At 70.6% G+C, this 113,436-nt stretch carries 97 protein-coding genes and 1 tRNA gene; 50 read left to right on the forward strand and 48 right to left on the reverse strand.

Translation table 11 applies throughout. From position 1 onward, the window contains the following. Positions 1-76 precede the first annotated feature (76 nt). Positions 77-865, forward strand: coding sequence for an inositol monophosphatase family protein (locus V5F61_RS10835; RefSeq protein WP_393988176.1), 789 nt, complete (start codon positions 77-79; stop codon positions 863-865). A 502-nt stretch (positions 866-1,367) separates the two neighbouring features. Here V5F61_RS10835 and mutL read toward each other — a convergent pair. Then, positions 1,368-3,272: a DNA mismatch repair endonuclease MutL gene (gene mutL / locus V5F61_RS10840; RefSeq protein WP_393988175.1), complete on the reverse strand. Its 1,905-nt coding sequence runs from the start codon at positions 3,270-3,272 to the stop codon at positions 1,368-1,370. A 149-nt stretch (positions 3,273-3,421) separates the two neighbouring features. Between mutL and V5F61_RS10845 the strand changes: the two genes are divergently transcribed. The 4 genes from V5F61_RS10845 (at position 3,422) to V5F61_RS10860 (ending at position 6,052) form a co-directional block, all read left to right on the forward strand. Further along, complete coding sequence (locus tag V5F61_RS10845) at positions 3,422-4,210, forward strand: ComF family protein (protein ID WP_393988174.1); 789 nt, start codon at positions 3,422-3,424, stop codon at positions 4,208-4,210. A 67-nt stretch (positions 4,211-4,277) separates the two neighbouring features. Further along, positions 4,278-4,532, forward strand: coding sequence for a glutaredoxin 3 (gene grxC / locus V5F61_RS10850; protein WP_393988173.1), 255 nt, complete (start codon positions 4,278-4,280; stop codon positions 4,530-4,532). Positions 4,533-4,706: 174 nt separating this feature from the next. Further along, positions 4,707-5,591 carry a carbon-nitrogen hydrolase family protein gene (locus V5F61_RS10855; RefSeq protein WP_393988172.1) on the forward strand — a complete coding sequence of 295 codons (885 nt, stop codon included), beginning with the start codon at positions 4,707-4,709 and terminating at the stop codon, positions 5,589-5,591. Next, entirely contained in the window at positions 5,588-6,052 is a 465-nt protein-coding gene (locus V5F61_RS10860; protein WP_393988171.1) for a DUF1178 family protein, read from the forward strand. Before V5F61_RS10855 ends, V5F61_RS10860 begins: the two co-directional genes overlap by 4 nt. Positions 6,053-6,166: 114 nt before the next feature. On the opposite strand, the gene rpoH is transcribed toward V5F61_RS10860, so the two are convergent. Together rpoH and V5F61_RS10870 are read right to left on the reverse strand one after the other, a co-directional pair. Further along, positions 6,167-7,150, reverse strand: coding sequence for an RNA polymerase sigma factor RpoH (rpoH, locus tag V5F61_RS10865; protein WP_393988170.1), 984 nt, complete (start codon positions 7,148-7,150; stop codon positions 6,167-6,169). 109 nt (positions 7,151-7,259) lie between these two features. Then, positions 7,260-8,360, reverse strand: a complete 1,101-nt coding sequence (locus V5F61_RS10870) for an RluA family pseudouridine synthase (protein WP_393988169.1) — start codon at positions 8,358-8,360, stop codon at positions 7,260-7,262. A 27-nt stretch (positions 8,361-8,387) separates the two neighbouring features. On the opposite strand from V5F61_RS10870, the gene V5F61_RS10875 reads away from it, so the two are divergent. Then, complete coding sequence (locus V5F61_RS10875; protein ID WP_393988168.1) at positions 8,388-8,735, forward strand: hypothetical protein; 348 nt, start codon at positions 8,388-8,390, stop codon at positions 8,733-8,735. Positions 8,736-8,794: 59 nt separating this feature from the next. Here V5F61_RS10875 and V5F61_RS10880 read toward each other — a convergent pair whose 3' ends face one another. After that, the gene (locus V5F61_RS10880; protein WP_393988167.1) at positions 8,795-9,463 is read right to left on the reverse strand and encodes an LON peptidase substrate-binding domain-containing protein; all 669 of its coding nucleotides are present in this window, start codon (positions 9,461-9,463) and stop codon (positions 8,795-8,797) included. Between the two features lie 26 nt (positions 9,464-9,489). Next, on the reverse strand, positions 9,490-10,425 hold the full coding sequence (gene trxA, locus V5F61_RS10885; RefSeq protein ID WP_393988166.1) for a thioredoxin: 936 nt from the start codon (positions 10,423-10,425) through the stop codon (positions 9,490-9,492). Positions 10,426-10,663: 238 nt separating this feature from the next. Between trxA and V5F61_RS10890 the strand changes: the two genes are divergently transcribed. After that, positions 10,664-11,359, forward strand: a complete 696-nt coding sequence (locus tag V5F61_RS10890; protein ID WP_393988165.1) for a sulfite oxidase-like oxidoreductase — start codon at positions 10,664-10,666, stop codon at positions 11,357-11,359. 64 nt (positions 11,360-11,423) lie between these two features. Here the strand turns inward: V5F61_RS10890 and V5F61_RS10895 are convergent, their stop codons facing one another. The 3 genes from V5F61_RS10895 to V5F61_RS10905 form a co-directional block, all read right to left on the reverse strand. Beyond that, positions 11,424-13,517 carry a methyl-accepting chemotaxis protein gene (locus tag V5F61_RS10895; protein ID WP_393988164.1) on the reverse strand — a complete coding sequence of 698 codons (2,094 nt, stop codon included), beginning with the start codon at positions 13,515-13,517 and terminating at the stop codon, positions 11,424-11,426. 417 nt (positions 13,518-13,934) lie between these two features. Continuing rightward, positions 13,935-15,317 (reverse strand): flavin monoamine oxidase family protein, encoded by a 1,383-nt coding sequence (locus V5F61_RS10900; RefSeq protein ID WP_393988163.1) that lies wholly within the window; start codon positions 15,315-15,317, stop codon positions 13,935-13,937. 37 nt (positions 15,318-15,354) lie between these two features. Then, positions 15,355-16,329: a polyprenyl synthetase family protein gene (locus V5F61_RS10905; RefSeq protein ID WP_393988162.1), complete on the reverse strand. Its 975-nt coding sequence runs from the start codon at positions 16,327-16,329 to the stop codon at positions 15,355-15,357. 116 nt (positions 16,330-16,445) lie between these two features. Here V5F61_RS10905 and V5F61_RS10910 point away from each other — a divergent pair, with 116 nt between their 5' ends. From V5F61_RS10910 to V5F61_RS10920, 3 genes are all read left to right on the forward strand, one after another. Next, positions 16,446-17,117, forward strand: coding sequence for a biosynthetic peptidoglycan transglycosylase (locus V5F61_RS10910; RefSeq protein WP_393988161.1), 672 nt, complete (start codon positions 16,446-16,448; stop codon positions 17,115-17,117). A gap of 86 nt (positions 17,118-17,203) precedes the next feature. Then, complete coding sequence (locus tag V5F61_RS10915) at positions 17,204-17,827, forward strand: septation protein A (RefSeq protein WP_393988160.1); 624 nt, start codon at positions 17,204-17,206, stop codon at positions 17,825-17,827. A 69-nt stretch (positions 17,828-17,896) separates the two neighbouring features. Then, positions 17,897-18,343, forward strand: a complete 447-nt coding sequence (locus tag V5F61_RS10920) for an RrF2 family transcriptional regulator (RefSeq protein WP_393988159.1) — start codon at positions 17,897-17,899, stop codon at positions 18,341-18,343. A gap of 119 nt (positions 18,344-18,462) precedes the next feature. On the opposite strand, the gene V5F61_RS10925 is transcribed toward V5F61_RS10920, so the two are convergent. From V5F61_RS10925 to V5F61_RS10945, 5 genes are all read right to left on the reverse strand, one after another. Then, a complete protein-coding gene (locus tag V5F61_RS10925; RefSeq protein ID WP_393988189.1) occupies positions 18,463-19,632 on the reverse strand; it encodes an ABC transporter permease in 1,170 nt (389 codons plus the stop codon). A gap of 7 nt (positions 19,633-19,639) precedes the next feature. After that, entirely contained in the window at positions 19,640-22,387 is a 2,748-nt protein-coding gene (rbbA, locus tag V5F61_RS10930) for a ribosome-associated ATPase/putative transporter RbbA (protein ID WP_393988158.1), read from the reverse strand. A 10-nt stretch (positions 22,388-22,397) separates the two neighbouring features. Next, on the reverse strand, positions 22,398-23,495 hold the full coding sequence (locus tag V5F61_RS10935) for an HlyD family secretion protein (protein WP_394104037.1): 1,098 nt from the start codon (positions 23,493-23,495) through the stop codon (positions 22,398-22,400). A gap of 140 nt (positions 23,496-23,635) precedes the next feature. After that, a complete protein-coding gene (locus V5F61_RS10940) occupies positions 23,636-24,964 on the reverse strand; it encodes an ABC transporter ATP-binding protein (protein ID WP_393988188.1) in 1,329 nt (442 codons plus the stop codon). A 41-nt stretch (positions 24,965-25,005) separates the two neighbouring features. Then, complete coding sequence (locus tag V5F61_RS10945) at positions 25,006-26,736, reverse strand: ABC transporter permease (protein WP_393988156.1); 1,731 nt, start codon at positions 26,734-26,736, stop codon at positions 25,006-25,008. Positions 26,737-27,044: 308 nt separating this feature from the next. Here V5F61_RS10945 and V5F61_RS10950 point away from each other — a divergent pair, with 308 nt between their 5' ends. Next, positions 27,045-27,383, forward strand: a complete 339-nt coding sequence (locus tag V5F61_RS10950) for a Rieske 2Fe-2S domain-containing protein (RefSeq protein WP_393988155.1) — start codon at positions 27,045-27,047, stop codon at positions 27,381-27,383. 8 nt (positions 27,384-27,391) lie between these two features. On the opposite strand, the gene V5F61_RS10955 is transcribed toward V5F61_RS10950, so the two are convergent. Next, the gene (locus tag V5F61_RS10955) at positions 27,392-28,375 is read right to left on the reverse strand and encodes an LLM class flavin-dependent oxidoreductase (RefSeq protein ID WP_393988154.1); all 984 of its coding nucleotides are present in this window, start codon (positions 28,373-28,375) and stop codon (positions 27,392-27,394) included. Positions 28,376-28,601: 226 nt separating this feature from the next. On the opposite strand from V5F61_RS10955, the gene V5F61_RS10960 reads away from it, so the two are divergent. After that, positions 28,602-29,291, forward strand: coding sequence for a fumarylacetoacetate hydrolase family protein (locus tag V5F61_RS10960; RefSeq protein WP_393988153.1), 690 nt, complete (start codon positions 28,602-28,604; stop codon positions 29,289-29,291). 7 nt (positions 29,292-29,298) lie between these two features. Here V5F61_RS10960 and V5F61_RS10965 read toward each other — a convergent pair whose 3' ends face one another. Then, positions 29,299-29,994, reverse strand: a complete 696-nt coding sequence (locus tag V5F61_RS10965) for an adenosylcobinamide amidohydrolase (protein ID WP_393988152.1) — start codon at positions 29,992-29,994, stop codon at positions 29,299-29,301. Between the two features lie 267 nt (positions 29,995-30,261). On the opposite strand from V5F61_RS10965, the gene modA reads away from it, so the two are divergent. From modA to V5F61_RS10985, 4 genes are all read left to right on the forward strand, one after another. After that, positions 30,262-31,068 (forward strand): molybdate ABC transporter substrate-binding protein, encoded by an 807-nt coding sequence (gene modA, locus V5F61_RS10970; RefSeq protein ID WP_393988151.1) that lies wholly within the window; start codon positions 30,262-30,264, stop codon positions 31,066-31,068. Positions 31,069-31,102: 34 nt separating this feature from the next. After that, positions 31,103-31,786 carry a molybdate ABC transporter permease subunit gene (modB, locus tag V5F61_RS10975; RefSeq protein WP_393988150.1) on the forward strand — a complete coding sequence of 228 codons (684 nt, stop codon included), beginning with the start codon at positions 31,103-31,105 and terminating at the stop codon, positions 31,784-31,786. Continuing rightward, positions 31,783-32,838 carry a molybdenum ABC transporter ATP-binding protein gene (gene modC / locus V5F61_RS10980; protein WP_393988149.1) on the forward strand — a complete coding sequence of 352 codons (1,056 nt, stop codon included), beginning with the start codon at positions 31,783-31,785 and terminating at the stop codon, positions 32,836-32,838. Before modB ends, modC begins: the two co-directional genes overlap by 4 nt. A 386-nt stretch (positions 32,839-33,224) precedes the next feature. Continuing rightward, positions 33,225-33,746, forward strand: coding sequence for a MarR family winged helix-turn-helix transcriptional regulator (locus V5F61_RS10985; protein WP_393988148.1), 522 nt, complete (start codon positions 33,225-33,227; stop codon positions 33,744-33,746). Positions 33,747-33,800: 54 nt separating this feature from the next. On the opposite strand, the gene V5F61_RS10990 is transcribed toward V5F61_RS10985, so the two are convergent. Continuing rightward, complete coding sequence (locus V5F61_RS10990) at positions 33,801-35,423, reverse strand: gamma-glutamyltransferase family protein (RefSeq protein WP_393988147.1); 1,623 nt, start codon at positions 35,421-35,423, stop codon at positions 33,801-33,803. A 31-nt stretch (positions 35,424-35,454) separates the two neighbouring features. Further along, entirely contained in the window at positions 35,455-36,243 is a 789-nt protein-coding gene (locus V5F61_RS10995; RefSeq protein ID WP_393988146.1) for a TetR/AcrR family transcriptional regulator, read from the reverse strand. A gap of 111 nt (positions 36,244-36,354) precedes the next feature. Here V5F61_RS10995 and V5F61_RS11000 point away from each other — a divergent pair, with 111 nt between their 5' ends. Then, positions 36,355-37,584 carry an amidase gene (locus tag V5F61_RS11000; RefSeq protein ID WP_393988145.1) on the forward strand — a complete coding sequence of 410 codons (1,230 nt, stop codon included), beginning with the start codon at positions 36,355-36,357 and terminating at the stop codon, positions 37,582-37,584. A 793-nt stretch (positions 37,585-38,377) separates the two neighbouring features. On the opposite strand, the gene V5F61_RS11005 is transcribed toward V5F61_RS11000, so the two are convergent. Beyond that, positions 38,378-39,454 carry a 3-hydroxyacyl-CoA dehydrogenase NAD-binding domain-containing protein gene (locus V5F61_RS11005; protein ID WP_393988144.1) on the reverse strand — a complete coding sequence of 359 codons (1,077 nt, stop codon included), beginning with the start codon at positions 39,452-39,454 and terminating at the stop codon, positions 38,378-38,380. A gap of 311 nt (positions 39,455-39,765) precedes the next feature. Beyond that, positions 39,766-40,557, reverse strand: a complete 792-nt coding sequence (locus tag V5F61_RS11010; RefSeq protein WP_393988143.1) for an SDR family NAD(P)-dependent oxidoreductase — start codon at positions 40,555-40,557, stop codon at positions 39,766-39,768. Positions 40,558-40,667: 110 nt separating this feature from the next. On the opposite strand from V5F61_RS11010, the gene V5F61_RS11015 reads away from it, so the two are divergent. After that, the gene (locus tag V5F61_RS11015; protein WP_393988142.1) at positions 40,668-41,270 is read left to right on the forward strand and encodes a TetR/AcrR family transcriptional regulator; all 603 of its coding nucleotides are present in this window, start codon (positions 40,668-40,670) and stop codon (positions 41,268-41,270) included. 79 nt (positions 41,271-41,349) lie between these two features. Here the strand turns inward: V5F61_RS11015 and V5F61_RS11020 are convergent, their stop codons facing one another. The 3 genes from V5F61_RS11020 to V5F61_RS11030 form a co-directional block, all read right to left on the reverse strand. Further along, positions 41,350-43,551: a xanthine dehydrogenase family protein molybdopterin-binding subunit gene (locus tag V5F61_RS11020; protein WP_393988141.1), complete on the reverse strand. Its 2,202-nt coding sequence runs from the start codon at positions 43,549-43,551 to the stop codon at positions 41,350-41,352. Positions 43,552-43,562: 11 nt separating this feature from the next. Then, positions 43,563-44,030, reverse strand: coding sequence for a (2Fe-2S)-binding protein (locus tag V5F61_RS11025; protein ID WP_393988140.1), 468 nt, complete (start codon positions 44,028-44,030; stop codon positions 43,563-43,565). Between the two features lie 251 nt (positions 44,031-44,281). Further along, positions 44,282-45,205 carry a LysR family transcriptional regulator gene (locus tag V5F61_RS11030; RefSeq protein WP_393988139.1) on the reverse strand — a complete coding sequence of 308 codons (924 nt, stop codon included), beginning with the start codon at positions 45,203-45,205 and terminating at the stop codon, positions 44,282-44,284. Between the two features lie 128 nt (positions 45,206-45,333). Between V5F61_RS11030 and V5F61_RS11035 the strand changes: the two genes are divergently transcribed. Continuing rightward, entirely contained in the window at positions 45,334-46,404 is a 1,071-nt protein-coding gene (locus V5F61_RS11035) for an NAD(P)-dependent alcohol dehydrogenase (protein WP_393988138.1), read from the forward strand. 70 nt (positions 46,405-46,474) lie between these two features. Beyond that, positions 46,475-47,173: a RibD family protein gene (locus V5F61_RS11040; RefSeq protein ID WP_393988137.1), complete on the forward strand. Its 699-nt coding sequence runs from the start codon at positions 46,475-46,477 to the stop codon at positions 47,171-47,173. Positions 47,174-47,200: 27 nt separating this feature from the next. Here the strand turns inward: V5F61_RS11040 and V5F61_RS11045 are convergent, their stop codons facing one another. From V5F61_RS11045 to V5F61_RS11065, 5 genes are all read right to left on the reverse strand, one after another. Continuing rightward, a complete protein-coding gene (locus V5F61_RS11045; protein ID WP_393988187.1) occupies positions 47,201-48,418 on the reverse strand; it encodes a (R)-mandelonitrile lyase in 1,218 nt (405 codons plus the stop codon). A gap of 2 nt (positions 48,419-48,420) precedes the next feature. Beyond that, positions 48,421-49,749 carry a multidrug effflux MFS transporter gene (locus tag V5F61_RS11050; RefSeq protein ID WP_393988136.1) on the reverse strand — a complete coding sequence of 443 codons (1,329 nt, stop codon included), beginning with the start codon at positions 49,747-49,749 and terminating at the stop codon, positions 48,421-48,423. A gap of 5 nt (positions 49,750-49,754) precedes the next feature. Further along, positions 49,755-50,495, reverse strand: coding sequence for an SDR family oxidoreductase (locus V5F61_RS11055; RefSeq protein ID WP_393988135.1), 741 nt, complete (start codon positions 50,493-50,495; stop codon positions 49,755-49,757). Between the two features lie 43 nt (positions 50,496-50,538). Then, the gene (locus V5F61_RS11060; protein ID WP_393988134.1) at positions 50,539-51,528 is read right to left on the reverse strand and encodes an aldo/keto reductase; all 990 of its coding nucleotides are present in this window, start codon (positions 51,526-51,528) and stop codon (positions 50,539-50,541) included. Between the two features lie 322 nt (positions 51,529-51,850). After that, positions 51,851-51,925: transfer RNA gene (locus V5F61_RS11065), tRNA-Gly, on the reverse strand. A 285-nt stretch (positions 51,926-52,210) separates the two neighbouring features. On the opposite strand from V5F61_RS11065, the gene V5F61_RS11070 reads away from it, so the two are divergent. From V5F61_RS11070 to V5F61_RS11095, 6 genes are all read left to right on the forward strand, one after another. Next, positions 52,211-53,107 carry a TIGR01459 family HAD-type hydrolase gene (locus V5F61_RS11070; protein ID WP_393988133.1) on the forward strand — a complete coding sequence of 299 codons (897 nt, stop codon included), beginning with the start codon at positions 52,211-52,213 and terminating at the stop codon, positions 53,105-53,107. 128 nt (positions 53,108-53,235) lie between these two features. After that, the gene (locus tag V5F61_RS11075) at positions 53,236-54,189 is read left to right on the forward strand and encodes a bifunctional riboflavin kinase/FAD synthetase (protein WP_393988132.1); all 954 of its coding nucleotides are present in this window, start codon (positions 53,236-53,238) and stop codon (positions 54,187-54,189) included. Between the two features lie 93 nt (positions 54,190-54,282). Further along, positions 54,283-55,524, forward strand: a complete 1,242-nt coding sequence (locus V5F61_RS11080) for an aminotransferase class I/II-fold pyridoxal phosphate-dependent enzyme (RefSeq protein ID WP_393988131.1) — start codon at positions 54,283-54,285, stop codon at positions 55,522-55,524. A 61-nt stretch (positions 55,525-55,585) separates the two neighbouring features. Further along, a complete protein-coding gene (locus tag V5F61_RS11085) occupies positions 55,586-58,042 on the forward strand; it encodes a DNA translocase FtsK (protein ID WP_445329450.1) in 2,457 nt (818 codons plus the stop codon). Between the two features lie 201 nt (positions 58,043-58,243). Beyond that, the gene (locus V5F61_RS11090; RefSeq protein ID WP_393988130.1) at positions 58,244-59,083 is read left to right on the forward strand and encodes an outer-membrane lipoprotein carrier protein LolA; all 840 of its coding nucleotides are present in this window, start codon (positions 58,244-58,246) and stop codon (positions 59,081-59,083) included. Positions 59,084-59,272: 189 nt separating this feature from the next. Next, entirely contained in the window at positions 59,273-60,094 is an 822-nt protein-coding gene (locus V5F61_RS11095) for an exodeoxyribonuclease III (RefSeq protein ID WP_393988129.1), read from the forward strand. A 257-nt stretch (positions 60,095-60,351) separates the two neighbouring features. Here V5F61_RS11095 and V5F61_RS11100 read toward each other — a convergent pair whose 3' ends face one another. Both V5F61_RS11100 and V5F61_RS11105 read right to left on the reverse strand, forming a co-directional pair. Then, the gene (locus tag V5F61_RS11100; protein ID WP_394104038.1) at positions 60,352-60,870 is read right to left on the reverse strand and encodes a Crp/Fnr family transcriptional regulator; all 519 of its coding nucleotides are present in this window, start codon (positions 60,868-60,870) and stop codon (positions 60,352-60,354) included. A gap of 210 nt (positions 60,871-61,080) precedes the next feature. Further along, positions 61,081-61,767 carry a response regulator transcription factor gene (locus V5F61_RS11105; protein WP_393988127.1) on the reverse strand — a complete coding sequence of 229 codons (687 nt, stop codon included), beginning with the start codon at positions 61,765-61,767 and terminating at the stop codon, positions 61,081-61,083. 117 nt (positions 61,768-61,884) lie between these two features. On the opposite strand from V5F61_RS11105, the gene V5F61_RS11110 reads away from it, so the two are divergent. Beyond that, positions 61,885-62,421, forward strand: a complete 537-nt coding sequence (locus V5F61_RS11110; RefSeq protein WP_393988126.1) for a L,D-transpeptidase family protein — start codon at positions 61,885-61,887, stop codon at positions 62,419-62,421. Between the two features lie 71 nt (positions 62,422-62,492). Here the strand turns inward: V5F61_RS11110 and V5F61_RS11115 are convergent, their stop codons facing one another. Beyond that, positions 62,493-63,464 carry a TIM44-like domain-containing protein gene (locus V5F61_RS11115; RefSeq protein WP_393988125.1) on the reverse strand — a complete coding sequence of 324 codons (972 nt, stop codon included), beginning with the start codon at positions 63,462-63,464 and terminating at the stop codon, positions 62,493-62,495. 185 nt (positions 63,465-63,649) lie between these two features. Between V5F61_RS11115 and V5F61_RS11120 the strand changes: the two genes are divergently transcribed. After that, positions 63,650-64,687: a hypothetical protein gene (locus tag V5F61_RS11120; RefSeq protein ID WP_394104039.1), complete on the forward strand. Its 1,038-nt coding sequence runs from the start codon at positions 63,650-63,652 to the stop codon at positions 64,685-64,687. A gap of 72 nt (positions 64,688-64,759) precedes the next feature. On the opposite strand, the gene V5F61_RS11125 is transcribed toward V5F61_RS11120, so the two are convergent. Beyond that, positions 64,760-65,476, reverse strand: coding sequence for a DUF1013 domain-containing protein (locus V5F61_RS11125; protein WP_393988123.1), 717 nt, complete (start codon positions 65,474-65,476; stop codon positions 64,760-64,762). Positions 65,477-65,783: 307 nt separating this feature from the next. Here V5F61_RS11125 and ispH point away from each other — a divergent pair, with 307 nt between their 5' ends. The 3 genes from ispH to rnhA are packed head-to-tail and all read left to right on the forward strand — an operon-like array spanning position 65,784 to position 68,215. Next, a complete protein-coding gene (ispH, locus tag V5F61_RS11130) occupies positions 65,784-66,779 on the forward strand; it encodes a 4-hydroxy-3-methylbut-2-enyl diphosphate reductase (protein WP_393988122.1) in 996 nt (331 codons plus the stop codon). A 3-nt stretch (positions 66,780-66,782) separates the two neighbouring features. After that, positions 66,783-67,748, forward strand: a complete 966-nt coding sequence (locus tag V5F61_RS11135; RefSeq protein ID WP_393988121.1) for a homoserine kinase — start codon at positions 66,783-66,785, stop codon at positions 67,746-67,748. Beyond that, entirely contained in the window at positions 67,745-68,215 is a 471-nt protein-coding gene (gene rnhA, locus V5F61_RS11140) for a ribonuclease HI (protein ID WP_393988120.1), read from the forward strand. Before V5F61_RS11135 ends, rnhA begins: the two co-directional genes overlap by 4 nt. Before the next feature lie 144 nt (positions 68,216-68,359). Here rnhA and V5F61_RS11145 read toward each other — a convergent pair whose 3' ends face one another. The 3 genes from V5F61_RS11145 to V5F61_RS11155 all read right to left on the reverse strand — a co-directional run bounded on the left by V5F61_RS11145 (position 68,360) and on the right by V5F61_RS11155 (position 71,600). Beyond that, complete coding sequence (locus V5F61_RS11145; protein ID WP_393988185.1) at positions 68,360-69,463, reverse strand: polyamine ABC transporter substrate-binding protein; 1,104 nt, start codon at positions 69,461-69,463, stop codon at positions 68,360-68,362. 224 nt (positions 69,464-69,687) lie between these two features. After that, positions 69,688-71,082, reverse strand: coding sequence for a glutamine synthetase family protein (locus tag V5F61_RS11150; RefSeq protein ID WP_393988184.1), 1,395 nt, complete (start codon positions 71,080-71,082; stop codon positions 69,688-69,690). 176 nt (positions 71,083-71,258) lie between these two features. Further along, a complete protein-coding gene (locus tag V5F61_RS11155) occupies positions 71,259-71,600 on the reverse strand; it encodes a rhodanese-like domain-containing protein (protein WP_393988119.1) in 342 nt (113 codons plus the stop codon). A gap of 345 nt (positions 71,601-71,945) precedes the next feature. Here V5F61_RS11155 and V5F61_RS11160 point away from each other — a divergent pair, with 345 nt between their 5' ends. From V5F61_RS11160 to V5F61_RS11170, 3 genes are all read left to right on the forward strand, one after another. Then, the gene (locus V5F61_RS11160; RefSeq protein ID WP_393988118.1) at positions 71,946-72,272 is read left to right on the forward strand and encodes a glycine zipper domain-containing protein; all 327 of its coding nucleotides are present in this window, start codon (positions 71,946-71,948) and stop codon (positions 72,270-72,272) included. 176 nt (positions 72,273-72,448) lie between these two features. Beyond that, a complete protein-coding gene (locus tag V5F61_RS11165) occupies positions 72,449-73,390 on the forward strand; it encodes an ArgK/MeaB family GTPase (protein WP_393988117.1) in 942 nt (313 codons plus the stop codon). Between the two features lie 160 nt (positions 73,391-73,550). Then, entirely contained in the window at positions 73,551-74,777 is a 1,227-nt protein-coding gene (locus tag V5F61_RS11170) for a cell wall hydrolase (RefSeq protein WP_393988116.1), read from the forward strand. A gap of 732 nt (positions 74,778-75,509) precedes the next feature. On the opposite strand, the gene V5F61_RS11175 is transcribed toward V5F61_RS11170, so the two are convergent. After that, complete coding sequence (locus V5F61_RS11175; RefSeq protein WP_393988115.1) at positions 75,510-77,792, reverse strand: NADP-dependent malic enzyme; 2,283 nt, start codon at positions 77,790-77,792, stop codon at positions 75,510-75,512. Positions 77,793-78,024: 232 nt separating this feature from the next. Here V5F61_RS11175 and V5F61_RS11180 point away from each other — a divergent pair, with 232 nt between their 5' ends. Further along, positions 78,025-80,082, forward strand: coding sequence for a hypothetical protein (locus tag V5F61_RS11180; RefSeq protein ID WP_393988114.1), 2,058 nt, complete (start codon positions 78,025-78,027; stop codon positions 80,080-80,082). A 42-nt stretch (positions 80,083-80,124) separates the two neighbouring features. Here the strand turns inward: V5F61_RS11180 and V5F61_RS11185 are convergent, their stop codons facing one another. Both V5F61_RS11185 and aspS read right to left on the reverse strand, forming a co-directional pair. Continuing rightward, on the reverse strand, positions 80,125-80,709 hold the full coding sequence (locus tag V5F61_RS11185) for a hypothetical protein (RefSeq protein ID WP_393988113.1): 585 nt from the start codon (positions 80,707-80,709) through the stop codon (positions 80,125-80,127). 298 nt (positions 80,710-81,007) lie between these two features. After that, on the reverse strand, positions 81,008-82,780 hold the full coding sequence (gene aspS / locus V5F61_RS11190) for an aspartate--tRNA ligase (protein ID WP_393988112.1): 1,773 nt from the start codon (positions 82,778-82,780) through the stop codon (positions 81,008-81,010). A 405-nt stretch (positions 82,781-83,185) separates the two neighbouring features. Between aspS and V5F61_RS11195 the strand changes: the two genes are divergently transcribed. After that, positions 83,186-85,543 carry a putative bifunctional diguanylate cyclase/phosphodiesterase gene (locus tag V5F61_RS11195; protein ID WP_393988111.1) on the forward strand — a complete coding sequence of 786 codons (2,358 nt, stop codon included), beginning with the start codon at positions 83,186-83,188 and terminating at the stop codon, positions 85,541-85,543. Positions 85,544-85,635: 92 nt separating this feature from the next. Next, positions 85,636-86,784, forward strand: a complete 1,149-nt coding sequence (gene rnd / locus V5F61_RS11200) for a ribonuclease D (protein WP_393988110.1) — start codon at positions 85,636-85,638, stop codon at positions 86,782-86,784. A 105-nt stretch (positions 86,785-86,889) separates the two neighbouring features. Here rnd and V5F61_RS11205 read toward each other — a convergent pair whose 3' ends face one another. Further along, positions 86,890-87,300, reverse strand: coding sequence for a gamma-butyrobetaine hydroxylase family protein (locus V5F61_RS11205; protein ID WP_393988109.1), 411 nt, complete (start codon positions 87,298-87,300; stop codon positions 86,890-86,892). A gap of 185 nt (positions 87,301-87,485) precedes the next feature. Between V5F61_RS11205 and moaA the strand changes: the two genes are divergently transcribed. Continuing rightward, positions 87,486-88,538: a GTP 3',8-cyclase MoaA gene (gene moaA, locus V5F61_RS11210; RefSeq protein ID WP_394104040.1), complete on the forward strand. Its 1,053-nt coding sequence runs from the start codon at positions 87,486-87,488 to the stop codon at positions 88,536-88,538. 425 nt (positions 88,539-88,963) lie between these two features. Then, entirely contained in the window at positions 88,964-89,941 is a 978-nt protein-coding gene (locus V5F61_RS11215) for a DMT family transporter (RefSeq protein ID WP_393988108.1), read from the forward strand. A gap of 222 nt (positions 89,942-90,163) precedes the next feature. Here the strand turns inward: V5F61_RS11215 and V5F61_RS11220 are convergent, their stop codons facing one another. The 6 genes from V5F61_RS11220 to V5F61_RS11245 all read right to left on the reverse strand — a co-directional run bounded on the left by V5F61_RS11220 (position 90,164) and on the right by V5F61_RS11245 (position 95,098). Continuing rightward, a complete protein-coding gene (locus tag V5F61_RS11220) occupies positions 90,164-90,352 on the reverse strand; it encodes a hypothetical protein (protein WP_393988107.1) in 189 nt (62 codons plus the stop codon). 131 nt (positions 90,353-90,483) lie between these two features. After that, complete coding sequence (cysW, locus tag V5F61_RS11225) at positions 90,484-91,431, reverse strand: sulfate ABC transporter permease subunit CysW (protein ID WP_393988106.1); 948 nt, start codon at positions 91,429-91,431, stop codon at positions 90,484-90,486. Between the two features lie 441 nt (positions 91,432-91,872). Then, a complete protein-coding gene (locus V5F61_RS11230) occupies positions 91,873-92,613 on the reverse strand; it encodes a phosphoadenylyl-sulfate reductase (RefSeq protein WP_393988105.1) in 741 nt (246 codons plus the stop codon). Beyond that, positions 92,610-93,113 (reverse strand): DUF934 domain-containing protein, encoded by a 504-nt coding sequence (locus tag V5F61_RS11235; protein WP_393988104.1) that lies wholly within the window; start codon positions 93,111-93,113, stop codon positions 92,610-92,612. Before V5F61_RS11235 ends, V5F61_RS11230 begins: the two co-directional genes overlap by 4 nt. Then, positions 93,100-94,752: a nitrite/sulfite reductase gene (locus V5F61_RS11240; RefSeq protein WP_393988103.1), complete on the reverse strand. Its 1,653-nt coding sequence runs from the start codon at positions 94,750-94,752 to the stop codon at positions 93,100-93,102. Before V5F61_RS11240 ends, V5F61_RS11235 begins: the two co-directional genes overlap by 14 nt. A gap of 16 nt (positions 94,753-94,768) precedes the next feature. After that, on the reverse strand, positions 94,769-95,098 hold the full coding sequence (locus V5F61_RS11245; protein ID WP_393988102.1) for a DUF2849 domain-containing protein: 330 nt from the start codon (positions 95,096-95,098) through the stop codon (positions 94,769-94,771). Positions 95,099-95,333: 235 nt separating this feature from the next. On the opposite strand from V5F61_RS11245, the gene V5F61_RS11250 reads away from it, so the two are divergent. Then, complete coding sequence (locus tag V5F61_RS11250) at positions 95,334-96,134, forward strand: enoyl-CoA hydratase/isomerase family protein (protein ID WP_393988101.1); 801 nt, start codon at positions 95,334-95,336, stop codon at positions 96,132-96,134. Positions 96,135-96,660: 526 nt separating this feature from the next. On the opposite strand, the gene V5F61_RS11255 is transcribed toward V5F61_RS11250, so the two are convergent. Beyond that, positions 96,661-97,275, reverse strand: a complete 615-nt coding sequence (locus tag V5F61_RS11255) for a protease inhibitor Inh/omp19 family protein (RefSeq protein ID WP_393988100.1) — start codon at positions 97,273-97,275, stop codon at positions 96,661-96,663. A 334-nt stretch (positions 97,276-97,609) separates the two neighbouring features. On the opposite strand from V5F61_RS11255, the gene V5F61_RS11260 reads away from it, so the two are divergent. From V5F61_RS11260 to ppx, 6 genes are all read left to right on the forward strand, one after another. Then, the gene (locus V5F61_RS11260) at positions 97,610-98,386 is read left to right on the forward strand and encodes an SDR family NAD(P)-dependent oxidoreductase (protein WP_393988099.1); all 777 of its coding nucleotides are present in this window, start codon (positions 97,610-97,612) and stop codon (positions 98,384-98,386) included. A gap of 105 nt (positions 98,387-98,491) precedes the next feature. Next, positions 98,492-99,022, forward strand: coding sequence for a CDP-alcohol phosphatidyltransferase family protein (locus V5F61_RS11265; RefSeq protein WP_393988098.1), 531 nt, complete (start codon positions 98,492-98,494; stop codon positions 99,020-99,022). An 86-nt stretch (positions 99,023-99,108) separates the two neighbouring features. Continuing rightward, positions 99,109-100,185: an AI-2E family transporter gene (locus V5F61_RS11270; RefSeq protein WP_393988097.1), complete on the forward strand. Its 1,077-nt coding sequence runs from the start codon at positions 99,109-99,111 to the stop codon at positions 100,183-100,185. A 4-nt stretch (positions 100,186-100,189) separates the two neighbouring features. Next, entirely contained in the window at positions 100,190-100,927 is a 738-nt protein-coding gene (locus V5F61_RS11275) for a P-loop NTPase family protein (protein WP_393988096.1), read from the forward strand. A gap of 77 nt (positions 100,928-101,004) precedes the next feature. Continuing rightward, positions 101,005-103,212 (forward strand): RNA degradosome polyphosphate kinase, encoded by a 2,208-nt coding sequence (locus V5F61_RS11280; RefSeq protein ID WP_393988095.1) that lies wholly within the window; start codon positions 101,005-101,007, stop codon positions 103,210-103,212. A gap of 40 nt (positions 103,213-103,252) precedes the next feature. Then, complete coding sequence (gene ppx / locus V5F61_RS11285; RefSeq protein WP_393988094.1) at positions 103,253-104,737, forward strand: exopolyphosphatase; 1,485 nt, start codon at positions 103,253-103,255, stop codon at positions 104,735-104,737. A 1,217-nt stretch (positions 104,738-105,954) separates the two neighbouring features. On the opposite strand, the gene V5F61_RS11290 is transcribed toward ppx, so the two are convergent. From V5F61_RS11290 to V5F61_RS11300, 3 genes are all read right to left on the reverse strand, one after another. Beyond that, positions 105,955-107,700, reverse strand: coding sequence for a formate--tetrahydrofolate ligase (locus V5F61_RS11290; protein ID WP_393988093.1), 1,746 nt, complete (start codon positions 107,698-107,700; stop codon positions 105,955-105,957). Between the two features lie 178 nt (positions 107,701-107,878). Then, positions 107,879-109,081: a GGDEF domain-containing protein gene (locus tag V5F61_RS11295; RefSeq protein WP_393988092.1), complete on the reverse strand. Its 1,203-nt coding sequence runs from the start codon at positions 109,079-109,081 to the stop codon at positions 107,879-107,881. Positions 109,082-109,214: 133 nt separating this feature from the next. Next, positions 109,215-109,616, reverse strand: coding sequence for a hypothetical protein (locus V5F61_RS11300; protein WP_393988091.1), 402 nt, complete (start codon positions 109,614-109,616; stop codon positions 109,215-109,217). 75 nt (positions 109,617-109,691) lie between these two features. Here V5F61_RS11300 and V5F61_RS11305 point away from each other — a divergent pair, with 75 nt between their 5' ends. The 4 genes from V5F61_RS11305 (at position 109,692) to radC (ending at position 113,175) form a co-directional block, all read left to right on the forward strand. After that, positions 109,692-110,600: a diacylglycerol/lipid kinase family protein gene (locus V5F61_RS11305; RefSeq protein ID WP_393988090.1), complete on the forward strand. Its 909-nt coding sequence runs from the start codon at positions 109,692-109,694 to the stop codon at positions 110,598-110,600. A 118-nt stretch (positions 110,601-110,718) separates the two neighbouring features. After that, positions 110,719-111,432: a DNA/RNA nuclease SfsA gene (gene sfsA / locus V5F61_RS11310; RefSeq protein ID WP_393988089.1), complete on the forward strand. Its 714-nt coding sequence runs from the start codon at positions 110,719-110,721 to the stop codon at positions 111,430-111,432. Positions 111,433-111,545: 113 nt separating this feature from the next. Beyond that, positions 111,546-112,373 carry a type I methionyl aminopeptidase gene (gene map / locus V5F61_RS11315; RefSeq protein ID WP_393988088.1) on the forward strand — a complete coding sequence of 276 codons (828 nt, stop codon included), beginning with the start codon at positions 111,546-111,548 and terminating at the stop codon, positions 112,371-112,373. Between the two features lie 97 nt (positions 112,374-112,470). Beyond that, a complete protein-coding gene (radC, locus tag V5F61_RS11320; RefSeq protein WP_393988087.1) occupies positions 112,471-113,175 on the forward strand; it encodes a RadC family protein in 705 nt (234 codons plus the stop codon). Positions 113,176-113,436: the final 261 nt, after the last annotated feature.

Raw genomic sequence — 113,436 nt, forward strand, 5'->3', positions numbered from 1 at the left:
TCGGCACGACAGTCCGGCTGCTTCGGCCCGGCTCCGCCTTGCCGCATCGCCGGCCCCCTACTCCAGAGTCCCCCGCATGATCCGCTCGCCGCTCATCACCGTCATGGTCCAGGCCGTCCGCAAGGCCGGCCGCGCCCTCATCCGCGATTTCGGCGAGGTGGAGCAGCTCCAGGTCTCCACCAAGGGCCCGGCGGACTTCGTCTCCGCCGCCGATCGCAAATCGGAAGAGGTGCTGTTCGCCGAGCTGTCGAAGGCGCGCCCCGCCTACGGCTTCCTGATGGAGGAGCGCGGCCGGGTTGAAGGCACGGACGAAGCCAACGAATGGGTGGTGGACCCGCTCGACGGCACCACCAACTTCCTGCACGGCATTCCCATGTTCGCCATCTCGGTGGCGCTGCTGCGCAACGGCGTGCCCATGGCGGGCGTCATATTCAATCCCGCCACCGACGAGCTGTTCGTGGCCGAGTCCGGCCAGGGCGCCTACCTGAACGACCGGCGCCTGCGCGTCGCCGGCCGCCGCAAGCTGGCCGAGTGCGTGGTGTGCTGCGGCCTGCCGCATATGGGCCGCGGCGACCACGAGCAGTTCAACCGTGAGCTCGCCGTAGTGCAGAAGCAGGTCGCGGGCCTGCGCCGCACCGGCTCGGCGGCGCTCGACCTCGCCTGGGTGGCGGCCGGGCGCTTCGACGCCTTCTGGGAACGCAAGCTTGCCTCCTGGGACATGGCGGCCGGGCTGGTGATGGTGCGCGAGGCCGGCGGCTTCGCCTCCGACATGGACGGCGGCGACAAGGCCCTGGAGAAGGGCGACGTGCTCGCCGGCAACGAGCTGATCCACCGCGACCTCCTGCGCCTGCTCAAGAGCGCCTGAGCGGGACGGCCGGCCCCGTCTTGATGCCCGAAGCCCTGGGGCCCGGCTCGACGGGCCCTTGGGAAGGCGGCGCGGCGATGGAACCAGCCTCGCTCCGCTGCGGCCAAGAACCGGAACCGGCGACCCTAAGGCCCTTCCCCCGAAGTCATTTCCTCGCCTCCCTACGAGCGGCAGGGTAGCATCGCGCCCCTCACAGGCGGCAGGCAAGACCGACAATCATCGAGGCGCGATGCGGCCGACGGGCGCGAAGCGGGTAGACAGACGAACGCCCTGCCCCCACCAGCACACCTGCCACGCAGCTCCTTCCCATCCATGGAAGAGCCAGCAGAACCTGGAACTGTTTCCGCTCACCCCAGATCGCGGGAACAGCTATAGACCATTGATACAACGCGTTTCTTCACGCGCACCGGTATCTACTCCGCTTGCAAATGCTCCCCGGCACCGCATCGCACCGGAGCGGAGCGGCGAAACCGATGGGTCGTGGCTTTCACCGCCGCATCCCTCACCGCCGGGCGAACAGCTTCTCCACGTCCTTGAGGGAGAGGGTGACGAAGGTGGGGCGGCCGTGGTTGCACTCGCCGGAATTGGGGGTCGCCTCCATCTCGCGCAGCAGCGCGTTCATCTCCTCGACCCGTAGCCGACGCCCGGCGCGCACGGAGCCGTGGCAGGCCATGGTCGCCGCCACATGCAGCAGGCGCCGCTCCAGCGGCAGCGCGTCGTCCCATTCGGCCGCGTGCTCGGCGAGGTCACGCACGAGCTTCGTCACGTCGGCACCTCGCAGCAAGGCGGGCACCTCGCGCACCAGCACCGCGCCGGGGCCGAAGGGCTCCACCGCCAGGCCCAAAGCGGCGAGATCGGACGCCTTCTCGGCGAGCCGCTCCGCCTCCGCCGGGTCGAGATCCACCACAGCGGGAATGAGCAGGCCCTGGCGGGCGACACCCTCGCGGTCGAGCCCCGCCTTCAGCTTCTCATAGACCAGCCGCTCATGAGCGGCATGCTGGTCCACGAGCACCAGCCCGTCGCGGGTCTGGGCGACGATGTAGGTCTCGTGCAGCTGTGCTCGCGCGGCGCCCAGCGGGCGATCGAGGTCGCCGGGCTCCACCGGTGCCGCGTCGGCCCGCGCATCCGCCGAGGGAGGCGCGATGTCGAAGGCGCCCTGCGCCGGCACGCCGGGCGCATAGGCCCCGCGCGCCGCCTCGGCAACGGCATCCACCCCGGAGGGCGCCTCCGGCGGGCGGGCGGGCGAGGTGCGCCAGTCATAGCCGCCGCGCGGCACGGCCTCCGCCCGCGTCCAGGCGCCGGGCGCGAAGGCGGGGCGCGCCGGGGCGCCGGGCAGCGCGGGGGCCGCCTCCAATTCCGGCGCGCGGGCGAGGGACACCAGGCGGTCGGCGATGGTGCCGGCGGTGCGCGGCACCCGCGCGGCCAGGGCATCGGTGAGGGTGCGCACGATAAGCGCGCGCACGTTGCCGCCGTCGCGGAAGCGCACCTCGGTCTTCGCCGGGTGCACGTTCACGTCCACCTCGCGCGGGTCGAGGGAGAAGAACAGCGCGAGCACCGGGTAGCGGTCCGAGGGCAGCAGATCCGCATAGGCGCCGCGGATGGCGCCCATCAGCAGCTTGTCGCGCACCGGGCGGCCATTCACGAACAGGAACTGGCTGAGGGAATTGGCCTTGGAATAGCTGGGCAGGCCGGCGAGCCCCTCCAGCACCACGCCGCCGCGCTCCCCCTCCACGGGGATGACATTGCGCCCGGTCTCGGCGCCCAGCACGTCGGCGAGGCGCGCGGCGCGCCCCTGCGCATCACGCGCGCGGGCGGGCCACACCTGCGCCGGCTTGTCCTCGGCCACCAGCGTCACCGCCACGTCCGGGCGCGCCAGGGCGAGGCGGCGCACCACATCCACCGCCGCCGCCGTCTCCGCCCGGTCGGATTTCAGGAATTTCAGCCGCGCGGGAGTGGCGAAGAACAGGTCGCTCACCTCCACCCGCGTGCCCTCCCCCAGCGCGGCCGGGCGCGGCGGCGTCACCACCCCGCCGTCCACCCGCACCTCGAAGGCGTGGGGCGCGCCCTTCGGGCGGCTGGCGATGGACAGATGCGCCACCGCGCCGATGGAGGGCAGCGCCTCGCCCCGGAAGCCGAGGGTGGAGATGGCGAGCAGGTCCTCCCCCGCGAGCTTGGAGGTGGCGTGGCGCTCCACGCACAAAGCGAGGTCGTCCGGCCCCATGCCGCTGCCGTCGTCGGTGATGCGCACGAGATCGCGCCCGCCGCCGCGGATGACCACCTCCACCGCGCGGGCTCCAGCATCCATGGCGTTTTCCATGAGCTCCTTCACCACGGCGGCCGGGCGCTCCACCACCTCGCCGGCGGCGATGCGGTCGATCAGCACGGGAGGCAGGCGGCGGATGGTCATGGGCACCGGGCGACTCAGATAAAGGGGAGCGCAGATTGTAGCGCGGATCACGGCGGCGAGCGGGCGGACGCCGGGCGCCGTCCCCGGCTTTACAGTGCCCGCGCGGCGCGAGCATCATCCCGCACGGACCCGCGCCGACACCGGACCTGATGGACGAACCTTCCGAGCAACCGACACCCGACGCCCCGCGCCTCCTGCAGGCCGCGCGGCGCCTGGGCTTGGGGCTCATCGGCCTCGCGCTGCCGCCCACCTGCGTCGTCTGCGGGAAGGTGACGGCGGATGCCGGCGGCCTGTGCGGGGCCTGCTGGGGTGCGCTCGAATTCATCACGCCACCCTTCTGCGCGCGCACCGGCCTGCCCTTCCCCCGCAGCCCCGACGACGAGGCGGGGAGCGCTCCTCCCCATCTTTCCGCCGAGGCCATCGCCCACCCGCCGGCCTTCGACCGCGCCCGCGCGGCGGTGCTCTTCACCCATGGCGGGCGCGACCTGGTGCACTGCCTGAAGTATGCGGACCGGATGGAGGCGGCCGTGCCCATGGCGCGGCTGATGGCGCTCGCCGGGCGCGAACTGATCGCCGAGGCAGACCTCATCGTGCCCGTGCCGCTGCATCCGCTGCGGCTGTGGCGGCGGCGCTTCAACCAGGCTGCCGTTCTGGCGCGCCGCCTCGCGCCTCCCGGTGGCCCGTCAGTGCGCACCGACGTGCTGCGCCGCCGGCGCGCTACCGTCTCGCAGACCCGGCTCGGCCGCCGCGAGCGGCGGGAGAACGTGGCCGATGCCTTCGCCCCGTGCGGCGATGCAGCATCGGAACTGCCGGGGCGGCGCGTGCTGCTGGTGGACGATGTCTACACCACCGGGGCCACCCTCGACGCCTGTGCCCGCGCGCTGCGGCGCGCCGGTGCGGCCGCGCTCACGTTCGCGCGTGTTGTCGACTTCCCCTGAAGCCTTATGATACGTCACTTTCATGACGGCGCTCCCGCCGTCCCACAGGCCCCGAATGTGACGCCCCATGAAGCCGATTGAGATCTACACCAAGAGTTGGTGCCCCTATTGCCATTCCGCCAAGGAATTGCTGCGCCGCAAAGGCTGGACCTTCACCGAGATCGACGTGACCACCGACGCCGAAGGCCAGCAGGAAATGTCGCGGCGTGCCGGCGGGCGCACCACGGTGCCCCAGATATTCATCGGCGACACCCATGTGGGCGGCTGCGACGACCTCTATGCCCTCGACCGCGCCGGCGAGCTCGACCCCCTGGCTGCCTGAGCGCCCCGGCGGCGGCGCCGCGCGCCGCCCCCTTCGGGATGTGATCGGGCCCAGGCGCCGCCCCCCGTGCAAAAAGCGAAGGCTCTCACTATCTTGCATGAGGATGGGGCGTTGCCCCGGCCATGTCCGCACACCAGGCGCGCTGCGGCCCGCCGGATCGCGAAGGCAAGCTGAATGACTTCCCTCGACACCGCCCAAACCCTGCGCGTCGGCCTGGTGCAGTTGCGGACCGGCCGCGATCCCGCCGGCAATCTCGATGCGGCGGCGGCCCTCATCCGCGCGGCGGCGGGGGATGGCGCGCGCTATGTGCAGACGCCCGAGACCACCAACATCATGGAGCTCGACCGCGAGCGCCTGTTCTCGCTGCTCGCGCAGGAGGCGGACGATGCCACCCTCGCCGGCCTCCGGGAGCTGGCGCGCGAGCTCAAGATTCACCTGCACGTGGGCTCTCTCGCCCTCAAGGTTTCCGACACCAAGGCCGTGAACCGCGCCTTCCTCATCGATCCCGAGGGCGAGATTTCCGCCCGCTACGACAAGATCCACATGTTCGACGTGGACCTCGGCAACGGCGAGAGCTATCGCGAATCGAACGCCTACCGCCCCGGCGAGCGGGCGGTGACCGCCGATGTGGACGGCATCCCCGTCGGCCTGTCCATCTGCTACGATCTGCGCTTCCCCGCGCTCTACCGCGCGCTGGCGGAGGCCGGGGCCAAGGTGCTCACCGTGCCGTCCGCCTTCACGCGTCCCACCGGCGAGGCCCACTGGCACGTGCTGCTGCGCGCCCGCGCCATCGAGAACGGCGCCTATGTGCTGGCCGCCGCCCAGGGCGGGCGCCACGAGAACGGGCGCGACACCTACGGTCATTCCCTGGTGGTGGACCCCTGGGGCCGCGTCATCGCCGAGGGCGGCACCGACCCCGGCGTGCTGCTGGCGGAAATCGACCTCAAGGAAGTGGCCTCGGCCCGCGCGCGCATTCCCTCCCTCGCCAACGGCCGCCGCTTCGAGGTGGCCGACAGCCAGCCTTCCGGGCGGCTGCACGTGGTCGGGAGCGCCTCGTGATCCTCTACACGCTGCAGTGCGCCGAGGGACACCGGTTCGAGAGCTGGTTCCCCTCGTCGTCCAGCTATGAGGGCCAGCGCGCGCGCCAGCTTGTGGCCTGCCCCGTGTGCGGCTCCGCCGGCGTGGAGAAGGCCATAATGGCGCCGGCGGTGGCGCGCACCGACAAGATGCCCGCCCCCGCGGCGACCCAGCCGGCGCCCGAGGCGGAGGCGGCCTCCCTCGCCCTGATGTCGGAGCCGGAGACAGCGCTGCGCAACCTCATGCGCAAGGTGCGCGAGCACGTGGTGAACAATTCAGATTACGTGGGCGACGCGTTCGCCGATCTCGCCCGCAAGATGCACGAGGGCGAGGTGGAGCATCGCCCCATCTACGGGGAAGCGACGCGAGAGGAGGTCAAGTCCCTGCGGGAGGACGAGATCGAGGTACTTCCCCTGCCGCTCCTGCCCGATGAACGGAACTGAGGCGCGGCGGCAGAACTCCTACGCCCCAAAAGGCGCGTTCACCCATTTCCCCGGCAAACCGCTTGTCTCGCAAGGCGCTCACGCGCCGCGCAGCCCGTCGCGCCCGACCCCGGATCAGACCGGCGCCGGAGCGGCCTTGCCCGTCGCCACCTTGCCGGAGGCGGATTTCCCCGCCGGGCTCGGCGCCTTCCCTTCGGAAAGGGGCACCTCGTCGTCCACGTCGCCTTCGGTGACGCGCATGCGGTCCATCACCGCCTTCTGCACTTTCTCGAAGGCGCGCACCTCGATCTGGCGCACCCGCTCGCGCGAGACGCCGAACTCGGCTGCGAGGTCCTCCAGGGTCATCGGGTCATCGGAGAGGCGGCGCGCCTCGAAGATGCGGCGCTCACGCTCGTTGAGCACGGACAGGGCGCCGGCGAGGGCCGCACGGCGGTTGTCCAGCTCCTCGCTCTCGGCGAGCTGCTCTTCCTGGTCGAGGCGCTCGTCCACCAGCCAGTCCTGCCACTCCCCGCCCTCGGAATCCTCACGGATGGGGGCGTTGAGGGAAGCATCGCCGCCGAGGCGGCGGTTCATGTCCACCACGTCCTGCTCGCTCACGCCGAGCTTGGTGGCGATCTGCGCCACCTGGTCGGGCCGCAGGTCGCCCTCCTCGAGGGCGGAAATCTGGCTCTTGGCCTTGCGCAGATTGAAGAACAGCTTCTTCTGCGCCGCCGTGGTGCCCATCTTCACGAGGCTCCACGAGCGCAGGATGTATTCCTGGATGGAGGCGCGGATCCACCACATGGCATAGGTGGCGAGGCGGAACCCCTTCTCGGGCTCGAAACGCTTCACCGCCTGCATGAGGCCCACATTGCCTTCCGAGATCACCTCCGAGATGGGCAGGCCATAGCCGCGATAGCCCATGGCGATCTTCGCCACGAGCCGCAGATGGCTCGTCACCAGCTTGTGAGCGGCTTCGCGGTCCCCGTGCTCGCGCCAGCTTTTGGCGAGCATATATTCCTCCTGCGGCTCCAGCATGGGAAACCGGCGGATTTCTTCGAGGTACCGTGTCAGCCCCCCCTCGGCCGAGGGGATGGTCATGGTCTTGGCCTGAGCCATGGAGGTTTCCTCCCGTTCCAGCGACCCCCAAGGCGGGCAGCCGCGCGCGGCCGCGTGTCGCCCGCCGCAACTCTCAACCATACAGAACACATTCGCCGGGGAATAGGTTTCAATCCCTCACGTCGACGCGAGTGCAGTGCGAAATCGACAATGCGTCGCGAAGGGCGGAGAGATCCGCCGGCAGCGGGCTCTCGAACGAGAGGTGCCCGCCGGTCACCGGATGGGCGAAGCCCAGCCGGGCGGCATGTAGCGCCTGGCGGTTAAGGCGCTGCAGCAGCGCCCGCGCCTCCGCGTCGAGCCGCGCCGCCTTGGTGCGGAAACCCAGGCCATAGACCTCATCGCCCAGGAGCGGATGGCCCGCATGCGCCATATGGACGCGGATCTGGTGGGTACGGCCCGTCTCCAGCCGGCATTCCAGCAGGCTCGCCACCGGCGTACCGTCCGCGCCCGCGAAGGTCTCCAGCACCTCCCAGTGGGTGATGGCGTGCCGCCCGCCGGCGCGCACCGCCATCTTCTGGCGGTGGGTGGGATGGCGGTCGAGCGGCGCCTCCACCGTGCCGCGCGGGTCCGGCACGCCCCACACGAAGGCGAGATAGGCCCGCTCCAGCGGGCCGGTGCGGCCATGGTCCGCGAACTGGGCGGCGAGGCCCTGGTGGGCCTTGTCGGATTTCGCGACCACCAGCAGGCCGGAGGTGTCCTTGTCGATGCGGTGGACGATGCCCGGCCGCCGCACCCCGCCGATGCCCGAGAGGCTTTCCCCGCAATGGTGGAGCAGCGCGTTCACAAGCGTGCCCGAGGCATGGCCCGGCGCCGGGTGCACCACGAGGCCCGCCGGCTTGTCGATGACGATGAGGTGCGCGTCCTCGTAGGCCACCGCGAGCGGAATGTCCTCGGCCACCGGCTCGGCCGGCTCGGGCGGCGGCAGCAGCACCGTGAAGATGTCGCCGGCATTGACCCGCCCGGCCGCGTCGCCTACCACACGCCCGCCGCAGCGCACCCGGCCTTCGGCCACGAGGCGCTGGATGCGGGTGCGGCTGAGGTCCGGCGCGAGGCGGGCGAGCACGCGGTCGAGCCGTGCGCCCTGGTCCTCGGCCTCCGCCGCCAGGGTAAGCTCAGGGGCCGGTCCGGCATCGGCGGCTGTGTCGAGCTCAACGTCGAGGATGTCGTCCGCGACGTTCTCGTCCATGATGCGTGCGTCGGTCTTCTTCATTCAACACAGGTCCGCCAAAGGTCGCTCATGTTCCACCGCCCGCCCCCGTCCGACACCCCCGAAGAGGCGCTGACGCCGGAGCAGGAGCGGGTCATCTCCAAGTTCCGGCGCTTCTCCAGCGTGTCCATGCTCATCATGGTGCTGGGCGTGGCCGCGGTGCTGGGTGTCATCAGCTATCGCATGATGCGCGGCAAGCCGCTCGCCACCGGCGAGGTCACCGCCTTGCTGCCGAAGGGCGCGAAGATCACCTCCACCGCCGTTTCCGGCGACGTGGTGCTGGTGGTGCTCGACGTCAACGGCGCCACGGAGCTGCGCACCTTCGACCTGCGCACCCTCTCCCCCGCCGGCCGCCTGCGCTTCGCCGCGGAGCCCTGAGGCATCCGGCACCGGCCTCCCCTCCAGGCAATGCCGCGGAAGGAGAAGGCCGCGCTGCGCTATTGCAGGGAGCCCTCGCCGTCCCCCGGCATGCGGGCCAGCAGCATCTGGGTGATGGCCACCAGCATGTCGGCGCGTGCTTTCAGAGTCTCGGCCTCCAGCAGCGCCTGCTTTTCGAGCGCGCCGTAGGGCGACATGACGCACAGGGTGTTCACCAGCATCTCGGTGCCCGCCTCGCGGATGCCGTCCCAGTCCGCTTCCAGCTTGTTGGCGTCGAGGAAGGCGGCGAGCGCCTCCAGCAGCGCGCTGCGGTCCACCTCCGCCTCGCCGGCCGGCGCGAAGTCCGAGGCGAACGGCGCGGCGTCGATGCGCACCTGCCGGTAGGGGGTCGTGACGTCCAGCTCCTCCACGATCCGATAGCGGCAGATGCCCGTGAGGGTGATGAGATAGCGCCCGTCTCCGGTCTCGCTGAACTCGGTCAGGCGGCCGAGGCAGCCCACCTTGTGCAGCGCGGGGCCGTGCGTGGTGGCGGACGCCGCCTCGTCCGGCTGCACCATGCCGATGAGGCGTGCGCCACCGAGCGCCGCGTCCACCATGGCGAGATAGCGCGGCTCGAAAATGTTGAGCGGCAGTTCCGCCCGCGGCAGCAGCAGGGCGCCGGTGAGCGGAAACACCGGAATCACCGGCGGCAGGTCCGCCGGCGACAGATATGACGTGTTGGAGGCCACGGGGCAGTTTTCCTCGGTGGGCGCCTTCAGGCGAACATGATCGCCGACAGCTTCTTGCGGCCGGAAAGGGTGAGCGGATCGGTCGGGCCCCACGCCTCGAACAGCTGCAGGAGCTGCTTGCGGGCGGCATCCTCGTTCCAGGCGCGATCGCGCTTGACGATGTCGAGCAGGTGGATGAGCGCATCCTCGCGCCGGCCGCGGGCATTCAGCGCCAGGGCAAGCTCGAACCGCGACTGGTGGTCTGTGGGATCGACATCCACCTTGGCCTCAAGCGTCGCGAGGTCGCCCAGGGACGCCGCCTGCTCGGCCAGCTCCACCGCGGCGCGGGCGGCCGAGATGGCGGGGTCTCCGGCCTTGTCGGCGGGCACGGTGGCGAGGGTGGCTTTGGCCTGCTCCAGCGCGCCGGCCTGCACCTGGGTGCGCACGAGGCCGGAAAGGGCCGCAAGATTCGCCGGATCCTCGCCCAGCACCGCGGCGAAGATCTCGGCCGCGCCGGCCAAGTCGTTCTCCGCCAGCGCCGCCTCGGCGGAGGCGAGCACCTCGGCCAGATTGTCGCCTTCGTCGCCACCGGTCAGGCGGTCCACGAAGTCCTTCACCTGCCCTTCCGGCAGGGCGCCCATGAAGCCGTCCACCGGCTGGCCGTTCACGAAGGCATAAACGGTGGGGATGGACTGGATGCCGAGCTTGCCGGGAATGATCGGATGATCATCGATATTCATCTTGGCAAGGCGCACCTTGCCCTTGGCCGCCTTCACCACCTTCTCCAGCAGCGGGCCGAGGCTCTTGCAGGGGCCGCACCAGGGCGCCCAGAAATCCACCAGCACCGGGCGGTGCTTGGACTCCTCCATGACGTCCTTCATGAAGCTCTCGGTGGTGACATCGATGATGTCACCGGCGGGGGCCGCCCCGCCATTGCCCGTGCCCGCTGCCGCGCCGCTGGCGCCCGGCTGATTGAACAGCATGTTCCGGCTCCTCGATCCCTGCCCGCGACCCCGCGGCCACGCCTCGCCCATAGATGGGGCGCGAGCGGCGCGGCGCAATCGCCTCGCCCGCCTTCTAGCCTGTTCCCCGCCCGAGCGTAATCCCAAAGCCTGCCAGCGCCGCCGCGCGGACGGGCGATGCCGCATCGGCCACCCGCATGATAGACTATAGTCGATCAGGATCACCTCTCCAGACGTCGCCTCCTCAGGAGCCGCCCTCATGAGCGAAAAGACCGGCGAAGACCTCCCCTCCCCCGCCGGGGCGGGACCGGCCGTGCCCACCAAGCTGACCACCACCAAGACCCGTTGGGCCGAGGAGCGGCGCTTCATCACCGGCGCCCCCGCGACGCCCGGAAAGGCGCGCCTGCCGCCCGGCCAGCACCTGGTGCAGGACTGGCCGGTGCTCGACCTCGGGGAACAGCCCGAGGTGCCGCTCAAAGCCTTCCGGCTCGATGTCACCGGCGCGGTGGAGGCCCCCGCCTCCTGGGACTGGGAGGCCTTCCTCGCCCTGCCGCAGAGCCGCCTCGTCAGTGACATCCACTGCGTCACCACCTGGTCGCGCTACGACAACGCGTGGGCGGGGGTCTCGACCCGCACCCTCCTCGACCTCGTGCGCCCGAGGCCCGAGGCCCGCGCCGTGATGCTGCGCAGCCACGACGGCTACACCACCAACCTGCTGCTGGAAGACTTCGCCGATGCGCAGGCCCTGGTCGCCCATTCCTGGGAAGGCGCGCCGCTGACACGCCTCCATGGCGGGCCGGCGCGGCTGGTGGTGCCGCACCTTTATTTCTGGAAAAGCGCCAAGTGGCTGCGCAAGATCGAGTTCCTAACCGCCGACCGACCCGGCTTCTGGGAGCGGCGCGGCTACCATATGCGCGGCGAGCCCTGGGCCGAGGAGCGCTATTCGGACGACTAGCCCCCTGGCGCGCCGGCTTCCCGCTGCGCCGGCCCCGGCGCCCAGGGCCGGCGCACGGGTTCGCTCACGCCGTCCGGATCGTCTTCAGGAAGCGCCGCATCTCCGTTTCGAGCTTGGTGGCCTGGTCGGAGAGGGCGGCGGCGGCGGAAAGCACGTGACCGGCTGAATCACCGGTCTCGTCGGCGGTCTGGGCCACCTTGGAGATGTGCGCGCTCACGGTATTGGTGCCGGTGGCGGCCTGATCGACGTTGCGCGCGATCTCGCGTGTCGCGACGCCCTGCTCCTCCACCGCAGCGGAGATGCTGGAGGCGACATCGTTCATCTTGCGGATCTGGCCGCCGACGCTCTCGATGACCTGCACGGCCTGCCTGGTGCTGGTCTGGATGGCGCCGATCTGGCTCTCGATGTCCTCCGTCGCCTTCGCGGTCTGGGTGGCGAGGGCCTTCACCTCGGAGGCGACCACGGCAAAGCCCTTGCCGGCATCTCCGGCGCGGGCCGCCTCGATGGTGGCGTTGAGGGCGAGCAGATTGGTCTGCCCGGCAATGCTGGAGATGAGGCCCACCACATCGCCGATGCGCGACGCCGCCTGGGCGAGGTCCTGCATCACCTTTCCGGTCTTCTCCGCCTCGGTGACCGCCACATCGGACATCTGGGCGGACTGCTGCACCTGACGGCCGATCTCATCCACCGACGAGCCCAGCTCCTCGGCGGAAGACGCCACCATCACCACATTTGTCGAGGCCTGCTCGGCGGCGGCGGCGACGGCGGTGGATTGCTCGGACGTGCGGCGCGCGGCCTCGGCCATGGCGCGGGCGGTGCCGTGCAGCTGGCTGGATGCGGAGGCGACGCCACCGATGATGGCGCCCACCACGCTCTCGAACTCGCCGGCAAGCTTCAGCATGCTCTCGCGGCGCTCCACCTCGGCCCTCTCACGGGCTGCGCCGGCCTCGGCCTCGAGCGCGGCATTGCGGGCCATTTCCTGCTTGAAGACGAGCATCGCCTTCGCCATGCCGCCGATCTCGTCGCGGCGCTGGGTGTTGGGGATGTCGATGGAGAGCTGCCCCCCGGCGAGCGCCTCCATGGCGGACGTGAGACGGGAGATCGGGCGCGTGACCCGGTCGATGACCACGACGAGGCCCACGCCCCCAACGCCCAGCGCCAGCACCAGCAGACCGGCATAGGACAGCAATGTGTACCAGGAATGGGTGGCGATGCCGCCCGCCTCGTCGGCGAGGCTATCCATGGCGGCCAGACCCACGGCAGCCAGGCTTTCCAGGGAAGCGATGGACTTCGAGCGCCACAATTCAGTGTCGATGCTGGGCACCGTGCCCGCGGAGAGCTCCTCGGTCAGCTTCTGACGCAGGCTCGCCATATCACCTGAGAAATAGGCCTGCTCGGCGGCGGCGACAGCGACCTTCAGCGTTTCCGGAATGTCGGAGCCGCTGGACATGGACTGCACTTCGTTCCACGCCGTCTGCACCTTTGCGTTCTGCTCGGCTACAGCGATGCTCTTGGCCGCCGTGAATGCGGTCTTGGTGCGCAGCGCCGCGCTGATGAGGACGGAGGCGTCACCGGCCGCGACGCGCGCGGTGCCTGCGGCGGAGCGCAGCACGATGAAGCGCAGCAGGCTGGGCTCAAGCCCGCGGATCTCGCGCTCGACGGCATCTGTGGTCTGCTCGAGCTGGCTCAGAATGGAGAGGGATTGTGTGATCACGCGGCCGGCAAGCTGAGTGTCACGGGCCTCGACGGGGAGCTGAAGCGCCGCGTCGACCTCGGAGCGCTGCCGATTGATGGCCGAGACCACCGTGCCCAGCCGCTCGGCAGCCGCTTTCGCCACCGGCTGGCCAATCTCATTGAGCTGCGCAAGAGCCTCGCTCAGGCCCTTATCGGCGACGGCGCGACGCTCCATCATCTTGCTGATGACCGGCTGCGCCTTCTCCGCCGGCAGGGGCAGCACCGAGCCTACGTCCGCGCGCTCCACGCGATAGGCGGAATAGGCGCTGAACAGGCTCTGGTCCACACGCACGTAGCTCGCGGCGGCTTCAGCACTCTGGTTCCGGCTGTATGCGGAGATGAGCGAACTGAGGCTGATGGCCGCCAGAATCGCAGCGATAACCGAAAATAGGACGATCAGCGTCGTCTTGATCGAGAAGTTCATGTCTTGCGCCCCCACCCTACTATCGAGGTAGGGCGCGGGGCTGGCCTGGGGCTTGCGACCGACTCACGCGTCGCAAACAGATGAAGCTTTCGCTTCCCGGCTCAGGATCTATTCTTTGAAACGACGGCAACCGCCGCCGAAATTTACAATCCGAAGTTGCCAGAAAGCCGCAGCACCGCCGGGGCTGAACACTTCGGCTCCGGACCCATGGCGACATTGACGTCGCCTCTTCTTCCCCAACGGCATGTGCGACTTCGACGCGAATGAAGCCGCAGACGCGCGCGAAGACGGAGCTGAAGGCAGCCCACTCTTCCGCGCCGGGTCCGAATGGGATGAGCAGCGTGACGCCACGGGCGAAGGCCACGTCGCGACAGGCCTTTGCTTCATACCGCCGACGGCGCCCTGAAGCGCCCGCGCTCAGCCCTGCTTCTCGCCGTTCAGCAGGGCGATGACCTGCACTGCCGCCCGCTCACCCGATTGCCATGCCCCGCTCACCGTGCCCCACAGGGTCTCGTGGGCGTGCTCGCCCGCGAAGACGAGGCGGCCGGCCACCACCTCCAGGAAGGCGCGGCGCATGTTGCCGGCGCCCGGCTGGGCGCACGACATGGAGCCGAGCGCGAACGGTTCCCGTCCCCAGGCCGTGCTGTGCACGCGGCCGATGCGCCGGGCCGCGTCGGCGCCGAACTCGCGGCCGATGGCTTCGGCCAGCACCGCGCGCACGCCCTGCGGCGAGGCGCTTTCAAGCTGCTGTGCGAAGGCGCCGCCCACATCGAGGCTGTAGAGCGCCGTGCCGGCGAGGCGGGTACGCAGCGCGTAGCCCTGGGACCCCTCAATGCGGAAATAGACGGTTTCGTCCGGAAGAAAGCCCGCGGGCGCGCCCGGCCACTCGAAGACGATGTGGTCGAAGCTGCCGAGCGTGACGCGCTCCACCGCCGCCCGCTGCCGGGCCGGAAGCTGGGGAATGCGCAGCTTGCCGGCGGCGATGACGCTGGGCGGCGCCGCCACGATGACATAGCGCGCGACGACGTTGCCCCGGCCGGTGGTGACCACCGCGCGCCGACCGCCCAGCTCCACCGAGCGGGCGGCGGAATCGAGCTGAACCGCCAGCGGCGCCGCGAGGCTCGCGACCAGGGCACCGACGCCCTGGCGGCAGACCTCGGCGCGGCCGCGATCCTCGGCGCGGGCCACGTCCACGGTGGAGATGGCGTCGAGGTTCTTGGCGCGCAGGAAAGGGCCCACCACGAAGCGGGCGGCATCCGACCACGGGCCGAGGTCCGGCACCACGCGGGCCGCCGGCAGGTCGCGCCCGGCATCCCCCGCCGCCACGATGGCCCGCTCCGCCCGGCGCACCGCACCCACGAACTCCTCGTATTCCGGATCCCGCGCCTCCTTGCCGCCGAGATAGAGGCGCCCCGCCTCCGGCGCGGGGGAAAGATCGAAGCCCGCCGCCCGGCCGAGGGTGGGCAGCGGGGTTGCGGCGGGGAAATCGAGCCGGTTCGCCCCGAAATCGAGCGGCACGCCGAACGGCTGGCTATCGGTGAAGGTGCGCCCGCCCACGCGGCGGGAGGCCTCGATGAGGGTGTAGCTCACCCCGGCCTCGGCCAGCTTGCGGGCGGCGGCGATGCCGGCCGCGCCGGCGCCGATGACGACCACGTCCGGCTGGCCGGTCTGCCCGAGGGCGGCGTAGGGCACGCCGGCGAGCACCAGCGCCGCGCCGGCCTTCAGCAGGCGGCGGCGGTCGAGCGGGCGGCCGAGGGCGCGCCGGAACGGATCGGGAGAGAGCGTGGACACGGCGCGCACGCTAGCACGCCGCCCGCCGCCGTGCGAGAGGCCGCGCTCAGCTCTTGCGCTCCGCCACGAAGCGAGCCGCCGCCTTGAGGATGGTGCCGCGCGGGCCGAACGGTGCCAGGGCGTCTTCGGCATCGCGCACCAGCGCGGCGAGCACGACGCGCGCCTCCACGAGGCCCAGCCGGGAAACCAGGGTGCCCTTTCCGGCCGCCTCGTCCTTCCCCACCTTCTTGCCCACCGCGTCGGCCGTGCCCTCCACGTCCAGGATGTCGTCGGCGATCTGGAAGGCAGCGCCGAGGGCGCGGCCATAGGCGGCGAGCGCGGCGCGCTCCCCCTCATCCGCCCCGCCCAGCACCGCCCCGGCCTCGGCCGAGAACAGCAGGAGGGCGCCGGTCTTCATGGCCTGGAGCCGGCGGATCTCCTCTGCCGGCAGAGCAAGCGGTTCGCCGCCGTCGAAGCGGCCTTCGGCGGCGAGGTCCAGCATCTGCCCGCCCACCATGCCGCCGAGCCCCGCGGCGCGGGCGAGCATGCGCACCAGCTCCACCCGCACCCGCGGCTCGGGGTGGGCGTCCTCCCCCGCCAGGAGGTCGAAGGCCAAGGTCAGCAGCCCGTCGCCGGCGAGGATGGCGGTGGCCTCGTCGAACGCCCGGTGGACGGTGGGGCGGCCGCGGCGCAGGTCGTCGTCGTCCATGGCGGGCAGGTCGTCATGGATGAGGGAATAGCAGTGCACGCATTCCACCGCCGCCGCCGCTGTGACCGCCTGGACGGAGGACAGGCCGAACAGGGCCGCGGCCTCGATCACCAGGAACGGGCGCAGCCGCTTGCCGCCGCCGAGCGCCCCGTGGCGCATGGCCGCCAGCAGGCGCACGGGCCGCTCCCCCTCCCCCGGAAGGGCGACATCGGCGAGGGCAGCGGCAAGGCGCGCCTCGGTCACGGCGGCGGCGGCATCGAGGCGGAGGGCGAGGGAGGTGGTCACGGGGAACCTTCGGACAGGACGGGCCGCGCGGCGCCGGTGGGAAACCATGCGCGCCGCCACCCGGTTGACGCATCGACCGGGGTGCCCCAACCAGGGGGCAAGGTCAAGACGCGGGCGGGGGCGCCTGTGGCACCGATGCACCGGCCCGCGCGGGAGGAGGCTCCATGATCCGTTTCCTGGCACAGCTCTGCCTGGCGCTCCTCGCCATCCCGCTGACGCTGTCGGTGCTCTACAATTTCGCGAATCCCGCCTCCACGCTCATGCTCTACCGGCTGGCGACCGGGCAGCGGGTGGAGCGGATCTGGACGCCCATCTCGCAGATGTCGCCCACGCTGGTGCGCACGGTGGTGGCCTCGGAGGACACGCGCTTCTGCAGCCACATCGGCATCGACATCACCGAGATGCGCAACGTGGCGGAGAAGGCGGACGACCTGGAGGACCTGCGCGGCACCTCCACCATCACCATGCAGGTGGTGAAGAACCTGTTCCTGTGGCAACGCCCGGAGGTGCCCCGCAAGCTGCTGGAAATCCCGCTGGCCCTGTGGCTCGACCTCGTCATGAGCAAGCGGCGCATCATGGAAATCTACCTCAACATCGCCGAATGGGGGCCGGATGGCACCTTCGGCGTGGCGGCGGCCTCGCGCGAGGCGTTCGGCCTGTCGCCCGCGCGGGTAGGCGCCGGACAGGCGGCGCTGCTCGCGGTGATGCTGCCCAACCCCCTGCGCCGCAGCGCCGGCAATCCCGGCCCCGGCATGCAGCGCCTCGCAGCCCGGCTGGAGGCGCGCGTGCCGCGCGAGGCGGCGGACATGATCGCCTGCCTCCACCTGCGCGATTGAGCCCCCAAAATGGCGCACGGTGAGGCGGGGAGCTTGATTGTGCCGTCTTTTGTCGCCACATGGGCGCCAAGGAGACTCCGCCCCCGATGCCTGCTGATGCGCCCTCGCCCGACACCTCTGCCGCGGCCCCGTCCCGCCCGCCCATGAGCCCCTTGCTGAAGATCGGCCTGGAGGTCGGTCCGCTGGTGCTGTTCTTCGCCGCCAACGCCTATGGCGGCATCTATGTGGCCACCGGCGCTTTCATGGTGGCGACCTTCGCCGCCCTCGCGGCCATGTGGGTGCTCGCCCGGCGGATCGCGGTGATGCCGCTGGTGTCGGCGGCGGTGGTGCTGGTGTTCGGCACCCTGACCCTGTGGTTGCAGGACGACCACTTCATCAAGCTGAAGCCCACCATGGTGAACGCCGCCTTCGGGCTGCTGCTGCTGGGCGGCCTCGTCGCCAGGAAGCCGCTGCTGCCTTATGTGTTCGACGGCATGGTGAAGCTGACCGACGAGGGCTGGCGGGCGCTCACCATTCGCTGGGGCGTGTTCTTCCTGGTGATGGCGGTGGTGAACGAGGTGGTGTGGCGCAGCTTCTCCACCGATACCTGGGTCGCCTTCAAGACCTTCGGCTACCTGCCGCTCACCCTGGCCTTCGCCATGGCCCAGGCGCCGCTCATGTCGCGTTACGAGCTGAAGGACGGCGCGGAGAGTCTTCCGCGGCAGAATTGACGGCCGGCGGGACCCAAGCCTGTTGACGGGCGTGCCCGCGATCCCCATAAGCCGACCAGAGGGCGTGGAATGCTGACGAAAAAGGGCAAATACGGGCTGAAGGCGGCGGTGCATCTGGCACGCCTGCCGGCGGGCGGCTCCACCCAGGTGGCCGACATCGCCGAGGCCAACAACATCCCCAAGAAGTTCCTGGACGTGATCCTGGGCGAGCTGCGCAATGCCGGCTTCCTGGCCAGCAAGAAGGGCAAGCTCGGCGGCTACCGCCTCGCCAAGCCGGCCGAGGACATCCTGGTGGGCGACATGATCCGCGCCCTGGACGGACCGCTCGCGCCCTTCCCCTGCGCCAGCCGCAACGCCTACGAGCCGTGCGAGGACTGCGACGTGACCACCTGCGAGGTGCGGCTCATGATGGTGCGGGTGCGCGACGCCATCGGCACCGTGCTCGACACCACCACCCTCGCCCAGATGCGCGATCTCTCCCACGAGGCGCTCACATCCTTCGTGGACTACATCTGAGAACATCGGCCCCGGCCTTTGGCCGGCGGCAGGCGGGCTTCGCCCGAATGCCACGCGGCGCTGAAGGCGCCTGAGAAAAGCTCACGGGCCTTAGGCGTGATCCCGCGCGCGCCCGCTACTCACTGCTGGGCGGCCAGAAACCGGCGAAAGCGCACCAGCGCCACCGAGAAGAACAGCATGCCGATGGCGAAAGTGGCGAGGAAGCGGGGCCACACCGTCTCCATGCCCGCCCCCCGATAGAGGATGGCCTGCGCGAACGCCACGAACTGCGTGGAGGGCGAGGCCTGCATGGCCGCCTGCAGCCATTGGGGCATGCTCTCCAGCGGCGTGAAGCCGCCCGACAGCATGTTCATGGGCAGCACAACCAGGAAGAACAGCAGCCCGAACTGGGGCATGGAGCCCGAAAGGGTGCCGAGGAATATGCCCAGCGCCGCCGAGAAGAACAGGTAAAGCGCGGTCCCCGCCAGGAACAGCCCCACCGAGCCGGCGATCTCCATCCCCATCACCCCCTTCAGCACCACCACGATGGAAAAGGCGGTGCCCGCCAGGATGACCGCGCCGTTGGCGAGGATCTTCGCCAGCATGATCTCGGACGGGCGCACCGGCAGCACCAGCAGGTGCTCCAGCGTGCCGTGCTCGCGCTCGCGGATCAGCGCCGCCCCGGCGAGCAGCACCGAGAGCATGGTGACATTGGTGATGAGCCCCATGGTGCCCGTGAACCAGGAGGATTCGAGCCCCTGGTTGAAGGCGACCCTGATCTTCAGCTCCGCCGGCGTCGCCACGTCCCGCCCCGTGCGGGAGACGAAGCGGTTCACCTCCTGCAGGAAAATGCCGGAAATGTCGGTGGCGCCGAGGCCCGCCTGCATGAGCGCGGTGGCATCTATGAGGAGTTGCACCGTGGGCGTTCGGCCCGCCAGCACGTCCGCCTGGAAATCCGGCGGGAAGTTCAGCACGAAGGTGTAGCGGGCGGCGTCCATGCCCTTGTCCACCTCGCCGGGCTGCAGCGAGACCGGCGGCTGGAAGCGCGGCGGCAGCAGTGCGTCGAGGATGGCGTGGGACAGGGCCGAATTGTCCTCGTCCACCACGCCCACGGTGGCGCGGTTGAGGTCGTGCTTCATGCCGTTGGCCTGGATGTAGATGGCCGCCGTGAAGGCATAGAGCACGAGGATCAGCAGCGCCCGGTCCCGCCACAGGCTGATGAGCTCCTTGACGAGGAGCTGCCAGACGTTGCCGGCGCGGGCGGCGAGCCGGGCCTTCAGGCCGCGGGGCGGGGGGGCGTGAACGGGCATCGCCATCTCACGTCTCCTGCTTGCGCAGGATGGTGTGCGCCAGCAACAGCAGCGCCGGCCAGAACGCCGCCGTGACCAGGATGAAGGGCAGGAGCTCCATGAAGCCCAGCCCCTTGGTGAAGGCGCCGACGCTGATGCGCATGAAGTAGGTGGTGGGGAAGAAGGTGCCCACCGCCCAGGCCGCGCCCTCCAGCGTGGCGACCGGCTGGAGCAGGCCCGAGAACTGGGTTGCCGGCATCATGGTGCCAATGGCGGTGCCGAACAGGGCCGCCACCTGGGTGTTGGTCAGGGTGGAGGAGACGAGCCCGATGGCGGTGGTGGCGAGCACATAGACGATCGCCCCCAGCAGCAGCCCCAGGAACGAGCCCTTCAGCGGCACCCCGAACAGGAACAGCGCGAGCCCCACCATGACGAAGAAGTTGAACACCGCCACCACCACGTAGGGCGCCTGCTTGCCCAGCAGGAATTCCAGCTTCGTCACCGGCGTCACATAGAGGTTGGTGATGGAGCCCAGCTCCTTCTCCGTCACCACCCCCAGCGCCGTGAGGATGGCGGGGATGAAGATGAGCATGAGCGCAATCACCGCCGGCACCATGGCGTCCACCGAGCGGAACGACTGGTTGTAGCGGTAGCGCATCTCCAGGCTCGCGGCGGTGGAAAGGGTGCCGCCGGCCGTCTCCGCCGCCTGCTGGAGGAACTGGGTGTGCACCTGTTGCACGTAGCCCTGGATGGTCTCGGCCCGGAACGGCATGGCGCCATCGATGGTGACGAGCACCTCGGTGGGCCGCCCGGCCCGCAGGTCGGCGCCGAAGCTCGGCGGCAGCTCGATGGCGAAGGCGATGTCATTGGCCTTCAGCCGGCGGTCGAGGTCGGCGGGGTCGGTGATGGGCCGCTCGGCCACGAAATAGGTGGAATGGGCGAAGCCATCGACATAGGCGCGGCTCTCGGCGGTCTGGTCGCGGTCGAGCACGGCGAAGCGCAGCTTGTCCACGTCGAGGGTGATGCCGTAGCCGAAGATGATCATGAGGAGGGCGGTGCCGAGCAGCGCGAAGGCGAGGCGCACCGGATCGCGCCGCAGCTCCAGGCTTTCCCGCCAGGCATAGGCGCCGAGCCGGGCCCAGGAGAAGCTCTTGCGCCGCGCGGGCGCGGCGGCCGGTGGCGGCAGGCGGGCGTCGGTCTGCGCCTCGCGGCCGCCCATCTCCATGTAGGCGATGAAGGCCTCCTCCAGGGAGGGCGCCTTCTGCGCCGCCTTCAGCTCCTCCGGGGTACCGGTGGCGATGACGCGGCCCGCGTGCATGAAGGAGATGCGGTCGCACCGCTCCGCCTCGCCCATGAAATGGGTGGAGACGAAGATGGTCACCCCCTCCTCCCGCGAGAGGCGCTGCAGGTGGTCCCAGAAGCCGTCGCGCGCCACCGGGTCCACGCCCGAGGTGGGCTCGTCGAGGATCAGCAGCTCGGGATCGTGCAGGATCGCCACCGCCAGCGACAGGCGCTGGCGCACGCCCAGCGGCAGGCCGTCGGAAAGGGCGTCGAGGTGGTCATCGAGATCGAAATCTGCGGTGAGCCTGGCGATGCGCGCGGCCGCCGCCTCTTTCTCCAGGGAGAACAGGCGCGCGTGCAGCTCCAGGTTCTGCCGCACGGTCAATTCGCCGTAGAGCGAGAAGGCCTGGGACATGTAGCCCACCCGCCGGCGGCTCTCAATGTCGGAGGGGTCCACCGGCACGCCGAACAGCAGCGCCTCGCCCTCGCTCGCGGGCAGGAGGCCCGTGAGCATCTTCATGGTGGTGGACTTGCCGCAGCCGTTGGAGCCGAGGAAGCCGAAGATCTCGCCGCGGCGGATCTTGAAGGTCACGTGGTCCACCGCCACGAAATCCCCGAACCGGCGCGTGAGCCCGCGCGATTCGATGGCGATGGGCGCGTCGTCCGGAATGGGGGCGCTCGGCGTGGCCCCGTCCCCATTGCCGCGCCGGTCCTGCGGCAGGAGCGAGATGAAGGCCCGCTCCAGATTGGGCTGTCCGGTCTTCTCCAGCAGGGTGGCGGGGCTGTCGTCGGCGAGGATGCGGCCGTCGTCCACCATCACCACGCGCTCGAAGCGCGCCGCCTCCTCCATGTCGGAGGTGGCCACCAGCAAGGTGAGGTGCGGCCGGTCGGCACGGATGGTCTCCACGAAATCCCAGAACTGCCGGCGCGAAAGGGGATCGACGCCGGTGGTGGGCTCGTCCAGCACCAGCAGGTCGGGGTCGTGCACCAGGGCGCAGCACAGGCCCAGCTTCTGCTTCATGCCGCCGGAGAGCTTGCGCATGAGCCGCCCGGCGAAAGGCGTGAGGCCGGTGGCCTCCAGCAGCGGGGCCACCCGCGCGCCCTTGGCATCGGCATTCTCGCCGAACAGGCGGGCGAAGAAGGCGATGTTCTCCGCCACCGTGAGGTTGGGGTAGAGATTGCGCCCCAGGCCCTGGGGCATGAAGGCGATGCGCGGCTGCGCGAGATCGCGCGCGCGGCGGGTGGCGAGATCCGCCCCCAGCACCTCCACCCGCCCCTCCTGGATGCGCTTGGCACCGGTGATGAGCCCGAGGAGGGTGGACTTGCCCACCCCGTCCGGCCCCACCAGCGCCACCGAGGCCCCCTCTGTGATGGAGAGGTCGATGCCATCCACGGCGAGGGTCTTGCCATACCGATGGCGGATGCCCGAAAGCCGCAGCGCCGCGGCCGGCGCGCCTGCGGGGTCGCCGCCGGCGGTCACGGCCGGCTCCGCCACGGGGCGAACCTCACTTCGGCACCCCAGCCGGCGCGGGCGCGGCCGGCTTCGCCCCATCGGCCTTTTGAGCGTCTATGGCCACCGGAACGGCCTTGGACGCCTCGGGCTCACGTGGGGAGGCGGCTTCCTGCACCAAATCGGAATCGAGCCAGCTCGGCCACTGGGCGGTGGAATCAAGCCGCACGTAGCCCACCCCGGTCACGCCGGTCTTGGCCTGGGCGATGTACTTCTCCACCAGCGCCTGGGGAATGCGGAGCTTCACGCGGAACATCATGCGGTCGCGCTCGCTCTGGGTCTCCACCTGTTTGGGGGTGAACTGGGCGCGCGCCGAGACGAACGACACATTGGCCGGCACTGCCCGGTCCGGCAGCGGTTCCAGCAGCAGCCGAGCCTCGGTGCCGAGAGCGACGCGACCGGCATCGGCGGCGGGCAGGAAGACGGTCATGTAGACATTGGAGAGGTCGAGCAGGGTCAGCACCTTGCCGCCCGCTGCCAACACCTCGCCGGGCTCGGCGAGGCGGTAGAGCACGCGGCCGAACTTGGGCGCCACCAGCGTGCCGTCCTGCACCAGCCGGGTCAGGCGCTCCACCTCGGCCTCGGCGGCGCGGATGGCGGATTCGCTGGCGGCGAGGCTGCTCTCCGCCGCCGCCAGGGCGGCCTGGGCGGTGAGCTTGGTGGTGCGATACTGGTCCACCTTCTGCTCGGTGGTGAAGCCCTTCTCCACCAGGGTGGTCTGGCGCTCCAGCTCCTTGGTGGCGAGGTCGAGCTCGCCCTTGCGCTGCTCCACCACGTGGGTCGCCGTGTCGCGGGACTTGATGGCCTGCACCTCCTGCGCCTGGGCTGTGCGCAGGGCGGCGGCGGTCTCCGCCACGTCCATGTGGGCCACCACCTGGCCCTCATTCACGAAGTCCCCCTCCTCCACCAGCACGTCGAGCACGCGGCCGGGGGCCTTGGTGGCCACGTCCACCTCGGTGGCCTCGATGCGTCCGTTGCCCGAGGCAAAGCCCGGCGGCAGCGCGCGGGAGCGGGAGGCGAGGTAATAGGCGCCATAGCCGCCGAGGGCGATCACGGCGAGGAACAGGACGATGAACGACAGGGTCCGCTTCATCGACGACATGTCTCCCGGACAGGCGGCGGGGTTCTGGCGCGCCGGGGAGGCGTCGCCGCGATCCGCAGCGGAGGGTTGTCCTCTTCTCCCACACTTCCCGGTGATACCGCAATGCGGCATCACCCGTCCGCGGGGAACCCTCAGGCGGGGTTGTCCAGGTTGAACTGGCGGGCCTGGGCGTCATAGCCGAACAGCTCCGCGTAGCGCCCCCACGAGATGGCGGTGTGCAGCGTCGTCTCCGCGAACTCCTCGGACATGTAGTCCTCGAGCTCTCCGGCGAAGCGCGCGAACGGGGCGCGGTGGGCCGGCCGCTCGTCGAGCACGCGCCTGATGAGGGCCGCGAGCGCCACGTGGGCCAGCATGTGCTCGGCGAACAGGCGCTTGCGATCGTCCACATCGGAGGCGACGAAACGGAACCCCTCCTCGGTCAGGGTCACGTCGCCATTGGCGAGGTCGGCGAAGCGCAGGAGCTGGAGCGCCTCCACCGCCGGAAAGAGCTTGTCCACCTCCATCCGCAGCGTCTCGGCCAGTTCCGGCAGGTCGGCGCGGCCGCCGAAGGGCGAGGCGGCGACCGTCTCCATGAGGCCGGAGAGCACGTTGGTGGAGACGGCGGGCAGGATAAGCCCCATGCCGATGCCCGCCCCGGCATCGCCCGCCGTGATCTTGCGCGGCTCGAGCGGCGACTGGGTCATGCGGCCGTAGATGTCGTCCACCAGCCGGCGGAAGGCGGGATCGGTGCGGTGGCGCGGGTGCGGCAGCTCGATCCGTAGCTCGGTGGCGACCCGGCCGGGATTGGAGGAGAAGATGAGGACGCGGTCGCACATCAGCACCGCCTCCTCGATGTTGTGGGTGACCATGAGGATGGATTCGATGGGCAGGCGCCCCTCGGACCACAGGTCGATGATGTCGGTGCGCAGGGTTTCGGCGGTGAGCACGTCGAGGGCGGAGAAGGGCTCGTCCATCAGCATCAGGCGCGGATGCACCACCAGGGCGCGGGCGAAGCCCACCCGCTGGCGCATGCCGCCCGAGAGCTCCTTGGGATAGGCGTTCTCGAAGCCGTCGAGGCCGATGAGGTCGATGGCCTCCAGCGCGCGGCGGCGCCGCTCGGCCGCGTCCACGGCAAGCGCCTCCAGGCCCAGCTCCACGTTCTGCAGCACCGTGAGCCACGGGAACAGCGCAAAGCTCTGGAACACGATGGAGAGCCCGTCGCACGGGCCCGTCACCGGCTGCCCGCACCAGCGCACGTCGCCGTCGGTGGGCCGCAGCAGGCCGGCGATGATGCGCAGCAGGGTGGACTTGCCCGAGCCGGAACGGCCCAGCAGGCCCACGATCTCCCCGCGCCGGATGTCGAGGGAGACGTCGTCGAGCACCACGAGGTCCGCGTTGTCGCCCTTGTGGTAGATCTGGTGCACGCCCGCGAGGTGGACCAGGGACGAGGGGTCCGCGGCGAGCGCGCCGCCGGCGGTCATGCTGTCGGAGATGCCGTTGGTCATGAGAGCCTCCCCTGCGATCAGTCGAGCCGCGTGCGCCGCGCGGCGAGCACGTACATGGGGCGCCACAGCAGGCGGTTGAATAGAAGCACATAGGCCGACATGACCGCGACGCCGAGCACGATGCGCGGATAGTCGCCCGCCGTGGTGGCGTCCGCGATATAGGAGCCGATGCCCTGCGCTTTCAGCGTGGTGGAGCCCCAGCTCGCCACCTCGGCGACGATGGAGGCGTTCCAGGAGCCGCCGCTGGCGGTGATGGCGCCCGTCACATAATAGGGGAAGATGCCCGGCAGGATCACCTTCCGCCACCAGTTCCAGCCGCCCACGTGGAAGGTGGCGGCGGCCTCCTTCAGGTCGTTGGGGAACACGCTGGCGCCGGCGATCACGTTGAACAGGATGTACCACTGGGTGCCGAGCACCATCAGCGGCGACAGCCAGATATCCGGATCGAGCCCGAACCGGACGATGAGCACCACCGCGAACGGGAACACGATATTGGCCGGGAACGCGGCCAAGAACTGCGCCAGCGGCTGCACCCGCTCCGCCACCCGTGGCCGGAGCCCGATCCACACGCCGATGGGCACCCAGATCAGGCTCGCCAGGGCGATCAGCACCAGCACCCGCACCAGGGTGAGCGAGCCGAGCCAGGCCACATGGGCAAGGTCGCTCCAGGCCAGCTCGGTGGCCACGAACCGCGCGATGGACACCAGCGCATAGGCCGTGACCGCCAGCACGATCGCGATCCAGGCCCAGTCCGCCCAACGGCGGCCGAGAGCAGCGCGGGCCGCCTGCGGCACCGGCGCCTCGAAGCGCTGGCGGGCGGTCCACGCAAGCGCCGCCCCCACCGGGGCGAGCACGATCCGCAGCAGCCGGCCGCGGCGCATGGCATCCAGCAGCCACGACTTGGGCGCGGTGGCGCCCGCCGAAAGCTCCACCCGGAACCGGTCCGCCCAGGCCACCAGCGGCCGGAACAGGATCTGGTCATAGAGCAGGATGACGACCAGCATGGCCCCCACCGCCCAGCCCACGGCGGCCAGGTCGCTCTGCTGGATGGCGAGCGCCACGTAGGAGCCGATGCCCGGCAGGGTGTAGGTGACGTTGCCCACCGAGATGGCCTCCGAGGCCACCACGAAGAACCAGCCGCCCGACATGGACATCATGGCGTTCCACACCAGGCCCGGCATGGCGAACGGCACCTCGAGGCGCCAGAAGCGCTGCCACGACGAGAGATGGAACGCCTGCGAGGCCTCTTCCAGGTCGTGCGGGACGGTCTTCAGCGACTGGTAGAAGCTGAAGGCCATGTTCCAGGCCTGGCTGGTGAAGATGGCGAAGATGGCTGCGAGCTCGACCCCGATCACCTGCCCCGGAAACATCGCCATGAAGCCCACGACGGTGAACGACAGGAAGCCGAGGATGGGCACCGACTGCAGGATGTCGAGGATGGGGATGAGCACCATCTCGGCGCGCCGGCTCTTGGCCGCGAGCGCGCCATAGAGGAGCGTGAAGGCCACCGAGGCCGCCATCGCCGCCAGCATCCGCAAGGTGGTGCGCAGGGCGTACTCAGGCAGCATCTCCGGATCGAGCGAGACCGGATACTGGTCGAGGGCCGAGATGGGCACCAGCGTCTCGCTCCCGCCGTGGGAGATGAGGATGATGACGCCGAAGATCAGGCTGAACGCCAGCCCGTCCCAGAGGTTCGGTGCGTGGCGGGCGACGACTCCGACGGCCGAGGGATGCTGAAAGCGCGTCATGGTGGGGCCGAGGCGTGGGAGGAAGCGGAAAGCCCTGAATGCAGGCGAGCATACGTAGCGCGTGTAACAGACCGAACACAGACACGGCCAAGCACGGACACGAGCAGCCCGCATTCCGGCGGCAACCCGAGGGCCCCTGCATCGCGGGCACCGGCACGTTTGCCCGCCGGATGGGGCCCGAAAGGCATGCGCACCGCACCGTCCCGCCGCGGGAGCCCGCGCGAGAGGGTCGTGCGCGCGGCCGGCCCGGCTGTGGTCCGCAAATTGCGTGTCTCCATGCGGAATTCCCTTTCCGGAAGGCGACCGCGATGGCTTTCACCTTTATCTGTCACACCGATGCCGTGCGCGAGGGGGGCATGGGCCTTTTCCAAGCCGGGCGCAAGAGCGTGATGCTGCTGTGGCCGGCGGGCGGGGCCCTGGCCGCCTATCGCGGCCGCTGCCCGCACGCGGACGTGCCCATGGAGGGGGCGACCTTCAACGGCAAGACCGTCACCTGCCCCCACCACCAGTGGGGGTTCGACGCCGCAAACGGCAAGTGCGTGACGCACCTCGTCCGCAACGCGCTCCACCCCTACCCGGTGCGCATCGAGGGCGACGAGATCCAGGTGGACGTGGGACCGGTGAAGGCGCCGCGCACCCCCGCCTGAGCCGCCTCTCAGGCGGCGGCCTGAAGCCGCGGGCGGATCGCGCGGGCGAACAGCTCGATATCGGCCCGCCGCTTGGCGAAGGCGGGGCTCAGGGGCTTCAGCAGCAGCGCGCGGGGCGAAAGGTCGGCGCCGAGAGCGGCGATCTTCTCCTCCACGTCCGCTACCGTGCCGACAAGGGAATCGGCGATCATCCGGTCGAGGGCGAACCAGGGGGTCCAGCCGGGCGCGGCCTGCTGCGTCACGCTCTGCATGCGCTCCACGAACGGCTTCAGGAAGCCCTTTGCCTCCTCCACCGCCTGCTCGCGCGTGGCGGCCACATGGTAGAAGCGGATGAGGGTGAGGCGCGGGTCCACGCCGGGAGCCGCCTCGCGGTAGAGGCGCAGGCTCTCGCGCACGCCATCGAGGGGAAAGGGCGGCGCCGCCATGGCGCCATAGCCGCGCGCGGCCGCGAGCTGCAGCGCATCCGGCGTCGCGGTGGCGAGGAAGGTGGGGATGGGCGCCTGCACCGGCTTCGGCACCAGTTCCACCCCGTCGAGCGTGAAGAACTCGCCCTTGAAATGCGCGACCGGCTCGTAGAGCAGCTTCTCGATGACGGTGAGCGCCTCCAGCGTCCTCGCGCGGGAGGCCTCCTTGTCCACGTGGAAATGCTTGTTCTGCACCGGAAAGGGCCCGCCCCGCGCCACCCCGAGGTTGAGCCGTCCGCGCGAGAGGATGTCCACGCTCGCCACGTCCTCCGCCACCGTGATGGGATCACGGAACGGCAGCAGCACCGCGGCGGAACCGAGGCGGATGCGGCGCGTCAGCCCGGCAAGGTAGGCGAGGAGCGCAAGGCACGAGGGGCTCGCGGCGCCGGGGTTGAAATGGTGCTCGGCCACCCAGGCTTCCTCGAACCCCAGGTCCTCCGCGAGGCGCACCAGCTCGGCTTGTTCCGCATAGGCGCTGACATAGTCCTGCTGCGGATTTTCATAGGTGCAGAAAAGGCCGAACTGCATGGCAATCTCCCAACACAAAAAGGCGGCGCGGCACCGGGGGGGAACCGGCGGCCGCGCCGCAGATCGGGTGCACATCGCGGGGCAAATGCCCACACGTTATATTTATATGAATATAGCAATGCCGTCAGCGGCATCGTGGTCGCACTTGCGCGCATGGCGGCGCGCGCTTTCCTCGGGCGGCGGAAGCTCCTAATCAGGGGCGTCCCGCTTTGCCCGGAGCTTGCCCATGGCCGAGTATGCGTTTTCCCCCCTGCCCATCCCGACCCTGCCGGTGGCCGGCGAGAACGTGGTCTTTCCCGTCCACCGCATCTATTGCGTCGGCCGCAACTATGCCGACCACGCCATCGAGATGGGGCACGACCCGGACAAGGAACCGCCCTTCTTCTTCCAGAAGAATCCGGACACCCTGGTGCCGAACGGCGCCACCGCCGCCTATCCCAAGGGCACGAACGACCTGCACCACGAGATCGAGCTCGTGGTGGCGCTGAAATCGGGCGGCACCGACATTCCCGCGAGCAGCGCCCTCGACCATGTCTACGGCTATGCGGTGGGCCTCGACCTCACCCGCCGCGACCTGCAGGCGGAGCTGAAGAAGATGGGCCGCTCCTGGGAGCCGGCCAAGGCGTTCGAGGACGCAGCGCCCTGCTCGGCCCTGGTGCCGGCGAGCCGCATCGGCCACCCCGCCTCCGGGCGCATCTTCCTCAACGTGAACGGCACGCTGAAGCAGCAGGGCGACCTCAACCAGATGATCTGGAAGGTGCCGGAGGTGATCGCCACCCTCTCCACCCTGTTCCGCCTCGCGCCCGGCGACCTCATCTTCACCGGCACCCCGGCGGGCGTGGGTCACATCTCGCGCGGGGACCGGCTGGAAGGCGGCGTCGAGGGCGTGGGCACCCTCGACATCCGCTTCGCCTGAGCGGCCTTCAGAAAACGAGCCGGGCGGGGTCCGCCAGCCACACGGCGGCGGCCTCGCGCGTGGCGGCGAGCGCGGCGGCGCCCACCGCCTCGCCCACCGCGGTGTGCAGCCCGGCATAGGGCAGCCCCTCGCCCGTCGCCGGGGCGCTCATCACCACGCAGTCGGTGCCGGTGCCGGAGACCGCCTCGGCAGCGCCGGGGCGCCGGAAATCCGCCTCCAGGATGGCGCGGGTACGCGCCTGCACCACGATGGAGGAGGCCTCCAGCAGGGCCGCGTCTGTCAGCGGCACGTCCACCGCCGCCAGCATGTTCACGGTGCCGGCGGAGAGGCGCGCGGCGGCCTCCGGCGAGAAGCGCGCGCCCACCCGCTCCCCGTTGTTGAGGCCGAGGGTGACGAGGCACGCCGCCGTCACGCCCTCCACCGTGCATTGCGCGACATGATGGTGATCGACGTTGCGGGAGGTGAGCAGCCCCACCGCCGCGCCGAGGCCGGCGGCGGCGAGGCGCGCCGAGAACCATTGGGGCACGTCGAGATCGGCGGTCAGGTCCGCGTTGCGCACCTCCAGCCAGGCCACCGCGCGCGCCGTGACGAAGCCGGGCCGGGTGATGGACCACGACACCATGCGCTGCTCGTGCGCGAAGCGCGCCACCAGCAGCGGCCGCGCCGGCTCCACGGAGAACAGGGAGCACATAGGGGATTTCATCGCGCCGCCTCGGAGCAGGCGAGCGTCCGGAGGGCGTCGGGGCGAAGAGGCGTGCGAAGGCTGGGGAAAATCACGAGAATCCGGTGTGACAAGGAGTGCGCGGGCACCATGCCCGGCCGCCGCCGCCGTGTCCATCGCCCCGCCGCCGGGCTGCGGGAAGCATGCGACAATGGTCGCAGGCGGGCGGTTCCGGTGTGAAATGCGGTTGGCAGATACTGGCCGCCTGCCCTAAGCTATATTTATCTGAATATAATTCAGGACATTCCGATGGCCTTCCGACTGCTCTCAGCCGCTCTTCTTTGCCTTTCCATTGCGCTCCCCTCCATCGCCTCCGCCGAGGAAGCCAAGCCGGCGCCCGTTCCGGCCAAGGTCACCACCACCCAGACCGTCTTCGCCGCCGCCTCCATGTCGGATGCGATGCGCCAGGTGAACGAGATCTGGGTGGCCAAGGGCAATGCGCCCCTGCAGTTCAATTTCGCGGCTTCCTCCACCCTGATCCGGCAGATCGAGCAGGGCGCCCAGGCCGCCGTCTTCATCTCGGCCGACCAGCGCTGGGCCGACTGGGGCATCGAGCGCAACCTGCTCGTGAAGTCCACCCGCGTGTCGCCGCTGGGCAACGACCTCGTGCTCATCGCCCCCAACGACAGCACCGTGAAGGTGGACATCACCAAGACCACCGACCTCGCCGCCCTGCTCGGGGCCAACGGCCGCCTCGCCACCGGCGACCCGGCGCACGTTCCGGTGGGCCTCTACGCCCAGCAGGCCCTGACCTGGATGGGCCAGTGGGATGCCATCGGCCCGCGCCTCGCCCGCGCCGACAGCGTGCGCGCAGCCATGCTGCTGGTGGAACGCGGCGAGGCCCCGCTCGGCATCGTCTACGGCACCGATGCCGCCGTCTCCACCCGCGTGAAGGTGGTGGGCACCTTCCCGGCGGAATCCCACGAGCCCGTCACCTATCCCTTCGTGATCGTGACCGCCCAGGACACCCCCGACGCCCGCGCCGTGCTCGCCTTCCTGGTGGGGCCGGAGGCCATGGAAGTCTACAAGAAGCTCGGCTTCTCAGAGGTCAAGTGAGAGCGGCGACGCAATCCTGATCTGAAGATTTTCCATGGACTTCAGCCTCAGCGCGGAAGAGTGGCAGGCAGTCCGCCTCAGCCTCATGGTGGCCGCCCAGGCGGTCGCCATGGGCCTGCCGCTGGCGATCATGGTATCGCTGCTGCTGCGGTGGCCCGGCCTTCCCGGCCGGACCGCCCTCAACATCTTCGTGCACCTGCCGCTCGTCCTGCCCCCGGTGGTGGTGGGCTGGATGCTGCTGGTGGTGTTCGGCATCCGCGGCCCCATCGGCCAGTTCCTCAACAACTGGTTCGGCATCCGCCTGGTGTTCACCGCCAATGGCGCGGCGCTGGCGTGCGCGGTCATGAGCTTTCCGCTCATGGTGCGGGCGATCCGGCTCTCGCTCGATTCGGTGGACCGCGGGCTCGAGGATGCGGCCAGCACCCTCGGCGCGAGGTCGGTGGACCGCTTCTTCTCGGTCACCCTGCCGCTCATGGCGCCGGGCGTCGTCTCCGGCGCCATCACCGCCTATGCGGCGAGCCTCGGCGAGTTCGGCGCGGTCATCACCTTCGCCTCCAACGTGCCGGGCCAGACCCAGACCCTGCCGCTGGCCATCTTCACCGCCCTGCAGACCCCGGGCGGCGAGGACGCGGCGGCGCGCCTCTCCTTGATTTCGGTGGTGCTCGCCGTGGCCGGCCTGCTCATCGGCGAATGGGTCGGAAAGCGGCTACGCGCATGAGCTTCGACGTCACGGTCAAGCACGACTTTCCCAGCTTCTCCCTGGATGTCTCCTTCAGCGCGCCGACACCGGGCGTGGTGGCCCTGTTCGGCCCCTCAGGCTGCGGCAAGACCACGGTGATGTCCGCCGTGTCGGGCCTGCTCAAGGCCGACACGGCGCGCATCGTCCTCGACGGCGACGTGCTCTCCGACAAGGCGCCGGCGGAGCGCCGCATCGGCGTCGTCTTCCAGGACGGACGGCTGTTCCCCCACATGTCCGTGGGGAGCAACCTGCGCTACGGCATGCGCCGCGCCCCCGAGGGGCCGGTGAAGTTCGACGAGACGGTGGAGCTGCTCGGCATCGGCCACCTGCTCGACCGGCGGCCGGGCCGGCTCTCCGGCGGCGAGCGCCAGCGCGTGGCCATCGGCCGCGCCCTGCTCAGCCAGCCGCGCCTGCTGCTGATGGACGAGCCCATGGCGGCGCTCGACGCCTCGCGCAAGCAGGAGATCATGCCCTTCCTCGCGCGCCTGCACGACGAGATGCACATCCCCATCATGATCGTCACCCACTCCATCGAGGAGGTGGCGCGGCTGGCGGATACGCTGGTGCTCATGTCCAAGGGGCATGTGGAGGCCGCGGGCCCCGTGGGCGAGGTGCTCGCGCGCGCCGACCTTCCCTTCTCCACCGGCACCAACGCCGGCGCGGTGCTCTCCGCCCGGATCGGCCGGCACGACGGCGCGCGCTGGCTCACGGAGCTCGACGCGGGCGGCGTGAAGATCCTGGTGCCGATCATGGAACGGTCGCCCGGCACGCCCGTGCGGGTGCGCATTCCGGCGAGCGAGGTGGCGCTGGCGCTGGAGGAGCCCCAGGCCATCAGCACCAACAACGTCATCGCCGGCACGGTGCGCAACGTGCGCGAGACCGAGGACAAGACCATGGCGCTGGTGGAGGTCGCGGTGGGCAACACCCTGTTCCTCTCCCAGCTCACCCCCGATTCCCGGCACGATCTCGACATCCAGCCCGGCAAGCCGGTGCTGGCGCTGTTCAAGTCCATCGGCGTGCAGGTACTCTGAGGCAAAACCAGCCCAAGCGGTGGAGCTGGCGTACGGAGCTGCGCCGAAAACATGTGCCTGGAGCATGTTCGACACACCTATGCTTGCCGAACATGCTCCAGGCACGCCCACGACAGCAACGCATCCGCCCCGCAGGCACCGCGAAATCTTCTCCCCCCGTCCGAGGGAGCGGGCGCAAAGTGCCGCGCTCCGGCCGCGACCTGCTCCCACAGCGACGTTACACGCACCTGCCGCAAGCCCCACCGTCGCCGCGCCGAAGAGGGCGACGTGGCATCGCGTGCCGCGTCCGGCTCTGGCACGCGCCTGCCCGGCGGGGTATTGGGCATTGCGGGCCCGATCGCGGCACGCGCGCCGGAGGGCGGCAGGAGGGGCGACAGGAAAAGACCATGGCGGCATCCAGGAAAGCCAAGGGCGAGGCCCCATCCCGCGCGGCGGAGCCCGAGACCCGCCCGGAGACGGACTGGGCCCTGTTCGAGCGGCCGGGCTTCCTCGCCCGGCGCGTGCACCAGATCCATGTGAGCCTGTTCGCCGAGCTGTGCGCGCCCTTCGCCGTCACCCCGGTGCAATATTCCCTGCTCTCGGCCCTCGCCGGGCGCGAGGAGGCGGACCAGACCACCCTCTCGCGCCTCGTCGCCCTCGATCGCACCACCACCACCGGCGCGCTGAAGCGGCTGGAAGCGCGCGGCCTCGTGCGGCGCTCCACCTCCGCCACCGACCGGCGCTCCCAGAGCTGCTCGCTCACCGCCGAGGGCCGCGCCCTGCTGGAGCAGATGGAGGGCGCCGCCCGCCAGGCCCACGCCGCCACGGTGGAGATGCTGAGCCCGCAGGAGAAGGCCGCGCTCATCGGCGCCATGAAGAAGATCGTGGAGGCGCACGCCGCCCGCCGGTCGAAATTCGACCTCGGCTGAGGCCATCGGCCGAGGTCCTCGACCGGCGCCAGGAGGGTTCGCTCCAGCCCGCGCTCAGAACGCCGCGGCCTGCCCGTCCCGGCGCGGATCGCTCACCGCCGCATAGCCCTCCGCCCGCGGATCACCCATGCGCCAGATGAACTGGCCGGCGCCGAAATCGTGATAGGGGTCGGCGTTCACCGTCAGCCGGTGGCCGCGCGCGGCCAAGGCGGCGCGGGTCGCTTCCGGCATGGCCGCCTCGATATCGAGGGCGAGGCCCGCGTTGAAGCGCCAGCGCGGCGCATCGCAGGCGGCCTGCGGGTTCTGGCCGAAATCGAGCATGCGCACCAGGGTCTGCACATGGCCCTGGGGCTGCATGTTGGCGCCCACCACCCCGAAGCTCATCACCGGCGCGCCGTCGCGGGTTAGGAAGGCGGGAATGATGGTGTGGAACGGGCGCTTGCGCGGGCCCACCACGTTCGGGCTCTCAGGATCGAGCGAGAAGCCGTGGCCCCGGTTCTGGAGCGAGAGGCCCCATTCCGGCAGCACCACGCCCGAGCCGAAGCCGTTGAAATTGCTCTGGATGAAACTCACCATCATGCCCGAGGCGTCGGCCGCCGTGAGATAGATGGTGCCGCCCTTCACCGGATTGCCCGGCGCGAACGGCTGGGCGCGCCCCATGTCGATGAGGCCGGCGCGCGCTTCGAGATAGGCGGGATCGAGCAGCGCCTCGGCGGAGACGCGCATGTGCGCGGGGTCGGCCACCTGGTGATAGACATCGGCGAAGGCGAGCTTGACCGCCTCGATCATCAGGTGGTGCACGTCCGGTCCGTCGGGATCGAGCGCGCCCAGGTCGAAGCGGGAGAGGATGCCGAGCGCCATCAGCGCGGTAAGGCCCTGCCCGCTCGGTGGAATCTCGTGCAGCGTGTAGCCCCGGTAGGACTGCGCGACGGGCTCCACCCATTCGGGCGCGTAACCGGCCAGGTCGGTGGCGTCGAGGGCGGCGCCGGCCGCTTTCGCCCGCTCAGCCAGCGCGGCTGCGATCCTGCCGCGGTAGAGGGCCTCGCCCCTGGTTTCGGCGATGGCCCGCAGGGCGCGCGCGGCACCGGGCATGCGGAACAGCTCGCCCGCGCGCGGGGCGCGGCCGCGGGGCAGGAAGGCCTGTGTGAAGCCGTCCTGGCGCGCGAGGTCCGGCAAGGCGGCGGCCATCTCCCACTTCACGGCATCCACCGGCGGCACCGCATAGCCCCGCTCGGCGATCTCGATGGCGGGCGCCAGGAGATCGCCGAACGCAAGGCGGCCGAAGCGCTCCGAAAGGGCGGCCCAGCCGCCCACCGCGCCGGGCACGGTCACCGCGTCCCAGCCGCGCTGGGGCGGGCGCTTCGCCTCCGCGCCGTAGCGGGCGCGGAAATAGTCGAGGCTCCAGCCCGCCGGCGCCCGGCCCGAGGCGTTGAGCCCATGCAGGCGCCCGCCGTCCCACAGGATGCAGAAGGCATCGGACCCGAGGCCGTTGTTGCAAGGCTCCAGCACCGTCATGGCGGCGGCGCAGGCGATGGCCGCATCCACCGCGTTGCCGCCCTTCCACATCATGGAGAGCCCCACCTGGGCCGCCAGCGGATGGGAGGTGGAAACAGCGTTCCTGCCGAACACGGGCAGGCGGCGCGAGGGATAGCCGGCGGTCCAGTCGAAGTGCGTCATCTCGGCTCCGGAGCGAAAGGGCGGAAGGGGTTCAGGGCCGCCGCGCGCGAGGCGCGGCCTTGACGGGCGCGACCGGCGAGGGCCCGCGCGGGGCGGTGAGATAGGAGAGCACCACCTCCACCACCTCCGCCCGGCGCCGCGCGAGCCAGGCGGCATCTCCCAGGTCGAAGCCGAGCAAAGCGGAGAGCGTGTCGCGCTGCGCCACATGGGTGATGGAGAGCGAGAGGATGGTGATGTAGAGCCCCGCCGCGTCCGGCGCCGCGGTGAAGACGCCGGCGGCGCGCCCACGCGCCAGGAGGCCGCCGATGGCATCGAGCAGCGGGCGCACGGAGGCGCCGAGCCCGGGCAATTGCCGGGCGAAGGCCGCCCCGGCCATGTTCTCGTTGCGGATGATGGCGACGAAATCCGGCGTGTCGCGCAGATAGTCGAAGGTGAATTCCACAAGCCGCCGCACGCCCTCCAGCGGCGGCAGGGCGGCGAGGTCCAGCCCCTGCTCCAGCGCGCGCAGGTGCGCGTAGGTGGCCTCCAGCACCGCGCGGTAGAGCCCCTCCTTGTCGCCGAAATAGCGGTAGATCATCTGCACGTTGGTCTCGGCCGCACCAGCGATGCGCTCCACCCGCGCCCCCGCGAAGCCCTCTCGCGCGAACGCCTCGCGGGCGGCATCGAGGATGCGAGCGCGGGTCGCGGCGGCGTCACGCGGGCGGGCGGGACGACGCGCCACGCGCGGCGCGGGTTCCGCCGGCGCGGCGGGAGAAAGAGAAGGCTCGCGGGTCTTGGGCAGCGTCGCCTCCGCTGGCGGATCGTGAACGGCTCTCGACATATATGCAAAAATTTACTTACATGTCACGCGGCACCGGCGCGCCTTGCTCCGGTGCCGATGGCCCGCCCTGACGGCGGTCCGCCCCTCCGCCTCCAGCTCCGGGATCACGCCATGTCCGGCACGCCCACCGCCGATCGCACCCCCCTCCCCTCCGCCTCGCCCACCGGGGCGGAGGCGGCCGGCGCCTTCGTGCCGGGCCCGCGCGTGCAGGTGCCGGGAACGGCGGGCGGGCCGCTGGCCGGGCTCTCCTTCGCGGTGAAGGATGTGCTCGACGTCGCCGGCACGGTCACCGGCAACGGCCATCCAGAATGGGCGCGCACCCATGCGCCCGCCGCGGCCCACGCGGCGGCCGTGGCGCGGCTGCTGGAGGCGGGCGCGAGCGTGGCAGGCAAGACCATATCCGATGAGCTGGCCTACTCCCTCACCGGGGAGAACGTGCATTACGGCACCCCGCTCAACAGCGCGGCGCCGGACCGCGTGCCCGGCGGCTCGTCCAGCGGCTCGGCGGCGGCGGTGGCGGCGGGGCTCGTGGATTTCGCTTTGGGCTCCGATTGCGGCGGCTCGGTGCGCGTGCCCGCGAGCTATTGCGGCATCCTGGGCATGCGGCCCACCCACGGCCGCGTGCCGGCGCAGGGCATCGCCCCCTTCGCCCCCAGCTTCGATTGCGTGGGCTGGTTCGCGCGGGATCCCCGCGTGTTCTCGGCCGTTGGCCGGGTGCTGCTGGGGGAAGGCGGGCCCGAGGCCATGCCCTCCCGCCTGCTGATCGCCACCGATGCGTTCACTTTGCTGTCCGAGGACGTGCGCGCGGCCCTCGCCCCGCCGGTGCGGCGGGTGGAGGCGATGGTGGCGCCGGCCGAGGGCGTCACGCTGGCGCCAGAAGGACTTTCCGCATGGTCGGCCGCCTTCCGCGCGCTCCAGGCGGCGGAGATCTGGCAGAGCGTCGGCGCCTGGGTGAAGGCCACGCGGCCCGCGTTCGGCCCCGGCGTGCGGGAGCGCTTCGCGGCGGCAGAGGCGCTCGACCCCGCCGAAGTGACGGCGGCGCGCCCGGTGCGCGCCGCGGTGCGGGCGCGCACGGAAGCGCTGCTGCCCGAAGGCACGGTGCTGCTGCTGCCCACCACGCCCCGCATCGCCCCGCTGAGGGGATCCGCGGCGGCGGACACCGAGGTGGCCTACCGCCACCTCGCCATGAACCTCCTGTGCCCCGCAGGCCTCGCCGGCCTGCCGCAGGTGTCGCTGCCGCTGGCGCGGGTGGAGGGCGCACCCATCGGACTCTCCCTGGTGGGGCGGCGGGGCAGCGATCTCGCCCTCCTCGCGCTCGCCACCGCCGTCTGCGCCGGTTGACGCTGTCGGGGCGGAAGGCGGCCGTGCCGCTCTGCTGGGCCGCGCGGCAGGTGAGCGAAGGACCGCGGGCATAGCGCGGGGGCGTAAAAAGCACCCACCCGCCCGATGCGCGCGGCAGCCTTCGAGCGCGGGTGCGCGGAAGGCGGTCGCCGACGGCTTCCGAGGGTGGCGGCCCCACCTGGGCGCCCGGCTCAGGCCCCAGCCAGGCCGGTTGACGCTGTCGGAGCGGAAGGCGACGGTGCCGCTCCGCTGGGCCGCGCGGCAGGTGAGCGAAGGACCGCGGGCATAGCGCGGGGGCGTAAAAAGCACCCACCCGCCCGATGCGCGCGGCAGCCTCCGAGCGCGGGGACGCGGAAGGCGGTCGCCGACGGCTTCCGAGGGTGGCGGCCCCACCTGGACGCCCGGCTCACGCTCCAGCCGACGCCCGCAGGGCGCGCCCCCGGCCACCGGAATAAAGACGTCGGCGCGGCCCGCGGACGAGGACCCGGCGCCGGATCAACGCATGCCGCGGGTACCGGCCGTGCACGTGCGAGAGCCGCGGCACATAACGTTCAGGCAGGCGCACCCGAAGGCGGCCGCCCCGCCTGCCTCCCGCAGGAACGTCCCGGCCGATGATACGCCAGCGTGCGCCCAGCGTCCGGGCGCGCCTGACGACGGGGCGCTCTTGGACCGGCGTGGGGTCGAGACCGAACGAGCGGGCGCCCGGCGGCCGTGCCACGGAACCACGCCGGGAAGCGCCCTCAGAAAGGCCGCCGGAGGCGCCTCCCGAAGGCGTCTCCTGGCGGCGGCGCGCTCAGCGCTCGGCGGAGGGATCGCCCTCGATATCCTCCTCCGGCGTCTGCCGGGTCACGGAAACCGGGTCGCTGCCGGGGAAGGTCTCCTCCAGCGCCTCGTCGAGGCGCGCGTCCACGGCGGCGGCTTCCGCCTCCGCGCTCTCGGCCGCGCGCAGGGTGAGGATCTGCGTGAGCAGCCGGTCGCGCCAATGGGCCAGCTCGGTCATGGAGCGGCCTTCGGCCTCCGCCTTCACGCCGTCCACCAGCGTCTTCTGCAGCTCGGGAGTCATGTCCGGCGTGCCGAGATCGGCCCACCAGGTCTCCACCGCCGGCAGCAGGTGCTCCATGAAGTGGGCGAGGCCGCCCTGGCCGCCGCCGAGGTTGAAGGTCATGTGCGGGCCCATGAGCGCCCAGCGCAGGCCCGGCCCCTCGCTCACCGCCGCGTCCACGTCCGCCACCGAGGCGACGCCCTCCTGGACCAGATAGATGGCCTCGCGCCACAGGGCGGCCTGGAGGCGGTTCGCCACGTGGCCGGTGACTTCCTTGCGGATCTCGATGGGCCGCTTGCCGATGGCCTTGTAGAAGGCCATGGCGGCGTCGATGGCGGCGCGGCTCGCCTTCTGGCCGCCCACCACTTCCACCAGCGGAATGAGATGGGGCGGATTGAACGGGTGGCCGATGACGCAGCGGTCCGGGAAGCGGCAACCCTCGGACATGCGCGTGACCAGCAGGCCGGAGGAAGAGGAGGCGATCACCACCTCGCGCGGCAGCACGGCGTCGATCAGCGGCAGCAGCTTCTGCTTCACCTCGTAGCGCTCTGGCGCGTTCTCCTGCACGAAGTCCACGCCCGCCACGGCCTTCACCGGGTCGGGCTCGAAGCGCCAGGCCTTCGGGTCGCCCTTGGTGGCGCCGAGGGCGCGCAGCACCGGCCACGCGCCCTCGATGAGATGCTGGGTGTGCGCCTGCGCGCCGGGGGCGGGATCGCTCACCACCACGTCGAGCCCATGGGCCAGGAAATGCGCCGCCCAGCTCGCGCCGATGGTGCCGGCGCCGATGACGGCGACGCGGCGGACGGGATGATGGGAGGTTTCGGCCATGGCTACGCTCCTTCAGGCGAATGGAACCTGGGCCGGGGTCTACGCCAGCTTCGTCCCCGCGTCGATGGCCCGGAGGCACCGCCACCTGTGCAAAGGCGGCGGCGTTCGCAGCGCGTTTGCTCGGAGGGGCGCAAAGCCGCCTCCCTGCACGGCGCTTTTGCCATTCGAGCTTTACGACGACCCGCCCCTTGGCGCGTGCCGAACGGAAAGACCGGATCCACCACGGGCCGGATCGCCCCCGGCTTCAAGAGCGCCGCGATCTTGCCCCTGCAGCATGCCGTCCGGACGCATGAAACGAGATGAAGACGCGTTCACGCGCGATCCTCGCGATAGCGCTCCGCCGGGTGCTCCTGCCCGAAGCCCGGCAGCATGGCCAGCCGTGCGGCCTGGTAGGCCTCCCATTGCCCGGCATCGGGAAGCGGGGGGATCGTCACCGCCTCGCGACGGTCGAAGCCCACCAGGGCGGCGTCCACCAGCTCGCCCACCGCCATCACCCCGGAAATCGCGTTGATGTCGATGCTGGCGCGCTCCCAGATTTCGGTGCGCGTCGCCGCCGGCAGAACCGCCTGGACATAGACGCCCTTGGGACCAAGCTCCAGGCTGAGCCCCTGGGACAGGGCCAGGACGAACGCCTTGGTGGCGCCGTAGACCGCCATGCCGAACTCCGGCGCCAGCCCGACGACCGAGCTGATATTGACGATGGCGCCCGCCCCGGCCCGGACCAGCCGAGGCGCGACGGCGCTGGCAAGGCGCGCCACGGCCGTGGTGTTGAGGGCCACCAGCCGCGCGACAGCATCGGACGGCTGGTCGACGAACGCCCCGCTCAGGGCCGCGCCGGCATTGTTGACGAGAATGCCGATCCGGCTGTCTTCCCGCAGGCGTGCCTCCACCGCCGCCAGGTCTTCGGGCGCTGTGAGGTCGGCGGGCAGGATGTCGACGGAAACGCGCGCCTCCGCACGCAGCCGCTCCGCCAGCGCCTCCATTCGCGCGAGGTCGCGGGCGACCAGCACGAGATCGTGGCCCCGGCGCGCGAAGCGCCCGGCATAGGTCGCGCCGATACCCGAGGACGCTCCGGTGATGAGAATGGAGGGAAGGGCTGCCATGGCATTGCTCCTGCGAAACGGCGGCCATATATTCATGACGATCATCATGATAACGTGCCAAACATGACAGCCATCATCTATTTGTCAATGACCTTCCCGTGGGGGCTGAAATGAGAGTGAGTCGCGATCAGATGGCGCAGAACCGCCTTCGCATTCTCGATGCGGCGGCCCGCCTCTTTCGAGAAAAGGGGTTCGATGCCGTCGGCGTAGCGGAGGTCATGAAGGCCGCAGGCCTCACCCATGGCGGCTTTTACGGCCATTTCGCCTCAAAGGACGACCTCATCGCCCAGACCCTCGCCCATGCCTTCGCCGCCACCGCCGGCCAAAGCGGCGGAGAGAGCGGCGACAAGGCCGCAGGAAAGAGCGCGGACCTTACCGCCTTCATGGACGGCTATCTTTCGCCGGGGCATCGCGACCATCCGGACCGGGGCTGCCCGATGGCGTGCCTCGCCGCCGAAACCCGCCACCAGACGCCATCGGCGCGCGCGGCCATGACGGCGGGCCTGCGCGCGCAGATCGATCGCATCAGCGCGGCGCTGCCGGCGGGCGATGCCGCGGAACGGCGGCGCGCCGCCATGGGGAGCTGGGCGGCCATGGTGGGCGCCGTGATCCTCGCGCGGGCCGTGGACGATCCCGCGTTTTCCACCGAGTTGCTCGAAGAAACCCGCGCCTGGATCGATGCCCGCACCGGCGCGGGCCCGGACGGCACCTGACCGGCCGTTTGCGGGATCGGGTCAGGATCAGCCCGCGCGCCCCTGCGGCCGCGTCTCCTCCGCGGGGCGGCCGACCAATTCAGCTGGCGCTAAGGTCGACATTCCCTAGCGGCACGTCGCGCACCCTCCGGCCGGTCGCCGCGAACACGGCATTCAGCACGGCGGGGGCCGCCACGGCGATGGTGGGCTCGCCCACCCCGCCCCAGAAGCCGCCGGAGGGCATGGCGATCACCTCCACATCGGGCATCTCGTCGAGGCGCATCACGTTGTAGGTGTCGAAGTTCGACTGCTCGATGCGCCCGTCCTTCACCGTGCATGCGCCATAGAGCAGAGCCGAAAGCCCATAGGCGAACGATCCCGCCACCTGCGCCTCCACCTGCTGCGGGTTCACCACGTGGCCGGGATCGGTGGCGGCGACGATGCGGTGGATCTTCAGCTTGCCGGCGGTGACGGATACTTCCGCCGCCGCCGCCACATAGCTGCCGAAGCCCATGACCTGGGCAAGGCCGCGCGCCCGGCCATCAGCCGGCCTCGTGGTTTCCCAGCCGATGCCCCTGGCCGCCGCCTCCAATACGGCAAGGTGCCTGGGGTGCTTCGCCATCAGCCGGCGGCGGAAGGCGAGCGGGTCCTGCCCCGCGGCATGGGCCAGCTCGTCGATGAAGCACTCCAGATAGAGCGCGTTCTGGTTGAGGTTGACGCCGCGCCATGCGCCGGGGCGGATGTGCGGGTTGCGCATGGCGTAGTCGATCAGAAGGTTGGGCACGGTGTAGCCGATGGCCATCTCGGCGCCGCCCGGCACCAGCCCCTGGAAGACGAAGGGATCGCCCTTCTCGGTCATGGCCGAGGGAAAGGCATAGATGGCGATGGACTGTCCGCAGATGCGCATGTGCAGCGCCTCCAGGTCGCCGCCCGCATCGAGCACCCCGCGCAGGCGGCACTGGGTGACCGGATGGAAGCGGCCTTGCGCCATGTCCTCCTCGCGGGTCCACATCATCTTCACCGGCGTGCCCGGCACCTGCCGGGCGATCAGTGTCGCCATGCGCAGATAGTCGGTCTGCAGGCGCCGGCCGAAGCTGCCGCCGATGCGCATGACGTGGATTTCACACGCCTCCGGCGGAAGGCCCGCCGTGGCGGCGACGGTGCTGAGGGCGGCTTCGGCCACCTGGGTGGGCCCCCAGACATCGCAGCGCTCCGGCGTCCAGCGCACGGTGGCGCACAGCACCTCCATGGGGGCGTGGTTCTGGTAGGGGAAGCTGTAGTCCGCCTCGATGACGCGGTTCGCCGCGGCCAGCACGCCCCTGGCATCGCCCGCCGCATTGCCGACATAGGGCGTTTCGGCGGTGAGCCCCTCGCGCAGCATCGCCGCGATGGTGTCGCTGGAGACGTGGGCATTGGGCCCCTCGTCCCATTCGATCGGCAGAGCTTCCAGCGCGGTCCGGGCCCGCCAGAAGGTATCGGCCACCACCGCCACCGTCTCGCCGTCCACCCGCAGCACATGCTTCACGCCGCGCATGCCGGCGATCGCGGCGGCGTCGAAGCTCCTGAGCTTGCCGCCATGGACGGGGCAAGCCCTCGGCACCGCCACCAGCATGCCGGGCATTGTGTAATCGATGCCGTAGACCAGCGAGCCGTCGAGCTTGTCCCGCGTGTCGATGCGCTTCAGCGGCCGGCCGGCGATGGTCCAGTTGCGGGGGTCCTTGAGCGTGACGTCGGTGGGCGGAGAGAGCCGGGCCGCGGCGACGGCGACGGCGCCATAGGTGGTGGAACGCCCGCTTACCGGGTGGGTGATGACGCCTTTCGAGACGACGCACGCCTCGGCCTTCACCCCCCAGCCCCCGGCGGCCGCCTCGACCAGCATGGCACGGGCCGCCGCGCCGCCCTGGCGCACATAGTCGTTGGAGCCACGGATGGCGCGCGAGCCGCCGGTGGAAAGATCGCGCCACACCCGGCCGCGCCGCCGGTTCTCGCCGGGATTGACCAGCTCGAACCGCACCTTGTCCCAGTCGCAGTCCAGCTCCTCGGCCACGAGCTGGGCGAGGCCGGTGAGCGAGCCCTGGCCCATCTCGGCGCGGGCGATGCGGATGAAGACGGTCTCGTCGGGCTGGATCACCACCCAGGCGTTGACCTCGGGCCCGGCGGCCTGGGCCAATGCCCGGCCAGGCAAGGGAAATGAGAAGCCAAAGGTGAAGGCGCCGGCGGCCGCCCCCGCGCCGGCGAGGAAGCCGCGGCGGGAGAGTGGGGTGCTGCCGGACCGGTCGGCCGATCGATGCCGTGTGCTCATGGCGTCCTCTCTCAGCCGCGGTTCGCCGCCATGCGCTCGGCGGCACGCTTCACGCCGGCGAGCACCCGCGGATAGGTGCCGCACCGGCAGATGTTGGTGATCTCCGCGCGGATGTCGCCCTCGCTCGGGCGGGGGTTCTGCGCGAGCAGGGCGGAGGCCGCCATGATCATGCCCGCCTGGCAGTAGCCGCACTGGGCCACGTCGAGCTCGGCCCAGGCCTCCTGCACCGGATGCGGCCCCGCGGCGCCGAGCCCCTCGATGGTGACGATCTTCTGCTCCGCGGTGACCGCGCTCACCGGCAGCACGCAGGAGCGCGTCGCCACCCCGTCGAGGTGCACGGTGCAGGCGCCGCACTGGGCGATGCCGCAGCCGTATTTGGTGCCGGTCAGCCCGGCATGTTCGCGGATGACCCAGAGCAGGGGCGTGTCGTCCTCGACATCGAGGTCGAGGATCTTCCCGTTGATGTTGAGTTTCGCCATCCCGCGCTCCTGAGCTGAAGATGAGGGACCTGGAGGCCGCGCACCCAGTGCACCGCGGACGGTGAAGGCGCGGAACGTGACGATCCGCCACCGTGGGGCAAGCCCCCTTCCATGGCCCCGGCCGCACACCGGGCCGCGCCACAGATCAGCTCCCGTTCCTGGCAAACGCGCAGCCACACGGCTCCTGGGAGCACGGATCTCAGACTACCCCGGGCGGCGCCAGGCGATTAGAGGGGGAAGTCCGCATGAAGCTATCTGCTGCATTCATGAGTGGCGCGCCATGACTCCCTGTAGCGCAGCGCTTCCACCAGCACCGCGAACGCCGCGGAAGGCTGGCGCCGGCTGGGATAGTAGAGGTGGTAGCCGGGAAACGCCGGGCACCAGTCCTCCAGCACGCGCACGAGCCGCCCGTCCGCCAGGTACGCCGCCGCCTGATCCTCCATGACGAAGCCGAGGCCGAACCCGGAGGCGGCGGCCCTGACGATCATGGGAACGGTGTTGAAGGTCAGCTGGCCGTCCACGCGCACCCGGACCTCGCGTCCGTCCTTTTCCAGCTCCCAGGCATATAGGCCGCCCGAAGTGAGCATGCGCAGGTTGATGCACGGATGCTCGGCGAGGTCATGGGGCGTGCGGGGCACCGGGTGCCGCTCGAAATAGGAGGGCGCCCCCACCACGATCATGCGCAGGTCGGGGCCGACGCGCACCCCCACCATGTCCTTGGCCAGCGCCTCGCCCAGCCGCACTCCGGCATCGAAGCGCTCGGTGACGATGTCGGTCAGGCTGGAATCGATGCTCAGCTCCACGTGGATGTCGGGATAGTCGGGCAGGAGCCTTTCGAGCACCGGCCACAGCACGGTGTCGGCGGCGTGCTGGGAGGTGGTGATGCGGATGGTTCCGGCCGGCTTCTCGCGCAGCTCGCTCAGGGAGGCGATCTCGGCACCGATACTCTCCAGCGCCGGCTTCAGCGCGCGGAGCAGACGCTCTCCGGCCTCCGTGGGCGCGACGCTCCGGGTGGTGCGGGTGAGGAGCCGCACCCCGAGCTGCGCCTCCAGCCGGCGCACCGTGTGGCTGAGCGACGACTGGGAGGTGCCGAGCCGGGCGGCCGCGCGCGTGAAGCTGCTCTCCTCGGCCACGGCGAGGAAGGCGTTGAGATCGACCAGGTCCTCGCGCCGCATTCATGAACTCCGCGTATAGCTTCATGCAGTTTATGGCGACTAATTCCCTGAATGGCTCACGAGTAGGTTACCATGGAGCCGCACGGCGCCGGCGGCTCGAACAAGGATGACCGCCAAGGATGACCGCCATGAAGACCACCGGATACGCCGCGCGCGCGGCAGACACCCCGCTCGCCCCCTTCGACTTCGAGCGGCGCGACCTGCGCCCGAACGACGTGGCCATGGAAGTGCTCTATTGCGGCGTCTGCCACTCGGATCTCCACCAGGCCCGCAACGACTGGGGCTGGAGCCGCTACCCGCTGGTGCCCGGCCACGAGATCGTCGGCCGCGTGATCGCGGTGGGCGACAAGGTGAGCCGCTACAAGGCGGGCGACCACGTGGCGGTGGGCTGCATGGTGGACAGCTGCCAGGAGTGCGACCAGTGCCGCAAGGGGCTGGAGCAGCTCTGCCGCAAGGGCAATGTCCAGACCTACAGCGACACCGACCGCTTCTCCTGCACGCCCGCGGCTCCCACCTACGGCGGCTATTCCAAGCACCTCGTGGTGCGCGAGGAGTTCGCCCTGCGCGTGCCCGATGGGCTTGAGCTTTCGAAGGCCGCTCCGCTCCTGTGCGCCGGCATCACCACATATTCGCCCCTGCGCACCTGGAACGTGGGGCCGGGCAGCCGCGTGGGCGTGGTCGGCCTCGGCGGGCTCGGGCACATGGCGGTGAAGCTCGCGGCGGCCATGGGTGCCGACGTGACTGTGCTGAGCCGCACCGGAGCCAAGGAGCCAGACGCGCTCGCCCTCGGCGCCGACCGGCTGCTGGTATCTTCCGATGCCGAGGCCATGAAGGCCGCCGGCTCCAGCCTTGACCTCATCATCGATACCGTTCCGGTGAAGCACGACATCAACCCCTATGTGCCCCTGCTCGACGTGGACGGCACCCTGGTGCTGGTGGGACAGATCGGCCCGCTCGACGAGCCTTCCACCGTGCCGCTGCTGCTCGGCCGCCGGCGCATCGCCGGCTCGCCCATCGGCGGCATCGCCGAGACGCAGGAGATGCTGAACTTCTGCGCCAGGGCCGGCGTGCTGCCGGACGTGGAGATGATCCGCATGGACCAGATCAACGACGCCTTCGCACGGCTGGAGCGTTCCGACGTGCGCTATCGCTTCGTGATCGACATGGCCTCGCTCCCGGCGCCGCAGGCCGCGGCATAGGCCATCCCTAGAGGCACCGCCGCGGAACGCCCGCCGGCGGTGTCGCTCCTTTCCTCCCGGGTGCCGCATCATGAAGCCCTACGTCATCTGCCATATGATCTCGTCCCTGGACGGCCGGCTTCATCCGAGCCGCTGGAGCGCAAGCCCGGACAGCACGCACAGCCAGTGGTCGGCCGCCTACCAGCAATTGCACGAGCAGCTTGAGGGCGATGCCTGGCTCGTGGGCCGCGTGACCATGGCGGAGATGACGAAAGCCGTCGCGCACCCGCCCTCCTCCCATGGCGTGGTGGAACGCCCCTGTCATGTGGCCGCGCGGCACGCTGCGGGCCTCGCCGTCGCCCTCGACCCTTCCGGCAAGCTCCACTTCGCCGGAGGCCAGATGGACGGCGACCATATCGTCGTGCTGCTGGGGCGGAATGTGCCCGACAGCCATCTCGCCGAGCTGGCAGCCGATGGCGTGTCCTATCTCGTCTCGGAAACCGATGCGCTGGACCTCGCGGCGATGCTGGACGGGCTGGGCCGCATCTTCGGCGTTCGCAGGCTGCTGCTCGAAGGCGGCGCCGCCACCAGCGGCGCCTTCCTCGCGGCCGGACTGGTGGACGAGTTGAGCCTGCTCCTGGCACCCGCCCTCGATGGCAGACCGGACAGCCCATCCGTCGTGGTTGCGGACGACGGCGGGCTGTCCGGCAAGGTGCAGCTTTCGCTGACCTCCTGCACGCAGCTGGAGCACGGGCTCGTGCACCTGCGCTACGCGGTGAGCGCAGGTTAGGGAACGCGCCCGCCGGCTCCGGCAGCGTCAGTCGCGCGCGCCGCCCGAGGGCGCCGGCCCGGCGCGGTAGACCGGCTCCGGCACCTGCTCCATCCAGGTCACCACGCTTCCGTCCAGCGCTTCCGCGACGGCGAAATGCGTCATCGCCGCATCGGCGGCGGCGCCATGCCAGTGGCGCACGTTGGGCGCGATCCACACCACGTCGCCCGGCTGGACCTCCTCGATGGGGCTGCCCTCCTTCTGCACCCAGCCCCGGCCGGAGACGATGTAGAGCGTCTGGCCGAGGGGATGGATGTGCCAGGCGGTCCGCGCACCCGCGGAGAACGCCACCAGGGCACCGCTGATGCGCGCGGGCGCGTCGCCCTGATAGCGCCCGAAGATACGCACCTGCCCCGTGAAATAATCCGGCGAGCCCTCGGTGCCACCCTCGGGGGCATCGCGGATGATGCGCAGCGCCCCGTCGCCCGCCGGTTTGGCCGGCGCTGCCTCGCGGCCGGCAAGCACGAGCTTCAGGACCGGAACGGCGGACATCGCCCGCGGCCAGCCCGCATAAAACGCAAGATGGGCCGGCACCTCGGCCAGCTCGGCGGCGGTCAGGCCGTTGTCCATGGCGCGGCTGGCATGGAACGGGAGCTGCTCGGGCTGGCCGATGGCGATCAGCGCCGCCATGGTCACGAGGCTGCGGTCGCGCGGGGCGAGATCGGGGCGCCGCCACAGGTCGCCGAACAGCACGCGGTTGGTCAGCTCCGCCAAGGCGGGCGCGGTGGGGGCGACGGCGGTGTCGACGGTCGCTGCGCGGGCCGCCTCCGCCGCGGCTTCCAGCGTGATCCGGTCTGCATCGCTCTGCGCGACGGCGCCGATGCCGCGCTCGTCGAAGACCTTCTTGGTCTCGACCACTGCGGAGATGGCGTTCGGCCAGCCGGAGTAGAAGGCGAGCTGGGTGATCAGCTCGCCGATCTCGCCCGGTGTCACCCCGTTGTCGAGGGCGCGGCGGACGTGCCCGGCAATCTGCGCCGTCTTGCCGGTGGAGACCAGGGCCGCGACGGTGATGAGGCTGCGCTCGCGCGGCGCCAGCGCCGGACGGCGCCAGACCTCGCCGAACAGCACGTCGTCGGTGAAGTGGCCGAGGCCGGGCGCCACCTCGTAGACGGCGGGCGGGGCCACTCGTGCGCGTGGGGTGTCCTGCGCCTCGGCGCCGGTAGCGGAAAGGGCGGCGGCCGCGACGCCGGTGGCGATGGTCTTCATGCTCATGCGTTCCTCTGAGACGTTGCGCGGCCCACGGGCAGAAGCCGCATGCACAGGAGGCTGCCGATGCCGGTGAGCGCGATCACCCAGCCCATGGGCCAGGGCGTGCCGTCGGCAAACGCCCCGACCAGCGCCGAGCCGAGGATGCCGCTGCCGTAATGGATGGCGCCGATCAGCGCCGAGACCGCACCCGCCCGCTCGGGGAAATCGGCGAGCGCGCCGGCGATGGAGTTGGCGACGATGAAGCCGGTGGCGGAGACGAAGGCGAACAGCGGCACGACGAGGCCCCACAGTCCGCCCCAGCCGAACCACGCGGAAAAGGCGAGCAGCACCCCGGCGCCAGCAGCCACCATCGTGCCGGCGGTCAGCAGCCGGTCGATGCCGAAGCGTGCCACGAGGCGGGCGTTGGCGAGGTTGGTGGCCATGATGCCGACGATGCCGAGGGCGAACAGCAATCCGTAGAGATCCGCCGGCACGTGGTGATAGCTGATGTAGGCGAAGGGCGTGCCGGCGATATAGGCGAACATGCCGGCATAGAAGAAGCCGCCGGCGCCGGCATAGGCGAGGAGCCGGCGGTGGCGCAGCAGCGTGCCATAGCGGCCCAGGGCGCCGCCGAGGGGCTCGCGGTTGCGCCGATCGGCCGGCAGGGTCTCCGGCAGGCGCAGCACCGCCACCAGCGTGGCGAGGCCGACCCCGACCAGGGCCCAGAAGATGGCGTGCCAGCCGGCAAGGACCAGGATCTGCCCGCCGACGATCGGGCCGGCGAGCGGCGCAATGGCCATCACCGTCATCAATGTCGACATCATCTGTGCCGCGCGGTAGCCGGAATAGAGGTCGCGCACCATGGCGCGGCCGAGCACCACGCCGGCGCTGGCGCCCACCGCCTGCACCATGCGCCAGCCGATCATGGTCCAGGCGTCGAAGGACAGCGCGCAGCCGGCCGAGCCGATGATGAACAGCACCATCCCGATCGCCACCGGCAGGCGGCGGCCGTGACGGTCGCTGACGGGGCCCCACAGGAGCTGGCCCAGGCTGAAGCCGATCAGATAGCCGGAGACGGTCAGCTCGATCAGGCCCGCATCGGCGCCGAGGGCGCGGCTCATGGCCGGCATGGCGGGCAGGTAGAGGTCGGTGGAGATGGAGGCAAAGCCCATCAGGGCGCTGAGGGTGCCGAGCACGCGCCAGCCCTGCCGCCCCGCCCCGGCGCGCGCAACGTCGCTGCCGTCCGCCCTGGCCGATGCCGCATCGCCGGGGAAGGTGCCGGCCGCGGGGGCTGCGGCATTCGCCCCGGCATCCTCGCCGCGCGCATCCTCCAATCGCGCCAGGAGCATCGGTGTCACAGCTCCTGCGCCGTGGGGCGGAACAGGATCTCGTTCACGTCCACCTCGTCCGGCTGGCCGATGGCGAAGGCCACCATGCGCGCGAAGCTTTCCGCGGGGATGGCCACCGCTTCGTAGAAATTCCGGATGCCCTTGGCGACGTCCGGCTCGGTCACGCTCTGCGGCAGCTCTGAGCGGACCGCGCCGGGCGAGATGACGGTGGTGCGGATGTTGTAGGGCTTCACCTCCTGGCGCAGCCCTTCCGAGAGCATGCGCACCGCCGCCTTGGTGGCGGCATAGACGGCGCTACCCGGCCGCACCTTGTGGCCGGCCACCGACGACACGTTGATGATGTGGCCGCGCTTCTGCGCCGTCATGTGCGGCAAGGCGGCAGCGATGCCGTAGAGCACGCCCTTGAGGTTGACGTCGATCATCCGCTCCCAGTCCTCGATCTTGCCACGCTCCAGCGGCGAGTGGGGCATGAGGCCGGCATTATTGAGGATGACATCCAGCCGCCCGTGCAGGGCCACTGCGGTATCGACGAGGTGCTTCACCTGGGCGGAATCGGTGACATCGGTCGCGACCGCGGCCGCGGCGGGCAGGCCGAGCTCCCCGGCCAGCGCCTGAAGCCGGTCGAGCCGGCGCGCGCCGAGGACGAGCCTCGCGCCCTCGGCCGCCAGATGCCGCGCGGTGGCCGCGCCGAGGCCGCTGCTGGCGCCGGTGATGACCACGACCTTGCCTGCGATATTGCTGCTCATGGCGTCATTCCCTTGTTCATCCCGTGGGATCGCGGCGCCCCGCTCAACGGCCGATGGTGGCCATGAGCTGCTCCGGATAGCGCTCGCCCTCAATGTCGATCTCGCCGAGCGCCATCCGGATCTCGGCAAGATCTGCCGCGGTCAATTCCACGTTCGCGGCGCCGAGGTTTTCCTCGAGCCGGTTCAGCTTGGTGGTGCCGGGGATCGGCACGATCCACGGCTTCTGCGCCAGCAGCCACGCGAGCGCGATCTGGGCCGGCGTCGCCTGCTTGCCGGCGGCGATGCGCTTCAGGAGATCCACCAGCGCCAGGTTCTTCTCGATGGCCTCGGGGGTGAAGCGCGGCAGGATCTTGCGGAAGTCGTTCTCGCCGAGCTTCGTGTCCCGGCCGATCGCGCCGGTCAGGAACCCCTTGCCGAGGGGGCTGTAGGGCACGAGGCCGATACCGAGCTCCTCGCAGGTCTCAAGGATGCCGTTGGTCTCAGGACCGCGCGTCCAGAGGGAATATTCATTCTGCAGCGTCGTGACCGGCTGGACCGCGTGGGCGCGGCGCACGGTCTGCGCGCCCGGCTCGGACAGGCCGAAATGCCTCACCTTGCCGGCAGCGATCAATTCCTTGACCGCCCCGGCCACCTCCTCGATGGGCACGTCGGGATCGACGCGATGCTGGTAGAACAGGTCGATGACCTCGATGCCGAGGCGCTTCAGCGAGGCATCGGCCACCGCCTTGATATGCTCCGGCCGGCTGTTCATGCCCGCCATCCTGCCGTCGACGATGTTGAAGCCGAACTTGGTGGCGATCACCACCCGCTCGCGCACCGGGCGCAGGGCCTCGCCGACGATCTCCTCATTGGTGAAGGGGCCGTAGACCTCGGCCGTGTCGAAGAACGTCACGCCCAGCTCCACCGCCTTGCGGATCAAGGCGATGGCGTCGTCCTTGCCCAGGGCATGGCCATAGCTGAAATTGAGGCCCATGCAGCCGAAGCCGAGGGCCGAGACCTCAAGGCCGCTCCTGCCGAGTGTGCGCTTCTGCATGGCCAGTCCTTTCGTGGCTCCGAGGGCCAAGGCTGGCCTTCGGTGCCGCGAAAGATAGGACGGGCCCCGGCAGACGATTAGGCGTTGAATGCCGCATGAACTTATACGCAGGGCGCATCAATCGGCAGCCGCACGTCTCGTCGGCAGGTGGCGCCCTGAGGGGCCGGCGTCGAGCGGGTCCATGGCGGATCACGGGGCCAAGCGCGAAAGAAGCGCAAGCGCCGAGACCTTGGCGACCGAGCGCCCGTCCACGCCAGCCGCTCCCACGCGCCAAAGCCCGCTTTGAGCTCGCGCGCACATCTCGCTGAGATATAATGAAAATTGGAGCGGGCGATGGGAATCGAACCCACGACATACAGCTTGGGAAGCTGTCGTTCTACCACTGAACTACGCCCGCGATGCGCAGCACCATAGCCAAGGCCCATGCTCCACAGCAAGAGGCAAGGCGCATTTGCCCACACGCTGGACATGATCGGAGCATTGCGGATGCCCGTGGCCGGAAGGCCGCGGCGGAGCAAGGAGCCGCGTTGTGCCCGGCCGGGGCGGCCCGCGCGCCCTTGGCCAGCCGGTTGGGCGGCGCCCGCCCGCGCCCCGCCGAGGCGACGCCAGCCCTGCGCCGCGCGCTCTTGTGGTCCGCCCGCGCCCGTGGCACCTGTGCGCCGCACACAAGGGAGACGATGGCATGGCTGAAGGCACCCCGGCGGCAACCCATATCGGCGCGCCCCCGCTCATCTCCGGGCTTTCGGCGTTCGCCGGCGATTACGACCTCATTCTGTGCGACGTGTGGGGCGTGGTGCATAACGGGGTCCATGCCTTCCCGGCCGCCTGCGCCGCCCTCGGCCGGGCGCGGGCGGGAGGCGCCAGCGTGGTGCTGGTCTCGAACGCCCCGCGCCCCCACCCGGCCATCATCGCCATGCTCGACGGCTTCGGCGTGCCGCGCAGCAGCTATGACGCGGTGGTCACCTCGGGCGACGTCACCCGCGCCCTTCTGGCCGCCCGCGCCGGGGCCCGCGTGTTCCACCTGGGGCCGGAGCGGGACCTCGGCACCTACGAGGGACTGGACGTGGTGCTCGCCCCGCTGGACGAGGCCGACCTCGTGGTGTGCACCGGCCTGTTCGACGACGATACCGAGACCCCGGACGACTACGCCGACATGCTCGCGCAAATGAAGGCGCGAGACCTGTCCTTCATCTGCGCCAATCCGGACCTGGTGGTGGAGCGGGGCGCGAGCCTCGTCTACTGCGCCGGCGCCATCGCCAAGGCCTATGAGGACATCGGCGGCGGCACGGTCTATTGCGGCAAGCCCTACCTGCCCATCTACGAGACGGCCCTCGCCCAGGCCGACGCGGTGCGCGGCGGCCCGGTGGACCGCGCGCGCGTGCTCGGCATCGGCGATGCGCTGCGCACGGACATCGCGGGCGCGGACGCCGCCGGCTTCGACAGCCTGTTCATCGCCGGAGGCATCCACGCCGCCGAGCTGAAGGCGGTGGACGGGGCAGTGCCCGACAGCGCCTCCCTCGCCGCCCTGTTCGAGGGGCACGCCCACCCGCGCGGAGTGATGCCACGCCTCGCATGGTGAGGCGCACACGCTTCCCTTGACGCGCCGGCACGCGGGCGCCTAGAGCCTTTGGCCGCCACGGGCGATCCGTCCTCGTGGCGCCCGCCGGTGCCAAAGGCTTCATGCCAGACAGGGTTCGCACGCAGCCGATGCCAGTTTCACCCCTCCCCGCCTTCGTCGTCCTGCACGGGCCGCAGCCGCTTCCGGCGGGCATGGCGCGGCCGGTGCTCGCCATCGGCAATTTCGACGGAGTCCACCGAGGCCATCGCGCGGTGTTCGACACCGCGCGCGACATGGCGCGGGAGAAGGGCGTGGCGGCGCTGGCGCTTACCTTCGAGCCGCATCCGCGCACCTTCTTCAGCCCGCAGACCGCGCCCTTCCGCCTCACGCCCGAGGGCGCCAAGCTGCGGCAGATCGAGGCTGCGGGCCTTGCCGGCGCCATCGTGCTGCCGTTCGACCACGCGCTCGCCACCATGGAGGCGGAGGCCTTCGTGCGCGACATCCTGGTGGGGCGCTACGGGGTCAGCGGCATCGCGGTGGGCTTCGATTTCCATTTCGGCCGGGCCCGCGCCGGCTCGCCCGCCTTCCTCGAGGGGGCGGGGCGGCGCCACGGCTTCGCCGTCACGGTGGTGGACCCCATGCGCGACGAAGACGACCCCATCTCCTCCACCGCCATCCGCAAGGCGCTGGCCGCGGGCCAGGTGGGCCATGCCGCCCACATGCTGGGCCGGCCCTTCTCCGTGAGCGCCGAGGTGCGCCACGGCGACAAGCGTGGCCGCACCATCGGCTTTCCCACCGCCAACCTCGCCCTGCCGGCGGATATCGAGCTTGCCTTCGGCATCTACGCGGTGCGCGCGGTGACGCCGGACGGGCGACACCACGACGGCGTGGCCAATTTCGGCCGCCGCCCCACCTTCGACAATGGCGCGCCGCTGCTGGAGGTCCACATCTTCGATTTCACCGGCGACCTCTATGGCCAGCGGATCGAGGTGGAGTTCCACGCCTACCTGCGGCCGGAGCTGAAGTTCGACGGCATCGACGCCCTCGTCGCCCAGATCGCCGAAGACGCCCGCCGCGCCCGCGCCGTGCTGAAGAAGGCGTAGCTCCAGCGGATGGGGCATGAGTTAGCCCGACTTTAACCGTGCCGGGCGCACCTTGGCGCAAATCGATCTTTTTGCGCGCCGAGGCTGCCCATCTTGCCCGCCCCTGTTTCCGCGCCGGCCTCCACCGAGGACCGCCGCTCGCCCTTCATCCGCCTCGCCGAGCTCCTGGCGGGCATCGAGGCCGGACGCCCCGCTCTCAGCGCCGCCGTGGGCGAACCGCAGCACGCCATGCCCGAATTCGTCGGCCCGGTGCTGGCCGGCAACCTCGCCGGCTTCGGCCGCTACCCGCGCGCAGAGGGCACGCCCACCTTCCGCGACGCGGCAGCCCGCTGGCTGGAACGTCGCTACGCCCTCGCCCGCCCCCTCGATGCCGACCGCGAAGTGCTAGCGCTCAATGGCTCGCGCGAGGGGTTGTTCTCGGCCGCCATCGTGGCTCGGCGCCTCGTGGCGCCGCGCAAGCTCGCGGCCGGGCAGAAGCCGGCCATGCTGCTGCCGAACCCGTTCTACGCCGCCTATGCCGCCGGCGCGGAGGCCGCAGGCTGCGAGGCGGTGGTGCTGCCCACCAGCGCCGAGACCGGCTGGCTGCCGGACCTCGACGCCCTCGACCCGGCGCTGCTCGACCGCACGGTGGCCATCTACATCGCCTCCCCCGCCAATCCGCAGGGGGCGGTCGCCTCTCCCGCTTATCTGCGCCGGGCGCTGGAGCTGGCGCGCCGGCACGGGGCCTTCCTCTTCTCCGACGAATGCTATTCGGAGATCTACCTCGGCGCCGAGAAGCCGGCCGGCATCCTGGAGGTGGCGGAGGGAGACTTCACCGGCGCCGTGGCCTTCAATTCTCTGTCCAAGCGCTCCTCCCTGCCGGGCCTGCGCTGCGGCTTCTGCGCCGGCGACGCGGCCTTCCTCAAGGAATTCCTGGCGTTCCGCTGGGTGGCAGCGCCCCAGGTGCCGGAGCCGCTGCAGGCGGTGGCGGTGGCCGCGCTGGAGGACGAGGCCCATGTGGTCCACTCGCGCGATCTCTACCGCGCCAAGTTCGACCTTGCCGACACCATTCTCGGCGCGCGCTTCGGCTATAGCCGCCCCGGCGGTGGCTTCTTCCTGTGGCTCGACGTGTCGCACCTTGCGGGCGAAGGGCGCACGGGCGGCGAAGCGGCGGCGCTGCGGCTGTGGCGCGAGCAGGGCCTGCGCACCGTGCCGGGCGGCTATCTCGCCCGCCGCGACATCACCGGCACCAATCCTGCGGAAGACTGGCTGCGCGTCGCCCTGGTGCATGACATTCCCACATCGGAAGAGGTGCTGAAGCGCCTCGTCGCCGGCCTCACCCCCGCGCTGAACTGAAGGAGAGCTGCGCCCCATGCCTGCGACCTCCGCCGCCACCCGCCGCTCCGATGACGCGGTGATGCATACCCGCATGCAGCCCCAGGCGCCCCACTTCGATTTCATCCCCGAGGCGCTGCGCCAGGGCGCGCGCCGCCGCAGCCGCGAGATCGTGGGGGCCGGCATCGCCCTGGGCGGCGCCGTGGCGGTGGCCGCGCTCGTCACATGGTCGGCGGCGGACCCGAGCTTTTCCAATGCCACCGATTCGGCGGTGCACAACATCCTCGGGCGGCCCGGCGCCATCCTGGCCGACCTGCTGATGCAAGTGTTCGGCCTTGCCTGCCTCGCGGTGGTGCTGCCGCTGGTCTACTGGGGCTGGCGGCTGGTGACCCACCGGCCCTTCGGCCGGGCGCGGCTGCGCATCACGGCCTGGGCCGTGGGAATTGTGGGCGCCTGCGCCTTTCTCAGCGCCATGCCGCGGGTAGGCACCTGGCCCACCACCACCGGGCTCGGCGGGGTCATCGGCGACCTGTTCGTGCGCATCGCCGGGCTGTTCGCCAGCGGCGCGGCGGCGCCGGTGGGGCAGATGCTGGTGGCGGCCATCGGCGGCACGGTGGCGGCCGCCGCCCTGTTCCTCGCCTTCGCCGGCGGGCGGCGCACCCCGCTCAAGCCCGCGCTGGCCATGGACGACGACACGGAAGACGATGACGACGAAGAGGAAGACGACGGCACGTCCGTCTCGCTCGGCGCCATCACCCACACCATGCTCTCGCTCAAGGCGCGGCTGCTCGGCGGCCGCAGCCTGCCGCCCCTGACCCCGTCTGGCCTTGCCGGCCTCGCCCGCGAGCGGCTCGGCGGGGAGCCCTCCGACCCCGACCTCGGCGGCCGGGTGGAGCCGCGGATGAGCGCCCGCGCGGTCGCCGAGGCCCCCGGTGACGGCGAGGACGCGGTGCTCGAAGAGAGCGAGCTGATCGCGGAGAATACCCGCGGCCGGCGCCGCCACGGCACGCGCAAACCCGCCGGCCGCAAGGGGCACTACCAGTTCCCGCCGCTCGACCTGCTGGCGGCGCCCCAGGCCAGCAAGGCCCCGGCCCTCTCGCCCGAGGCGCTGAAGGAGACCGCCGTCCTTCTCGAAGCGACCCTGAAGGACTTCGGCGTGCGCGGCGAGATCGTGGACGTGCGCCCCGGCCCGGTGGTGACCCTCTACGAACTGGAGCCGGCGCCCGGCATCAAGTCCTCGCGCGTGATCGGCCTCGCCGACGACATCGCCCGCTCCATGAGCGCGGTCTCGGCCCGCGTGGCGGTGGTGCCGGGGCGCAACGCGATCGGCATCGAGCTGCCCAACGCCCGGCGCGATAAGGTGCTGCTGCGCGACCTGCTCGCCACCAAGGATTTCGGCGATTCCGGCCACAAGCTGGCCATCGGCCTGGGCAAGACCATCGGCGGCGACCCGGTGATCGCCGACCTCGCCCGCATGCCCCATCTGCTGGTGGCGGGCACCACCGGCTCGGGCAAGTCGGTGGCCATCAACACCATGATCCTCTCTTTGCTCTACCGGCTGAAGCCGGAGCAGTGCCGCCTCATCATGGTGGACCCCAAGATGCTGGAGCTGTCCGTCTATGACGGCATCCCGCACCTGCTGTGCCCGGTGGTCACGGATCCGAAGAAGGCGGTGGTGGCGCTCAAGTGGGCGGTCAAGGAGATGGAGGACCGCTACAAGAAGATGTCCAAGCTGGGCGTGCGCAACATCGACGGCTTCAACGCCCGTGTGCGCGAGGCGGCGGAGAAGGGCGAGACGGTCGCGCGCACCGTGCAGACCGGCTTCGACCACGAGACCGGCGAGGCCGTCTACGAGCGCGAGGAGATGAACCTCGAAGCGCTGCCCTACATCGTGGTAGTGGTGGACGAGATGGCGGATCTCATGCTCGTCGCGGGCAAGGAGATCGAGGGCGCCATCCAGCGCCTCGCCCAGATGGCCCGCGCCGCCGGCATCCACCTCGTCATGGCCACACAGCGTCCCTCGGTGGATGTCATCACCGGCACCATCAAGGCCAATTTCCCCACCCGCATCTCGTTCCAGGTCACCTCCAAGATCGACAGCCGCACTATCCTGGGCGAGCAGGGCGCCGAGCAGCTGCTGGGCCAGGGCGACATGCTCTACATGGCTGGCGGCGGGCGCATCCGCCGCGTGCACGGGCCGTTCGTCTCCGATGAGGAGGTGGAGGACGTGGTGAAGCACCTCAAGGCCCAGGGGGTGCCGGCCTATATCGAGGCCGTCACCGCCGAGGATGAGGACGAGGACGGCGCCGTGTTCGACAAGGGCGGCTTCGGCGATGAGGGGCACGATCTCTACAGCCAGGCCGTCAACGTGGTGATGCGCGACCGCAAGTGCTCCACCTCCTACATTCAGCGCCGGCTCCAGATCGGCTACAATCGCGCCGCCTCGCTGGTGGAGCGGATGGAGAACGAGGGGCTGGTGGGCGCGCCCAACCACGCCGGCAAGCGCGAGATCCTGCTGCCGGAAGAGGCCGCCGAATAAAGGCGCGCGACCTGCCCCTAGGTCACCACCCCGAGCGCCGGGTTGCCTCCCCGATCCGTGACCGGAGGGCCACAGGATCGCCATAGGCTGCCGCTAGGGGCTGTGATGCCCCGGCGCGCCCTTGCGGGATTCGGCGGGGCGTGCGCAAAGCTTTCTGAGCGGGCGCTCGTCCGGGCCCCGTCCTCGTTTCAGAGACCTTGAATGATGCCGAGCCGTTCTTCCGCCCCGCGTGCCATGGCCGTGAGCCTCTGCCTTGCCCTGCTGCTGGCCGGTTCGGCCGCGCGGGCGCAGGGCGCGCTGCCGCCCGGCTCGCTCTGGGGCGGACCGCTGGATGGCGGCTCCAAGTCCTCGGCCGGCGGCTCCTCCGCTTCCGGCTCGTCTGGCGCGGCTTCCTCCGCCTTGCCCGCCGCGCCGCTGCCGCCGCGCCGGCCCGGCGCGCCCTTCAAGCCCACGGCCGAGGCGCGCGCGCCCGCCGCGGCCCCCACGCCGGCGCTGCCCGACGGACGGGCGAGCCCCGCCACCATCGCGCGCGTGACGGACTACTACAACTCCGTCCAGTCCATGACCGGCAACTTCACCCAGGTGGACCCGGACGGCAGCCGCCGCACCGGCGACTTCTACATGCAGAAGCCCGGCCGCGTGCGCTTCCAGTACGACCCGCCGAGCCCGGTGGAGCTGATTTCCAACGGCCAGTCGGTGGCGGTGCGCGACCGCAGCCTGAACACCCAGGACATCACGCCCCTGAACCAGACGCCGCTGCGCTTCCTGCTGGCGGAGCGGGTGGACCTCGCCGGCGACCCGGCCGTCACCGGCATCTTCCAGGACGACCGCTTCATCACGGTGACCATGCAGCACCAGGTGCCCATGATGGGCACCTACCGCCTGCTGATCCTGTTCGATGCCAAGACCTCGGCCCTGAAGCAATGGGTGGTCACCGACCCCCAGGGCTACGACACCCAGGTGACCCTGAGCAACACCCAGGTCAACAAGCGCCCGGACCCGGCCCTGTTCGTGATTAATTTTGAGCGGATGCTTCAGTAGAAGCGTCAACCCGAACAGCAGAGGGGATGACGACATCGATGACGATGCGTCATCACAGGCCTTCTCAGGGAATGCGACGAAGGCCTGCCTTCAGCGATGCGCACGGCGGCCCGCACCAGCGCGCCCTTGCGCCCCCGCGCCGCCTGCTCTACGGCTAGGCTCCCTGCCATTTTTCATGCCGTTGCCGCCTTGTCCCTCACCATCGCCACCTGGAACATCAATTCCGTCCGCATCCGGCTCGATATCGTGCGCGAGGCCGTCGCCGCGTTGAAGCCGGATGTCCTGTGCCTCCAGGAAACCAAGTGCCAGGACGACAAGTTTCCCCTCGCCGCCATCCGCGACATGGGCTTCCCTCACATCGCCCTCCATGGGCAGAAGGGCTGGCACGGGGTCGCGACCTTCTCGCGCCGGCCGTTCGCCGAAGTCACCAAGGGCGAGTTCTGCGGCAAGGGCGATGCCCGCCATGTGGCGGTGACGCTCGCGGCCGGGGACGGGCTCGGCAAGCCGCTCACCATCCATAATTTCTACGTGCCGGCCGGCGGCGACGTGCCGGACCCGGAGCTGAATCCCAAGTTCGCCCACAAGCTCGCCTTCCTCGACGAGGTGACGCAATGGCCGCGCCTGCTGGAAGACGCCGCCGCGCCGGACCGCCACGCCGTGCTGGTGGGCGACCTCAACATCGCCCCCCTGGAAGCCGATGTCTGGAACCACCGCCAGCTCCTCACCGTGGTGAGCCACACCCCGGTGGAGGTGGAGCGCATGGCGCGCTGGCAGGCCGCCGGCCGGTGGGTGGACACCATGCGCGCCTTCGTGCCGCCGGAGCAGAAGCTGTTCACGTGGTGGAGCTACCGCTCGCCCGACTACACGGCGAACGACCGCGGCCGCCGGCTCGACCACGTGTGGGCCAGCCCCTCCCTCGCGCCCCACGCCAAGGCCATGACCGTGCTGAAGGATGCCCGCGGGTGGGAGAAGCCCTCGGACCACGTGCCCGTGGCCCTCACCTTCGCCTGAACCGGGCGCGCCGGGGCGCAGCGTTCGGCCGGGGCGTCTCCTTGGCGAGCCGGACGCCGGCTCACGCCAGGAAAATGCGTGGGTTGGAGAATCCAGGGCGGTTGCGGTGAGCCGGGGCCGACGAAAAGCTCTGCAGCTTGCTCCATGAAGGTTGTTCGCAACCGAGCGGACGCCTGAACGAAACCCGCGCGGCACCGGCCAAGGCCCCTGAACCCGCGGCCTGATTGACCGCGCCCGAGCCGCCGCCGCGGCGGTCCTCAGCGCTTGCGCGGCGTGGAGCCGGAGCGCTCCAGCTCCAGGCGCACGCCATCGAGGGCCTTCATGAGCTGTTCCAGGCGGATGGCGAAGGCGCGGCGCAGCTTGGCCGCGGCGCGCGGGTTCGCCGCCAGCAGCGGCAGCACATCCGCCCGGTCGAGGCGCAGGAGCGCGCAGGCCTCGAGGGCCACCGCCGTCGCCGGGCGGGGCGTGGGCGCAATGAGGGCGATCTCGCCGATGAGCGCGCCCGGCCCCACCTCCATGGCGCCATGCGGCGCGCCGTCGCGGCGGGTATCGGAAAGGGCGATGCGGCCGGAGAGGAGCACATAGCCGCAATCGGCCGCCGCGCCGGCCTCGAAGAGCGTCTCGCCCGCATCGAGGACCATGCGCCCGGCACGCGCCGCGAGCGGGGCAAGCGCCGCCTCGTCAAACGCGGCGAAAATGGCGAGTGCACGCAACGGCGCCAGGAAATCCTCCTGCGGCCCGTCGCCGTCGCCTTCCAGCTCGTTCTCCCGATCCACGGGCATCGTCCTCCTCGCGGCCGGCGTGGCGGCGCGGGGCCGCTCATTCCTCAGGCTCCGGTCCTCGACCGGGCACCAGGTGGGTTTCGCTCAAACGCCGCGCGATCTTGACCACAGGCTCCATGGGTGAAGCCTGCGGGCCTGTGGCTTCAGCCTCGCACGGAAGCCGCCGCAACGCATCCGTTTCCGCGCCCGCGCCGCCCCAGCGGCTCAGGGCACCAGCTTGTAACCGCCCGCCTGGGTGGCCAGCAGGGTGGGATTGGCCGGATCGGGCTCGATCTTCTGCCTGAGACGGTAGATGTGCGTTTCGAGCGTGTGGGTGGTGACGCCGGAATTATAGCCCCACACTTCCTGCAGCAGGGTCTCGCGCGGCACGGGCGTCTTCCCGGCGCGGTAGAGATAGCGCAGGATGGCGGTTTCCTTCTCGGTGAGGCGGATCTTGGAGCCGCGCTCGGTAAGCAGCAGCTTGGCGCCCGGCCGGAAGGAATATGGCCCGATGGCGAAAACCGCGTCCTCGCTCGCCTCATGGGAGCGCATCTGCGCGCGCAGGCGCGCCAGCAGCACCGAGAAGCGGAATGGCTTGGTCACATAGTCATTGGCGCCGGCGTCCAGCCCCATGATGGTGTCGCTGTCGCTGTCATGCCCCGTGAGCATGATGATGGGGGCCTTGAAGCCGTTGTTGCGGATCTGGCGCACCGCGTCGCGGCCGTCCATGTCGGGCAGGCCCACATCCATGATGACGAGGTCCACTACGCCGTTCTTCGCGCCCTCGATGGCGGCGGCGGCGGTGTCCGCTGGAACGGGCTCGAACTCTTCCTGGAGGGCGAGCTGCTCGATCAGGGCGTCGCGCAGCTCCGGGTCGTCCTCCACCACCAGGATCTTCCACGCATTGGCCATCGAATCCTCCTGTGCCCTTGCGGGCACGCCGTTCGTGCAAGTACAGCACGGCTCAGGCCCGGTGCAAATTTTCCAGGCGTCAAATCAATTTCTACTGGTATCATAATGGGGCTTGGCATGGAACATCCTGTGGGCATCTCCCGTTTGAGCGTCCGCCGCAGGCCAGGCCACCGCCACCAGGGCGTGCTCACCGCCGGCGGGCGGGCATTCCGGGTGGCCATCGGGCGCTCGGGAATCAGCCCCGACAAGCGCGAGGGCGACGGGCGCACCCCCGCCGGCCGCTGGCGCGTCCTCTTCCTGCTCTACCGCCCGGATGCGGGCCCCCGCCCGGCGACACGCCTGCCCCGCCACGCCATCGCCCGCGACGACGGCTGGTGCGACGCGAGTGGCCACAGGCTCTACAATCGCCCGGTACGCCTGCCCTTTTGCGCCTCCCACGAGCGCCTGTGGCGGGACGACGACGTCTACGACCTCGTGCTGGTGCTGGACCACAACACGCGCCCGCGGGTGATGGGACGCGGCTCTGCGGTCTTCATCCATCTGGCGCGGCCGGGATTTCGCGCCACCGAGGGATGCGTGGCGCTGGCGCGGGGGGACATGCGGCGCCTCATCGCGCGCCTGCGGCCAGGCGCGGAGATCGTCATCGGCGCCTGAGGCGGCGCGATCGGAGCGCGCGCAGAAAAAGGGCGCCGCCCGCGAATGGGGCGGCGCCGCAGGGCGGGGTATCAGGCCGGCTGCATGGCCGAGAGGCGCCAGGCTCCGCCGGGCGCGCGGACGAAGGTCCAAAGCTCCGTGCTCTCGCCCGGCCGGTCGCGGTCGCCGGAGAGGACGCGGCCGCTGGCGCGCTCCACCACCGTGTCGCGGCTCTGGTAGCGCATGGCTACGGTGGCGAATTCCTGCGCGCCCTCGCGCCAGGATTCGGCGATGTCGCCCTGCAGCAGCTTCACGTCGGAAACGGCGTTGCGCACGCCGCGCGCGGCATTGGCGCGGATCTCGGCGGACATGGCCTCCAGCACCTCGGGGGTCACGCGCGCCTTCAGCGCCTCCTCGTCCTCACGGCCGAAGGCGGTCTCGATCTCGCCCAGCATGCGCTCGAACGTGTCGAGGTCGCCCGCCGTGATGCCGAGTTCGTCCACCGGGCCGGTGCGGCGCGGGGCCTGTGGGGCGCTCGCGCCGCCGCCAAGGCCACCCAAGCCGCCGAGGCCGCCACCGCCCAGGTTGCCCAGGCCGCCGCCGGGGGCACCCGCGCGGGCGTGGGCGCCGGCCGGCACCGGCTGCTGCCGGCTGCGGAAGAAGCGCAGCGCCAGCATCACCACCAGCGCCAGCAGCGCGCCCTGGAGCAGCAGCCCCAGGATACCCGCGAGCCCACCCAGCCCCTGGCCAAGCAGAAGGCCCACGAGGCCGCCGATGAGCAGGCCGCGCATCAGCCCGCCGGCAAGGCCGGAACCGAAGAAGGAGGAGCGCGGCTGCGGCCGCGCGGCAGTGGCGCCGGGGTTGGCGGACGGCGCCGCCTGGGGCGTGGTGGAACGCTGGAGCGGCGCGGGATTGGGCGCGGTGGTGGTGGGCGGCGGCGCCGAATAGGTGCGCGTGCCGCGGCTGCCGGCGGACATGCCGCGGCGGGCCTCGGCCGTGTCGATCACCATCATGCTCAAGGCTGCGACCACCGCCGCCATCGCCAGAACCGGCCTGATACCCACGAACAATCCTCCCTCGCCGCATCCCCGCGCGCGGCGCGGGCGCGCCATTCCGCAGGGGAATGTGCGTCATATGGGGTCACCGGCCCGCGATTGCGAGGGGTGGAGGTCCTGAAAGCGTGGATTTGGTCTATGAAGGGTGTCTCGCCCTCCACCACGGATCGTCCATGCCGCTCCGGAACCTGCCTGTGTCGCGTCGCAGCGCGTTGCGCGCCGCCGCCGCAGCCGCCACCTGCGCCTTCGCCCCCGCCGCTGCCTGGTGCGCCCTCACCGGCCCCGCCGCCGCGCAAGAGAGTGCTCCGCCGCCGGCGAAGGCGCCGCCAGAAACCCGCCCGCAGGCCGGGCGCGCCCTCGGCGTCGCCGTGCGCAACCAGAGCACCGCGCCCGGCTGCAATGCGCCGCAGAACGTGGCCCTCACACTGGTTTCCCCTGATGTGCGCCGGTTCCGCATCTCGGCGCGCCACCCCGCTTATGTCTACACCATGGTGGCGGACCGGCCTGTGCCCGCCTATCTCGGCTGCCCGACGCCAGCCGCCATTCCCGCGGCCACGCCGGAGGCCGCGCCGGCCGCGCGGCGCACCACCCTTTTCGAGACCCCGGAGATGGCGGTCGTCGGCTATGCGCTGCCGGATTACTGGCGCCGGGCCAGCGTGCCCTTCCGCGTGGGCGAGGTGGCGACCCAGGGGCTGGACAAGGTGGAGCTGTGGCTGAAGCCGGCGGACCGCGGCGCCACGGTGATCGAGCTGTTCCTGGCGGACGGCTCCTGGCGCCTGCGTCCTCTGCCGCCCCAGCCGCTGTCGGCCACCGCCTTCGGCGCGTCGGTGCTCATCGGCCCGGTGGCGCAGGAAGAGCGGCTGCTGGTGAAGCTGAAGGAAGTGGGCTTCGCGCCCCAGGCCAAGGCCTTCACGCTGCGTTTCGCCGACGGCGGCGCGGCGCGGGTGCGGCTCGACGGGCTCGACGCGGAGAGCCTTGCGCTGGACGCGGAATTCACCGATGCCGTGGCGGCGCCCTTCGCCGCCCTGCAGGCCATGTACGCCACCGAGAGCGAGGCGGACATCACGCGCGTGGCCTGGCGCACGGCCTCCGGCCAGCCGTTCGGCGAGGCGCCGGTGATGAGCTTCGACGACGCCTCGGACGTGACCCTGCTGTGGGCGGGGCGCCTCGCCCCGGCACGGCCGGCGCTGAGCGCGCCGGACCTGATCTTCACGGCCTTCGCCGGCGCCTGAGGGCGCCGGCACGTTTCGCCCCAGCCGCGCGGGGCCACAGGGCCAGCGAGAGAAGCGCGCTGGCCTCTGCGCTCACTCCTCGTCTTCGTCCTGCTCTTCGCTCTTCTTGGAGCCGCCGAGCTTGGCGAACACGGTTTCCAGGTCCAGGGACTCACGGCCGCGCCCACGGCCGGCGGGCTCCTCCTGCTCCTCGTGCCCGGTGGTGACATCGGCCGGCAGCAGGGTGGCGCCGCGGTCCTCGGCCGCCAGGGCGGCGGGGCGGTCCTTGGCGGCGCGCTGCACCTCGAGGTCGAGGTCGATCTGGCTGCACAGGCCCAGGGTCACGGGGTCCATGGGCGAGAGCTGGGCCGCGTTCCAGTGGGTGCGGTCCTTGATGGACTGGATGGTGGACTTGGTGGTGCCCACGAGGCGGATGACCTGCGCATCCTTCAGCTCGGGATGGTTGCGCAGCAGCCACAGGATGGCGTTCGGCCGGTCGTGGCGGCGGGAAACGGGCGTGTAGCGTGGGCCGCGGCGCTTCTTCTGCTCGGGCAGGCGCACCTTGGATTCCAGGAGCTTCAGCCGGCGGTTGGGATCGCGCTCGGCGAGGGCGATCTCGTCGCGGGCGAGCTGGCCGGTGGAGATGGGGTCGAGGCCCTTGATGCCCTGCGCCACCTCGCCGTCGGCGATGCCCTTCACCTCCAGCGGGTGGAGCTTGCAGAAATCGCCGATCTGCTCGAACGACAGCGCCGTGTTGTCCACGAGCCAGACGGCGGTGGCCTTGGGCATCAATGGGGTATTCGTCGACATGGCGGCCTCTGAGGCTTGGGTTCGTGGCGTTTCAAGGTTCTGCGTCCGCGTCGTCTGCGCGGCGCGCCGGCGTCGCGGCCGGCGCGGATGGACATGTGCGGGTTCGCTGGCGCGCCCCCTTTCCCAGGTGGGCTGACCGCGAAGCACATCGCAATGTCCAGGATGGCCACAACATAGTCGCCCCGGCCGCGACTTGCAAATGCCCTGCCCGGAAAAGAGGCGCAGGCCGCGCCAGAGGCACGCGGCGCTTGACAGCCGGCGCGGGCCGATCCCATCTGACCGGATGCCCCTCACGGATGATCCGGCCATGGACGCCGCACCGACGCCCCCTGCCCAGCAGACGCTCCCCAAGCCGCCGCTCCAGATCCTGCTCTGCGCGCCGCGCGGCTTCTGCGCCGGCGTGGTGCGCGCCATCGAGGCGGTGGAAGAGGCGCTGCGGCGCCATGGCGCGCCGGTGTATGTGCGCCACGAGATCGTGCACAATAAATATGTGGTGGAGGCGCTGCGGCGCAAAGGCGCCGTCTTCGTCGAGGAACTCGACCACGTGCCGGAGACCACCCAGCCCGTCATCTTCTCCGCCCACGGCGTGCCCAAGAGCGTGCCGGCGGAGGCGGCGGGCCGCAGGCTGTTCGCCATCGACGCCACCTGCCCGCTCGTGACCAAGGTGCACCGCGAGGCGGAGGTGCACTACCGCAAGGGCCGGCACATCCTGCTCATCGGCCACCGGGGCCACCCGGAGGTGGTGGGCACCATGGGCCAGCTGCCCGACGGCGCCATCACCCTGGTGGAGACGCCGGACGACGCCCGCACCGTCGTCCCGCCCACCGGCCTGCCCCTCGCCTACGTGACGCAGACCACCCTCTCGGTGGATGACACCGCCGGCATGGTCGCCATCCTGCGCGCCCGCTTTCCCGATCTCGCGGAGCCGCACAAGGAGGACATCTGCTACGCCACCACCAACCGCCAGGAGGCGGTGAAGCAGGTGGCGCCCAAGGTGGATGCCATGATCGTGGTGGGCGCGCCCAATTCCTCCAATTCCCAGCGCCTGCGCGAGGCGGCCGAGCGGGCGGGATGCCCGCGCGCGCTGCTGGTACAGCGGGCAGCCGAGATCGACTGGGCGGCCCTCGGCCCCATCGCGCGGCTTGGCCTCACCGCCGGCGCCTCGGCCCCCGAGGTGCTGGTGGAGGAGATCATCGACGCCTTCGCGGAGCGCTTCTCGGTGACCGTGGACACGGTGACCGCCTCCGAGGAGGATGTATTCTTTCCCCTGCCGCGCGCCCTGCGGCCGGATGCGGCGGAGTAATTCGTGGCCGTCTATACCGACGTTTCGGCCGCCGAGATGGCGGACTTCATCGCCCGCTACGACATCGGCACCCTCACCTCCTTCCACGGCATCGCCGAGGGGGTGGAGAATTCCAACTTCCTGGTGCAGACCACGGCCGGCACCTTCATCCTCACCCTCTATGAGAAGCGGGTGGCGCGGGGCGACCTGCCCTTCTTCATCGGCCTCATGCAGCATCTGGCGGCACGCGGCCTCTCCTGCCCGCAGCCGGTGGCGCGGCGCGACGGCACGGTGCTGGGCGAGCTGGCCGGGCGGCCGGCGGCCATGGTCACCTTCCTGCCCGGCGTTTCCGTGCGCCGGCCCACCGCCCACCATTGCGCCGAGCTGGGCGCCGGCCTCGCGCAGCTGCATCTCGCGGGGGCGGACTTCACCATGGAGCGGGCGAACGCCCTCTCGGTGGCCGGCTGGCGCCCGCTGGCGCAGATCGCCGGCGCGGGGGCAGACACAGTGGCACCAAGCCTCGCCGCCACCATAGACGACGAGCTCGCCGCCCTGGAGGGCGACTGGCCGAAGGGCCTGCCCTCCGGCATCATCCACGCCGATTTGTTCCCGGACAACGCCTTCTTCCTGGACGAGGCGCTCTCCGGCATCATCGATTTTTACTTCGCCTGCACCGACGCCTTCGCCTACGATGTCGCCATCTGCCTCAATGCATGGTGCTTCGAGCCGGACGGCTCCTACAACGTCACCAAGGGCCGGGCGCTGCTCTCGGCCTATGGCGCGGCGCGGCCCCTGAGCGCGGTGGAGGTCAAGGCCCTGCCGCGCCTCGCGCGCGGGGCGGCGCTGCGCTTCCTGCTCACCCGCCTGGTGGACTGGCTGAACGTGCCCGCCGGCGCCCTGGTGAAGCCCAAGGACCCCATGGAATACCTGAAAAAGCTGCGCTTCCACCAGCAGGTGGCCGGCGCCGAGGATTACGGCCTCCTGCCATGAAGAAAAGCGTCGAGATCTTCACCGACGGGGCCTGCTCGGGAAATCCCGGCCCCGGCGGATGGGGCGCCCTTCTGCGCTTCGGCGCCCACGAGAAGGCGCTGAACGGCGGCGAGGCCCACACCACCAACAACCGCATGGAGATGCTGGCCGCCATCAGCGCCCTGGAGGCACTGAAGGAATCCTGCGCGGTGGCGCTGCACACCGACAGCCAGTACCTGAAGGACGGCATCACCAAGTGGGTGCACGGCTGGAAGCGCAACGGCTGGCGCACCGCCGACAAGAAGCCGGTGAAGAACCAGGACCTGTGGGAGCGGCTCGACGAGGCGCTGAAGCGCCACGAGGTGCAATGGCACTGGGTGAAGGGCCACGCCGGCCATCCCGAGAACGAGCGCGCCGACGAGCTGGCCCGCGAGGGCATGGCGCCCTTCAAGCTGAAGCGGGCGGTCGGCGCCGGCTCCGGCCTCTGACACCATCAGCCCCGGCCCTCGGCCGATGCCCAGGTCCGCTCAGGCGCTGAACGGGCCGGACCAAAGAAAAAGCCCTTCCGGCGGGTGCCGGAAGGGCCCGGGATCAGGCGGGAGAGGCGGGAGCCTCGCCCCTCGCCTTCGGCATCACTTGCCGCGCTTGAAGCTGTTCCAGGTCTTGGTGATGACCCGCTGCACCGCCGGCTCGTTGGTGGTGACGATGAACAGGCGCGAGAAGGTGTCCTTGTCCGGATAGATGGACGGGTTGTCCAGGATTTCCTTGTCGATGAACTTCTGAGACGCCAGATTGCCGTTGGCGTAGGAGATGTAGTTGGAGTTCTTCGCCGCCACTTCCGGACGCATCATGTAGTTGATGAAGGTGAGTGCCTCATCCACATGCTTGGCGTCCTTCGGAATGGCGAAGTTGTCGAACCACATCAGCGCGCCTTCCTTGGGGATCTGGTATCCCACCTTCACCGGCGGCTTCTTGGTCTTCTTGGCGGCTTCCTCGGCGCGGGTCTTGGCCTGGAAGACGTCACCCGACCAGCCCACGGCCAGACAGATGTCGCCGCGCGCCAGGGCGTTGATATAGCCCGAGGAATCGAACTTCTTGATGTAGGGACGGATGGTCATCAGAAGCTCGCCGGCCTTCTGGATGTCCTCCGGCTTCTTGGAATCCGGATCGAGGCCCAGGTACTTCATGGCGGAGGGAATGATCTCCTCCGGGCCGTCCAGCATGTAGACGCCGCAGTCCTTCAGCTTGGAGATGTTCTCCGGCTTGAAGACGACGTCCCAGGTGTTCAGGGGCACGTCTCCGAGCCGCTCCTTCACCTTGTCCACGTTGTAGCCGATGCCGGTGGTGCCCCACATGTAGTTCACGGCGTGGGCGTTGCCGGGGTCGTAGACGGCGAGGCGATCGGTCACCTCGGGCCAGGCGTACTGCAGGTTCGGGATCTTGGACTTGTCGAGGGGCATGAAGATGCCCGCCTTGATCTGCCGCTGCAGGAAGGAGCCGGAGGGCACCACCACGTCATAGCCGGTCTTGCCCGCCAGCAGCTTGGTCTCCAGCACCTCGTTGCTGTCGAAGACGTCGTAGCGGACCTTGATGCCGGTTTCCTTGGTGAAGTCCTCGAGCACCGTCGGGTCGATGTAGTCCGACCAGTTGAAGACGTTGACCACCTTCTCCTGGGCGAACGCCGGCCCGGTGAGGGCCACGCCGGCGCCGAGCACCAGGCCCAGCCCCACGCCCATGACGGCCGCTTTGAAAGCGCGACTCATCCGCTCTTCTCCTCTGAGAGACGACGGGATTGTCTCTCCCGCCTGCCCTGGGAGGCTATTGCGTCATGCGGTAACGCTCAACCCGAAAAGTCAAAATATGCCGGCAAAAAGCAAAGCGCGGCCGCCCGGAGGACGGCCGCGCCCGGCGGCAAGGAAAACGGGCCGCGATGCGTCAGCATCTTCGCCGGCTCTTGTCATCACAGATAGGTTTCGTACTCCAGCGGCAGGATGACGCGCGTAAAGGCAGCCAGTTCTTCGGCCTTCATCACCGCATACACCCTGCGGTACTCCTCGCCGAATGCGCGCGCGATGAAGGGGGAAGAGGCGAAGCGAGCCACCGCATCCGCCATGGAGGGGCTGAGCTTGGGCGCGTCGCGGTCATAGGCGTTGCCCGCGAGGGCGGGCGGCGGCTCGATTTTGCGCTCCAGCCCCTCCAGCATGCCGGCGAGGATGGCCGCGAGCACGAGGTGAGGGTGCGCCTCCGCCCCGGCGATGCGATGCTCCAGCCGGCGCGCCTTGGGCGGCCCGTTGGGCACGCGCACCGCCACCGAGCGGTTGTCGTAGCCCCAGGTGACGGACACCGGCGCGTAGCTGCCGGGCACGAGGCGGCGGTAGCCGTTGAAGCTCGGCACGAACAGCAGTGTCGAATCGATCATGGTGGAGAGCAGGCCGCCGGCCGCATGGCGCAGCGCGTCGTCTCCCTCCCCGGGGCGGGCGAAGAAATTGTCGCCGTCCCGATCCACGAGGCTCACGTGCACATGCATGCCGTTGCCGGCGAAATCGGCGAGGGGCTTGGCCATGAAGGTGGCGCGCAGGCCGTTGCGCCGCGCCACGCCATCGATGAGCCGGCGCAGCAATATGGCGTCGTCGGCCGCGCCCATGGGGTCGACCCGGTGGTAGAGGTTGACCTCGAACTGGCCGGGCGCCGCCTCGGAGATCACGGTGTCGGCGGGCAGGCCCTGGGCCACGCACGCCTCGCGGATCTCGTGCAGCACCTCGGCGAAGGCGTCGAGATCGGACATGGAATACATGTTCTGCCGCGCCTGCCCGGTGGCGGGGAATACCGGCTCCGGCTCCGCGCCGGAGGCGCCGGGCTTCAGCAGGTAGAATTCCAGCTCGAAGGCGACGCAGGGGGTGAGCCCCAGCTCCGCGAAGCGCGAGACGATCTTGGCGAGCTGCTGGCGCGGATCGAGCCGCCAGGGGCGCCCGCGGGGCGAGCCGTCAGGCTCGTGCATGGTGATGAGCACCTGCGCGGTGGGGCGCGAGGCCCACGGCACCGGCCTCAGCGTGCCCGGCACCGGCCAGCACAGGCCATCCTTGTCGCCGGTCTCCAGGTGGATGCGGGTGGCCTCCACCTCGCAGCCCCACACGTCGAGGCCGAAGATGGACAGAGGAATAGCGACCCCGTCCTTCCACACCTTGCCGAGGGATGCGCCGGGCAGCCATTTGCCCCGGAGGATGCCGGACGTGTCCGGCAGCAGGACCTCCACCACATCGGGGGTGCCGAAGGCATTCAGAAAGGCCGCGGCCTCATCCAGCGGCGCATCGGGCGCCGCGGGTTCGAGAGGCTGGCCGGACGCAGGTGCCGGCATGATGCTCCAGATGACAGTTTGCACGCCCGCTCATCCAAGCGCGAAGCCGCGAAAGCTTCAAGCGCGACGATGACCGGAGTGCACTTCACCCTGCGAAAATTCGCGCGGCGGCCCGGCCCGCACGCGGCGAAGCCCCCGACGGCCGGGGGCGGCCGGCGGGGAGAACTACAGCGCGCTCAACCGCGCTCGACGTCGTAGCCCGCGGCCTTCCAGGCCAGGATGCCGCCCTGCATGTGCTCCTCGAACGGCAGGCCGGCCCGCTGGGCCGCAGCCGCCGCCTGCTGGGAGCGCTGGCCCGAGCGGCAGGAAAACACGAGGCGCTTGCCCGCGTGGTCCGGCAGGGGCTCGGCCGCGAAGCGGCTCAGGGGCAGGTTCACCGCGCCGGGAATGCGCTCGGCCTGCGTTTCGTTGGGCTCGCGCACGTCCACCAGCAGAATGGTGCCGTCGGCCAGGCCGGCCTTCACGTCGGCGGGGGTCAGGTGGGTCACACGCCCGCCGAAGGGGTTTGTCTCACTCATGAATGCGGTGTCCTCGAAAGAAGGCGCAAACCTGCACCCGGGAGCGCCCGCGGCGCAAGCCCCATGCGGCGAGAGAGCTGAGCCGTGACGAGAAAGCCGTGATGCCGAAGCCATCGCCTTCCGGCTGGCGCCGGAGCGCCACCGATGCGCAGCTTCAGAGAGCGTTTTGAGCGGAGCCACCCTCCAGCCTGTGTGCGAAGGGGCAGCAGCACGCCGGGCGGCGGTGGATACGCCGCATCTTCGCCCCATATGTCCGCCCAACTGGCGCCGGGTTCGCGCGGCCAGCCGCGCGTCGTCATCACGGCCCGGGCGGGCAGTCCCGCCGGGCAACAGGGAATTGGGACCATGCTGATCCGCGCCGGGCTCGTCGCCCTCACGCTCGCCGGGCTCGCCACCACCGGCCTCGCCACATCGGCGCAGGCGCAGAACAACACCGCGGCGGGCGCCGTCATCGGCGGTGCCACCGGCGCGCTGATCGGCGGCGCCGTCACCGGGCGCGCCGGCGGCGCGGCGGTGGGTGCGGTGCTCGGCGGCGCCACCGGCGCCATCCTCGGCGCCCAGTCGGAGCAGCGGGCGCCCCAGCCCTCCTATTTCTGGGGCCAGGACGGGCGCTGCTACCTGCAGGACCCCGACGGCGAGGTGATGCGCGTCTCGCGCTCCTACTGCCGCTGATTCCCTTGCGGATTGTTGATCGGCTCCGTTCCCCCGCACGGTTCCGATGAGCAGGAAGGCGCCGGCTCCCATGCCGGCGCCTTTTTGCTGTGGCGCGGCCCATCCGCCCGCCCCCTGGCCGCGGATGGGCAAAGCTGCTGAGATGGTGGACGATTCACTTCATCCGATTCTGCCCCATGCCGCTTCCCCCGCTGAACCCGCCTGACCTCGACACGCTGCGCGCCGGCGGCAAGAGAGCCGTCGCCCAGGCCCTCGCCGCCGTGGAGACACGCCGCGGCCAGCCCGATCTCGTGACCCTGCTCGACGCCGCCGCCAAGGCCGCCAAGGCCCATGTGCTGGGCCTCACCGGGCCGCCCGGCGTGGGCAAGTCCACCCTCACCAACGCGCTGGTGCACCGGGCGCGCGCCGCCGGCCAGACGGTGGCGGTGCTGGCGGTGGACCCCTCCTCCCGCCGCACCAAGGGCGCCCTGCTGGGCGACCGCGCCCGCATCCAGACCGATCCGGAGGACCGCGGCGTGTTCGTGCGCTCCATGGCCGCGCGTGACCGCCTCGGCGGCCTCTCCGACGATGCCATCGCCGCCGTGGTGCTGCTGCGCGCCGTGTATGACCTCGTGATCGTGGAGACGGTGGGCGTCGGCCAGTCGGAGGCGGACATCTCGCTGGTGGCGGACACGGTGGTGCTCTGCATCCAGCCTGCCTCGGGCGACAGCCTCCAGTTCATGAAAGCCGGAGTGATGGAGCTGCCGGACATCATCGTCGTCACCAAGGCGGACATGGTGGAGATCTCCCGCCGCGCCGCCTCCGAGGTGGCGGGCGCGCTCTCCCTCTCGGGCGGGAGCGAGGCGTGGACGGTGCCGGTGGTCCGCCTCTCCGCCGCCAGCGGCGAGGGGCTCGACGCGTTCGAAGCGGCCGTGGACACCCACCGCGCCTTCCTGGCGGCCGACGGCCGGCGCGAGGTCCTGCGGGCCACGCAGGAGGGCAAATGGGTGGAGGAGGCTGTCAAGGTGCGCTTCGGCACCCACGGCCTCGCCCGCGCCCGTGGCATTTGCGCCACGGGCGGCGGCCCCTTCGCCCGCGAAGCCGAATTGGCGGCGCGGTTAACCTCCGATCAACGCTGATCGGCCAATGTTCTTGCCTGTCGCCGGCTCGCAACAGCCGGCGCGCTGAGGGCGTTTGCGGACGGCGTGGACTTGACGGTTCACACGCCCGAACGCGTGAGACACGGCAGTTCCGGGCGGCCGCCGCGCCGCCGGCGCGTGAGCGGACGAGGCAGGACCCATGGCTTCCCCGGATGTGTGGCGGCGCACGCTGCCGCTCGTCGTGGCCCTCGGCGCGCTCGGCGCCGGGCCGGCCCCGCTAAGGGCGGGCGAGGCGGCCCTCGCCGAAAGCGCCGGCGCCGTCCTCATCTCCGCGCCCCTGGCCGCGCCCATGCGCAGCCTGAAGGTCGCGACCCTCGACCTGCCCCGCCCCATCGGCACCGCCCGCGCCGTGCCAGACCTGCCGGCGCCGCCCCCGCCGGTGCCGCAGCCGGCCGCCATCCCCGTCACGCCCGACCGGGAGTTCCAATATCCCCCGCCGCTGGTGCTGGGCACCCCGCAGGCCGCCCCGGCGCCCCAGGCCGAAGCGGCGGAGCCGGCCGCCGGCGCACCCTCCAGGAGCGCCCATCTGGAACTGGCCCTCGACCTGCTGCTGGAGCTGCCGGTGATCCAGGACGACGGCGCGGGGCTTGCGGCCTCCACCGCGTTCGGCATCGATTTCGACGGCATGGAAGCCGCCGACGTGGCGCTGCCCCCCGCGCCCGAGACGGTGCCCGAGGAGGCGCCCGCCAACAACGCATTGGCCGAGGTCTCCCCCGGCGAGGCGAGCGAGCCCGCAGTGCTGCACGACACCACCACCGTGTTCGCCAGCGATCCGCGCCAGTTCCCGCCGCTCGCCTTCGAATATCACGCGCTCGCGGACCAGGGCTTCGTGCCGCAGCCGCTCTCGCCGCCGGCCCCCGCCCCGGCGCTGGCGCCCGCCGTGGCGGAGGAGCAGAGCCCGGAGCGGGACGGCATCTGGCCCTCCCCCGCCCAGCGCCTGCGCCTGGAGGGCGCGCCCCTCGCCCGCGCCCAGAAGTGCCTGGCGGAAGCCATCTATTTCGAAAGCCGCGGCGAGCCCAAGCGCGGGCAGATCGCGGTGGCCCAGGTGGTCGTCAACCGCGTCTTCTCCGGCTACTACCCGGCCGACGTGTGCGGCACCGTCTACCAGAACGCCCACCGGCACCTCGCCTGCCAGTTCACTTTCGCCTGCGACAGCGTGAAGGACGTGATCCGCGAGCCGGACATGTGGGTGCAGGCCAAGGAGATCGCCGCCGACATGCTGGACGGCAGGCTCTGGCTCGACAGCGTGGGCCGCGCCACCCACTACCACGCCTATTGGGTGCATCCGAGCTGGGTGCGGGAGATGCGCAAGCTCGACCGAATCGGCGTGCACACCTTCTACCGCCCCCGCCGCTGGCAAGGCTGATGCCGCAGGCCCGCGTTGAGGCCGCTTGCGCAAAATCCATTCGGCGCCGGTGGACGACCGAGGCCGATGGCCCCTCCGCGTGAAGGCCGCCCGGCCACAGGGAAGGGGCCGGACGCGATGGCGGGAGGCGACCCCGCCGGGCAAGCCGCGGGTTTGAGCGAGGTCACTGCCGGCCGGCATCGGCGGGCCCGTGGCAGCAATGCCCACGCCGTACCGGTGCGTGCACGTACCGCATGCGCGGCCATGTGGAAGCATCGAACGATGCGCGGAAGCACCGGGACTCACCCGCCTCCAGGCCCTGCCGCGCGCACCCGTGAAACCAAAGGCCCGCGAGCTTGGCTCCCGGGCCTTTGGTTAAGTCCACGCGGCGTTTGGTGAAATTTGACGGGCCCCGGCCCCTGACCGGCGCCGAGGCATGGGCCACCCGCCGTCCAGACGCGGCGGACGCGTGCGCTCCATCCGCAAGGCCAGGGGGGCCGCGCTCCGGCTTGGAGGGGGGCTTGCATTTCCGCGAGAATGCCACCGACAGACGCCCGGCGCTCCCGCCGGCCGAAAGGCGAGGCATCGGATCGGGGGGTGATTTTCACGGGAACCGAAGCCCGCTTCGCCGCAGGGGGCGAAGCGAAGGCGCCGCCTCGCGCCCCCCCGGCTCCCCACGCGCCGTGGCTCCAGGCCCAGGCGCGCCCGGAAGGATGACGCCTCCTTCCCCGCGCGGGGAAGGAGGCGAAGCCGTCAGAGGCCGGTCTGGGCTTCCACCACCGCCACCGCCGTCATGTTGACGATGCCGCGCGCGGTGATGGAGGGGCTCAGGATGTGGGCGGGCTTGGCGGTGCCCATCAGGATGGGCCCGACGGGCAGGGAATCGCCCAGCACCTTCAGCATGTTGTAGGCGATGTCGGCGGCGTCGAGGTCCGGCATCACCAGCACATTCGCCACGCCCTGGAGGCGCGAGTGCGGCAGGGCGCGCTTGCGGATGTCCTCCACCAGGGCGGCATCGGCCTGCATCTCGCCGTCCACCTGCAGGTCGGGCGCCCGCTCGCGCAGGATCTCCAGCGCCGCGCGCACGCGCTTGGCCGCCAGCGTCTCGTGGCTGCCGAAGTTGGAGTGGGAGAGCAGCGCGACGCGCGGCTCCAGGCCGAACCGGCGCACGTGGGCCGCCGCCAGCACGGTCATCTCCGCGAGGTCGGGGGCGGTGGGCTCGGTCTGGATCTGGGTGTCGCAGATGAAGAAGTTGCCCTTGGGCGTGATGAGCAGCGAGAGCGCCGCCAGTTCCTTCACCCCCGGCGCGCGGCCGATGATGTCGCGCACCTGGCGGAAGTGCCGGGTGAAGCGCCCCTCGATGCCGCACAGCATGGCGTCCGCCTCGCCGCGCCGCACCGCCAACGCGGCGATGACGGTGGGATGGGTGCGCACCAGGGTGCGGGCCGCATCCGGCGTCACGCCCCGGCGGCCAGCGACGTCGATATAGTCGCGCACATAGTCGCGGTAGCGCGGATCGTCCTCGGGATTGATGAGCTCGAAGTCCTGGCCGGCGCGAATGGAGAGACCGAAGCGCTTGATGCGGCTTTCCACCACATTGGGCCGGGCCACCAGGATGGGACGGGCGATGCCCTCCTCCACCACCGCCTGCACGGCGCGCAGCACGCGCTCGTCCTCGCCCTCGGCGTAGATCACGCGCATCTTGTCCTGCTTCGCGCGGGCGAACAGGGGACGCATGATGAAGCCGGAGCGGAACACGAAATCGTCGAGCACCGCCTGGTAGTGCTCGAAATCGGCTATGGGCCGGGTGGCGATGCCGGTGTCCATGGCCGCCTTCGCCACCGCGGGGGCGATGCGCAGGATCAGGCGCGGGTCGAACGGCGAGGGAATGAGCGAATCGGCGCCGAACATGCGCGTCTCGCCGCCATAGGCGCGGGCCACCACGTCGGAGGGCGCCTCGCGCGCGAGGGCGGCGATGGCCTCCACGGCCGCCATCTTCATCTCGTCGTTGATGTCGGTGGCGCCCACGTCCAGCGCCCCGCGGAAGATGTAGGGGAAGCACAGGACGTTGTTGACCTGGTTCGGGAAATCCGAACGGCCGGTGCAGATCATGGCATCCGGCCGCGCCTCGCGCGCCAGCTCGGGCATGATCTCTGGGGTGGGGTTGGCGAGGGCCATGATGAGCGGATGATCCGCCATCTTCTTCACCATCTCCGGCTTCAGCACGCCGCCGGCGGAGAGGCCGAGGAAGATGTGTGCGCCCTCGATCACCTCGTCGAGGGTGCGCTTGTCGGTCTGCTGGGCGAACTTTTCCTTGTAGGGGTCCATGAGGGTGTTGCGGCCCTCGTAGACCACGCCCTCGATGTCGCAGACCCAGATGTTCTCCTTCCGGGCGCCAAGCTTCACGAGAAGGTTCAGCGAGGCTAGGGCGGCGGCGCCGGCTCCCGAGGCGACGATCTTGAGATCCTCGATCCTGCGGTTGCCCACTTCCATGGCGTTGCGCACGGCGGCGCCGACGATGATGGCGGTGCCGTGCTGGTCGTCATGGAAGACCGGGATCTTCATGCGCTCGCGCAGCTGGCGCTCCACCTCGAAGCACTCGGGCGCCTTGATGTCCTCGAGGTTGATGCCGCCGAAGGTGGGCTCCAGCGCGCTGATGACGTCCACCATGCGGTCCACGGTCAGCGCGTCGATCTCGATGTCGAACACGTCGATGCCGGAGAACTTCTTGAACAGGACCGCCTTGCCCTCCATCACCGGCTTGCCGGCCAGCGGGCCGATGGCGCCGAGGCCGAGCACGGCGGTGCCGTTGGAGACGACGCCCACGAGGTTGGCGCGGGTGGTCAGCTCCGCCGCCTGCAGCGGATCGGCGGCGATGGCCTCGCAGGCCGCGGCGACGCCGGGCGAATAGGCAAGCGCCAGGTCCCGCTGGTTGCCGAGCGGTTTGGTGGCCTGGATCTCCAGTTTTCCGGGCCGGGGCAGGCGGTGATAGACGAGCGCTCCGGAACGCAGATCCTCGGAAATATTCGACGCCATCCTTGCTCCTGCTCCTTCACCATCGCCGCGCTACTTGAGTACCGCGCACCCACGGTCGCGTGTGTACGCCCGCGCGATCTCGATATGATCTCTCTTGCGTCAGTCCTGAAACGGGCGCGAAAGGTAACGGCGCGGTTCGCCGATGTCACGGCCCACCGCACAAATTGAGCAATGCTGCGAACGCACAGGAAGGCTGTGCGACGCGCAGAGGTCGGCGACGAGGACTTTTCCCATGAAGAAACCGCTTGTCATCGGCATCGTGGCCGTTCTCGTCCTCGGCGCCGGCGGCTACGCCGGCGTGCAGTATTGGGCGCAGCACAAGGCCCATGCCGTCATCGACGAAGCGCTCGCCAACGTGCGCGCCACCGGCGCCAAGGCCAGCCTCGGCTCCAGCGCGGTTTCGGTGAAGGACCGCAGCCTGACCCTCGGCGACCTCTCGGTGACCTCGGCCGACGGCGCCCTCTCGCTCACCGTCTCCCGTCTGGCTGCGCGGGGCATGGGCACGCCGCGCGACGGGCGAATCACCGCCGACGCGGTCGAACTCGAGAACGTCACCATCACCCGCACCGACGGCCCCGGCGGCGCGCGCCTGGTGGAGACCCTGCCCCACGTCGCCATCGAGCGCTACGCCGGCCCGCTGGTGGTGACCCCCACCGCCGGCAATGCTGCGGACCTGGTGGCGGCGAACCCGGTGGTGCTCGCCCTGCGCCAGCTCGCCGGCGTGGACGCCGCCCGCGTCGACGTGCCCCACGCCGTCACCCGCATGACCGCCGGCAAGGATGGCCCGCTGCCCGGCCGGGCGCGGGAGCTGACCCTCGACGGTATCGCGGCCACCGATGTGCGCTCCGGCCGCATCGCCCGCTTCTCCATCGCCCGCCTCACGGCCGAGGGCCAGCCGGCCGATCCCGCCAAGGCGGACGCAGGCGCGGCCGCTCCCGGCAAGGCCGGGAGCACCGGCCCCGACGATGCCGCGGACACCGACGACGGCAGCCTGCCGCGGGTGGAGTTAAGCGCCATCCTCGCCCGCGACATCGATATCACCCCGCTGTTCGCCACCCCCGCCGACAGTGGCCTCAAGAGCGTGCTCGGCGCGCTGGAGACCGGCGCCTTCACCATCGAGCAGCAGGACGACATCCGCACCGAGGGCGCGGGCCTCAAGCTCACGTCGGTGGCGCTGAAGCCGGCCGCCATCACCGCCGCGCGCCTCCAGGCCCTCGACGCCCTCTCTGCGGACGAGCCGCCGGCCGACCCCGCGCCGCTGCTGGCGGAGGCCGACGCCCTGCTGCGCGGCATCGCCTTCGGCGCCTTCGAGGTGCGCGACATGCGCACCATCGAGCCCGTGGGCGGCGGCCGCGCCGCCCTCTTCGCCCTCAACAAATACGAGGGCGGAGTGCTCGCCGAGATGCGGTTCGAGGGGGTGGAAGGCGACAGCGACGGGCGCACCATGAAGTTCGGCAGCATTTCCCTGACGGGGCTCGACCTGCCGCGCCTGCTCGCGCTCGCCCATGCCTCGGAGCCGACCCGGCCGGATGTGGCGCTGGGCGGCTTCCGCGCCCTCACCGGCGTCACACTCTCCGGCATCGAAGTGCCCGCCGACACCTCCGGCGACAAGCCGGCCGACCCCATCCGCATCGGCCGCGCGGGGCTCACCTGGGGCGATTTCCCCGATGCGTCCGGCGTGCTGCCGGGGCGCATCCGCTTCGACCTCGCCGACGTCACCGGCCCCATCGACGCGGAGGACGGGGAACCCTTCAACACGCTGGCCGCCGCCGGCCTGAAGGAGGCCACCTTCTCCCTCGCCCTCGGCGCCGTCTACGACCCCGCCACCAGCAGCATCAGCCTCAGCCCCGCCGAGGTGGAGGTGAAGGACGCCTTCCGCACCGCCTTCACCGCGCGTCTGGACAACCTGCCGCTCAAGGCCCTCGCCTCAGAGGAGGCGCTCACGGCGGCGATGCCGGGCGTGAACATCGGTCCGCTCGGCCTCACCATCACCGACCACGGCCTCGCCAACCTGATGCTGCAGCGCCTCGCCGAGGCGGACGGGGTGAGCGTGGAGGAATATCGCGCCCACCTGCTCGACCTGCTGAACCAGGGCATCGCCGCTGCCGCTTCCGGCGCCCCAGAGGCGGCCGCCGTGGGCGAGGCCATCGCCCGCTTCATCCGCGACCCGAAGACGCTGGAGATCACCGCGACCCCCAAGGGCCGGGTGCCCCTGCTCGCCTTCATCAACTCCGACGACCCCACCGCGCCGCTGCAGCTCTTCAGCTTCACCGCGGTCAATAAGCCCTGAGGCCGCAACGGAAGGCCGGCGGGGCAAGACGCCCCCCGGCCCTCAGCCGCCGGACTTTTCCAGCGCCGCGAGATCAATGGCGGAGAGGAAAGCCCGCTTCTCCGCCTCGCCGGCATTGCCCTCGATCATGACGAGGCTGCCGCCGCCGACAAACTGCACCGTGCCATCGCGGGTTATCACGGCGGTACGGCCATCGATCCGGAAGAGCTTCCCCGTCATGCCCAGTATCTGGGCATTGCTGAACATGGCGCTCATCTGCGCGACGATCGGAGATTGGGCGATGATCCTGACGCTCACCTGCTCCTTGCCGCGGGTATATTCCCGCTTGGCGATCAATCCGCCCCCGAACATGGCGACGGCCGCGGCATCGGTCTCGACTTGGCCGGCGGTCCAGCCGGCGGGCGCCGGCGGCAGGAACTTCGCCAGCCCCTCCGCATTGCGCTGGGCCAGCAGCTGGGAGGCCACGTCCAGGGCCTGCCTGGCGTCGGAAAGGTTGCCGGCGGCATAGGCCTTCTGTGCCTCGGCGATGGCATCGGCGATGTCATCGGCACGGGCGGGAAGGCTGGCGGCCGCGGGCGCGGCCAGCAGGGCGAGGGCCAGAGCGAGTTTCGACAGGGACCTGCGCAAGACGACCTCCTCGGCCGGACACACGGATATACCGCCGCTCGTGACATGGAAGCGGCACGCCTGCGCTCGGATCGGCATCCGCCACCGGCCGGCGGCACCGCTCCGCCCGGAAGCAGGGCGCAGGGATGGCCAGCGGCTCCTGCCCCCTCCGCCTGCCCAGGGGACGGGCGCGCAGCGGTCGCGCCCCGGACAATGCCGAAAGGTGATGCCGCCAGCAACGGGGCGCGCCAAAAGAAAACCTCCCGCGCCGGCCGGCGCGGGAGGTCGCATCAAAGAGCTCTTTGCCGTAGCCGGCGCCTTACTTCTGCGGCGGCACCGGGCGGATGTGGAGCTCGCGCAGCTGCTTCGGCGAAGCCTCGTTGGGCGCGCCCATGAGCAGGTCGAGGGCCTGCTGGTTCATGGGGAAGATGGAGATCTCGCGCAGGTTGGTGGTGCCGCACAGGAGCATCACGATGCGGTCCACGCCCGCCGCCATGCCGCCGTGGGGCGGGGCGCCGTACTGGAACGCGCGATACATGCCGCCGAAGCGCTCGATCACCGTCTCCTCGTCATAGCCGGCCAGCTCGAACGCCTTCACCATGGCCTCCGGGCGATGGTTGCGGATGCCGCCGGAGGCGATCTCGTAGCCGTTGCAGGCGATGTCGTACTGGAACGCCTTGATGGTGAGCGGGTCCTGCGTCTGCAAGGCCTCCAGGCCCCCCTGCGGCATCGAGAACGGATTGTGCGAGAAGTCGACCTTCTTCTCGTCCTCCGACCACTCGTAGAAGGGGAAGTCCACGATCCACGCGAGCTCGAAGCGCTCGGTGTCGATCAGGTTCAGCTCCTCGCCCACCTTGGTGCGGGCGGCGCCGGCGAACTTCACGAACTTGGCGGGGTCGCCCGCCACGAAGAAAGCGGCATCCTCCGCCTCAAGGCCGAGCTGCTGGCGGATGGCCTCTGTGCGCTCGGGGCCGATGTTCTTGGCGAGGGGGCCGGCGCCCTCATTGCCCTCGCGCCACATGATGTAGCCGAGGCCGGGCTGGCCCTCGCCCTGGGCCCAGGCGTTCATGCGGTCGCAGAAGGCGCGCGAGCCGCCCTTGGGCGCCGGGATGGCCCACACCTCGTTCTTCTCCACCTCCAGGAGGCGAGCGAAGACCTTGAAGCCGGATTCGCGGAAATGCGCAGAGACTTCCTGCATTTCCAGAGGGTTGCGCAGGTCCGGCTTGTCGGTGCCGTATTTGCGCATGGAGACGGCATAGGGAATGCGCGGCCAGTTCTGGGTCACCGGCTTGCCGTCCGCGAACTGCTCGAACACGCCGCGGATGACGGGCTCCACCGCCGCGAAGATGTCCTCCTGCTCCACGAAGCTCATTTCCAGGTCGAGCTGGTAGAACTCGCCGGGCAGGCGGTCGGCGCGGGGGTCTTCGTCGCGGAAGCAGGGGGCGATCTGGAAGTAGCGGTCGAAACCGCTCATCATGATGAGCTGCTTGTACTGCTGGGGCGCCTGGGGCAGCGCGTAGAACTTGCCGGGATGCAGGCGCGAGGGCACCAGGAAGTCGCGCGCGCCCTCGGGGGACGAAGCGGTGAGGATGGGCGTCTGGAACTCGAAGAAGCCCTGGCCCTTCATGCGGGCGCGCATGGCGTCGATGATGGCGCCGCGGGTCATGATGTTCTTGTGCAGCTTCTCCCGGCGCAGGTCGAGGAAGCGGTACTTCAGCCGGGTCTCCTCCGGATACTCCTGGTCGCCGAACACCGGCAGCGGCAGCTCGGCGGCGGTGCCCAGCACTTCCAGCTCGGTGGCATAGATCTCGACGGCGCCGGTGGCGAGGTCGGGATTCCCGGTACCCTCGGGGCGCAGGCGCACCTTGCCATCGATGCGGATGACCCATTCGGCACGGGCCTTCTCGGCATCCTTGAAGGCGGCGCTGTCGGGGTCCACCACCACCTGGGTGAGGCCGTAATGGTCGCGCAGGTCGATGAACAGCACGCCGCCGTGGTCGCGGATGCGGTGGCACCAGCCGGAGAGCCGGACGTGCTCGCCCACCTCGGCGGTGGTGAGCGCGCCGCAGGTATGGGAGCGATAGCGGTGCATCAAATTGCCCTTTCCAGGCTGAACAGGTGGGGCGCGGGAAGCCTGGGGCTCCTCCCGCGGGGCCCCGCGCGCAGCCGATCGGGCGCGCGCAGCACCACGCGGGCACAGCCCGTGCCGGCCGATGCGCGCGCATCGGCGCGGGCTGTCCGCGTCTGAAGCGGGGGCGAAGGTGCATGCGCCCCGCGCCGTGTCAAGGGTTCGACGCCGGGAGAGCCCCGAGAAAGACGCCGGAGGACGGCGATCCCGCCCCGCGGGGATCATGACTGTTATGCGTGTCAAATTTTGTCGGGGGCCTGTTCGGGCCACGGTCCTGTTTCCGCTGCCACCGGCGTGGTATGACCATCCGGGCGTGAGGCGCGCGCCAGACCGGAGGCAGCGGGCCACCACCAAGACACGGGATACCGAGTGCGTTCAGGCCCTTCCCCTACCGATACCGCTTCGCCCGCCTCCCGCCTGGAGGCCGCCGCCGATGCCCCCCACGAAGACGAGGCCCTTGCGCCCCCACGGCGCCTGCTGCGGCCACGGGCGCTGCTGGTCAGCCTCGGCATCGCCGTCTGCGCGATCATCTGCCTGGGCACGGCGGCGCTCGTCACCTCGCTCTACCGGCAGAGCTACGCCGAGCACCGGCGCGAGGTCCGCAACCTCGCCATCTCGCTCGCGGAGCAGATGGACCGGGCGCTGCAGAGCCTCGACCTCGTGCAGCGCAGCCTGGCCGAGCGGATCGCCGACACGGGCATCTCCACCCCGCAGGAGTTCACCGCCGCGATGGGGCAGCGTTCGATAAACGGGCTGATGCGTGAAAAGATGTCCGGCCTGCCTCATGTGGAAGCCCTCTCAATCGTCGGCAGCGACGGCCGGCTCGTGAACACCACCCGCCGCTGGCCGACCCCTGACATCGATCTCGCCAACCGCGACTACTTCATCGTGCTGAGCAGCATGAAGGGGCCCTCCACCTTCATCGGCGAGGCGGTGCGGAACACTCTGACGGGGGCCGTCACCTTGTTCCTGGCGCGGCGCGTCACCGCGCCCGACGGCACGTTCCTCGGCATCATCCTCGGGGCCATGGCGCAAGCCTCGTTCGAGGAGCACTTCGCCAACATAGACCTTGCCCCCTCCGGCCTCATCGCCCTGCTGCGCGACGACGGCGCCCTGCTCGCGCGCGTGCCCGGCAGCGCCGCCCAGTTCCCCCGCGACGCGGCGGTGCGGGCCGGGGTCGCCCGCGCCCTGTTCGCGCGCGCCGGCGGCGACGACGTGATCCCCGCCGGCATCCTCGACGCGCGCGAGCGGGTGGTGGCGGTGGAGAAGCTCGCGAACTTCCCCCTCGCCGTGGTCATCAGCGACAGCGTGGACTGGCTGGAGGAGCAGGCCTGGCGGCAGATGCTGCCCGTCATCCTGGCGGCCGTGCTGGTGTGCGGCCTCATCGGCCTCGTCATCTATTTCGTCATCCGCCAGCTCGACCGCGAGCAGGCCTTCTCGGAAATGGAGCGCCGCCGGGCGCGCTACGACGCCCTCACCGGCCTGCCCAACCGCCTGTTCTTCGCTGAACGGCTGGCCGCCCGCCTCGCCCGCGCCGGCGATCGCCAGATCGCCCTTCTCTTCATCGACCTCGACTACTTCAAGAGCGTCAATGACACCCTGGGCCACGATATCGGCGACGCTTTGCTCCAGGCCGTCGCCGAGCGGCTGCTGGACGCGGTGGCGGAGCACGACTTCGTGGCGCGCCTGGGCGGCGACGAATTCGCCGTCATCTGCGGCGAGGCCGCGGACGACCAGCAGGCGGAGGCCGCCGCCCTCGCCGTGATCGAGGCCCTGAAGGCGCCCTTCATGCTGGAGCACCACCAGGTGCTGACCGGCGCCAGCGTGGGCATCGCCATGTTCCCGCGCGACGGAACCGACGTCGCCACCCTGCTCAAGTGCGCGGACCTCGCCCTCTACGGAGCCAAGAACGACGGCCGCGGCACCGCGCGCCTGTTCGAGGCCAACATGGGCGACACCGCCCGCGCCCGGCGCGACATCGAGCTCGACCTGCACGAGGCCTGGGAGAAGAGCCAGTTCCGCATGGCCTACCAGCCCATCTTCGAGGCCGCGAGCGGGCGGCTCGCCGGGTTCGAGGCGCTGCTGCGCTGGCGCCACCCCGTGCGCGGGGAGGTGCCGCCCGAGCGCTTCATCCCGGTGGTGGAGGAATCGGGCCTCATCCTGAAGGTGGGCAGCTGGATCCTCGACCAGTCCTGCCGCACCGCCGCCGGCTGGCCGGAGCACCTTTTCATCTCCGTCAACGTCTCCCCCGCCCAGTTCCGGGGCGGGCGCACGGAGCAGCAGGTCCAGGACGCGCTGGAGCGCAGCGGCCTGCCGCCCGCCCGGCTGGAGCTGGAAATCACCGAATCGCTGCTGCTGAAGGCGGACGCTTCCGTGCGCGCCCTGCTGGACCGGTTCCGCGCGGACGGCATCATCCTCGCCCTCGACGACTTCGGCACCGGCTATTCCTCCCTGCGCTACCTGCAGGTGCTGAACATCAGCCGCCTGAAGATCGACCAGAGCTTTATCCGCCGCGTGGTGGACGACCCCCACACGCGGGCCATCGTGAAGGCGATCCTGAGCCTCGCCGAGGCGCTGGAGCTCAAGAGCACGGCCGAGGGCATCGAGTGTCAGGAACAGCTCGACTTCCTGAAGCAGGAGGGTTGCACCCATTTCCAGGGCTTCCTGCTGGGCCCGCCCATGTCCGAGGAGGAGGCGACACGTCTCGCCCGCGCCTCCGCCGGCTGAGGGGGCGGCGGACCCTCACCATCATCCCGCCGCCGGACAAAATCACGCCACAATCCCTTCCGCCCGCGCTCCGACGCGGATATGGTCGCCTTATGGATCTCATCACCACGACGGACGCTCTCGTATCGGCTTGTGAGCGCCTCGCCCGCCATCCCTTCGTCACCGTGGACACGGAATTCCTCCGCGAGACCACGTTCTGGCCCAAGCTGTGCGTCGTGCAGCTGGCCTCCCCGGAGGAGGCCATCGTGGTGGACGCCCTGGCCGAGGGGCTGGACCTCGCGCCCGTCTACCAGCTCATGGCCGACACGCGGATCATGAAGGTGTTCCACGCCGGCCGGCAGGACATCGAGATCATCTGGCATCAGGCCCGCCTCATCCCCCATCCGGTGTTCGACACCCAGGTGGCGGCCATGGTGCTGGGCTACGGAGACAGCATCTCCTACGACCAGCTCGTGCAGCGGGTGTGCGGACACGCCATCGACAAGTCCTCCCGCTTCACCGACTGGTCGCGCCGTCCCCTCAGCCCGGCGCAGGTGGCCTATGCGGTCACCGACGTGACCCACCTGCGGGACATCTACATGCGGCTCACGGCCGACCTCGACACCCGCGGCCGCGCCGAGTGGGTGGGCGAGGAAATGCACGTGCTCACCTCCCCCGCCACCTACGACCAGAACCCCGACACGGCGTGGGAACGTCTGAAGTCCCGCGTGCGCAAGCCGCGCGAACTGGGGGTGCTGGTGGAGGTGGCCGCCTGGCGCGAGCGCGAGGCCCAGAGCCGCGACCTGCCGCGCGGCCGCGTCATCAAGGACGAGGTGATCGGCGAGATCGCCGTGCAGCAGCCGCAGACCCCCGAAAAGCTCTCCGAGCTGCGCTCCCTGCCCAAGGGCTTCGAGCGCTCGCGCTACGGCGAGGCGGTGCTGGAGGCGGTGAAGCGCGGCCTCGCCCGCGACCCGCGCGCGCTCCCGCGCATCGAGCGCGACAAGCCGCTGCCCAACGGGGCCAACGCCACCGTGGAGCTGCTGAAGGTGCTGCTGCGCATGACCGCCGAGCAGAACGCGGTCGCCGCCAAGGTGATCGCCACCACCGACGACCTGGAGCGCATCGCCGTGGACGACGATGCCGACGTGCCGGCCATGAAGGGCTGGCGACGCGAGCTGTTCGGCGAGCGCGCCCTCGCCCTCAAGGCCGGCCGCGTCGCCCTGGCGGTGGAGAAGGGCCGCGTGGTCGCCGTGGAACGCTGACGGCCGCGCCTCCTGCGACAGGAGGCCGCCCCACACGCGGCCGCGAATCCCCCGGGCACCCTCGGCCGCCAGCATATCGCTCCCCGCGGGATGGCACGTCCCGCCTCAGCCGCGCGAGAGGCCGCGTGCCGCCAGTGCCTCCGCGTAGGCGGCCAGCAGCGCCTCCTGGTCCCGCCCGTAGCGGTAGAGCAGCGCCCAGGGATAGATGCCGGTGGAATGGCCGTCGTCGAAGGTGAGGCGCAGGGCGTAATTGCCCACCGCCTCCACGCCGGAGATGCGCACCGCGCGCTTGCCCGCCACCGTCACCTTCTCGTGGGGGGCATGGCCCTGCACCTCGGCGGAGGGGCTCTCCACCCGCAGCAGCTCGGCGGGAACGCGGAAATGCGCGCCGTCGTCAAAGGCGATGTCGAGCGCGTCCTTGTCCTGCGCCAGGCGGATCTCGGTGGGCCAGGCGGCGGGCACCGGCTCGGGCGCGGGGGGCTGGGGGGTCTCCTGCTGGGAGATGTTCCCGGTCATGGCGGGCGGTCCTTGTCTTGAAGCACGGCTTCGTGCGCCGGCTCCCTGTTCATGTCGCTGTGGCATACGATATAAGGAAGTGGCGCCGAAGTCCGCGCGCTGCCGCAGGCAGGGCGGGCTCCTCGAGATCGGCGGCAAGCCGGCGGATGGGGTGGCGCGGGGCGGATGACGAGGAGAGCGAGGCGGTGACTGCCGTGCTGAGGGACCTGATCGACCGGCCGAGCGTCGCCGCCGGCCGCGATGCCGGGCCGCTGGTGGATACCTTCGGCCGCGCGGTGACCTATCTGCGGGTCTCGGTGACGGATCGCTGCGACTTCCGCTGCGTCTATTGCATGTCCGAGCACATGACCTTCCTGCCGAAGCCGGAGCTGCTGAGCCTGGAGGAGCTGGACCGGCTGTGCGGCGCCTTCGTCATGCGCGGGGTGCGCCGGCTGCGCCTCACCGGCGGCGAGCCGCTGGTGCGGCGCGACGTGATGACCCTGGTTTCCAGCCTCTCCCGCCACCTGGAGACCGGCCGCCTCGACGAGCTGACGCTCACTACCAACGGCTCCCTGCTCGCCCGCTACGCAGCCGACCTCGCCGCCTGCGGCGTGCGGCGCATCAACGTCTCCCTGGACACGCGCGATGCCGCCCGCTTCCGCGCCGTGACACGCTGGGGCGACCTCGCCCGCGTGATGGAGGGCATCGCCGCCGCCAAGGCCGCGGGCATCCGGGTGAAGATCAACACCGTGGCGCTCAAGGGCGTGAACGAGGAGGAGATCCCGAGCCTCGTGGAATGGGCCCACGGCGAGGGGCACGACCTCTCCCTCATCGAGGTGATGCCGCTCGGCGAGGTGGGCGAGCAGCGCGTGGACCAATACCTGCCGCTGGATGCCGTGCGCGCGCGGCTGGAGCAGCGCTTCACCCTCTCGGACATCGCCTACCGCACCGGCGGCCCGGCGCGCTACGTGGAGGTCAAGGAGACCGGCGGGCGGCTCGGCTTCATCACCCCGCTCACCCACAATTTCTGCGAGGGGTGCAACCGGGTGCGGGTGACCTGCACCGGCACCCTCTACATGTGCCTCGGCCAGGAGGATGCCGCCGACCTGAGGGCGCCCCTGCGCGCCTCCCCCACCGACGAGGCCCTCCACGCCGCCATCGACGCCGCCATCTTCCGCAAGCCCAAGGGCCACGACTTCGTCATCGACCGCACCCACGGCCCGGCGGTGAGCCGGCACATGAGCGCCACCGGCGGCTAGGGCGATTTCAGCAAAAGCGCGCAGCGGTTTTGCCTCCGGAATTGCGACAGACAAAAAACCTGGAGCCTGTTCGGCCAACCGGTGTCTGGCGAACATGCCCTAACGCCCGCTTCACCATTGCGGCGCGACTGGGGCGCGGCCATGCGCGCCGCGCAGGGCCGCCGAGCGAGCGGCCGGAATTCCGCAAGGTCGGCGCGCGGGCGAATACGCTAAGTACGCAGCATGATCCGCTTTCCGCCGCCGGCTTCCGGCGGCGCGGCGCGGGAACATCCTCCGGCGCCGTTGGCCCGGCGGGAGCGGGAGGGCGCGGACAGCGCTTCCCGGCCTCGCACGTGCCTGCCGGAAGGGGGATGCCGCGTGCAGGGGAGACGCCGCGCACCGGCGCTCCGGCGCGGATCCGGGGAAGCGCGTTCGAAGGGCGAGACATGACGAACGGGACGGGTGGCAACCAGCCGGCCGGCGGCGCGCCGGGAATGGCGCTGAAGGGCGTCATCGCCATGGCGCTGGCCATGGCCATGTTCATCACCAACGACACCTGCCTGAAGGTGGCGGTGCGCGAGCTGCCGCTGGGCGAGACGATTTTCCTGCGCACCCTGCTCTCGGTGCTGATGATCCTGGCGCTGGTGGCGCGGGGCGGAGACCTACCGGCCCTGCCCATGGCCTTCCGCCCGCGCGTGCTGGCGCGCTCGTCGCTCGATTCGCTCACCACCTTCCTCTACGTGGCGGCGCTGGCGGTGATGCCCATCGCCTCCTCCACCACCATCTACATGGTGGCGCCGCTGATGACGACGGCGCTGGCGGTGCCCATGCTGGGGGAGAAGGTGAGCTGGCGCAGCTGGTGCGCCATCGTCATCGGCTTCTGCGGCGCGATCATCGTGACCCGGCCGGACCCCGCCACCTTCTCTGCGTTCGCCCTGCTGCCGGCGCTCGCCGCCTTCTGCGGCTCGGCGCGCGACGTGATGACCCGCGGCATCGGCATGGACATCCCCGGCCCGGTGGTGGGCTTCTCCTCGGGCATCGTCCTGGTTTCGAGCGCCGCCCTGTTCGCGCTGTGGGAGCCCTGGCACATGCCCTCCCTCAAGGTGCTGGGCGTGGTGTGCATCGCGTCCACCGCCTTCGCGGCGGGCACGGTGCTGCTGGTGTTCGCCTTCCGCCACGCGCCGGTGGCCTCGGTCTCGCCCCTGCGCTACCTCATGGTGTTCGGCGCGCTGGTCTCGGGCTACCTGGTGTTCGGCGATCTGCCGGACCTCTGGACCACGGCCGGCATGGTGCTGGTGGTGGGAGCCGGGCTCTATGCACTCACCTGCGAGCACCGGCGCAGCGTGAAGGCGCGCCGCGCGGCGGCGGGCTGCGGCAATGCCGCCATCGGCGCCGCGGTGGCCTGCGCCCCGGCGAAAGACTGAGGCATTTTCCGTTCGCACCGGCTCCCGGCAGGCGTTCTCAGGGGCGGTGCGAGCGCGCGGTTCCTCCGCGCGACCGGAGCCGCCGCGCCCGAAGCCGCTTTGATGCCGAAGGCCCGCGTTGCACCCGCCCGGACCGGCCCCAAGGCCGGAGCCGATGGCATGAGCTCCTTCCAGGGACATGACCCCGGCGGCCCGCTCTCGAAGCGGCCGGCACCGGCCGCCTCAGTGCGTGCGGGGGCGGTATTCACCGGTCACCGGGTCGCGCTCCAGCGGGATGGTCTTGAGCGCGCCGTCCTCAGCCGCCCGCTGGCGATCCATGCGGGCGTTGACGCGGCGCGCCTCGTTGGCGATCACCTTCACCAGGGCGGCGGCGCCGAAGGCGCCCAGGGCGACAACGAGCAGCGGCGGCACGACGGTTCTCCTCGATCCTGCGGCGGCCCCTGTGCCGGGCCCCGGCCGCATCCGCCGCGGGCGGGCGGGAAGGCCCCCGCGGCGTCATTCCATGGCACCCGCCCCTTATAGCACCGGCGCGGGGCGCCGCGTCAGCGGTCCGCCTCGGCCAGCCGATGCTCCAGCACGGTCTTGGCCACCAGCGTCACCAGCGCCAGCAGCGCCAGCAGCGAGGCCACCGCGAACGAGGCCACGAACTGGTACTCGTTATAGAGAATCTCGATGTGCAGCGGCATGGTGTTGGTGAGGCCGCGAATGTGCCCCGACACCACCGAGACCGCGCCGAACTCGCCCATGGCGCGCGCGTTGCAGAGCAGCACGCCGTAGAGCAGCGCCCACTTCACGTTGGGCAGGGTGACGCGGAAGAAGGTGGAAAGCCCCGACGCGCCGAGCGAGACCGCCGCCTCCTCCTCGGACGTGCCCTGCTCCTGCATCAGCGGGATCAGCTCGCGCGCCACGAACGGGAAGGTGACGAACACGGTGGCGAGCACGATGCCCGGCAGGGCGAAGATGATCTTCACGTCCCGGGCCTCCAGCCACGCCGCGAACAGGCCCTGGGAGCCGAACAGCAGCACGAACATGAGGCCCACCACCACCGGCGAGACCGAGAACGGCAGGTCGATCAGCGAAATCAGCAGGCTCTTGCCGGGGAACTCGAACTTGGCGATGGCCCAGGAGGCCGCGAGGCCGAACAGCAGGTTCGCCACCACCGAGATGGCCGCCACCACCAGCGTGAGGCGGATGGCCGCCAGGGCATCGGGATCGACGAGGGCGGCGAAATAGGCGGGAACGCCGCGCTTGAACGCCTCCACGAACACCGCCAGCAGCGGCAGGCCGATGAACAGGCCGAGGAATGCCAGCGCCAGCACCGTGAGGCCGATGCGCACGGCCGCCGGCTCGGTATTCACCGGGCGGTGGCCGTGGCGGGCAAGCGCACGCCCCTCTGAAAGCCCCGTGGGCGGCCCCTCGCTCACGCCGTGCGCCTGGGGCACCTCGCGCAGCGCATCTCGGGGCGGCGCATCCTGGGCAAGCATGCTCATGGGCGGGGTCCTCTGCAACCTGGGCGTCGAGAGCGCGAGGCGCTCCGGCGCAGGCGGGTTCCGGCGGGCGGCACGACGCCCGGACGGCCGGACGGTCTTGCCGCGGTTCAGCACGCGCGGCCGTGCGGCGCGGCGTCATGTTCATGCGCCGCGCGGGCCCGCCCCGAAGGGACGACCGGCGGCACGAGGGCGGCGGAGGGGCGAGGCGCCCATGCCGCCATCATAGGACGATCCCGCCTCGCAGGCATCCTCGGCAAGAGCCGCTCGCCGAACATGCTCCAAGTCTTTGTTTTATCGCAGCTCCGGAGGCAAGAGCGCGGCACGCCCTTGCCGGCTGTTCCGCAGAGAATTTTCAAGCGAAACGGATACCGGCCCGCGTGAAAAACGCGTGGCCTCAATAATCAAGATCGATCTCCGCGCACCGACGCGCGCGGGAAGCCCCTAGATCCCCTCGCCCAGATGGATGCCGCACTCGGTCTTGGCGCGGCCGCGCCAGCGCCCGGCGCGCGGGTCCTCGCCGGGCTTCACGCGCGAGGTGCAGGGCATGCAGCCGATGGAAAGGAAGCCATGCTTCTCCAGCGGGTGGTGGGGCAGCCCCTGGCGCTCCATGTAGGCGAGGAGGTCCTCGCGGCCCAGGGTCGCGAGGGGGTTGAACTTCACCCGCGCGCCGTCGCCCTCCACTACCGGAATGGTGGAGCGGGTCTGCGCCTGGTAGCGCTTGCGGCCGTTGATCCAGGCCGCGTAGGGGGCGAGCGCGCGGGCGAGCGGCTCCACCTTGCGCACGGCGCAGCAGGCGTCCGGGTCCTCGGCCCACAGGCCAGCGTCCTTGTCCCGATCGGCCAGGGCCTGCGGGTCGGGCGAGAATGTGAGCACCTGGGTGAGCCCCAGCAGCTCCACGAGCTGGTCGCGATAGGCCAGGGTCTCGGGGAAGAGATGCCCGGTGTCGAGGAAGACGATGGGCGCCGCCTTGCTCACCTGCGCGATCATGTGCAGCAGCACCACCGATTCGGTGCCGAAGGACGACACCGCCGCGATCCGCCCCGGAAACAGCGCCAGCGCGATCTCGATGATCTTCTCCGGCTCGCTCCGGCGCAATGCGGCGTCGAGGGCGAACACGTCGAGGGGCAGAGGCTGGGAGGGGAAGGCCGGGCGGTCCCCGGCGCTTCCGGCGATGGCGTTCATGCGGGTCGCTCCTGCGGCGCGCGGCGCGCCTCGGCCACGGTGCGCCGGCCATCGCCCGTGGGCTGGTAGAACAGGGAATAGCTGGCGAGCGCCTGGGCGGCCGCGGCGGCGTCGGCCTCCTTTTCCACCACCAGGGCGTCGAAGCCGGAGCGGGCCAGCATCAGGAGCTGGTCGCGCAGCACATTGCCGGTGGCGCGCAGCTCGCCCTTGAAGCCGTAGCGCTCGCGCAGCAGCCGCGCCTGGCTGTAGGCGCGCCCGTCGCGGAACTTGGGCAGCGACAGGGAGATCAGCGACAGGCGCGACAGCAGCGGCTGAAGCTCGCCCACGTCGCGGTCATTGGGCCAGGCGACCCCGATCTCGCCGTTGCGGGCGAGGAGGCTCTCCTTCTCCGCCGCGAGGCGCGCGGCCGAGACGATCACCGGCCCGTCGGGCAGCACCTCGCCGTCGGCCACCGGGGTAAAGGGATCGGCGATGGTCGCGCCGGACTTAACGAGGGGCATAGGCGCGCTCCTTGAAGGGGTCGATGCCGAGGCGCTCCACCGCGGCGATGAAGGTCTCGGCGGGCGAGGCGCGCAGCGCCAAGTAGGTCTCCACCAGCCGCTCCACCGCGTCCACGATCTCGCTCTCGGGAATGGCGGGGCCGATCAGCTCGCCGAGGCGCGCCTTGGAATTGCCCTTGCCGCCCAGGGTGATCTGGAAGAACTCCTCATCCTTCTTCTCCACCCCGAGGATGCCGATGTGGCCGATGTGGTGGTGCCCGCAGGCGTTGATGCAGCCGGAGATGTTGACGTGCAGCCGGCCGATGTCGGCGATGCGCGCGTCGTCGGCGAACCGCTCCGTCAGCTTCTGGGCGATGGGGATGGAGCGCGTGTTGGCGAGCGAGCAGTAGTCGAGGCCCGGGCAGGAGATGATGTCGGTCACCAGGCCCACGTTCGGGGTGGCGACCCCGATGGCGTCGAGCGCCTTCCACAGGGCCGGCAGGTCCTTCTGCCGCACGTGGGGGAACACGAGGTTCTGCTCGTGGGCGACGCGGATCTCGCCATGGGCATAGCGCTCGGCGAGATCGGCGATGGCGTCCATCTGGTCGGCCGTGCAGTCGCCGGGCGGGCCGCCCACGGGCTTCAGCGAGAGGGTGATGATGGCGTGGCCGGGCACCTTGTGGGGTGCCACGGAATTGGCATGCCAGCGGGCGAAGGCGGGATCGGCCAATGCCGCGGAAAGCTCCGCCGGGCCGTCGGCCAGGGCCTCGAAATCGGGAACGGCGAACCGGCCGGCGATGTCGGCGATGGCCGCGTCATCGAGCTTCAGGGCGCCGTCGCGGATCTCGCGCCATTCGGCCTCCACCTTCTGCGCGAAGGCCTCTGCGCCCAGCTCGTGCACCTGGATCTTGATGCGCGCCTTGTAGATGTTGTCGCGCCGCCCGCCGAGATTGTAGGTGCGCAGGATCGCCTCCAGGTAGGAGAGCAGATCCTCCTTCGGCAGGAAGTCGCGGATGGTCTTGCCGATATAGGGCGTGCGGCCGAGCCCGCCGCCCACCATCACCTCGAACCCGGTCTTGCCGTCGCGCTGGTGGAGGCGCAGGCCCACGTCGTGCACGCGGGTGGCGGCGCGGTCGTGCTTCGCGGCGGTGATGGCGATCTTGAACTTGCGCGGCAGGTAGGTGAACTCGGGGTGCAGCGTCGACCACTGGCGGATGATCTCCGCATAGAGGCGCGGGTCCTCGATCTCGTCGCGCGCGGCGCCGGCAAAGGCGTCGGTGGTGGTGTTGCGGATGCAGTTGCCGGAGGTCTGGATGCCGTGGATGCCCACCTCGGCCAGCTCGGCCATGGCATCGGGCAGCTCGGAAAGCTTGATCCAGTTGTACTGGATGTTCTGGCGCGTGGTGAAATGGCCGTAGCCGCGATCATAGCGCCGCGCCACGCGGGCGAGCCGGCGGAGCTGGTCGGCGCTCAGCGTGCCATAGGGAATGCACACGCGCAGCATGTAGGCGTGGAGCTGCAGGTACACGCCATTCATGAGGCGGAGCGGTTTGAACTCCTCCTCGTTCAATTCACCCGACAGGCGGCGGCCCACCTGGTCCCGGAACTCGGCGACACGCTCCTGGAGGAAGGCCCGGTCGAACTCGTCATAGACGTACATGGGGTGCGAACTCTCTTCAGGCCGCGTCGGCGGCGGCCGCGGGCGGGGCGCCCACGGTGGGGCCGAGCACGCGGATGCGCTCGCGCAGGTTGGCGGGGGCGGCGCGCCCCTCCCTGGTGAGGACGACCGAGGCCGCATAGGCCCCGACCGCCGTGTTCTCGTCACCATGGGCGATGTCCAGCAGGCGCAGCACCTCCTCGCCCGTGGCGGCCACCGCCGCCTCGGCGATGGAGAGGCTCCAGGTGCCGGCGGGCGTGAGCCACACCACCACGCCATCCGCGAGGCGGTTCGCGGTGACGGCGGTGGGGCCGGTGATCTTCAGCTTGCGTTGCAGCGGCGAGGTCATCGCGCCGGCTCCCGGTTTTGAAGTTGACAAATTCTGTGGAATTACCACGTCATCATATCGTGGTTACAGGCTAAATTATCGAATATGTATGTGCAATAAATAAAATCACACACATATGCCGCGTGAAATGCGACTTCCCCCGCCTTGCGGCGCGGGAGGCGCCGGTGCAGGCTCGGCCGTGGCCGGCGCCAGCGCCCGCCCATGAACGAGACCAACGAAACCGCCGGGAGGCTCCATGACCGACGCCACGACTTCCTCGCCCATCCTGCTCGACATCTCCGAGGGCATCGCCCGCATCCGCTTCAACCGGCCGGAGGTGCTCAACGCCCTCGACGAGGCCACCATCCTGGCCTGGAAGGCGGCGGTGGACCGGGTGGCGGACGACGACACCGTGCGCGCGGTGGTGCTCTCGGGCGAGGGGCGGGCCTTCCTCGCCGGCGGCGACGTGGGGCGGTTCCACGCGGCGGGGGCGGCGGCGCCGCAGGTGGTGGCCGCCATCATCGACCCCTTCCACCAGGCCATGCTGACCCTCGCCGGCCTGCCGGCGCCGGTGATCGCGAGCGTCCACGGCGCGGTGGCGGGGGCCGGCCTTTCCGTGGCCCTGGCGGCGGACCTGGTGGTGGCCGCCGACGATGCCCGCTTCACCATGGCCTATACCCGCATCGGCGCCACGCCGGACGGCTCGGGCACCTTCTCGCTGCCGCGCGTGGTGGGCCTGCGCAAGGCCATGGAGATGACCCTGCTCTGCGATGCGGTAGACGCCGCCGAGGCCCTGCGCCTGGGGCTGGTGAACAAGGTGGTGCCCGCCGCCGACCTCGCCGCCGAGACCGACGCCCTGGCGCGGCGCCTCGCGGCCGGGCCCACCGCCGCCTACGGCCGGGTGAAGCACCTGCTGCGCGCCTCCTTCTCCCACACTTTGGCCGAGCAGCTCCACGCCGAGCGGGAAGCCTTCATCGCCAGCGCCGGAACGGCAGATTTCGCGGAGGGCGTGGCCGCCTTCGCGGGCAAGCGGCCGCCGGCCTTCACCGGGTGCTGAGGCCCTCCCAGCCGAGGCAGGGCACTCAATTTAACGCATGGAATTTGTTTATTGACAAATTCACATGATTTTATCATGTTCATGGAAAATATGGATCTGTGAACATGACCCTCGCCCAGCGCCAGCTTCTTCGCGACAGCCTCTTCTTCACGGCCGCCTATGCGGTGATCGTCGCCGCCGTCATCTTCGGCTGAGCGGCCGCAGCCACCCTGGGCTCCGCCGGGGCGCCCGCGCCGGGCCACGGCCCGGCGGCATCCTGTCGCCGTTGCGGCCGGATCGGCACGAGATCAACGTTCCGAAATCACCTCATCCCGGCGCCGCGCCAGTCGTCATGGTCGGGCCGCCGGGAGCAGACCCCGCCCGCCGATGCGCGCCCGCCCCGTCCCCCACGCGCGATTCCGCATGCGGCGCACCGCGCCCGAGCGCGCAGGCCTCGGGGACAATCAAGAAGATACGGATGTCCTGGGAAAGGCCCGCGTCCAGGCCCCGTTTCGCCCTGGCACACCCAAGGCGCCCGGGCGCGCGCTCAGCGGGCGAGCGCGACCTGCTGGCTGGTGTCGGTCATCACGCCCACGTAGCGGTTGGGGCCGGCCGGCACCAGGCGTGCGGTCACCTTGCCCTGGTGGTTCTCCAGAACGATGTCCGGGCCCATCATGTCCCAGCCCTTGGTCATGAAGATCTCGCTGGGGCAAGAGACGTCCGCCTGCGCCGACATGCCGCTGAGGCCGCGGGTGGTGGACAGGGTGACGGGACAGGTGCTGTGCCCGTTGTCCCACGAGAAGCTCCACGCGCCGGAGAGCTGCTCCTTGGCGGCGGTGGGGGCATAGGCGGCGCCGCCGGGATTGGCGGGCGGCGGGGCGAGGGGCACGTTGTTGGCGGTCGTGCGGGGGGCGATGGCATCGGCGGCGGAAGCGGTCCGCACCGGCGCCGCCTCGGTCGCGGCGGCTGCCTGGGCCGCGGCGGGGGCGGGAACCTGCGAGGTCTCCACCGCACCGGTGGGCGCGGCGAGCGGCTGGGGTGCTTCCACCCGGTTGGCGGCGACGGCCGAGGGCTTGCCGCCGAAGCCGTCCAGCTCCGTGCTGCAGCCTGCGAGGACCACCGCGAGGCCACCGACGGCCAGCACTGCGCCCTTCCCGGACATGACCCCGCGCCGGGCTTGCCCGCGCCACTCCGCCTTGCGCCAAAAATCCCGCATCAACACACTCCGGACGCGCCCCGCATCCCCGGCTACCCGCCTGCGGCCACCTCCCGGCGGCCACCATCGCGAGCCCGTTCGACGTTCCGATCCCAGCCCGTTCCGGCGCTCGGCGCGCGCCCGCACGGGGGTGAAGGGTGCAACCTTTCCGCAGAACATGGCAGCAGCATGGCTGCTCGGCTAAGCTTCCACCACAATGCGCCGGCGGATGGACGCTTGGTTTCTGCCGCGTTATCCAGCACCGGCCTCGGCCCCGCTCCCCCGTCCGCAGGAGGATGACATGTCCCAGCACCTCGACCCCCGCACCCTCACCCTGCTGGTCACCGGCGCCACCTCGGGCATCGGGGCCGCCACGGCGCGGCGCTTCGCCGAGGCCGGCGCCCGCGTCATCGCGGTCGGCCGCCGGGCCGAGCGCCTGGACGCGCTGAAGGCGCAGTACGGGAACCTCGTCCACACCGCCGTGCTCGACACCCGCGACCTGCATGCGACGCGGAACTTCGTGGACGGCCTGCCGGAACCCTTCCGCGCCTACAATATCGTGTTCGCCAACGCCGGCCTCGCCCTCGGCCTGGAGCCGGCCCAGGCGGCGAAGATCGAGGACTGGGACGACATGGTGGATACCAACGTCTCCGGCCTGCTTTACACCGTGCGTTCCACCCTGCCCGCCATGGTGGCGCGGGGCGAGGGCCACGTGGTGCTCACCGGCTCCGTGGCCGGCGACTACCCCTATCCGGGCGGCAACGTCTACGGCGCCACCAAGGCCTTCGTGAAGCAGTTCGCGCTCAACCTGTGGGCGGACGTCGCCGGCACCGGCGTGCGCGTCACCAACATCGAGCCCGGCCTTACCGAGACCGAATTCTCCGTGGTGCGCTTCCACGGCGACAAGGACCGCGCCGACACCGTCTACGCCGGGGCCCAGCCCATGACCGGCGAGGACATCGCCGAGCAGGTGTTCTTCGCCTGCACCCTGCCCCGGCATGTGAACATCACCCGCATCCAGGCCATGGCCTCGCAGCAGGCGTTCGGGCCGCTGGCGGTGAAGCGCAACCCGGCCTGAACGGCCGGCGCGGGCGGCGGCGCCGAAGGGTGCCTGCCGCGACAGAGAGGAGGCCCGCGGCCCACCGGGCGGCGCGGCGCACGACAGAGCGGGGGAGACGGCGGCGTGAGCGTGCCCAACCTCATTACATTGTTCCGCATCCTGCTGGTGCCCACCATCGTATGGGCCATCGGCGTGGGCGAGATGCAGCTTGCCTTCTGGCTGTTCCTGGCCGCCGGCCTCTCCGACGCGCTCGACGGCTTCATCGCCAAGCGCTTCAACATGCAGACCGAGCTCGGCGCCTATCTCGACCCGGTGGCCGACAAGGCGCTGCTGGTGTCCATCTATGTGGCGCTGGCGGTGGTGGGGCTCATTCCGCGCTGGGTGGCCATCGCCGTCGTCTCGCGCGACGTGATGATCGTGGGGGCGGTGGTGCTCTCGCTGGTGATGGCCAAGCCGGTGGCGATCCGCCCGCTGCTGGTCTCCAAGCTGAACACGGCGGCGCAGATTTCCTTCGCCACCTTCGTGCTCGCGAGTTCCGGCTTCGAGGTGGCGGTGCCGCAGGCCTTCTCCGTCGGGCTGGTGGCCGTGGGGCTCTTGACGGGGCTTTCGGCCGCTGCCTATCTCGCGGAATGGATGCGCCACATGGCCAGTTGAACGGGGAGCCCGGCGGGCGGGGCGAAGGCACCGCGCCCATGCACGCTGCTGCCGCCCTGACGGACCACGACGGGCAGGGAGAGCCCATGCCGGTTCGGATTCGCCTGTGGTTCTGGTTCGGCGCGCTGGCGGCGGTGGTGGCCTCGATGTGGCTGCTCAGCGGCATCCTGCTGCCGTTCGTCGCGGGCATCGTGCTCGCCTATTTCCTCAACCCCATCGTGATTCGCCTTCACCGGCTCGGCGTCGGGCGCACCATCGCCTCGCTGGCGGTGGTGGTGGTGATGCTGCTGGTGGTGGTGCTGTTCTTCCTGCTCGCGCTGCCCATCCTCGCCTCGCAGCTGTTCGAGTTCATCCAGCGCCTGCCGGCCTACGTGGCCCGGCTGCAGGGGCTGCTGACGGAAGAAAACCGCGAGTGGCTGAGCCACATCGTCGGCGACCGGCTGCCCGACATGCAGCGCTCCATCTCCGAGCTGATGACCCAGGGCGTCACCTACCTGCTCGGGCTCCTGTCCTCGGTGTGGGCCGGCGGGCAGGCGGTCATCTCCATGTTCGCGCTCATGGTCGTGACCCCGGTGGTGATGTTCTACATGCTGTGCGACTGGGACAGCATGGTGGAGTTCGTGGACGGCCTGGTGCCGGTGCACCACCGGCAGGCGGTGCACCGCCTTGCCCGCGACATGGACGGCGCGGTGGCCGGCTTTGTGCGCGGGCAGGCGCTGGTGTGCCTTTCCCTCGGCCTCTATTACGCGGTCGCCCTGTCCATGACGGGGCTCAATTTCGGCCTGCTCATCGGCATCGTTTCCGGAGCGGTGTCCTTCATCCCCTATGTCGGCTCCCTCACCGGCCTCGTGCTTGCCATCGGCGTCGCCATCGTCCAGTTCTTCCCGGACTGGGGCATGATCGGCATCGTGTTCGCCATCTTCGTCACCGGCCAGACCATCGAGGGCTACGTGCTCTATCCCAAGCTGGTGGGCGACAGCATCGGCGTGCACCCGGTATGGCTCATGTTCGCGCTGCTGGCGTTCGGCTACCTGTTCGGCTTCGTCGGCCTGCTGCTGGCGGTGCCGCTGACGGCGGTGGCGGGGGTGCTGGCGCGCTTCGCCATCGTTCAATACCACGCATCCTCCCTCTACCGCGGCCCCACCGCGCCGGAGGGGCGCTGAGCCCATGGCGGCCCGCGACCTCGCCCCGCGCCAGCTTCCGCTCGAATGGCCCGCGCAGCCGGCGCTGCGGCGCGAGGATTTCCTCGCCGCCCCCGGCAACGCCGCCGCCCTCGCCCTCATCGACGCCTTCCCGGACTGGCCCTCGAAGGTGGCCTGCCTCGTGGGGCCGGAGGGGGCGGGCAAGAGCCATCTCGCCGCCATCTTCGCCGCCCGCGCCGGGGCCGGGGTCATTGCCGCCCGCGCGCTCGACCGCGACGGGGTGCCGGCCGCCCTCGCCACCGGCGCCCTGGTGCTGGAGGACCTCGATACCGGCCCGGTGGAGGAGGCCGCCCTGTTCCACCTGCTCAACCTCGCCCGCGAGCAGGGCGCCTACCTGCTGATGACCAGCCGCACCCCGCCGGCGAAGCTCGCGATCGCCACCGCCGACCTCGCCTCGCGGCTGCGGGCCGTCCCGGTGTTCGAGATCGCGCCGGCAAACGACGACCTGCTCGCCGCGCTGCTGCTGAAGCTGTTCGCGGACCGCCAGGTGGCGGTGGACGAAGCAACCGTCAGCTACCTCCTGCTGCGCATCCCGCGCTCGGTGGCGGGGGCGCAGAAGGTGGTGGAGGAGATCGACCGCGCGGCGCTCGCCGCCCACCGGCCGGTCACGCGCGCCCTCGCCGCCCAGGTGCTGAAAACGCGTCCCGACCTTGCCACCCCGGAGGACGACGGCGAGGACGAACCCGGCGCGCCGGCACCGTGACATGCGGCCCGCGCCGCTCCGTCATAGAGTAGTCACCTAACCCGGCCATGGTCCGCCCGGACATCAGGGAGCCGATGATGAGCGCACAGGAAGCCGCCGCCTTGCAGGAAGACGAGATCCTCCCGGAGAACGCCCAGAACGCGACCGTCGAGGAGGCGCTCGCCCTGGCGCAGTCGCCGCACCGCTTCATCAATCGCGAGATCTCCTGGCTGCACTTCAACCGCCGGGTGCTGGAGGAGGCTTCCAACCGCAGCCACCCACTGCTGGAGCAGCTGCGCTTCCTCTCCATCTCGGCCAACAATCTCGATGAATTCTTCATGGTCCGCGTCGCCGGCCTGAAGGAGCAGATCCGCGAGGGCGTGCAGACGCGCAGCCCCGATGGCCTGACCCCCTCCGAGCAGCTCACCAAGATCATGGCGAGCGCGGCCCAGCTCATCGCCGACCAGCAGGTGCGCTGGCGCGAGCTGCGCGGCGACCTCGCGGAGGCCGGCGTCACCCTGGTGGACGGCGCCGATGCCTCCGCCGGCGACCGCGCGGCCCTGGAGCGGCACTTCCTGAACCACGTGTTCCCGGTGCTCACCCCCCTCGCCATCGATCCGGCGCACCCCTTCCCCTTCATCCCCAACCTCGGCTTCTCGCTGGCACTGCAATTGGTGCGCGAGTCCGACGGGCGGGGCATGAACGCCCTCATCCGCGTGCCGGCCAAGGTGGAGCGCTTCATCCGCCTGCCCGACAGCATCGCCACCCCCGGCGCCCGCTTCATGACCCTGGAGCAGATGATCGGCCTGTTCATCGACAGCCTGTTCCCCGGCTACAAGGTGAAGGGCCAGGGCGTGTTCCGCGTCGTCCGCGACAGCGACCTCGAGATCGAGGAAGAGGCGGAAGACCTGGTGCGCCTGTTCGAGACCGCCCTCAAGCAGCGCCGCTACGGCGAGGTGATCCGCATGGAGGCCGACGCCGCCATGCCGGAGGAGCTGCGCAACTTCGTGGCCCGCGAGCTGGGCGTGCACGATGACGAGATCTTCGTGGTGAACGGCGTGCTGGCGCTGAACGAGTTTTCCCAGCTCGTCTCGGTGGATCGGCCGGACCTGAAGTTTCAGGCCTACAATGCCCGATTTCCCGAACGCATTCGCGAGAATGGCGGAGACTGCTTTCTGGCCATTCGCGAAAAGGACATTCTTGTTCACCACCCTTATGAATCCTTTGACGTGGTGGTTCAGTTCCTTCGCCAGGCCGCAAGAGACCCCAACGTCGTCGCCATCAAGCAGACCCTCTACAGAACCTCCTCCGACAGCCCCATCGTGAAGGCGCTGGCGGAAGCCGCCGAGGCCGGCAAGTCGGTGACCGCGCTGGTGGAGCTGAAGGCCCGCTTCGACGAGGAAGCCAACATCCGCTGGGCGCGCGACCTGGAGCGCGCCGGCGTGCAGGTGGTGTTCGGCTTCATCGAGCTGAAGACCCACGGCAAGCTCTCCATGGCGGTGCGCCGCGAGGGCGGCACGCTCGCCACCTACGTGCATGTGGGCACCGGCAACTACCACCCCATCACCGCGCGCATCTACACCGACCTGTCGTTCTTCACCGCCGACCCGGTGATCGCGCAGGACGTGGCGCGGGTTTTCAACTTCATCACCGGCTACGCCGAGCCGGGCGAGCTCGACGCCATGGCGGTCTCCCCGGTGTCGCTCAAGCCGCGCCTGCTCCAGCACATCCGCGAGGAGATCGAGCATGCCCGCGCCGGGCGGCCGGCGGCCATCTGGCTGAAGTGCAACTCGCTGGTGGACCCCGTCATCATCGACGCGCTCTACGAGGCGAGCGGTGCCGGCGTGCAGGTGGACTGCGTGATCCGCGGCATCTGCTGCCTGCGCCCGGGCATCCCCGGCCTCTCGGAGAACATCCGGGTGAAGTCCATCGTCGGCCGCTTCCTGGAGCATTCGCGCATCTACTGCTTTGGCGCCGGCCACGGCCTGCCGAGCCCGCAGGCGCTGGTCTACATCTCCTCGGCCGACCTGATGCCTCGCAACCTCGACCGCCGGGTCGAGACCCTGTGCCCCATCACCAACCCGACGGTGCACGAGCAGGTGCTGGACCAGATCATGGTCGCCAACCTTATCGACAACCAGCAGAGCTGGCGGGTGTTGCCGGATGGCTCCTCGGAACGCATAGTCCCCGCGCCGGGCGAGGAACCTTTCAACGCCCATCAATATTTCATGACCAACCCGAGCTTGTCAGGACGTGGAAAGTCTCTCAAGGATTCTTCGCCGCGCAGTCTTCTCGTCCGCCGCTGAGGCGGTCGACGATCCCCACCGGGCGCCGGGACGGTTGCCGGTGGGGGCGCCCGTCGCGGTGATCGACATCGGTTCCAACTCCGTGCGCCTGGTGGTGTACGAGGGGATGAACCGTGCGCTCACCCCGGTCTTCAACGAGAAGGCGCTGTGCGGCCTCGGCCGTGAAGTGCTGTCCACCGGCCGGCTGGCCGAGGACGCGGTGCAGCGCGCCTTCTCGGCGCTGCGCCGCTTCAAGGCGCTGTGCAATGCCATGGGCGTGGGCGCCATCCACGCCCTCGCCACCGCTGCCGCCCGCGACGCGGAGAACGGCCCGGCCTTCATCGCCGAGTGTGAGGCCATCTGCGGCACCACCATCGAGCTGCTCACCGGCAGGCGCGAGGCGGAGCTGGCGGCCTGCGGCATCCTGGCCGGCGTGCACGAGCCCGACGGCGTGGTGGGCGACCTCGGCGGCGGCTCGCTGGAGCTGGTGAACGTCAAGGACGGCCAAATCGGCACCGGCATCACCATGCCGCTGGGTGGCCTCGCCCTGCAGGACCGCTCCTCGCGCTCGCCGCGCAAGGCCGAGAAGATCATCAAGGAAACCATGCCCGACGCGGGCGTGCTGAACGATCTCGCCGGGCGCACCTTCTATGCCGTGGGCGGCACGTGGCGGGCGCTGGCGCGCCTGCACATGTTCCAGAAGGGCTATCCGCTGCACGTGATGCACGGCTACGTCATCCCCGCCCGCGAGGCGCTGGACTTCACCCGCATCGTGCACCGCGCCGATGCCGAGACGCTCGCCCACATCGACGTCATCTCCGATGCCCGCCGGCCCCTGCTCGCCTATGGCGCGCTGGTGCTGGAAAACGTGGTGCGCCTGGGACGGGCCTCGCAGGTGGTGATCTCCGCGCTCGGCGTGCGCGAGGGCCTGCTCTACTCCCTGCTCCCGCCCGAGGCGCGGGCCGAGGACCCGCTGCTGCTGGCGGCAGCCGAGCTCAACATGCTCCGCTCACGCTCGCCGCGCCACGGCGAGGAGTTGGTGGGCTGGACCGACGCCTTCTTCGCCTCCTCCCAGGTGCTGGAGGAGAGCGCGGACGAAACCCGCCTGCGCCAGGCCGCCTGCCTGCTCTCCGATGTCAGCTGGCGCGCCCACCCCGATTACCGCGGCGAGCAAAGCCTCAACATGATCGCCCACGCGGCCTTCGCCGGGCTTGAGCACGCCGGGCGCGCCTATCTGGCGCTCTCGGTGTACTTCCGCCATGTGGGCATCGGCGCCGACGATGCGGAAACCCGCATCCTGGAGCTGGTGAGCACCGGCCAGCTCGACCGCGCCCGCATCCTGGGCGGGGCCATGCGGGTGGCCTACCTGCTCTCCGCCGCCATGCCCGGCACCCTGCCGCGCACGTCGCTGGTGGTGCGGGGCGAGCAGCTGGTGCTGAGCGTGCCACGCGACCTCTCATCGCTGGTGAACGAACGCGTGCAGGCCCGCCTGCGCCAGCTCGCCAAGCTCATCGGCCGCGAACCGCAGACCGAGGTGCTGGACTAGCGCCTCCCGCAGCCCCGCCGGGCGAGGCGGGGAGACACGGTCATGGCGGACCCTGGCTCATCGCGCCGATGCGCCGCCTTGAAGCCTCCGGCGAACCGGCACCCCGGCACGCCGGGGGAGACCGGACCCGGCCGGCATGTTCCGCCGGATGCTCCCACCGCCTGCCCGGTCCACCGGGCAGATCCGCCCGGAGCCACACCACGTCTCGCCCACCGTCCACGTGACGCTCAGCCGAGCCCAGCGGTTCGCCCGCGCCACAGCGGGAAACACGGACACCGCCCAAGGCATCCCGCCGGCGCGCCTGCATCGGGTTTCAGGCGAGCCGGCCTTTCGGCTCGCTGAAGGCCGCAGAGCCTCGCGGCCATCCAAGCGGCGCTCAGCTCGCGCGCTGCGATCTACAGACGCCACGGCGGAGAACGCAGACGTCGCCCAAGGCATCCGCCTCCGGGTGTCACGCCAGCGGGCCTCTCCGCTGGCCGAAAGCCGCAGCGCCTCGCCCGCTTAAGCGGTGCAGAGCGCCTGCCTCAGGCGTCGCGGAGGCCCGCGTGTCGGCCATCGACGGCTACGGCGTTTCGCCGATTGCCGCAGCAACGCTCAGCGGGGGCACGGCGGTTGGCCCCCGCCATGGCGCAAAACGCGGACATCGCCCAAGGCATCCGGCCGATGCCTCTTCCCCGGGTGTCATGCCAGCGGGCCTCTCCTCTGGCCGAAGGCCGCAGCGCCTCGCCCGCCCAAGCGGCGCAAACGCCTGCCTCAGGCGTCGCGGAGGCCCACGTGTCCGCCGTCAACGGCTCGGCGGCTCGCCGACTGCCGCAGCGATGCTCAGCGGGGGCACGGCGGTTGGCCCCCGCCATGGCGCAAAACGCGGACATCGCCCAGGGCATCCGGCCGATGCCTCTTCCCCGGATGTCATGCCAGCGGGCCTCTCTGCTGGCCGAAAGCCGCCACGGCTCGCCGGCCGTCCAAGCGGCGCAGGCGCCTCCTTCAGGCATCACGGGAGCAAGGGCTTCGGCGATCAACGGCGACAGCGTCTCGCCCGCTGTCAAAGCAGCGCTCGGCCGGGCGCGGCGGTTGGCCGACGCCACGGCGGAGAACGCAGACGTCGCCCAAGCAAGGCATCCCGACAAGGCCCGCGTCACGTCAGCCGGGCCTTCCGACCGGCCGAAGCCGGCGGAAGCGCCGGGCCGGCTGGTGCCCGGCCCGGTGGCGGCGCCCCCTCAGGACAGGCCGGCGATGAAGCCGTCGGGCGTGACGAAGATGTGCTCCGCCGCGGGGTGCGAGGGCAGGCCGGGCATGGTCATGATGTCGCCCGCGAGCGCCACCACGAAGCCGGCGCCGGCGGAAAGCCGCACATCGCGGATGGGCAGGGCGTGGCCGCTCGGCGCGTTGCGCAGGCTGGGGTCCGCCGAGAAGGAATACTGCGTCTTCGCCATGCACACCGGCAGGCGGCCGAAGCCCGCCGCCTCGAACTCCCGGAGCCGGCTCAGGGCGGTGGCTGAGAAGTCCACCCGCCCGGCGGCGTAGATCTCGCGCGCCACGGTCTCGATCTTGTCCTTCAGCGGCATCTCGTCCGGATAGAGGAAGCGGAAGTCGGCGCCGCGCGCGGCGAGGTCCATCACCGCGCGGGCAAGGCCCTCGGCGCCGCGCCCGCCGTCCGCCCAATGGGAGCAGACGTGGACCTCGACCCCCATGTCCGCGAGCGCGCCGCGCACCGCCTCCACCTCGGCCGCCGTATCGGTGGTGAAGCGGTTGAGCGCTACCGCAACCGGCAGGCCGAACTTGGCGAGGTTCTCCACGTGGCGCCGGAGGTTGGCGGTGCCGGCCACCACCGCAGCGACGTTCTCCGGGGCCAGTTCCTTCACCGGCACGCCGCCGTGCATCTTCAGCGCGCGGATGGTGGCCACCACCACCGCCGCCGAGGGCGCGAGCCCCGCCTGCCGGCACTTGATGTCCAGGAACTTCTCGGCCCCGAGATCGGCGCCGAAGCCGGCCTCGGTCACCACATAGTCGGCCAGCGCCAGGGCGCTCTTCGTGGCCATCACGGAGTTGCAGCCGTGGGCGATGTTGGCGAAGGGCCCGCCGTGCACCAGAGCGGGCGTGCCCTCCATGGTCTGCACGAGGTTGGGCTGGAAGGCATCGCGCAGCAGCGCCACCATGGCGCCGATGCTGCCGAACTCGGCCGCGCTCACCATGCGGCGGCCGCGGGTCTGGCCCACCACCATGCGGGAGAGGCGGGCGTCGAGGTCCTCCAGGCTGTCGGCGAGGCAGAAGATGGCCATCACCTCGCTCGCGACGGTGATGTCGAACCCGTCCTCGCGCGGGAAGCCGTTGGCCGGGCCGCCGAGGCCCACCGTGATGGCGCGCAGGGCCCGGTCGTTGAGGTCCATCACCCGCCGCCACGCGATGCGCCGGGCGTCGAGGTCGAGGCCGTTGCCCCAGTAGATGTGGTTGTCGATGAGGGCCGACAGCAGGTTGTGCGCGGCGGAGATGGCGTGGATGTCGCCGGTGAAGTGCAGGTTGATGTCCTGCATGGGGATGATCTGGGCGCGCCCGCCGCCGGTGGCCCCGCCCTTGGCGCCGAACACCGGGCCGAGGGAGGGCTCGCGCAGGCACACCGCAGTCTTGGCGCCGAGCCGCGAGAGGGCATCGCCGAGGCCGATGGTGGTGGTGGTCTTGCCCTCGCCCGCCGGGGTGGGGCTGATGGCGGTGACGAGGATGAGCCGGCCCTGCCCCGTCCCCGGCGCTGCCCCCTGCCCCGCGCCGGGCGCGTCCTCGCCCAACCGCGCGTCGAGATCGGCGATGAAGTCGAGCGAGAGCTTGGCCTTGTGGGGGCCGTGGCGGAAGATGGCGGCGGCCGGAATGGCGAGCCGCGCCGCCACGTCCTCGATGGGCAGCGGCGTGACGCTGGCCGCGATGGCGGCGTCGGAGGCCGGATCGACGGGACGGGCGGTTCTTTGGTGCATCAGGAGATTCCCAGGCAGGCTTGCGCGCCGACCCTAATGCACCCTTTGCGTCTCCCGCAACGCGGCAGACGGGCGGAAATCGTCGGAGAAGCCGCCTTGCGGCGCAAAATCCGCGCGCGGAAAGGGGAAAACGGCCGCCACGAGGCCTAATTCCAGGCGGAAGCCCCGATCCAGGCCATCAGGGGCCGGGCACCTCGGGCGCGAGCAGGCAGCGGTCTCGCCCCGCGCGCTTGGCCGCGTAGAGCATGCGGTCGGCGCGCTGGATGACCTCCGCCAGGGTCTCGGTGGGCCCCGCCTCGGCGACGCCGAAGCTCACCGTCACCGCCCGTCCGTCGCTCAGTTCCTCGAACACGGCGTCGCGCATGGCACGGCCCACCCGCTCCGCGATGGCGAGAGCCTTGGCCCCCTCGGCGCGCGGGAGCAGCAGCACGAACTCCTCGCCGCCGAACCGCGCCGCCATGTCCGAGTGCCGCAGCTCGCCCGAGAGCAGGTCCGCGAACTGCCTGAGCACGCTGTCCCCGGCCGCATGGCCGAAGCTGTCGTTGATGGACTTGAAATGGTCGAGGTCGCCATAGGCGATGCTGAGAGGGCGCATGCCGGGATCGTTCCACAGCGGTATCGCGCCGTTGTGGAAGCCGCGCCGGTTCAGGAGGCCGGTCAGGGTATCGGAGCAGCTCTCGCGCCGATAATCCTCGACCACGTCCAGGGACACCGCCACGAACAGCATGAGGGCGATCAGCAGACCGGCGATGAAGACGGAGAAGTTCAGCGCCTGCCAGAACATGGAGGTCGCAAACCTTCTGCGAACCTCGTCCAGGTCCACGCCGTCGGCGATGAGGTGGTCGAGGCGCGAGATCTCGCCCGCGAAGGGGGCAGTCAGCGCGGTGCGGACGAAAAAATGAAGGCCGAACAGCAGCAGGACCCAGAAGAACACCCGGTCAAGCATGCCGCTTCCGCGCGCGGCGCGCACACGCAGCGCCACCCGCACGACGATGATGCCATAGCCGAAGTTCTGCACGTAGATGCGCATGACGAGGCTGTGGTCCACGAAATAAAAATAGCAGACGAGAACCACAACCCCGATCGCCAGAGCGGGCGTGAGCCAATCGCGCCCGGTCGCGCCAAAGCGCATGGCGATGCCCTGCGCAAGCAGGCAGATGCAAAGCGTGTATGTAACCGTGGAGGCCAGGACATTCGGCCAGCCGTCCCGCGGAATTGTCAGCATCTGCGACAGAGCTGCAACCACGTAGCAGAGGAACGACAATGACAGAATGAGAACGTAGAGGCGGTCTCGGCGGTGAACCCAGACCCCCAAATACAATGCACTGAAGAAGAAGGCGACGATCGGCCCCGTGTAAAGATAGAGCCCCCCGGCAGCCATGGCGTTCTCCAGCGAATTCGCAGCTCGCGAAATTCTTCGTACATGGCGTGGCCTGGCTACCCTCGCCAGCCGGCTCCATCTGCACCCGGCTGCCCGCGAAGCTCCATCCCCGATGGGTGGAAGTCAAGCGCCGTCAGCGCTTGTAGAGCCAGAGCCGCAGCTCGTCCTTCAGGCGGCGGAAATCGTAGAACGTGAAGGCGAGGAGGGCGGTGGCGGCCAGCGCCAGCAGCGCCGAGACGGCGCCCGGCCATTCGAGCGCCGAGGCGCAGAAATCATAGACGAGATAGGCGAGCAGGGCCGTGACCGCGAACGCCACCCCGAAATAGATTCGCGCATCCAGCCGCGCGAGGGCGATGCCCACGCCCACCCAGATGACGACCGCCACCAGGATGGCCCAGCCCCAGCCGAGCCCGAACTGCCGCGCCACGAAATTGCCGCCCGCACCGCACAGGAGAACGAAGCCGACAAGCAGCAGCAGCCCGGCGCGCAGGCGGAGGATGGAGGCCTTCTGCGCTCCGGTCGATGGGCTGGACATGATGCCCTTCCTTAAGGTGAGATCACAGGTTCCGGACGGGGGCCGCCCGAGACGGGGATGCGTACGATGCGGCGAATGCTCGTGGTACTCAATGCCAAAGCTGGCCATCTGCTCGATCTCGGGGCCGAGCCCGTGCGCCGGCAGGTGGACGCCGCCCTCTCCCGCGCCGATCTCGACGTGAAGGTGGAGGTGGCCGCCGGCGCCGCGCTCTCCGCCCTCCTGCGCGAGGCGCCCGAGGCCGGCTACGACACGGTGGTGGTGGGCGCCGGCGACGGCACCCTCTCCAGCGCCGCCGCGCTCTATGCCAATACCGGCACCGTGCTCGGCGTGCTGCCGCTCGGCACCATGAACCTCCTCGCCCACGACATCGGCCTGCCGCGCGACCTTGCGGGCGCGCTCGCCGCCCTGGCCGATGCCCGCCCCATGCGGATCGACCTCGGCACCCTCAACGGGCGGCCGTTTCATTCGGTCTCGGGGGTGGGCTTCTTCAGCCAGATGGCGCTGGCGCGCGAGCAGGAGCGCGAACGGCACGGGCGCGTGGCGGGCTGGCTCATCGCCCTGGCCAAGGCGGCGTTCCGGGCCGGGCGGATGTCGCTGGAGCTGGAGCTGGCCGGCGCCTCCCACCCGGTGGAGGCCTACGCCGCCCTCGTCACCGTCAACGCCTTCGACGCACCAAGCCTCCACCGCGCCCGGCTCGATGGCGGCCTGCTGGAGGTGCTGGTGGCGGAGGACCGCGGCACCCTGGCGCGGCTGAAGGCCGGCGCCGACGTGCTGGTGGGCGGCTGGCGCGACAACCCCGGCATCCACGTGTTCACCACGCCCCGTGTCACCATTCACGCGCGGCGCAGCCGGGCCTGGGTCGCCACCGACGGGGAGGCGGCGCGCGAGAGCCTGCCGCTGCGCTATGCCATCGCTCCCGGCGCGTTGAACCTGCTGGTGCCGCGCGCCGCGCCCCAATGGCGCGGGCGCGAGGACATCACCTGAGCCGCCGGCGGGGGATCGCGGGCGGGGCAACCGCCCTCTATGGTGCCCCCGCCCCCTCACGCCGAGTCGCAGTCATGCGTTGTGAAACTTCCCCGTCCCTCCGTCCGCGGGCGGCCTGATGCGCTTTCCCGCCCCGCTCATTCCCGCGCGGCTGGTGCGCCGCTACAAGCGCTTTCTCGCCGACGTGGTGCTGGAGGACGGCACCGAGACCACCGTGCACGTGGCCAATTCCGGCGCCATGCTGGGGCTCGGCACACCGGGCAGCCGGGTGTGGCTCTCCCGCAGCGACAGCCCCACGCGCAAGCTGCCCCTGAGCTGGGAGCTGGTGGAGGCCGATTTCGGCGCCGGGCCGGAGCTGGTGGGCGTCAACACCATGCACCCCAACACCCTGGTGGCCGAGGCCATCGCCGCCGGGCAGGTGGCGGGCCTTTCCGGCTACGGCCGGCTGCGGCGAGAGGTGAAATACGGCGTCAACAGCCGCATCGACATCCTCTTGGAGGAAGAGGGGCGGCCCGCCTGCCTGGTGGAGGTGAAGAACGTGCACCTCATGCGCGCGCCCGGCGCCGCCGAGTTTCCCGATTGCGTCACCGCGCGCGGCGCCAAGCACCTGGTCGAGCTTTCCGCGGAGGCGCGGGCCGGGCGGCGGGCGGTGATGGTCTACATCAGCCAGATCGGCTCGGCCCGCGCCATCGGCCTCGCGCGGGACCTCGACCCGGCCTATGGCGCCGCCTTCGACGCCGCGCGCGCGGCGGGGGTTGAGGCCATCGCGCTCGCCTGCGCGATCACCCGCGAGGCCATCGAGGTGGCGGCCGAAATCCCCATGATCGGCTGATGGGCCGCCCGGCGCTTGCTTTGGCGGCGAGTTGGCATAAATCTTGGGGGTAAAGCATCCGATCAGAACGGTTCCGGCCGCGCCCCGGCGGCGCCCGGCGAGAAGGCGACATCATGACCTACGTGGAAGCGGCGGACGCGCCGCTCAGGAAGACCGGACACATCAAGCTCTACGGGCCCGAGGGCTTCGAGGGCATGCGCAAGGCCGGCCGCCTCGCCGCCGAGATCCTCGACGCCATCGCCGAGATGATCGGGCCGGGCGTGACCACCGCCGCCGTCGACGCCCTGGTCTATGATTTCGCCGTCGCCCACGGAGCCTATCCGGCGACCCTCATGTACCGGGGCTATCGCTACTCGGTGTGCACCTCCATCAACCACGTGGTGTGCCACGGCATGCCCAATGCCAAGCCGCTGCGCGAAGGCGACATCGTGAACGTGGATGTCACCGTGGTGCTCGACGGCTGGTACGGGGATTCGAGCCGCATGTACGCCATCGGCGAGATCCCCCGCCGGGCCGAGCGGCTGCTGGACGTGACCTATGAATCCATGATGCTCGGCATCGCCGCCATCAAGCCCGGCGGCCATGTGGGCGACATCGGCGCCGCCATCCAGGAGTTCGTGGAGCCCCAGCACATGAGCGTGGTGCGGGACTTCTGCGGCCACGGCGTGGGCCGGGTGTTCCACGACGAGCCCAACATCGTGCACGTGGGGCGGCGGGGCGAGGGCCCGCAGCTGGTGCCGGGCATGATCTTCACCGTGGAACCCATGATCAACCTGGGCCGCCCGCACGTGAAGGTGCTCTCCGACGGCTGGACCGCCGTGACCCGAGACCGCTCCCTCTCCGCCCAGTTCGAACATGCCGTGGGCGTGACCGAGACCGGGGTGGAGATCTTCACCATCAGCCCCAAGGGCTACCACAAGCCGCCCTACGCCACCGCCTGACGGTGGCGCGGGCATGGCCCGGCGGCGGGAAATCGCGCACCATGCGGGCGGATCGATTCGCGCCCGCGCGTCCGCGGGCGGCGGGGAATGAGGACCCATGGCTGGAGAGCCCGAAGGCGGCCTGAACGAGGCGCCCCACTTTCACGGCCATCGCGACCGCCTGCGCGCCCGCTTCCGCGAGGCCGGCGCCCAGGCGCTCGCCGACTATGAGCTCCTGGAGCTGATCCTGTTCCGCGCCATCCCCCGGCGTGACGTGAAGCCGCTTGCCAAGGCGCTGCTGGAGCGGTTCGGCTCGTTCGCGGAGGTCATCACCGCCCCTGCCCCCCTTTTGGCCGAGATCCCCGGCGTGAAGGATGCCGTGGTGACCGAGCTGAAGCTGGCCGAGGCCGCCGCCCAGCGCCTCGCCAAGGGCCAGGTGAAGCGCCGCCCCGCCCTCTCCTCCTGGAGCGCGGTGCTGGATTATTGCCGCACCGCCATGGCCTATGCCGACCGCGAGCAGGTGCGCGTGCTGTTCCTCGACAAGCGCAACCAGCTCATCACCGACGAGGTGCTGCAGACCGGCACGGTGGACCATGCACCCGTCTACCCGCGCGAGGTGGTGAAGCGGGCGCTGGAAGTCTCCGCCTCCGCCATCATCCTGTGCCACAATCACCCTTCGGGCGATCCGACCCCCTCGCGCGCCGACATCGACATGACCAAGCGCATCATCGACGTGGCCAAGCCGCTCGGCATCGAGGTGCACGACCACATCATCGTCGGCAAGGACGGCCACGCCAGCCTGAAGGGCCTGCGCCTGATCTGAGACCGCCGGCGCCGGCCCTTCGGTTGGCGTCGAAGGGGTTTGGCTCAGGTATCGCGCGGGGGTGACCCAGCGCCCATGAGTCCGGCTCACGCCCCTTCGGCAGAATACGTCCCCGCACGGGGCCAGCCAGCGGCAGGCGCGCGGGGCGATCTGCGCGGGCGCAGCGCATCCACTCCAGCGAAATAGGCCTGCCTCGCACCGGCCATCGGCCCGCTGCCACGCGACACGCTCCACCCGCCGGGCCTGGACGGTGGCACGCGA

This window comes from Xanthobacter sediminis, assembly GCF_043195015.1.
In the GTDB taxonomy this organism is placed as follows: domain Bacteria; phylum Pseudomonadota; class Alphaproteobacteria; order Rhizobiales; family Xanthobacteraceae; genus Xanthobacter.

What these genes read in the sequence shown, in the direction of transcription:
- V5F61_RS10835 (WP_393988176.1), top strand. Translation starts at nt 77, where the DNA reads ATGATCCGCTCGCCGCTCATCACCGTCATGGTCCAGGCCGTCCGCAAG.
- mutL (WP_393988175.1), bottom strand. Translation starts at nt 3,272, where the DNA reads ATGACCATCCGCCGCCTGCCTCCCGTGCTGATCGACCGCATCGCCGCC.
- V5F61_RS10845 (WP_393988174.1), top strand. Translation starts at nt 3,422, where the DNA reads ATGGACGAACCTTCCGAGCAACCGACACCCGACGCCCCGCGCCTCCTG.
- grxC (WP_393988173.1), top strand. Translation starts at nt 4,278, where the DNA reads ATGAAGCCGATTGAGATCTACACCAAGAGTTGGTGCCCCTATTGCCAT.
- V5F61_RS10855 (WP_393988172.1), top strand. Translation starts at nt 4,707, where the DNA reads ATGACTTCCCTCGACACCGCCCAAACCCTGCGCGTCGGCCTGGTGCAG.
- rpoH (WP_393988170.1), bottom strand. Translation starts at nt 7,150, where the DNA reads ATGGCTCAGGCCAAGACCATGACCATCCCCTCGGCCGAGGGGGGGCTG.
- V5F61_RS10870 (WP_393988169.1), bottom strand. Translation starts at nt 8,360, where the DNA reads ATGAAGAAGACCGACGCACGCATCATGGACGAGAACGTCGCGGACGAC.
- V5F61_RS10875 (WP_393988168.1), top strand. Translation starts at nt 8,388, where the DNA reads ATGTTCCACCGCCCGCCCCCGTCCGACACCCCCGAAGAGGCGCTGACG.
- trxA (WP_393988166.1), bottom strand. Translation starts at nt 10,425, where the DNA reads ATGCTGTTCAATCAGCCGGGCGCCAGCGGCGCGGCAGCGGGCACGGGC.
- V5F61_RS10890 (WP_393988165.1), top strand. Translation starts at nt 10,664, where the DNA reads ATGAGCGAAAAGACCGGCGAAGACCTCCCCTCCCCCGCCGGGGCGGGA.
- V5F61_RS10895 (WP_393988164.1), bottom strand. Translation starts at nt 13,517, where the DNA reads ATGAACTTCTCGATCAAGACGACGCTGATCGTCCTATTTTCGGTTATC.
- V5F61_RS10905 (WP_393988162.1), bottom strand. Translation starts at nt 16,329, where the DNA reads ATGGTTTCCCACCGGCGCCGCGCGGCCCGTCCTGTCCGAAGGTTCCCC.
- V5F61_RS10910 (WP_393988161.1), top strand. Translation starts at nt 16,446, where the DNA reads ATGATCCGTTTCCTGGCACAGCTCTGCCTGGCGCTCCTCGCCATCCCG.
- V5F61_RS10915 (WP_393988160.1), top strand. Translation starts at nt 17,204, where the DNA reads ATGCCTGCTGATGCGCCCTCGCCCGACACCTCTGCCGCGGCCCCGTCC.
- V5F61_RS10920 (WP_393988159.1), top strand. Translation starts at nt 17,897, where the DNA reads ATGCTGACGAAAAAGGGCAAATACGGGCTGAAGGCGGCGGTGCATCTG.
- V5F61_RS10925 (WP_393988189.1), bottom strand. Translation starts at nt 19,632, where the DNA reads ATGCCCGTTCACGCCCCCCCGCCCCGCGGCCTGAAGGCCCGGCTCGCC.
- V5F61_RS10935 (WP_394104037.1), bottom strand. Translation starts at nt 23,495, where the DNA reads ATGAAGCGGACCCTGTCGTTCATCGTCCTGTTCCTCGCCGTGATCGCC.
- V5F61_RS10940 (WP_393988188.1), bottom strand. Translation starts at nt 24,964, where the DNA reads ATGACCGCCGGCGGCGCGCTCGCCGCGGACCCCTCGTCCCTGGTCCAC.
- V5F61_RS10945 (WP_393988156.1), bottom strand. Translation starts at nt 26,736, where the DNA reads ATGACGCGCTTTCAGCATCCCTCGGCCGTCGGAGTCGTCGCCCGCCAC.
- V5F61_RS10950 (WP_393988155.1), top strand. Translation starts at nt 27,045, where the DNA reads ATGGCTTTCACCTTTATCTGTCACACCGATGCCGTGCGCGAGGGGGGC.
- V5F61_RS10955 (WP_393988154.1), bottom strand. Translation starts at nt 28,375, where the DNA reads ATGCAGTTCGGCCTTTTCTGCACCTATGAAAATCCGCAGCAGGACTAT.
- V5F61_RS10960 (WP_393988153.1), top strand. Translation starts at nt 28,602, where the DNA reads ATGGCCGAGTATGCGTTTTCCCCCCTGCCCATCCCGACCCTGCCGGTG.
- V5F61_RS10965 (WP_393988152.1), bottom strand. Translation starts at nt 29,994, where the DNA reads ATGAAATCCCCTATGTGCTCCCTGTTCTCCGTGGAGCCGGCGCGGCCG.
- modA (WP_393988151.1), top strand. Translation starts at nt 30,262, where the DNA reads ATGGCCTTCCGACTGCTCTCAGCCGCTCTTCTTTGCCTTTCCATTGCG.
- modB (WP_393988150.1), top strand. Translation starts at nt 31,103, where the DNA reads ATGGACTTCAGCCTCAGCGCGGAAGAGTGGCAGGCAGTCCGCCTCAGC.
- modC (WP_393988149.1), top strand. Translation starts at nt 31,783, where the DNA reads ATGAGCTTCGACGTCACGGTCAAGCACGACTTTCCCAGCTTCTCCCTG.
- V5F61_RS10985 (WP_393988148.1), top strand. Translation starts at nt 33,225, where the DNA reads ATGGCGGCATCCAGGAAAGCCAAGGGCGAGGCCCCATCCCGCGCGGCG.
- V5F61_RS10990 (WP_393988147.1), bottom strand. Translation starts at nt 35,423, where the DNA reads ATGACGCACTTCGACTGGACCGCCGGCTATCCCTCGCGCCGCCTGCCC.
- V5F61_RS10995 (WP_393988146.1), bottom strand. Translation starts at nt 36,243, where the DNA reads ATGTCGAGAGCCGTTCACGATCCGCCAGCGGAGGCGACGCTGCCCAAG.
- V5F61_RS11000 (WP_393988145.1), top strand. Translation starts at nt 36,355, where the DNA reads ATGTCCGGCACGCCCACCGCCGATCGCACCCCCCTCCCCTCCGCCTCG.
- V5F61_RS11005 (WP_393988144.1), bottom strand. Translation starts at nt 39,454, where the DNA reads ATGGCCGAAACCTCCCATCATCCCGTCCGCCGCGTCGCCGTCATCGGC.
- V5F61_RS11010 (WP_393988143.1), bottom strand. Translation starts at nt 40,557, where the DNA reads ATGGCAGCCCTTCCCTCCATTCTCATCACCGGAGCGTCCTCGGGTATC.
- V5F61_RS11015 (WP_393988142.1), top strand. Translation starts at nt 40,668, where the DNA reads ATGAGAGTGAGTCGCGATCAGATGGCGCAGAACCGCCTTCGCATTCTC.
- V5F61_RS11020 (WP_393988141.1), bottom strand. Translation starts at nt 43,551, where the DNA reads ATGAGCACACGGCATCGATCGGCCGACCGGTCCGGCAGCACCCCACTC.
- V5F61_RS11025 (WP_393988140.1), bottom strand. Translation starts at nt 44,030, where the DNA reads ATGGCGAAACTCAACATCAACGGGAAGATCCTCGACCTCGATGTCGAG.
- V5F61_RS11030 (WP_393988139.1), bottom strand. Translation starts at nt 45,205, where the DNA reads ATGCGGCGCGAGGACCTGGTCGATCTCAACGCCTTCCTCGCCGTGGCC.
- V5F61_RS11035 (WP_393988138.1), top strand. Translation starts at nt 45,334, where the DNA reads ATGAAGACCACCGGATACGCCGCGCGCGCGGCAGACACCCCGCTCGCC.
- V5F61_RS11040 (WP_393988137.1), top strand. Translation starts at nt 46,475, where the DNA reads ATGAAGCCCTACGTCATCTGCCATATGATCTCGTCCCTGGACGGCCGG.
- V5F61_RS11045 (WP_393988187.1), bottom strand. Translation starts at nt 48,418, where the DNA reads ATGAAGACCATCGCCACCGGCGTCGCGGCCGCCGCCCTTTCCGCTACC.
- V5F61_RS11050 (WP_393988136.1), bottom strand. Translation starts at nt 49,749, where the DNA reads ATGCTCCTGGCGCGATTGGAGGATGCGCGCGGCGAGGATGCCGGGGCG.
- V5F61_RS11055 (WP_393988135.1), bottom strand. Translation starts at nt 50,495, where the DNA reads ATGAGCAGCAATATCGCAGGCAAGGTCGTGGTCATCACCGGCGCCAGC.
- V5F61_RS11060 (WP_393988134.1), bottom strand. Translation starts at nt 51,528, where the DNA reads ATGCAGAAGCGCACACTCGGCAGGAGCGGCCTTGAGGTCTCGGCCCTC.
- V5F61_RS11070 (WP_393988133.1), top strand. Translation starts at nt 52,211, where the DNA reads ATGGCTGAAGGCACCCCGGCGGCAACCCATATCGGCGCGCCCCCGCTC.
- V5F61_RS11075 (WP_393988132.1), top strand. Translation starts at nt 53,236, where the DNA reads ATGCCAGTTTCACCCCTCCCCGCCTTCGTCGTCCTGCACGGGCCGCAG.
- V5F61_RS11085 (WP_445329450.1), top strand. Translation starts at nt 55,586, where the DNA reads ATGCATACCCGCATGCAGCCCCAGGCGCCCCACTTCGATTTCATCCCC.
- V5F61_RS11090 (WP_393988130.1), top strand. Translation starts at nt 58,244, where the DNA reads ATGATGCCGAGCCGTTCTTCCGCCCCGCGTGCCATGGCCGTGAGCCTC.
- V5F61_RS11105 (WP_393988127.1), bottom strand. Translation starts at nt 61,767, where the DNA reads ATGGCCAATGCGTGGAAGATCCTGGTGGTGGAGGACGACCCGGAGCTG.
- V5F61_RS11110 (WP_393988126.1), top strand. Translation starts at nt 61,885, where the DNA reads ATGGAACATCCTGTGGGCATCTCCCGTTTGAGCGTCCGCCGCAGGCCA.
- V5F61_RS11125 (WP_393988123.1), bottom strand. Translation starts at nt 65,476, where the DNA reads ATGTCGACGAATACCCCATTGATGCCCAAGGCCACCGCCGTCTGGCTC.
- ispH (WP_393988122.1), top strand. Translation starts at nt 65,784, where the DNA reads ATGGACGCCGCACCGACGCCCCCTGCCCAGCAGACGCTCCCCAAGCCG.
- rnhA (WP_393988120.1), top strand. Translation starts at nt 67,745, where the DNA reads ATGAAGAAAAGCGTCGAGATCTTCACCGACGGGGCCTGCTCGGGAAAT.
- V5F61_RS11145 (WP_393988185.1), bottom strand. Translation starts at nt 69,463, where the DNA reads ATGGGCGTGGGGCTGGGCCTGGTGCTCGGCGCCGGCGTGGCCCTCACC.
- V5F61_RS11150 (WP_393988184.1), bottom strand. Translation starts at nt 71,082, where the DNA reads ATGCCGGCACCTGCGTCCGGCCAGCCTCTCGAACCCGCGGCGCCCGAT.
- V5F61_RS11155 (WP_393988119.1), bottom strand. Translation starts at nt 71,600, where the DNA reads ATGAGTGAGACAAACCCCTTCGGCGGGCGTGTGACCCACCTGACCCCC.
- V5F61_RS11160 (WP_393988118.1), top strand. Translation starts at nt 71,946, where the DNA reads ATGCTGATCCGCGCCGGGCTCGTCGCCCTCACGCTCGCCGGGCTCGCC.
- V5F61_RS11165 (WP_393988117.1), top strand. Translation starts at nt 72,449, where the DNA reads ATGCCGCTTCCCCCGCTGAACCCGCCTGACCTCGACACGCTGCGCGCC.
- V5F61_RS11170 (WP_393988116.1), top strand. Translation starts at nt 73,551, where the DNA reads ATGGCTTCCCCGGATGTGTGGCGGCGCACGCTGCCGCTCGTCGTGGCC.
- V5F61_RS11175 (WP_393988115.1), bottom strand. Translation starts at nt 77,792, where the DNA reads ATGGCGTCGAATATTTCCGAGGATCTGCGTTCCGGAGCGCTCGTCTAT.
- V5F61_RS11180 (WP_393988114.1), top strand. Translation starts at nt 78,025, where the DNA reads ATGAAGAAACCGCTTGTCATCGGCATCGTGGCCGTTCTCGTCCTCGGC.
- aspS (WP_393988112.1), bottom strand. Translation starts at nt 82,780, where the DNA reads ATGCACCGCTATCGCTCCCATACCTGCGGCGCGCTCACCACCGCCGAG.
- rnd (WP_393988110.1), top strand. Translation starts at nt 85,636, where the DNA reads ATGGATCTCATCACCACGACGGACGCTCTCGTATCGGCTTGTGAGCGC.
- V5F61_RS11205 (WP_393988109.1), bottom strand. Translation starts at nt 87,300, where the DNA reads ATGACCGGGAACATCTCCCAGCAGGAGACCCCCCAGCCCCCCGCGCCC.
- V5F61_RS11215 (WP_393988108.1), top strand. Translation starts at nt 88,964, where the DNA reads ATGACGAACGGGACGGGTGGCAACCAGCCGGCCGGCGGCGCGCCGGGA.
- cysW (WP_393988106.1), bottom strand. Translation starts at nt 91,431, where the DNA reads ATGAGCATGCTTGCCCAGGATGCGCCGCCCCGAGATGCGCTGCGCGAG.
- V5F61_RS11230 (WP_393988105.1), bottom strand. Translation starts at nt 92,613, where the DNA reads ATGAACGCCATCGCCGGAAGCGCCGGGGACCGCCCGGCCTTCCCCTCC.
- V5F61_RS11235 (WP_393988104.1), bottom strand. Translation starts at nt 93,113, where the DNA reads ATGCCCCTCGTTAAGTCCGGCGCGACCATCGCCGATCCCTTTACCCCG.
- V5F61_RS11240 (WP_393988103.1), bottom strand. Translation starts at nt 94,752, where the DNA reads ATGTACGTCTATGACGAGTTCGACCGGGCCTTCCTCCAGGAGCGTGTC.
- V5F61_RS11245 (WP_393988102.1), bottom strand. Translation starts at nt 95,098, where the DNA reads ATGACCTCGCCGCTGCAACGCAAGCTGAAGATCACCGGCCCCACCGCC.
- V5F61_RS11250 (WP_393988101.1), top strand. Translation starts at nt 95,334, where the DNA reads ATGACCGACGCCACGACTTCCTCGCCCATCCTGCTCGACATCTCCGAG.
- V5F61_RS11255 (WP_393988100.1), bottom strand. Translation starts at nt 97,275, where the DNA reads ATGTCCGGGAAGGGCGCAGTGCTGGCCGTCGGTGGCCTCGCGGTGGTC.
- V5F61_RS11260 (WP_393988099.1), top strand. Translation starts at nt 97,610, where the DNA reads ATGTCCCAGCACCTCGACCCCCGCACCCTCACCCTGCTGGTCACCGGC.
- V5F61_RS11270 (WP_393988097.1), top strand. Translation starts at nt 99,109, where the DNA reads ATGCCGGTTCGGATTCGCCTGTGGTTCTGGTTCGGCGCGCTGGCGGCG.
- V5F61_RS11275 (WP_393988096.1), top strand. Translation starts at nt 100,190, where the DNA reads ATGGCGGCCCGCGACCTCGCCCCGCGCCAGCTTCCGCTCGAATGGCCC.
- V5F61_RS11280 (WP_393988095.1), top strand. Translation starts at nt 101,005, where the DNA reads ATGAGCGCACAGGAAGCCGCCGCCTTGCAGGAAGACGAGATCCTCCCG.
- V5F61_RS11290 (WP_393988093.1), bottom strand. Translation starts at nt 107,700, where the DNA reads ATGCACCAAAGAACCGCCCGTCCCGTCGATCCGGCCTCCGACGCCGCC.
- V5F61_RS11295 (WP_393988092.1), bottom strand. Translation starts at nt 109,081, where the DNA reads ATGGCTGCCGGGGGGCTCTATCTTTACACGGGGCCGATCGTCGCCTTC.
- V5F61_RS11300 (WP_393988091.1), bottom strand. Translation starts at nt 109,616, where the DNA reads ATGTCCAGCCCATCGACCGGAGCGCAGAAGGCCTCCATCCTCCGCCTG.
- V5F61_RS11305 (WP_393988090.1), top strand. Translation starts at nt 109,692, where the DNA reads ATGCTCGTGGTACTCAATGCCAAAGCTGGCCATCTGCTCGATCTCGGG.
- sfsA (WP_393988089.1), top strand. Translation starts at nt 110,719, where the DNA reads ATGCGCTTTCCCGCCCCGCTCATTCCCGCGCGGCTGGTGCGCCGCTAC.
- map (WP_393988088.1), top strand. Translation starts at nt 111,546, where the DNA reads ATGACCTACGTGGAAGCGGCGGACGCGCCGCTCAGGAAGACCGGACAC.
- radC (WP_393988087.1), top strand. Translation starts at nt 112,471, where the DNA reads ATGGCTGGAGAGCCCGAAGGCGGCCTGAACGAGGCGCCCCACTTTCAC.